The sequence below is a fragment of the Baekduia sp. Peel2402 genome, from assembly GCF_052567285.1.
Window position 1 is genome coordinate 57672 of the sequence record NZ_CP199582.1, and the last position, 113985, is coordinate 171656.

Sequence of the window (113985 nt, forward strand, 5' to 3'; positions counted from 1 at the left end):
ACATCATCATCATCATCGCCTACATCTTCACGTCGATGTACTTCAACGTGGGTGGGCGGATCCCGTACTCGCGCTGGTCGCGGGCGATCCTCGACTTCCTGCGCGACGTCACCGAGCCGTACCTCGCGATCTTCCGCCGGTTCATCCCGCCGCTCGGCCCGCTGGACCTAAGCCCGATGGTCGCGATCATCGTGCTGATCGTCCTCGGCGAGGTCGTCGACGCCGCGATCGGGCAGTGACCGGCGCGTCTGGCCACGGCCGGACGCTCGCGCGTGCCAGCCTTGTCCTGGTCGTCGTCGTGGCGCTGGACCAGCTCACCAAGGCGCTCGTGCGCGGCGGCATCGACATCGGGGACGAGGACTCGATCCTGCCGGGCGTGTCTCTCGTCCACGTGCGCAACTCCGGCGTGGCGTTCGGCGCGTTCAGCGGCGGCGGGATCATCGTGGTGGCTTTGGTCGCCGCCGCGCTGGCCGCGCTGTTGTTCTACTTCTTCACCCACATGGACAAGCGGTTGGTGTGGCTGCCGACGGGCATGCTGCTCGGCGGGTCGATCGGCAACATCATCGACCGAGTCCGCGATGGCGCGGTCACCGACTTCGTCAAGCTCCCGGCGTGGCCGGCGTTCAACGTGGCGGACATCGCGATCACCGTCGGCGTGATCGTGCTCCTGTGGGTCATCGAGCAGCAGGACAGCGCGAGCGAGAGCGAGGGCGAGGCGCGCGATGCGGCTGACGGCCGGACCGGATGACGCCGGCGCGCGCCTGGACGCGTTGCTGGCCGAGCCGCTCGGCTCGCGATCACGCGCCGCGCGGCTGATCGACGCGGGCGCGGTCACGGTCAACGGGCAGGTCGCCGCGGCCAAGCGGGTCAAGGTCGTCGAGGGCGACGTCGTCGAGGTCGACGAGGCCGCCGACGCGCCGCCGCCCGCGCCCACCGACGTCGCCGCGGGCGTCGAGTACGCCGTCCCGTACGAGGACGAGCACCTGCTGGTGGTCGACAAGCCCGCGGGCGTCGTCGTGCACCCGTCCAAGGGCCACCTGACCGGGACGCTCGCGCAGGCGCTCGAAGGAACCGCGGCGGGCGGGGAGGACGGCTGGCGCGCCGGCCTGGTCCACCGCCTAGACCGCGACACCTCCGGCCTGCTCGTGGTCGCGAAGTCCGACGCGGTTCACGCCGCGCTGAAAGAGGCGCTCCAGCAGCGCGAGATCATCCGCGAGTACGCGGCGCTCGTCGAAGGCCGCCCGCCCTCACGCTCCGGCACGATCGACGCGCCGATCGGCCGCGACCGCCGCCACCGCACCAAGCACTCCACCGACACCGACACGCCGCGCGACGCCCGCACCCACTTCGAGGTCGTCGAGGCCCTCCCGCGCTTCACGCTGCTCAAGGTCACGCTGGAAACCGGCCGCACCCACCAGATCCGCGTGCACCTGGAGGCCATCCGCCTGCCCGTCGCCGGCGACCCCGAGTACGGCCACGCCGGCGTCCTCGACCTCACCCGCCAGTTCCTCCACGCCCAGCGCCTCGCCTTCACCCACCCGATCACCGGCGCGCCGATCGCGGTTGAGTCGCCGCTGCCGCCGGACCTCGCCGCCGCGCTCGACCGCGCCCGCGCCGGCGCCTAGCTAGAAGAGAGCGCCGAGCAGCGTGACGTCGCCGCGGCCGAGCTTCGCCACGCCCTTGTCGAACGTCAACAGCCGCGCCCCGGCGCGCCGGGCGAGCACGAGTAGGTGGACGTCGGTGACCTGCCGGTGTCCGCTGATGTGCGGGACGTCGCGGTCGGTCAGCGAGACGTCGTCGGCGATGAACCGATGCGCACCGGCCTGGCGCAGCCCGACCAGGACGCGGCGCGCGTCGCGCGGCTGCAGCGGGTGCGGCAGGACCTTCGGGTTGGACGACACCCGCACGAACCCGCTCTCGGTGATCGGGCACGTCGCCCAGCCGTCGCCGGCCTGATCGTGGAACCACTTCCGCGCGTGGGCGTGGTGGACATGCGAGTCCCAGGCCAGCGCCACGAGGACGTTGACGTCGAGCAAGTGCACGGTGCCGCGCTCAGTCCTCGTCGAGCGCGCGGCGGACCATCTCGGACGTGATCACCGGGGAGTCGTGGGGGACACGGATCACCGGTAGGTCACCGTCCACGGTCACCTGCGCCGGCGTCAGCCCGCGCCGCGCCAGCTCGGAGACCACCGACCCGAGCGAGCGTTGCTCGCTCGCCGCCAGCTCGCGCGCCGCGGCGATGACGTCGTCATCCAGCTCGAGGGTCGTGCGCATACAATTGATGCTAACGCATCAGCGCATCATCATCCAAGCATCGCGGTCGCGCGCCGGACGGCAGACGGCCGCGGCTCTCGTCTATCCTGAAGGCTCAACCAGTTCCTTCGACCCCACCGGGTCACAGCGGAACGCGGTCCTGCCTGGGCAATTCGAGTCCAGGTCCCGCGCTCCGGCCGGTGGGCTACCAGTCCGTAAGCACCACCCAAAGGAGACCCTCCATGGCTGCGTCGACCGACGTCGGCATTCGCGAGCTGCTGGAGGCCGGAGTTCACTTCGGCCATCAGACCCGTCGCTGGAACCCCAAGATGCGTCGCTTCATCTGGGGCGAGCGCGGGGGCATCTACATCATCGACCTGCTCCAGACCGAGCGCCTGCTGCGTCAGGCCCAGGAGTTCGTCACCGACTTGTCCGCCCGCGGCGGCACGGTCCTGTTCGTCGGCACCAAGAAGCAGGCGCGCGACTCCGTCAAGGACGTCGCCGAGGCCTGCGGCATGCCGCACATCAACCACCGTTGGCTCGGTGGCCTGCTGACGAACTTCCAGACGATCAACCAGCGGATCAAGCGCCTTCACGACCTGGAGCGCTACGAGGGCGACGGCCAGCTGGCGCTGCTGCCGACGCGCGAGCGTCTGTCCGCCGAGGCCGACCTCGCCAAGCTGCGCGCGAACCTGGGCGGCGTCAAGAACATGACGCGCACGCCCGACGCGATCTTCGTCGTCGACCTCAAGACCGAGCTCATCGGCGTGCGTGAGGCCCAGCGCCTGCGGATCCCGCTGATCGGCCTCGTCGACACCAACTGCGACCCGGACGGCATCGACTTCGTCATCCCGGGCAACGACGACGCGATTCGCTCGTGCGACGTGATCACGCGTGCCCTGGGCAACGCGATCTCCGTCGGCGCAGGCCAGTGGAAGGCCGCCGAGGAGGCCCGCGTCCAGCGCGAGCAGGAGGCCGCCGCGGCCCGTCAGGCCGAGGATCAGGCCCGCCGCGACGCCGAGGAGGCCGCCAAGCGCCAGGCAGCCGCCGAGGCCGCTGCCGCCGAGCAGGCCGCCCAGGCCGCCGCCGCGGCGCCGAAGGCCAACCAGGACGAGGTCGCCGGTTCGCCGGCCCCGACCGCGCAGGACCAGACCCCGGACCCCGCCTCCACGGTGGAGACCCCGGTCACGGACGCTGTCCAGGGCACCGACGCGCCCGCCAGCTAAGTCAAACCCTTTTCGAACGGAGCACACACCCGTGAGCACCACGATCAGCGCCGCCGACGTCAAGGCCCTTCGCGAGAAGACGGGCGCCGGCATGATGGACTGCAAGAACGCCCTCACCGAGGCCGGCGGCGACGCCGGCAAGGCCGAGGAGATCTTGCGCGTCAAGATGGGCAACAAGATCGGCAAGCTCGCCGGTCGCGAGACGTCTGAGGGCACCGTCCAGGCCTACGTGCACGCCACCGGCAAGGTCGGCGTGCTCGTCCAGGTCGAGTGCAACACCGACTTCGTCGCCAAGAACGACGACTTCATCGACTTCGCCAAGGACCTCGCGCTGCACATCGCGGCCTCGCCGCAGACGAAGTACGTCAACGAGGACGAGATCCCGCAGGCCGACAAGGACGCCGAGGCCCGCGTCTTCGAGCAGCAGGTCGCCGACAAGCCGGACAACATCCGGCCCAAGATCGTCGAGGGCAAGCTCAAGGCCTGGTACAAGGACGTCGTCCTGCTCGACCAGGAGCACGTCAACGGCGACAAGCACGACGGCAAGACGATCGAGCAGCTGCGCGCCGACCTCTCCGCCAAGACCGGCGAGAACGTCGTCATCAAGCGCTTCGTCCGCTTCGCCGTCGGCGAGTAGTGACGCCACGCCAGGCGGCCCGCGCCTCCATTAGGATCGCGGGCCGTGCCTGAGCCTGTCTTCCAGCGGATCATGCTGAAGCTGTCGGGGGAGTCCCTTATGGGCTCCCGCGACTACGGCACCGATCCGGAGCGTGTCCGCGCCGTCGCGGCGGCGATCAAGGGCGTCCACGACCTGGGCGTCGAGATCGCCATCGTCGTCGGCGCCGGCAACATCTACCGCGGCATGAAGGGCGCGGCTGCCGGCATGGACCGCGCGACCGCCGACTACATGGGGATGCTGGCGACGGTCCTCAACGCGCTGCCGTTGCAGGACGCCCTGGAGTCCCAGGGCGTCAAGACGCGCGTGCAGAGCGCGATCAAGATCGAGGAGGTCGCCGAGCCCTACATCCGGCGTCGCGCGATGCGCCACCTCGAGAAGGGCCGCGTCGTGATCTTCGCGGCGGGCACCGGCAACCCGTTCTTCACGACCGACACCGCGGCGGCGCTGCGCGCGGTCGAGATCCACGCGGAGGCCATCTTGATGGCCAAGAACGGCGTCGAGGGCGTCTACACCGCGGACCCGCGCGAGGACCCCGACGCGATGCTGATCCCCGAGATCACGCACATGGAGGCGCTGCAGCGCGGACTGCGGGTGATGGACGCCACGGCGCTCACGCTCTGCATGGAGAACCGGCTGCCGATCCACGTCTTCAACATGGACGACGAGCAGAACATCGAGCGGATAGTGTCCGGCGAGAGGGTCGGGACCCTCGTAAAGCCGGAGGCGGGAGAGTCATGAGCGAGCTGATCGACGAACTGTTGGGCGAGGCACGCGAGCGGATGGACGCGTCCGTCCAGGCGACCCACAACCAGTTCCAGACCGTCCGGACCGGCCGCGCGAGCCCGACGATCCTCGACCGCGTCAACGTCGACTACTACGGCGCGGTCACGCCGCTCAAGCAGCTGGCGACGATCAACGTGCCCGAGGCGCGCCTGATCACGGTGCAGCCCTACGACGCGACGTCGATCAAGATCATCGAGAAGGCGATCATGGAGTCCGACGTCGGGCTCACGCCGAGCAACGACGGCAAGATCATCCGCCTGTCGGTTCCCGAGCTCAACGAGGAGCGCCGCCGCGACCTCGTCAAGGTCGCCGGCCGGATCGCCGAGGACGGCCGCATCTCGATCCGCAACGTGCGGCGCGACATCATGCAGGACCTCAAGTCCTTGAAGGACGACGGCGACGTCGGCGCTGATGACGAGCGTCGGGGCGAGCAGGAGCTGCAGAAGCTGACCGACGCCAAGATCGCCGACCTCGACGCCCTGCTGAAGGGCAAAGAGGAAGAGATCCTCGAGGTGTGAGCGGCCCCGACGGCAGGGCCCAATACGTCGCGATCATCACCGATGGCAACGGGCGCTGGGCCCAATCGCGCGATCTGCCGGTGGCCGAGGGCCACAAGGCGGGTGCCGACGTCGTCAAGGCGCGATTGCGCGACGCCGTCGAGCTGGGCGTCAAGGAGCTGACGGTCTACTCGTTCTCCACCGAGAACTGGTCGCGCAGCGCCGAGGAGGTCACCGCGCTGATGCGGATGTTCTCCGAACGGATCATCGGCGAGACGCCCGAGCTGAAGGCTGAAGGCGTCCGGATGCGGTTCATCGGACGGCGCGACCGCGTGGCGGGCGCGTTGCTGGAGCAGATGGACTGGGCCGAGGCCGAGACGGCGCAGAACGACACGATCACGTTGTTCATCGCCTTCAACTACGGCGGGCGCGCGGAGATCCTCGATGCGGCGGCGCGCTTTGACGGCGAAGGCGGCGAGGAGGCGTTCCGCAAGTTGTTGTACGCCCCCGAGATGCACGATCCTGATCTCGTGATCCGGACCAGCGGCGAGCAGCGCACGTCGAACTTCCTGCTCTGGCAGGCGGCGTACAGCGAGTGGGTGTTCCGCGACGAGCTGTGGCCGGACTTCTCGCGCGAGGCGTTCGAGGCGTCGCTGAACGAGTATCAGGAGCGCACACGGCGCTTCGGGGGGCGCTGAGCGACATGCCCCAGCCACGGCGGCGACCGGTGCAGCGTCGTGGGCGTGGCGAGGCGCCGCGGGCACGCCGCAGCGGCGGGTCGGACCTGGGCGCGCGCGTGCTGGTCGCGATCCCGGCGCTGGCGGTCGCGCTCGCCATGGTCGCCCTGGGCGACTACGTGTTCTTGGTCGGGGTCGCCGCGCTCGGCCTGGTCTGCCTGCACGAGCTGTTCTCGATGTTCGGCCGCGCGCGGCCCGCGCGCTTTGCGGGCTTCATCGGGTTGTTGGGGCTGTTGGTCGCGGCGCACCTCGGCGACCGCGAGACCGTGTTGCTGGTGTTCTTGGCCTGCCTGCCGCTGACGTTCGTCGTGGCCGTCAACCAGCCGGGTGGCGGCGGGGCGCCGGGGATCAGCGTGACGATCCTCGGGCTGGCGTGGATCGGCCTGGCGCTGGCGCACGCCGTGCTGCTTCGCGATCTCGACCACGGCGGGGGCCTGGTCTTCGCGGTGTTGTTGGGGACCTTCGTCGGCGACACCGGTGCCTACCTCGGCGGCCGGGCCTTCGGGCAGCGCAAGCTCGCGCCGACCATAAGCCCCAACAAGACCGTCGAGGGGCTGCTGATCGGCGTCCTGCTCGGCACCGCCGCCGTCTGGTGGGCAGGCCTCAGCCAGCCTTGGCTCGGCGGGCAGAACGGCGCGATCCTCGGCGTGGCGATCGCCATAGCCGCGCCGATCGGCGACCTCTTCGAGTCCTACCTCAAGCGCGACGCCGGCACGAAGGACACCGGCACGCTCTTCGGCGCCCACGGCGGCGCGCTGGACCGCCTCGACGCCATCATGTTCACCGCGGTCACCGGCTACTACGTGTGGCAAGCCCTGCTCTAGAAGCCTTCGCGCTCGGCGACGCCCTCGGTGTGCCGTGGGTCGGCGCCGCGCCGCGGACCATCACACGCCGCCGCCTGCTCGACGACGTCGGCCCGACCGGCGAGGCGACCCGCATCGCCCGCGCCGCCGACGACGCGTGGGCATCCGGGTCGCCTAATGGCGAACTATTCACCACGAGACGACCCGGATCGAGCGATGCCGGCGCGGACGCGCTGGCGCTGCCGGTCGCGTTCGTGATCGGGTTGCGCGAGGCCGACGCCGACGCGCGCCGAGCGGCCGCGCTGCCCTTGGGGCTCGGCGCCGTCGTGGTCGCCGACCTCACCGCCTGGGCGCTGGAGCGCCGCCCGATCTACCAGTCGCTCACCGACCACGCCAACAAGTGGGGTCCGCCGTTCCACGGCGTCGCGCTCGATCAGCGCGCGATCATCGACTCGCTGCTGGCGACGCTCGCGCGGCATGACGAAGCCACCGAGGGCATGCTCTCGTCGGTCCGCCTCGGCGGCAACGGCGTCGCGGTCCTGACCGCGCTCGTCGGCGGCATCCTGGCCGCCAAGCTCCCGACGGCGGTCGCGCGGATCCCCTGGTCAGGCCGCGTGGTGTAGCGGTCCTCGCCAGAGCGAGTGCTACCGTTTCCCGAAATCAGCGGCTCTCTTATCGGTCCGGCACCGGGCCCCTAGGATTTTGAGACCCCATCTGTGAGGGTCGTTGTAGACACCGTTTCTTCGTTTTCCGCGGTGCCGCGGAATTTCACGCGAGGTGACGGCTATGGCGGTTCCGAAATTCCTGACACCGAAGTCCGAGTCGTTGGAAGACTTCGTCCTCTTCCTCCTCCCCGCGGCGGCCGGAGCGCTTGTCGTCGTCGGAGTCGGGCGGTGGGCGTTGACCGCTGACGTCTCTACGGCGGCCGTGCCCGCAGCGGTCGGCGTGGTGGAGCGCTGGCTCTTCGGTTGGTCAGGCCGGCTGCAGCGTGCGGACGGCGAGCTCGAGGCCTAGGCGCGTCGGTGGGTCGTCGAGGTCGGCGTCGAGCAGGCGGGACAGCCGTGAGAGGCGGGAGTAGAGCGTCTGGCGTTGGATGGTGAGCGACTGCGCCGCGTTGGCCTTGTGCCAGCCGTGCTCGCAGAGGGCGGTGAGGGTGGGGAGGAGCGGGGCGGTGCCGCGGCTGTCGTGAGCGATGAGCGGCGCGAGTCGTTGGCGGGCGAAGGCGGAGACGCGGTCGTCGTCGCGTAGGCCCCAGAGCAGGCGCTCGACGTCGGCGATGGTCGCGTCGTGCCAAGCGCGAGGTGGGGCGTCGCGCATCGTCTCGGCGGTCTCGGCGGCGGCGCGCAACGCCGACGGCACGTCGGCCCAGGCCTCGACGACCGGGCCGGCGGCGATCGTCAGGCGCGTGCCGACCGCGCGCAGAGCACCTACAACATGGTCGACCGCGGTCGCTCGCAGCATCCCGGCGGGCAAGGACATCAACATCACCACGTCCTCCTCGGGCCGGACGCCGATCAGGCCGCCGATGCCCCAGGAGCGCAGCGTTTCGCGGACGTCGCGCAGCGCGGCGACGACGGCGCGCGGCGCGGCGGCGCCCCGGTCTCCAGAGGGCGCGGCCACGACCGGCAGCATCCGGGCGCCCGCAGCCAGGCCCAGCCGCACGGCGCGCCCCGGCATGTCCTCGACCGCGAGACGGCCCGCGATCACGTCGGCCAGGAAGTTGCCGCGCTCGCGCGACTCCAGTACCTGCTCCTCGCCGGTGCGCGCCAGCGCCAGCGCCAGCAGCGGCGCGACCCGCCCGACCGCCGACCACGCCAGCGCGTCCAGCGGCCGCTCGGCGGGCAGCACGACGACACGACCCCACTCGCGTCCGCCCGCGGCGCCCACGTCAGCCCACGCCGCGACCGGCTCGCCGTCCTCCAGCCGCCCGCGCGCGAGCTCCCAGCGCGCCAGCAGCTCGTCGGCCTGCGCGCCGCCCGCGGCGTGGAAGACGACGTCGCCGCCGCGCTCCAACACCACCGGGTTGCCGATCGCGCGTGCCAAAGCCCCCAAGATCGCCGGGACGCCCGCGCCGTCCAGCAGCATCGTCGTCAGCGCGCCGTGCAGGTCCGCGACGCGGCGCTCGACGGTCAGCTGCCGCGACAGGATCGCCGTGTGCATCTGCCGCGTGACCTCGACGAACGGCACCTCGGCGTGCAGCGCGACCAGCGGCAGCCGCTGGCGCCGCGCCTCCTGCACCAGCGCCGCGGGCAACACGGTGAACACGTGCCCCAGCTCGATCACCAGCGCGGCCACCCGCCGCGCGACGAGATCGCGCACGAACGCCCGCTGCTCCACCGGCCCGCCGGCCAGGCCCATCCCGGTCATCAGCAGCAGCTCGTCGCCCTCCAACAGCCCCGGGATGTGCCGCGCCTCGCACGAGTGCGCCCACCGCACCGTCCGGTCGAGCTGATCGGCGCCGGCCAGGACCTCAGGCGCCCCGCGCCGCAGCGCCGGGAGCCGCAGCGCGGCCTCGACGGTCATCGGCGGCTCGGACGGGAACCTGGACATGCCGTCCAAGCGTACGTCCGCAGGGCGCTGAAGACGGTCCATACCGGCTCGACCGAGGTGACAAAACGTCCACGGCCGGCGACCCTGAGTGGACACCGGGACGCTTGCCGCGCCCACCGTCCACAACGAAGGATGCGCACCGACACGATGCTCGTCGCCGAGACCCCCAGCCAGGCCGCCGCCCGCGACCACCTGCTGCTGCACTTCGCCCGCAACGGAGCCGCCGCGCCGCCGCTCGTGATCGAGCGCGGTGAAGGCCCGTTCGTCTTCGACGAGCACGGCAACCGCTACCTCGACGCGCTCTCCGGGCTGTTCTGCAGCCAACTCGGCCACAGCTTCGGCGAGGAGATGGGCCAGGTCGCCGCCGCAGCGCTCAACGACCTCGCGTTCACCACGATCTGGGGCTCCGCGCACCCGGCCGCGATCGAGTTGTCCACCAAGATCGCCGAGCTGATGCCCGGCGACCTCAACCACGTGTTCTTCACCAACGGCGGCAGCGAGTCGGTGGAGTCGGCGTGGAAGTTGGTGCGGATGTTCCACGCGGCCAACGGCGAGCCGCAGCGCGTCAAGGCGATCGCCCGCGACCGCGCTTACCACGGCGTCACGCTCGGGGCCCTCAGCTTCACCGGCGTCCCGGGCTACAAGGAGCAGTTCGGCCCGCCGGCCGTCGACGTCACCCACGTCAGCAACACCAACATGTACCGCGGTCTCCAAGACGGGGAGGACGAGGACGCGTTCTGCGCCCGTCTTCTCCAAGAGGTCGAGGACGCCGTCCAGGCCGCCGGCCCCGACGAGGTCGCGATGATCATCGCCGAGCCCGTCCAGAACGCCGGCGGCTGCCTCGTCCCGCCGAGCGGCTACTGGCCCGGCCTACGCGCGATCGCGGACCGGCACGGGATCCTGCTCGTCGCCGACGAGGTCATCTGTGGCTTCGGCCGCCTCGGCGACTGGCTCGGCTCGACCCGCTTCGGCGGCGCGCCCGACCTCGTCACCACCGCCAAGGGCATCACCTCCGCCTACGCGCCGATGGGCGCGGTGATCGCCAGCGACCGCGTCGTCGCGCCGCTCTACGACGACCCCAAGCGCACGCTGATGCACGGCATCACGTTCGCCGGCCACCCGCTGGCCGCCGCGATCTCGCTGCGCAACCTGGAGATCTTCGAGCGCGAGGGGATCCTCGAGAACGTCCGCGCGATGGAGCCGTACCTGGCGTCGCGCCTGAACGACCTGCAAGCGACCCTGCCGCTCGTCGGCGACGCTCGCGGCGCCGGCTTCTTCTGGGCGCTGGAGCTGGTCGACGAGACCCGCGACGACACCCGCCTGACCGCGCCCGAGCGCGAGTTCCTGCTGCGCGAGTACCTGCCCGCCCGCCTCATGGAGGCCGGGATCGTCACCCGCGCCGACGACCGCGGTGACGCCTGCCTGCACCTCGCCCCACCGCTCATCAGCGACCGTGCGATCCTCGACCTGCTCGTGGATCGCGTCGCGGATGTGCTGAGCGACGCGCACATCGCTCTCACCGACTGGAGGACCAAGGCATGAGCACCGACAGGGTCACGCTGCTGCAGGGCGGGAAGGTCGTCAGCGCGGACGGCGAGTACGACGCCGACGTCTTGATCGTGGGGGAGAAGGTCGCCGCGGTCGGCGACGTCACCGCGCCGGAGGGCGCGACCGTGCTCGACGTCTCCGGCTGTTACGTGCTGCCGGGGCTGATCGACAACCACACGCACTTGAGCATGCCCTTCATGGGGATGATGTCGTCCGACGACTACAACACGGGCACGCAGGCCGCCGCGGCCGGCGGCGTCACGTGCCTGGTCGACTTCTCGATCCAGCGCGAGCCCGACCAGCTGCGCTCCGCGCTGGCCGAGTGGCAGGGCCGCGCCGAGGGTGCCGCGCACGTCGACTACGGCTTCCACATGGCGATCACCAACGCCAACGAGGCGACGATCGACGACATGGCCGCGGTCGTTGAGCAGGGCGTCGCGTCGTTCAAGCTGTTCATGGCCTACAAGGGCGAGCTGATGACGCGCGACGACGCGATGGTCGCGTGCATGGAGCGCGCCCGCGACCTCGGCGCGCTGACGATGGTCCACGCCGAGAACGGCGACGTGGTCGACATCATGGTCAAGCGCGCGCTGCACGCCGGGCAGACCAACGCGATCCACCACGCCTTGACGCGTCCGGAGTTCGTGGAAGCCGAGGCGACCTCGCGCGCCGCGCGGCTGAGCGAGTTCACCGGCGCGCCGCTGTTCGTCGTGCACGTCACCTGCGACGCGGCCGCGGCCGAGATCCAGGCCGCCCAGCAGCGCGGCGTCCCGGTCGCGGGCGAGACCTGCACGCAGTACCTCGTCAACACCGTCGAGGACCTGCGCAAGCCCGGCGTCGAGGGCTGTCGCTACATCTGCTCGCCGCCGCTGCGCGCCGAGTCCAACCACGACCCGCTGTGGGACTACCTGCGCCGCGGGATCCTGGAGTCGGTCTCGACCGACCACTGCCCGTTCACCGACGAGCAGAAGGCGCGCGGGCTGGACGACTTCAGCCTGGTGCCCAACGGGCTGCCGGTGATCCAGCACCGCCTGGCCAAGCTGTGGGACGAGGGCGTCGTCGCCGGGCGGATCACGCCGTCGCAGCTCGTCGACCGCACCTCGACGACGATCGCGCGCCGCTTCGGCCTGGCTTCCAAGGGCGCGATCGCGCCGGGCAAGGACGCCGACATCGCCGTGTTCGACCCCAACGCGCCGCGCGACTACGGCACGCACACGTCGTTCATGAACGTGGACTACGACCTCTACGAGGGCGAGACCGCGTCGGGCTCCGTCCGGCACACGCTCTGCCGCGGGACCATGGTGTACGACAACGGCGAGATCGTCTCGACGCCGGGCCACGGCAAGTTCGTGGCGCGCGAGGTGCGCGCATGATCGATCCCGAGCGGGTGCTTGCAGACCTGCACGAGCTGGCGGCGGCGTCCGGCGGCGAGCACGCGGGGGCGAAGCGATTGGCGTGGAGCGCCGACTGGACCGCGGCGCGCGAGTGGCTGCTGGGCAAGCTGGAGGAGATCGACAGGCTGAGCGTCGAGCGCGACGAGGCCGGCAACCTCTGGGCGACGCTGGACGGCGACGGCACGGCCGACGGCTTCGTCATCGTCGGCTCCCACATCGACGCGGTCCCGTCCGGCGGCTGGCTGGATGGCTGCCTCGGGCTGCTGGCCGCGTTGGAGGTCGCGCGGACGTTGGCGGCGGCTGACGCACCGCCGCCGGTCACGGTCAAGCTGGTGGACTGGGCCGACGAGGAGGGCGCGCGCTTCGGGCGCTCCCTGGTCGGCAGCAGCGCCGTGGCGGGCACGCTCGATCCGGACGACGTCCGCGGGCTGCTCGACGCCGATGGCGTGACCTTGCAAGACGCGATGGCCTCGGTCGGGGTCGACCTGGACGGCGCGGGCGCGGCGCGCTCGCGGCTGGACGGCGCTCGCGCGTACCTCGAGCTGCACATCGAGCAGGGCCCGGTCCTGCTGGACAGCGGCCGACTGGCGTCCGCCGTGGCCGGCACGGTCGGCGACGAGCGTTACCTGATCACCTTCGGCGGCCAGTCCGCGCACGCGGGCTCGACGCCGATGCGGCTGCGGCGCGACACGCTGGCGGCGGCGGCCACGGCGGCGCTGGAGATCCGCGAGGTCGGCATCCGCCACGACGGCGTCACGACCGTCGGGGCGATCAACTCCAAGCCCGCGGTGATCACGGCGATCGCGGGGGAGAGCGAGATGATGCTCGACCTCCGCCACCTCGACGCCGACACGTTGGCCACCATGTTGGCCGAGTGCCTCGACGCGTGCGAGCGTGCGGCCGCGGCGTTTGACTGCACCGTGGAGCCGCGGCGCGTCTTCGGCGCGACGCCGACGCCGTTTCATCCCAAGTTGGTTGAGATCGCGCGCGAGGCCACCGGCGGCGGGGAGCCGATCCCGTCCGGGCCGCTGCACGACGCAACCGAGATCGGGCGCCTCGTGCCCACGGTGATGATCTTCGCCCAGTCCGATCCGCCGATCTCGCACACCGAGGTGGAGGACTCGTCGACGGAGGCACTGACCGCCGCGATCGCCGCTTACGGCGAGACGGTGGAGAAGACCATCGCCTTGGTTGCCGCCGGTGGCCTCGAAGGGGTGGCGGCCTGATGGACTTCGGCGTCGTCCTTCAGACCGACCCGCCTGCCACGCGCGTCATCGACCTTGCCAAGCGCGCCGAGACCTACGGGTTCAGCCACGCGTGGACGTTCGACTCCCACCTGCTGTGGGAGGAGCCCTACGTCATCTACTCGCGGATCCTCAACGAGACCCACAAGCTCGTCGTCGGCCCGATGGTCACCAACCCCGCCACGCGCGACTGGACGGTGACCGCCTCGACGTTCGCGACGCTGAACGAGATGTACGGGAACCGGACGATCTGCGGCATGGGCCGCGGCGACTCCGCCGTGCGTGTGATCAACGGCTCGCCGGTGAAGCTCGCCGACATGAAGGAGTCGATCGCGGTCATCCGCGGGCTGACCAACGGCGAGGAGGTCGACTACAAGGGCGCGAAGCTCAGGCTTCCGTGGGCGCCCGACTGCGAGCTGCCGATCTGGGTGGCGGCGTACGGACCCAAGGCATTGGCCTTGACCGGCGAGGTCGGCGACGGCTTCATCCTGCAGCTCGCCGACCCGGCGATCGTCGAGTGGTCGATCGCCGCGGTCCGCAGCGCCGCCGAGGCGGCAGGGCGCGATCCGGACAGCATCACCATGTGCGTGGCGGCGCCTGCGTACGTCACGGACGGCACCGATGCCGGCCTCGCCCACGGGCGTGACCAGTGCCGCTGGTTCGGCGGGATGGTCGGCAACCACGTCGCGGACATCGTCGCGCGCTACGGCGACGGCGGCGCCGCGGTCCCGGCCGCGCTGACCGACTACATCAAGGGCCGCGAGTCCTACGACTACAACGAGCACGGCCGCGCGGGCAACGCCCACACGTCGTTCGTGCCCGACGAGGTCATCGATCGCTTCTGCCTGATCGGGCCGCCCGAGGCGCACGTCGAGCGGCTGGACGAGCTGCGCGCGCTCGGCGTCGACCAGTTCGCGCTCTACCTCCAGCACGACGACAAGGACGGCACGCTGCGCTCCTACGGCGAGAAGGTCATCCCGCAGGTCAACACGCGGGAGGCGGCGAAGCGGTGATCGCGGCCGGCCGCGTCCCGACCCTGCGCCGGCCGGCGATGATCCTGCTTGCGCTCGTGCTGCTGTGCGTGCTCTGGGAGGCCTACAAGCTGGTCATCCCCGACGACGGTGTGACGGTCGGCGGCGCGCTGCTGCTGCCGCGCAGCGACGACGCGTCGATGCCGCACCTCAGCGAGATCGTGGGCGTGTTCGGCAAGCAGGAGGTCGCGGGATCGGCCGGCGGCTCGACGGTGTTGTCCTCCGTGTTGAGCGCGTTGTGGTACTCCTTGCGCCTGGCGGCAGCAGGCTTTGCGGCGGGCGTCGTGGTCGGGTTCCTGCTGGCCTTGGCGATGCAGCGCGCCCGGATCGTCGAGCGCGCGCTGCTGCCCTACGTGGTGCTGTCGCAGACCGTGCCGCTGATCGCGCTGGCGCCGCTGGTCTACGGGTGGTCGGGCAACCTCACGCTCTTGGGGCTGGACTGGACGCCGTGGATGTCGGTGTCGGTGATCTCCGCTTACCTGGCGTTCTTCCCGGTAGCGATCGGGGCGCTGCGCGGCCTGGAGTCGCCGACCGCCACGCAGTTGGAGTTGATGTCGTCTTACGCGGCCGGCTGGTGGGCGACGCTGCTGCGCCTGCGGCTGCCGTCGTGCGTGCCCTACCTCGTCCCGGCGTTGCGCCTGGCCGCCGCGGCGGCGGTGATCGGCGCGATCGTCGCCGAGATCTCCACCGGGTTGCCCGGCGGGATCGGGCGGCTGATCATCTCCTACGCCCAGCAGGCGACGGGCGATCCGGCCAAGGTGTACGCCCCGATCGTGGGGGCGGCGGCGATGGGGCTGATCGCGGTCGGGCTGGTGTCGACGCTGGACCTGGCGCTGCGGCGCTTCGAGCCGCAGGGGGAGGTGATCGCATGACCGAGACCACCAACAACGCGGTCGAGTTGACCGGCGTCGGCAAGACGTTCGCCGCGCGGGGGAAGGGCAGCGCGACGGTCGCGCTGACCGGCGTCGACCTCACCGTCGCCCCGGGCGAGTTCGTGTCCTTGATCGGCCCGAGCGGCTGCGGCAAGTCCACGCTCCTGCGGATCGTCGGCGACCTGATCGAGCCCAGCGAGGGCGAGGCGCTGGTCAACGGCAAGCCCGCGCGCCAGGCGCGGTTGGACCAGGACTACGGGATTGCCTTCCAGCAGGCGGGGCTCCTGGAGTGGCGGACGGTGCGCGCCAACGTCGAGCTGCCGCTGGCGCTCGGCGGCAGCGACAAGACCGCGCGGCGCGGGCGCGCCGACGAGCTGCTCGCGCTCGTCGGCCTGGAGGAGTTCGCCGACCACCGCCCGAGCCAGCTGTCGGGCGGCATGCAGCAGCGCGTGGCGATCGCCCGCGCGCTAGCGCGCCGCCCGGCGCTGTTGTTGATGGACGAGCCGTTCGGCGCGCTGGACGAGATGACGCGCGAGCGGATGCAGGCCGAGCTGATCCGGATCTGCGCCGAGACCGGTGCGGCGGTCGTGTTCGTCACGCACTCGATCCCCGAGGCCGTGTTCCTGTCGGGGCGGGTCGTGGTGATGTCGCCGCGGCCCGGCCGGATCACCGACGTGGTGGAGATCGGCCTAGGCGCCCGCGACGAGGACGTGCGCGAGGCCGAGGCGTTCTTCGCGGCGGTGACCGATGTGCGCGAGGCGCTGCGGGGGCGGAGGGCGGCGGCGTGACGCGCGCCCGTTCGATCCTCGCCGCCGTCCTCCCGCCGCTGGTCTTCGGCGTCGCGTTCCTCGCGCTGTGGGAGTGGTTCGTCGACGCGCGCGACGTCAAGCCCTACGTCTTGCCCAAGCCGTCGGTGATCTGGGAGCAGCTGCGCGACCACCACGACGTCATCTGGACGGCGACCTGGGCCACGGCGCAGAACGCGCTCGTCGGCCTGGCGGTCGGGCTCTTCTGCGGTCTGGCCGCCGCGCTGCTGGCGTCGCGCCTGCGCGCGCTGGACGAGCTGCTGACGCCGCTGGCCGGCGCGGTGGCCGCGATCCCGATCGTCGCGCTCACGCCGATCTTCAACACCATGTTCGCGTCGACCTCCACGATCCCGCGGCGGCTGGTCGTCGCGATCGCGGTGTTCTTCCCGGTCTTCGTCAACACGCTGCGGGGCCTGCGCCAGATCGAGCCGACGCACGCGGAGCTGATGCACAGCTACGCGGCCGGCCCGTGGACGACGATGCGCGTCGTCCGGCTCCCGGCGGCGTTGCCGTTCTTCTTCACGGGGCTGCGCATCGCCTCGTCGGCGGCCGTGATCGCGGCCGTCGTGTCCGAGTACTTCGGTGGCCTGCAAAAGGGTCTGGGTCCGGCCATCACCTCAGCCGCCGCGGCGTCGGCGTACCCGCGCGCCTGGGCGATCGTCTGCGCGGCGATCGCCTTGGGGCTCGCGTTCTACCTCGCCGCGCTGCTTGCCGAACGCGTCGCGATGCCGTGGCGCCGCAGCACCGCCTGACCCCTCAGCAGTACCGAGCACACACACGCACAGAGGAGAAGCACTTGTTCAGGTCCTACGGACGGGCGGCGCTGGCCGCTGCCCTGACGGCATGCGTCCTCGCCGTCGCCGCGTGCGGCGACAGCGACGACGACGCGGGCAGCGCGAGCACCGCTGCCTCGACCGGCACGAGCACCGCGCCGGCGGAGCTCAAGAAGGTCAAGCTGCAGTTGCAGTGGTTCACGCAGGCCCAGTTCGCGGGGTACTTTGCCGCGGTCGAGCAGGGCTTCTACAAGGACGCCGGGCTCGACGTCGAGATCCTCGAGGGCGGCACCGACATCGTGCCGCAGACCCAGCTGGCGCAGGGCAAGGCGGACTACGCGATCGCCTGGGTGCCCAAGGCGCTGCAGTCCCGCGAGCAGGGCGCCGCGATCACCGACGTCGGCCAGGTCTTCCAGCGCTCCGGCACGCTCCAGGTCTCGTTCAAGGACAAGAACCTGACGAACGCCGCGTCGCTGAAGGGCAAGAAGGTCGGCAACTGGGGCTTCGGCAACGAGTACGAGTTGTTCGCTGGCGTGGGCAAGGCGGGGATCAACCCCGGCAAGGACGTGACGCTCGTCCAGCAGCAGTTCGACATGCAGGCTTTGCTCAAGGGCGACATCGACGCCGCGCAGGCCATGATCTACAACGAGTACGCCCAGGTCTTGGAGGCCAAGAACTCCAAGACGGGCAAGTTGTACACCGAGGACGACTTCAACAAGATCGACTGGAACACCGAAGGCACCGCAATGCTCCAGGACGCGATCTGGGCGTCCACCGACAAGCTCAGCGACCCCGAGTACCAGGACCAGACCGTGAAGTTCCTGGAAGGCTCGTTCCGCGGCTGGATCTACTGCCGCGACAACCCGGAGAAGTGCCGGGACATTGTGGTCGCGAAGGGCTCGAAGCTCGGGGCCTCGCACCAGCTCTGGCAGATGAACGAGATCAACAAGCTCGTCTGGCCCTCACCCAATGGCATTGGCTTGGTCGACCAGGCCGCCTGGGACCAGACCGTCAAGATCGCCCAGGACACCAAGAACGCCGACGGCGACACCGTCCTCTCCAAGGCCCCCGAGGGCCAGGCCTACACCAACGAGTACGCCGAGAAGGCCCTCGCCGCCATCAAGGACGCCGACACCAAGGGCACCGACTTCAAGCCCACCACGGTGGAGCTGAAGGCGGGCGGGGCCTAGCCGCTCCGGCCGTGCCGCGCGGCCGTTCCCCGTGTTCAGGCGGGGAGCGGCCGCCGGCCGCGGCGCCTCAGAACGGGAAGAGCCCGCGGGGATACGAGGTCACCGCGTATCCGCACTGGCGGGCGCCCGGCGGGAGCCCGAGCCGGACCCGGCGGGGATGCGAGCCGTGGAACGTCAGCGCCTCGGCGCCTTCCCGCGAGGGCAGATAGGCGACGGCGACGGCCGCCGCGCCGCCTCGGCGCAACCGCGCGGGCAGGCGGATCGTGCGCGCCGTGACCGTGCGGCCGGCCGACGTCGGCACGAGCAGGCGATCCGTGGAGCGCGGCAGGAGGGCGATCACGAGCGTCCGGCTGCGTGCGCAGTCGACGACGAGCCGGGCGTCGGGCGCCGAGGGGTTGGCGTCGAGGAAGCAGTCACCGCGCTCGGCCAGCTCTCCGAGCGTGACGCAGACCCGGACGGCGCTCCCGGAGGTGGCGTGCAGGAGCCCGGCGCGCAGCGTCGTGGAGACGCCGGCAGGACGCCCGAGCGCGGTGACGCCCGTCAGCGGACGCGTCTGCGGCCCGGGAGCGTCCTCCAGCACGCGCCCGCGCGCGTCGAGGAGCTCTTGGCTCAGGGCGCGCCGTGGCGCGGGGAGGTCGGCCTCGATGACGCGCAGGACGTCCTTGTAGCGCCCGACGTACCCGACCGGCGGAACCGCGGCCACCGTGAGCTTCGTGCCGTCGTCCAGCGTCATGCGCGCGGCGGCGACGTCGAGGTTCGCCACGCCGACCAGGTGCGTGCCGTCCGCGGTCGGGTAGGCGCTGACGTCGGCACCGGACGGGGTCGTTGGCGCCAGCCGGCAGTCGTCGGGGACGCGCGGCGCGCGGTCGACCGCGACGCACACCTGTGCGCCGGCGTCAACGATCCGGGCTGCGTGCGGTCCCGCGCCGAGCGGGTCCGGGTCGGTCGACCAGGTGAAGAACACGTCACCACCGTTGGAGCCTTCGTCGCACGCGTCGGACCGGCGCAGCGGCGCGAGCCCGAGGTCCAAGCGAGCGACCTCGCGCCCGCCGGCGCCGAGCCCGGCCACGTGGCGGATCACGCCCTCGCCGCCCGCGAAGAGCACGCCGGTGCGCGTGCCGGCGGTCGCGCCGGTCAGGTGCATGAGCGGCACCGTCACGCGGCGTCCGTCACCGAGCAGCGCGACCGCGCGGCGGACGGCGCGCCGCGCGACGACGACCACGCCGTTGCCCTGCGCGGCACAGCCGTCGGTGAGCTCCACGGTCAGGGCCTGCGCGACGCCTGGCCGGTCGCAGGGCCCGGTCACGCTCGGGCCGCCCACGATGCTGCCAGCACCGACCGTCAGGACCGGGCAGACCTCCTCCACGTGCCGGTCAGGCTCCAGCGGCGTGGCCTCCAGGACCCGTCGTCGGGCCACGGCGAGACGCCAACGCTCACCGAAGGCGCGGCCGCGCCGCAGGACCGTCTCGCGGCCGAGCTCCGGGAACGCGCGCGAGTCGTCGACCCACCGCAGCGTGCCCGCAGCATCGCGCACGGCGACCTCGTCGGGGTCGACGAACACGTTGATGTCGGCCTCTGACTCCGGCAGCTCGGCGGCGTAGATCCGCAGGTCGCCCGCGGCAACGGGCAGTGGCAGGGAGGCGGTCGCCGAACGGCCGACGACCTTGCCCTCGTGGCGCAGCTCAACCGACGCGGCGTCGCGGCCGGTCACGCCGATCGCGATCCCGCCGGTGCTGGTGCGCAGCGTGGCGATCCCCTCGTGCCCGAAGGCGGGCAGGACCGGCAGCGTCACGCAGTTGCCGGCCTGCTCGTTGTCGGGCACCGGTTCCGCCACGCGGTCTGGACGAGCCTGGCCCTCCCACTGCATCGCCACGCAGAGGTCCTTGCCGTGAACGAACGCAATGATCGTGGTGCCCGAGGCGGTCGGGCCGAAGACGGTGGGCGCATCGCCCGGCACGGTGACAGGCGCCGCGTGGGCGGAGGCGGCGCCGGACGCGCAGACCAGGGCGAGTGCCACGATGTGCAGGAACGGGAATCGATCGCGGATGCTGCGCATAATGTAGCGACCGCTATGAGAACAGCGACGACGGCGTGTCGCCGTACCCGCACTGGTCGGCAGCCGCGGGGTAGGACGCCTTGACCTTCCGTGCCGCCTTGCCGCGCAGGCGCAGGCCGGCGATCGCGTCATGCGGCTTGAGCACGGCGAGCGCGGCGTAGTGGTCGGAGGACGCGATGTCTGCGGTGGCGGGCACGTAGTAGCTGCGCGCCACGACCTCGCGGCCGTCGCGGAGTCGAATGACGAGCCGATCGGTGGCGCGGCGCAACGCGGCGAGCACGACGAATCGGCGTGGTGAGCAACGCGAGACCACCTGGATCGTGCTTGGACCCGACGTGCGGTCGGTCAGGCTGAGCAGACAAGACCCGAAGACCGACGTCACGCGGCTGAACCCGACGCAGACGGACCGGAACTTCTCCGTCAGGAGGGTCACCGTCATCGGCGCCGCGCGCAGTGCCGGGAGCCCGTCGCTGGCCGGGCGCAAGGTGGTCGTGCGGCCGATCGCGAAGTCCACCGGCCCCAAGTCCTCCGACTTGCCCAGGACACGCCCGTTGACGTCCAGCAGCACCGCGGACCTCGCGACGCGTGGCGTGGAGATGTCCAGCGCGATCTGCGCGGTCGTGCCCGCGTACTGGCCGCGATAGCCCGGAATCGGCGTGGCAGGCACCGTCTGGGTCGTCTTGTCGGTGAACGTGATGCGCGCGGCGGCGACCTCCACCGGGACGAGCCCGTAGAGGTACTGGCCGCCCGGCACGTCAACCACGCCGACCGACGCCGCCTCGGGATCGGCGGGCGGCACGCCGCAGTCCAACGGCACGCGCGGCTCACGGTCGACGTTCACGCAGAGCTCGGCGCCGGAGTCGATGGCGTGCAGCGTGTGCGGCGGGGCGCCGTAGTTGTCGTCGAAGAGGTCGCGCAGGCTGGTGGTGACGAAGTCGGAGGAGAAGGATCCTCCGGTGCACCCGGACGGGTCGGATACCGGCGCCGCGCCGAGCGGCCACGTCCGCACGACCTGGCCGCCGGCCCCGAGCCCCTCGACGCGGCGCACCGCCAGCTCGGGCGAGACGAGCACCGCCCCGCCGCGAACCGCGCTCGCGCCCCCCAGCGCGTTCAGCGCAACCGCTCGTCGCCGGCCGTCTCCGAGCACGATGACCGCCGAGCGCACCGGCGCCCGCGCCAGGACCATGATGGAGGTGCCGACCCCGCACCGCGTGCCCTGCGCAACCAGCAGCGGCGTCACGCGGATCAGGCCGTCGTCGCAAGGCCCGGCGTCGCGATCGGCGGTGCTGCTGCGCGCGACCTTGGTCGCCAGCGTGAGGCAGCGGACCTCGACGCGGCGCTCAGGCTGCAACGGCGTCGATTCCAGCTGCTGCTTGACGGTCCGTCGCAGCTCCCAGGTGGTCGTGCCGGTGTGCCCGCGCTGCAGGAGCGTGCCTTTGGCGGTCGGCTCGTTCTGGTCGGTGCTGTACGGACCCCACCCGCCGAGGAGATCCTGAAGTGAGAACGCGCGCCGGACGGTCCCGGCCGCGTCGAGCACGGCGACCTCGTCTGGCTCCTGCGCGTCGCTTGCCTGCGCTAGGGCCCAGAACCGCAGCCCTGCGGCGGGGCCGGGCAGCGGCGCGGCCGTGGTCGGCGACGATGCCTGCACCGTCGCTGCGCGGCGCAGCTCCAGCCGCGCTGAGCCTGGTCCCGCGACGCCCCAGACGAGCGTCGTGGACCCCGACACGGTCTGGCTCCGCAGCGACGCGGCGTGGAACTGCGACAGCACCGGCGTCGTCTCGCACAGGCCGTTGGGCTGCTCCTCGCTCGTCGGGCCGAGGTCGACGTCGCCCTCGAACAGCGTGGTCGGCCGCGCCGCGCCCGGCGCCTGGAACACCGTGCAGGTCCGGCCGCCGACGACCCACGCGATCACGGCATAACCCGACGGCGTCGTCGCGACCACCGGCGCATCGGCGGGAACCGGCCGCTTCCCGGTGTCGAACGGGGAGGCGGCGCGCGCGGCGGCGGGGATCAACAGCAGGCAGACGACGGCACAGGCCGCGCTGAGCGCGCGGCCTGCCCTGGACCGGTCGAGCATCCTCCGCAAGCTACCGGTTGGCGCGTTGGAGTCCGTTCTGCGCTCACCATCCGGCGATCGCGGCCGGGTAGGTCCCCTCGCCGGTGATCGAGAGCCCGTAGCCGCACTGCTCGCGAGCAGACGGGAGGTTCAGCCGGACGGCCTTGGCGCCGGCCAAGCGCAGCTCGCGCAGTCCGCTGCGGACGACCGCGACCGCCGCCGCGCGGGCACCGCGCGAGGCCACCCGCGACGGGAGCGCCACGGTGCGCCCGTGGACCACGGCCCCTCGCGACGTGCGCAGCACAAGGCGGTCCTTCGCGCTGGGCAGGAGTGACAGGACGATGGTGCGCCGGGACGCGCAGTCCACGAAGACCCGGGCGAGGGGTGCCTGGTTGAAGACCGTGGTGATCTGGCAGTCGTCGGTCCAGCGCAGCGCGCCGAGCGTCAGGCAGGTGGCGGACCGACCGCTCAGCACGCCGGTGTAGCGGCCCGCGTGGAGCGTCGCGGGCACACCGCCGGGGCGACCGAGGCCGGCCACGGCCTTCAACCCGGAGTTGCTCGGGCCGACCCACTGGCCCAGCACGCGGCCGCGGGCGTCGAGGAACGCCTGACGCAGCGCCGTCCGCGCGGCGGGGATGTCGGCCTCGACGATCCGCATGACGCCCGCGTAACGGCCGGCGTACCCGGCGATCGCCGTCGCCGCGACGGTCTTGGTCGTGCCGTCGTCGAGCGTCAGGCGAGCGGCTGCGACGTCGGCGGGGACGATCCCGTAGACGTGGTGGCCCTCGGCGGTCGCCACCGCGCGCAGGAAAGCCTCGGCTGGGTCAGGTCGCGGCGTGGCGCAGTCTTGCGGTGCCCGCGGCGTCCGGTCGACCGCGACGCAGACCTCGAAGCCGTCGTCGGCGACCCGTGCCGCGTGCGCGCCGCGCTTCAAGGGCGGCCCGTTCTCGTAGAAGCTCAGCGCTTCGTCATCGTCGGTGATGGTGTCGGTGCCGCACCCGGTCACCGCGTTCGGCGGCAGCCCGGCGGCGACGCGCGCGACCGTGCGGCCGCCGGCGTCGAGGCCGAGGAGGCCGCGCACGGCCATCCGGCGGCCGCCGACGAACGCGCCGACCCGCGTGCCCGCGATCGCCGCGCCGGGCAGCGGCACCAGCCTCACGGCGACGCGGCGTCCGTCGCCGAGCACCGCCACGACCCGGCGCACCGCCGGACGGGCGATCACGACCGCGCGGCTGCCGGTCGCCCCGCAGTCGATCTCGAACTGCACGTCGAGGGGCACCTCATCGGGCTGGCCGCCATCACACGCCTTCTCGTACTCGTTGCCGTCGAAGGTCACGCACACGACGGGCAGGTGGCGATCGGGCTCCAGCGGCGTGGAGGCGAGCGCCTCGTACGGGGTCGTCGTCAGGGTCCACGTCACGCCCCCGATCCGTCCGCGCCGGACGACGCGCGACGCGGCCAGGGGGTGCGGAGGGCTGAACAGCTCCAGGTCGGCATCGTGGTCGGTGACGTGCCGCACGGTGCCGGTCGCGTCGAGGACGGCGATCTCGTCGGGCCAGGTGTCGACATGGTTGCTGTACGGGATCCCGGCGGCGTAGAGGCGCAGGTCGGCGGCCCCGTCCGGCAGCGGGAGCGGGGCGGAGGTGGCGGCGGTGCCGATGACCGCGCCGCGACGACGCAGCTGGACCGACGCGCCGTCGGTGCCCGTCACGCCCAGCACGATGCGGACGTCGCCGTGGTGGAGGTCGGGCATCGCACGGACGCTGGACGGAGCCAGGACCGGCAGCGGGCCATTGGAGCAGCCGCCGGTCTCAGACGGCACGGACGAGTCCGAGTCGTCGATCGTCGCCGGTCGCGGGGCTCCGGTCTCCTGAAGCGCCGCGCACAGCGCGCCGTCGTGGACGAAGGCGATGACCGCCGGCACGGCGGGCGTCGCGGCGAGCACCGTCGGCGCGTCGGCGGGCACCGGGATGGTCTCCGCGCCGGCGGGCGCGGCGGCGAGCGCGACAACACCGACAAGAACGGGAATCAAGCGCAGCAGACAAGATCGATGTGACACGCTGCGCAACCTAACCGCACGGCCCCGACGCAGGCGGACCGCACGCGTACCACTTCGCCGCGCGGGCCTGTCGCAGTCTTGAACCGGCCTTGAGACTCGCGCAGCTACCCTTCCTCACCACATGCCCCGCCGTCTCCTCGTGCTCGGGTCCACCGGGTCGATCGGGACCCAGGCGCTCGACGTGGTCTCACGGACCGACGACCTTGAGGTCGTCGGGCTCAGCGCCGCGCGTTCCTGGGAGCCCCTTGTCCAGCAGGCCATCGAGAATGGCGTGCGCCGCATCGCGCTCGCGGATGCGGACGCGGCCGCGCGCGCGGCGGAGGCGTGGACCGACGGCGAGGTGCTCGTCGGCGCGCAGGGGCTCGTGCAGTTGGTGATGGAGTCCGACGCCGACCTCGTCCTCAACGCGCTCGTCGGCTCCGCCGGCCTGGGCCCGACCGTCACCGCGCTGGGCGAGGGCATCGACCTCGCGCTGGCCAACAAGGAGTCGTTGGTCGTCGGCGGCGAGCTCGTCACCCAGCTCGCTGAGGCCACCGGTGCGCGGCTACTGCCGGTCGACTCCGAGCACGCCGCGCTGCACCACCTCCTTCAAGGCGTCCCGGCCGGGGCGCTGGAGCGCATCACGATCACCGCCTCCGGCGGCCCGTTTCGCGGCCGCACGCGCGCGCAGCTCGCCGACGTCACCGTCGAGGAGGCGCTGAACCACCCGACCTGGGCGATGGGCGGCAAGATCACCATCGACTCGGCCACGTTGATGAACAAGGGCCTGGAGGTCATGGAGGCCCACCACCTCTTCAACATCGACTACGACCGCATCGGCGTCGTCGTCCACCCGCAGTCGATCGTCCACGCCACGGTCGAGACCGCCGACGGCGCGCAGCTGGCGCACCTCGGCCTGCCCGACATGCGGATCGCCATCGCCTACGCCTTGCACCACCCCGACATCATGTCCTTGCCTACGCGGCGCCTCGATCTCGCGCAGACCGGCTCGCTGACCTTCGAGGAGGTCGACCACGAGGCGTTCCCGTGCCTGGACCTCTGCCTCCAGGCCGCCCGCGCCGGCGGCACCGCGCCGTGCGTGCTCAACGCCGCCAACGAGGTCGCCGTCCACGCCTTCCTCAACGGCCGCCTGTCGTTCACCGGGATCGCTGACGTGATCGACGCCACCCTGCAGGCGATGCCCGGCGGTCCGGTCCACGCGTTCGACTCGCTCTTCGAGGCCGACCGCGAGGCGCGGGAGATCGCCGCCGAGCAGATCGGGGCGCGTGCCTAAATGTCCTGGCTTCTCGCCTTCGTCGGCTTCGCCGTCCTGATCATCTTCCACGAGCTCGGCCACTTCGCCGCCGCCAAGGCCGTCGGCATGCGCGTCGAGCGCTTCTCGCTGTTCTTCCCGCCGCTGATCGGCAAGGTCAAGCGCGGCGAGACCGAGTACGCGATCGGGGCGATCCCGCTCGGCGGCTACGTGAAGATCACCGGGATGAACCCGGCGGAGGAGATCCCCGAGGAGCATCAGCACCGGGCCTACTACCGCCAGCCGGTGTGGAAGCGCGTCGTGGTGATCGCGGCCGGACCGTTGGTCAACATCGTCCTGGCGTTCGTGATCCTGTTCGCGCTGTTCGCGTTCAAGGGCCAGGTCGTCTCCACCGACAGCGTCGACGGCGTTCAGGCCAAGTCGGCCGCCCAGGGCGTGCTGAAGCCCGGCGACCGGATCGTCGCCGTGGACGGCGTCACCGGCAGCACCGCCGCGCTGCGCCAGCAGATCGGCACCCACACCTGCCCCGGGAGCACCAAGACCCAGGGCTGCGTCGCCGCGACCCCCGCGAAGGTCACGATCGTCCGCGACGGCGCGCAGAAGACCGTCGAGGTCAGCCCGCGCTACGACAAGGACGCCCAGCGCATGCTGATCGGCTTCACGTTCGGCGCGAAGTACGACCCGCTCGCCCCGGGCGACGCCGCCAGCAGCTCGGTCACCGGCATGTGGAACGTGACCAAGGGCACGGTCAGCGCGATCGGCAAGCTGTTCTACGACTCCGAAGCGCGCAAGAACGTCTCCGGCATCGTCGGCTCCTACGAGACGACGCGCCAGTCGATCCAGCAGGACGACGTCGTCCGGACGCTCACGCTGCTGGCCCTGATCTCGCTCTCGCTGGCGATCGTCAACCTGTTCCCCTTCCTTCCGCTGGACGGGGGGCATATCTTCTGGGCGCTGGCCGAGAAGGTCCGGGGACGGCCGATTCCGTTCCGGGTCATGGAGCAGGCCAGCTACGTGGGGTTCGTCTTGGTGATCATGCTCTTCGCGATCGGACTCACCAACGACATCGATCGGCTCCGAGGTGAGGGCTTCGGAGTGAGGTAGCAGTCCCGGTTCCGGAGGAGAGGGTCGAAGTGGAGAGCAGCACAGCACCGAAGCGCGGGGTGGACGCGGCGACGATCGCCGAGGCGTTCAGGATCACGTCGGCCCAGCGGCCAGACGACGTGGCCGTGAGGACGAAGGGCGACGAGGTCGCCTGGACGTGGTCGGAGCTGCGCGAGCGGGTCGACCGCCTCGCCGGAGGCCTGCACGGGCTGGGCCTGCGCAAGGGCGACACGATCGCCCTGATGCTCGGCAACCGCCCTGAGTTCCACCAGGCGGACCTCGCGGCGATGATGGTCGGGGCGACGCCGTTCTCGATCTACATGACCTACGCGCCCAACCAGATCGAGTACGTGGTCGGCGACGCGGGCGCCCGGATCCTGATCACCGAGACGCAGTTCTTGGACAACGTGCTCGAGGCGCGCAAGACGCTGCCGGATCTGGAGCACGTGATCGTCGTCGACCCGGACGGCGCCGCGCCCGAGGGCACGCTGGCGCTGGACGACGTCTCGGCCGACGACTTCGACGTCGAGGCGTCGATCGCCCAGCTGACCGGCGAGGACGTGCTGACGTTGATCTACACGTCGGGCACGACCGGGCCGCCGAAGGGCGTCGAGCTCGCGCACCGCAACCTGCTGGTCGCGGTGTCGGGGATCGAGGAGATCGTCCAGTTCCCCGAGGGCGCGCGCGTGATCTCGTGGCTGCCAAACGCGCACATCGCCGAGCGCGCCGCGCACCACTACCTGCCGATCGTCTTCGGCTTCACGGTCACCTGCTGCCCGAACCCGCGCGAGATCGTCTCGTTCCTGCCCGAGGTGCGCCCGCACTGGTTCTTCGCCGTGCCGCGGATCTGGGAGAAGCTGAAGTCCGGCCTGGAGGCGATGGTCGCCGGCCAGCCCGAGGAGCAGCGCGAGAAGGCCCAGGCGGCGCTGGCCGCGGCGCGCAAGAAGGTCCAGCTCGAGCAGGCCGGCGAGCCGGTGCCCGAGGAGCTGGCCGCGGCGGTCGCGACCGCGGACGCCGAGATGTTCTCCGGCTTGCGCACGATGCTCGGCCTCGACCAGGTCGTGGCGATCAACGTCGGCGCCGCGCCGACGCCCGTCGAGGTCCTGGAGTTCTTCCACGCCATCGGCCTGCCGTTGGCCGAGCTGTGGGGGATGAGCGAGACCTGCGGCGGCGGCGCGGTCAACCCGCCCGACCGCATCAAGCTCGGGACGGTCGGCCCAGCGACGCCCGGCGCGGAGCTGAAGATCGCCGAAGACGGCGAGCTGCTGATGCGCAGCGGCATGGTGATGCTCGGGTACCGCGGGCTGCCGGACAAGACCGCCGAGGCGATCGACGAGGACGGCTGGCTGCACACCGGCGACATCGCGGTCATGGACGAGGACGGCTACGTCAAGATCGTCGACCGCAAGAAGGAGATCATCATCAACGCCGCGGGCAAGAACATGTCCCCGGCCAACATCGAGGCGGCGGTGAAGTCCGCCTCGCCGCTGATCGGCAACGCGGTCTGCATCGGCGACGCCAAGCCCTACAACACGGCGCTGATCGTCCTCGACGCCGACTTCGCGCCTGCGTGGGCCGCGCAGAACGGGGTGGAGGGCACGCTCGAGGAGCTCTCGCACGACGAGCGCGTCCGCGCCGCGGTCCAGGAGGGCGTCGACGCGGCCAACGCCAAGCTCGCGCGCGTCGAGCAGATCAAGAAGTTCACGATCGTCGAGGGCGACTGGCTGCCCGGCGGCGACGAGCTGACGCCGACGATGAAGCTCAAGCGCAAGCCGATCGCGGCCAAGTACGACGAGACCATCGGCGACATGTACGCCTAGAGCGAGGCCGCGCGAAGCGGCCGGCCGCCAAGGGCGCCGGCCGCTTCGTCGCGTCTCCTGCCGCTAGCTCTGCTCGGCGGCGGTGAGGATCGAGCGGGAGCGCTTGGCCAGCTCGACGGTGGCCTGGCGCAGGCCGATCGGGTCGTCCCCGACGGGTTCGGCGAAGCCGACGCGCGCCGGCGCGCTGCCGCGCGGCGTCTTGACCTGGAGGTCGAGGCCGTAGCGGTCGGCACCCGTGCACTTGGCGGCGGTCGCGTCCGGGTAGCCGCCCAGCGCCTGGACCATCGCCAGCAGCGCGTCGGCGTGGTCCTCGTTGAGGTGCCGGACGGCGTCAAGCGGCTTGCCGACCGGATCGGCCTCGGCGTTGGCGTAGGCCTCGGCGTCGGCGGAGTCCATGCGGCCGTAGCCGCCGACCCAGCGCACGCGGTCGACCTTCAGGACGTAGAGCGAGAAGTCCGTGAAGTCGGCGTAGTACTTGGCCGTCGGGACGGCCTTCAGGTAGGCGGCGCGGGCGCGCGCCTCGTCGTCGCCCTCGGGCGAGACGACGCGTCCGGCGAGCGTGACGCGGCCGGCGGCGAGCGGGTCGTTGCCGGACGGCGTCTCGGCCACGACGAGGCTCGCGCGCTGGTCGCGCACGAGGTTGCGGCCGTGCTCGGCCATCGTCGAGACGAACAGGACGGGCGAGCCGTCCTCGAGCGCCGCGTAGCTGACCAGCGACGCCCACGGGCCGCCGTCGTCGCTCAGCGTGGCGAGCGTGCCGACGGCGGTCTGGGCGACCAGCGTGCGGGCTTCCTCGCCGGCCGTGCGGCGACGGGTCGGCGGGACCTCGTTCAGCGGCGGAGGCGGCGGAGGCGGCGCCGGGGTGCCGCCTTCCTTCACCTGGTGGTCGCCGAGGGGGATCGCGGAGATGTCGGTCACGATGGGATGCTCACGGTCTTGGAGGACTTGGCGCCGCTGACCTTGACCTTCACCTTGCCAGACAGCGACGTCACCTTGTCGGCGAGGGTCACCTTGAGCACGCGGCCCTTGAGGGTGCCCGTCGCCAGCTTCTTGTTGGCGGTGGAGTAGACGGTGACCTTGCGGGTCGCGGAGCCCGTGTAGGGCGCCTTGGCCAGCACGGCCTTGACGGTGCGGATCGTCGCCGAGGCGCCGTTCTTGCCCGCCGCGCCGTCCTTGCCGTTGGCGCCGGCCGCGCCGGTGTCGCCCTTCGGGCCCTGGTCGCCGCCGTCCGTCTTCACCGTCAGCGAGAACGAGCCGAACGTGTTCGGCGTGCGGTTGGGGCCGGCGCCGACGGCGTAGCTCGGCAGGAACGTCCCGGCGCTGGCCAGCGACGGGACGATGCCGGAGATGACGCGCGAGCCGTCGGCCTTCAGCGTGACGCTCGCGTTGGTCAGGTCGAGGCTGAACAGCGGCTGGCTGCGGTCGTAGGTCGGGGTTGCGCCGCCGCTCTTGCCCGAGGCGTAGAGCTTGCCGCTGAAGCCGTCGAGGACGAGCTTGGGCTTCTCGACGGTGATGTCGAAGCCGTGCGCGGAGCTCTGGAAGTCGAGGCCGCCGTCCAGCTCGATCGCGCCGGTGCCGTCGGTGGCGTCGTAGGTGCCCGACGTCGCCGGGAAGACGGTCGTGTAGGGCGCCGTGGTGCCGGTGCCGCGGGTGCTGGCCGGGGTGACGGTGTCACCGGTGGCCGGGGCGATCGGCGTCGCTGAGCCGAGCGCGCTCGGCGGCGCGGTGCTCGTCACGTAGCCGAGCCAGGTGCGGTCGGTGCCGGCGGGCTGGCCCGTGTCGTAGACGTTGTACTGCGTCCAGTCGAGCGTGGCCGACTTGACGGTGCCAGCCTGCGCGGCGGCGGGGAGGGCAGCGGCGCCGACCGCGATGAGCGCGACGGCGAGGCGGTGGGTGGTGATGGAGGTCAAAGGAGGTCCTTTCCAGGTACGACGGGCGCCGCGTCCGTGGTATGACGTGACGGTTAGGCAGCCCTAAGGCGTGTTAGGGTTGCCGAACATACCTGATCGCGCAACTCGGTTATCGCGCGATCCCCACCGCCCCCTTCGTCACGAATGACTCGCAAGCTTCCCCTCTTCCTCATCGCCGCCCTCGCCGTCGCGCTGCTTCCCGGCGCCGCACAGGCCAAGACCTACAAGCGCATCGCCGCGCTCACGCCGTTCACCGCCAACACGCTGGCCGAGCTCGGCGTTCGCCCGGTGGCCGTCGGCCAGACGCTCGGCGGCTATGACCGGCTCGACGCGCGCCTGCGCGGCGTGCCGACGCTCGCGCTGTCGCACCCCAACGGCCCGAACCTCGAGCAGCTCGCGGTCCGCAACCCGCAGCTCGTGCTGTCGGCCCCGATCTGGAAGAAGGGCGAGCAGGGCATGAAGCGCCTGGGCATGAAGGTCGCCTACAGCGACCCGCGCTCGGCCCATGAGCTGGTCGCCGCCACGAAGCTGATCGGCGGGCTGACCGGCCGATCAGCCGCCGCGGCGCGCTTGGCCGCACGCCAGACCGCGCAGATCCACGCCGCGTCGCGGGGCATCAAGCGGCGCCCGACGGTGCTGCTGATCATGGGCGTCGGCCGCACGTCCTACGCGATGCTCACCAACTCCTGGGGCGGCGACATCGTCAAGCGCGCCGGCGGGCGCCTGCTCACCGGCGGGCTGACCGCGTCCGGCGGCTACGCACGGGTCTCCGACGAGTCGGTCGTCCAGCGCAACCCCGACGTGATCATCGCGGTGCCGCACGGCGCGCCGTCCTCGATCCCGTCGCTGGCCAAGTACCTGGCCAACAAGGCGGGCTGGAAGAAGACCAAGGCCGCGCGCAACAAGCGGATCTACGTCGCGACCGGCAACTCGCTGCTGCAGGCCTACACCGACCCGGGCCGGATCATCAGCGACGTGCGCAGCAAGTTCCTGGGGAACTGACGGAGGAGCGTTGTGATCTCCGTGATCGCCCGGGCCGTCAAGATCCCGCACAACTAAGATGAGCGCGGTGACCGCCCCAGCGCCCGCGCCGCCTGCGCCCGCGCCCGCTCGTGCGGCGGGCGCGCATCGCCGGATGGCGCTGCGGCAGCTTGCCGTCGTGCTCGTCGCCGGCGTTGTGCTGGTGGTCGCTGCGGCGCTGTCGCTGACGCTCGGCGCCGTCCACGTGCCGCTGCACACGGTGATCGATGCGCTCACCGGCCGGGCCGAGGAGGGCCCGCTGCGCGAGATCATCGTGTCGCTGCGCGTGCCGCGGATGGTCGAGGCGATCGTCGTCGGCGCCGCGCTCGGCGTCGCGGGCGTGCTGCTGCAGGGCGCGCTCGGCAACCCCTTGGCCTCGCCGGACATCGTCGGCATTACCGGCGGCGCGGGCTTCGGCGCGATCCTCATCTTGCTCGCGTTCCCCGGCTCGGTGGCGCTGCTGCCGGTCGGCGCGCTGTTCTTCGGCGCGCTCGCCGGGGCGATCGTGCTGGCGATCGCCTGGAGCGGCGCCCACGCCGGCGCGACGAGCCGCCTGATCCTCGCGGGCATCGCGGTCGCCGCGCTGTTCGGCGCCGGGACGACGTCGTTGATGGTGGCCTTCAGCGATCGCGTGCAGTCCGCGGTCCTGTGGATGGCGGGCGGCCTGTCCTCGGACGGCTGGTCGGACATGGAGGTCGCGTGGCCGTACTTCCTCGTCGGCTTCCTCGCCGCCGCGGTCCTGGCCCGGCCGCTGGACCGCCTCGCGTTGGGCGACGACGTCGCCGAGTCGCTGGGCGCGCACCCCAAGCGGATCCGCCTGGCCGCGGTGATCGCCGCGACGCTGCTCGCGTCCGCCGCCGCGGCGCTCGTCGGCTTGTTGGGGTTCTTGGGTCTCGTCATCCCGCACTTGGTCCGCCTCGCGGGCGGGACCGCGTCGCACCGCTTCGTGATGGGCGCCTCGGCGCTGGTCGGCGCCGCGCTGCTGCTGGTGGGAGACACGCTCGCCCGCACGGTGCTCGCCCCGATCGAGCTGCCCGTCGGCCCGTTCATGGTGGTCTTGGGCGTGCCGGTGTTCCTGTGGCTGTTGCGGGGAGCGCACTAGGCCATGTTGTCGGTGCGCGACGCGGTCGTCAGCCTCGGCGGGACCGAGATCCTGCACGGCGCCGACCTGGAGGCCCTGCCGGGCCGCTTGGTCGCGGTCGTCGGCCCCAACGGCGCCGGCAAGTCGACGCTCGTGCGCGCCGCGGCCGGGATCCAGAAGATGGACTCGGGCACCGTCCGCTGGAACGGCACCGAGGTCGCCGCATTACGCGGCCGCAAGCTCGCCAAGCTGCGCGCGTTCGTGCCTCAGCGCGCCCGCGTCCCTGAAGGCGTCCGCGTCCACGAGGCCGTCGCGATCGGCCGCGCCCCGCATCTCGGTCCGCTGTCGCGCCCGACGCGAGCCGACCACGACGCGGTCGACCGCGCGATGCTCCGCGCCGGCGTCACCGCGTTCGCCGATCGCCGGCTGACGACGCTCTCCGGCGGCGAGCTGCAGCGCGTGCAGGTCGCGGTCGCGCTGGCCCAGGAGGCGCCCGCGTTGCTGGCCGACGAGCCGACCTCCGCGCTGGACCTCGGCGCCACCTCGACGATGGCCCGTCTGCTGCGCGGCCTGGCCAACGACGGGCTGACCGTCGTGCTCGTCGTCCACGACCTCGCGCTGGCGGCCGCCGTCGCCGACGACGTGGTCGTCATGTCGCACGGCCGGACGGTCGCCGCCGGCCCGCCCGACGACGTCTTGACCGAGTCCCTGCTCGCCGATGTGTGGCAGGTCGAAGCCTCCCTCTCCGGAGGCGCCGGCCGCACCGCCCTGCACGTCGACTGGCTCGGGCTCACCACGAAGACCAAGGAGTCCGCATGACCCGCCCCGCCGTCCTGGCCACCGCAGTCGCCGCTGCGCTGGCCGCCGTCGTCCCCGCGTCTGCGCAGGCCGCGGCGTCCGGCACGTCGGTGCTGACGTTCAAGGGGACAGCCGCGTCGTCGCTGTCCTCGGCCGGGGTCAAGGCGTCGGCGGTGTCGCCCGCGACCGCCAAGGGCAAGGCCGTCACGTTCCCGGTGAAGACCGTTACGGTCGGCAGCGCGGCGACGCTCGGGCACTCCGGGTCGATTCGCTTCAAGAAGGGCTCCAGGACGCTGACGCTGAAGACGCCGGCGCTGCGGCTGGCCGCGACCGGCTCGCGCCTGACCGCGAAGGTTGACGGCAAGACCACCACGATCCTCACGGTCGACGCCGCCAAGCGCTCGCTCAACGCGACCAACGGCACCGTGTCGCTCAAGAGCGCGTCGGTGAAGCTGACCTCTGCGGGCGCCGCGGCGATCAAGAAGGCGCTCAAGTTGAGGTCCTTGCGCAGCGGCACGCTCGGGACGCTGACCGTCGACGCGACGACCGGCGCGACCACGGGCACCGGCGGCACCGGCTCCACGGGTGGCGGCTCGACGGGCTCGGGCTCGACGGGCACCGGCACCACGGGCGGTGGCACGACCGGCGGCGGCACGCCCGGCACGCCTGCCGACAACCCCAAGAGCTGCACGAAGGGCCCGGTCGTCGTGCCGGCAGGCGGCCCGACCGCGCTGACCGCGCCGGTCACGTCGGTCCCGGTCATGTCGGCCTCGATCACCTGGCACGTCCGCGACTCGTTCATCCAGTACATCAACACGGGCGAGGGCACCGCGGTCGCCAACGGCGCCACCGCCGACCCCAAGCAGGTCCAGCCCGGCAGCAGCGCGTCGCTGGTCTACCAGTTCCACTTCCCGTTCAAGGACGGCTGGTACGACCCGGTGAGCGACACCACGCGGTTGACGTTCACGGGCACGGTGCTGTTCTGCTATTTCGACCACGGCATCAAGCTGACGGCCTCCAACCCGGAGATCGAGATCAACGGCAACAGCGCCTCGCGCGGGATCTTCATCACCGACAACACCGACGTGGCGGCCAAGCGCGGTGTGCTGGTCAACCTCGACCTGGCCAACAAGGGAGCGGCGACCAACACGCCGCCGACGCACGAGTGGGCCCAGGTGCCGGGCAAGATCCCGACCAACACGGGCGACTCGACGTTCGCGGGGTACTACGCCGCGGGCGACCCGTTCGGCTGGATCACGGTCACGGCGTCGACGAGCTAGGCGGAAGTTGAAGGCCTAGGGCCAGCCGGCGCCTGGCGTCGCGAGCCTCGCGGCGTCGCGCCCGGCGGCCTTGGCCTCGTACATCGCGCGGTCGGCCGCCTGGAGCAGCGCCTCAGCGCTGCGGTCCGGGCGGTCAGGCAGCGCGACGCCGATCGAGGCCGTGACCTGAGCGATGCCCGCGGCCAGCGGGATCGGCTCGGCGAGCAGCACGCGCAGGCGCTCGGCGACGTCCATCGCGTCGTCGGCGCTGCCGACGTCCTCGCACAGCGCCACGAACTCGTCGCCGCCGAAGCGGGCAACGGTGTCGCCGGGGCGCAGGTCCTCGTCGATGCGCGCCGCGGTGACCCGCAGCAGCTCGTCGCCGGCGTTGTGGCCGAGCGTGTCGTTGGCGTGCTGGAAGTTGTCCAGGTCGATGAACAGGACCGCGACGGTCGTCTCGGCGCGCTTGACGCGCTGCAGCGCGTGGCGCAGGCGCTCGGCGAGCTTGGCGCGGGTGGCGAGGCCGGTCAGCGGGTCCTGGTCCTGGAAGGGAGCGGGCAGCGATTGCGACGAGGTCGCGTCGCCGGTCAGCGCAGCCGCGGCCTGGTCGGCGAACAGGCGCAGCGCCTGGAGCGTCTCGCGGTCGGGCAGCAGGCGGTTGGCGGGGTCGTCGACCCAGATCACGCCGGCCAGCGCGCCGGTGCCGTCGCGCAGCGCGGCCAGCAGCCAGTGGCGCTCCCAGGCGTACGGGCCGCGGCCGTTGGACTGCGAGCGGTAGATCGTCGACTGGATGTGCAGCGTCGCCTCGGCGTCCTCGCGCGCGAGCAGGTGGCAGCCGTGGCGCTCGTGGAGCGGCTGCAGAATCGGCTCGATCTGGGAGGGCGTGAACGCAGCGTGTGAGAAGACCGGGTCCTGCGGCGACCAGCCGGCGGTCGCGTACGGCCGCATGAGGCCGCCGTGCTCAGACGCCAGGACGGCGACGCGGCCGAAGCCGAGCGTCTCGCGAATTCCGGCGCAGACGGCCTCGAGCGTCGTGTCGCGGTCGCGCGCCTCGCCGGTGCGGGCCGCGAGCGTGAGCAGGCGGTCCATGGCGGTGCGGTGGCGGGCGTCGCGCTCGGCGTTGGCGGCCTGCTCGACGGCCAGCGCGGCGACCTGGGTCAGCGAGACGAGGTGGTCGCAGTCGGCGTCCGTGGGCCGGGCGCCGCTGTGTGGCTCGTCGATCGAGACGATGCCCAGGACGTCGCCGTTGCCGCGGCGCATGACCGCCAGCAGCAGGTCGTCGGGATCCCACTGGTCATCAGCCTGCGAGGGCGCGCCGGCCGGGCGGTACATCGGCAGGCCGCCGGGGCGGTCGGTGAGCGCGCCGGCCGGGATGTGGTGCGCGCCGCCGCGCTCGAACTTCGCGGCCAGGTAGGGCGCCCACTGCTCCCAGGTCGAGGCCTTGCCGAGCAGCGCCAAGCGCGCGGCCTCTGGGCCGTGGATCGTGGTCGCCTCGAAGTCGTCCCAGGCCGGACGGTGGAGGTTGATCGCGACGCTGCGGTAGCCCATCGCGTGGGCGATCGTCTCCGCGATCCGGTCCAGCGCGAAGGTCAGATCCTCGCGCGACCGCACGCCGCGGGCGGCGTCGAGGGCACCTCGAAGTGCAGCGATCAGGGTCAGGTCGTCGGAGTCGGACACGCTTGCCTCATTTAACGGCGTTCGGCACGTTCGTCTTGAGGGTGGTCGGACGCGGGTACAGGGCGTGCATGGAAGCCGCGACCGCATCCTCTCAGGACGGGGCGCCTCTGCGCCAGGTCATCACCCGTCCTCTTCTGCTGCTGTTTGTCATCGGCGACGTGCTGGGCGCCGGGATCTACGCGCTGATCGGCGAGGTCGGCGGGCGCGTCGGAGGCGCGATCTGGGGCGCGTTCGTCGTCGCCCTGGTGCTGGCCTTCTTCACCGCGGTGGCCTACGCCGAGTTGGTGACGAAGTACCCGAAGGCCGCGGGGGCAGCGTTGTACGCCAACAAGGCGTTCAAGCGGCCGATCGTGACGTTCGTGGTGGCCTTCGCGGTGATGTCGTCCGGCATCGCCTCGGCGGCGACGCTGTCACGCGCGTTCGGCGGCGACTACCTGAGCACGCTGGTCGGGGACGTGCCGACGGTCGTGGTCGCCGTGGTCTTCCTCGGTGCGGTGATGGCGCTGAACCTGCGCGGGATCAACGAGTCGGTCAAGACCAACGTGGTGCTGACGCTGATCGAGCTCGGCGGGTTGGTGTTGGTGATGGTCGTCGCAGCAGCCGCGCTGGCCGACGGGCAGGGCGACGCGTCGCGCGCGTTCGAGATCAAGGAAGGCGAGACGATCGTCTCCGCCATGATCGGCGGCGCCGCGCTGGCGTTCTACGCGCTGATCGGCTTCGAGGACTCCGTCAACGTCGCCGAGGAGTGCAAGGACCCGCGGCGCGACTACCCGCCGGCGCTGTTCGGCGGCCTGGCGGTGGCAGGTGTGATCTACCTCGGCGTCGCGATGCTCGCGTCGATGGTGGTGCCAACGAAGGAGCTGGCGTCGTCTGATGGCGCGCTGCAGCTGGTGGCCTCGACCGGGCCTTTGGGAATCCCGGAAGACGTTTTCTCGGTGATCGCCCTGTTCGCATTGGCCAACGGCGCGCTCATCAACATGATCATGGCCTCGCGGATCGTCTACGGGATGAGCCGTGAGGGGATCGTCGCGCCCACGTTCGGCCGCGTGTCGAAGGGGCGCCAGACCCCGTACGTGGCGATCGCGTTCACGACGGTTTTGGCGATGGTGCTGGCGGCGACGGGGGATCTAAGCGATCTCGCCGACACCACCGTGTTGTTGTTGCTGTTGGTCTTCACGGTGGTCAACATCGCGGTGTTGGTCCTGCGGCGCGACAAGGTCGACCACGACCACTTCCACGCACCGTCGGTGCTGCCGGTTATCGGCGCGGTCGCGTGTGTGGTGCTCGCCTTCGACAAGGACGGCGCGATCTGGGCGCGGGCCGGGCTGCTGCTGGCGTTGGGTGTCGTGCTGTGGGGGCTGAATTGGCTGACGCACGGGCGGAATAACCCGTCGTATGACACCGAGCAGCTCCAGGCGGTGGCGCGGCCGAGCTGAGGCGACGGCTGTGCCCGAACGGCACGACTAGGCATCGTCCGCGGGCGCTGACCTGCCAATTGGCCAGTGAGTGGCACTCAGCGAAACGGGCGCGGGCCCGACCGGGCGCCTTGTCGCTGGGGCCTGACCTGACGGTGGAACTTCTCTAAACGCCGGTTAATAGGGAAACGGCGTTCGGTCGAGCTCGGCCGACTGCCGGACGGCAGGTCGTGCCGTCCTGGCTCTGGCTGGAGGTGGGGGAGTCCGGTGTCATCGTCACCTGCTCGCATCGCCGCGGCCGCAGGGCCGAAGGGGGAGGGGCGGTGAGTTGCCTGGTCGACGACGGAGACCGGACGGCTTGATCTCGTAGTTGAGGTCCTAGCGCCACGGCGCGTCCGCCGTCCTGCGGTGCAATGCATCGCGACTCTCAACCAAGATCAGGGTGATCATCATGAGCAGGATCTCTCGTCTCGTCGTCCTCGTGACGTCGGTGGCGGCGGTAGTCAGCGCTATGGCCGGAACGGCCGGGGCGGTGACGTGGCACGTCGGCGGCACGGGGTCGTTCACCGCCACGGCCGCTCCCGTGACGTTGTCCTCCACTGGCAGCAACTTTACGTGCCCCGCGTCATCGGCCACGGGCACCTACGCCGCTGGCTCGTTCGTCGGCGCGGTCTACAGCGGCATCTCGGGCTCGATCACTTGGACCGGCTGCTTCCTCGCCGGCCAAAACGTGGAGATGACCTGCGGGTTCAGGCTGACTGCGACCAATCAGCCGACCGTCACTACGGTGACGACTGGAAACCTCGATCTGACTTGCGGCGTGACTCTCGCTGTCCCTGGGACGAAGCTCTGCCACATTGAAGGTTCGCCGCACGCGATCTACACGGACAACGCGGCCATTACAGACACGTTGACTATCACTACTTCGCAACTTCGAACCACTGGTCCATCCTGTCTCTTCGGTTCGAACGACATCGCCCACTTGAGCCACTTCGCGTTCACGGTGACGTCGAACAGCGGGCGCGGTCCACACATCGTGCGCACTGCCTAACAGCAGATCGCGAGAAGCAGTACCTGCAGTACTCGTAGCTCTGCTCTGACTGACGGCCCGCTCCATTCGGGTGGGCCGTCAGCTTGGCGGTGGTCGCAGGAGACCACTTCCGCGCCTCCTAGGTGCGGCCGAGCCGACTTCCCCGCCCGGCCCGGTAGGGTCCGGCCGCACATGACCCCTCGTCGGCGCGCTGGCGCTCTGCTTCTGGCCACCGTGCTGGTCGGGCTCGCGTTGTTGTGGTTCTTCCGGCCCTGGTTCCACGGGCTGGTGATGTTCTTCTGGACCAAGCCGCTGGTGTGGCTGCCGCCTGCGGCGTTGGTCGGTGCGCTGCTCGTGCGGCAGTGGCGCGTGCGCCAGGACATCCTGCGGCGGCTGCAAGCCGGCGAGCGGCCGTGGTGGCTGCTCATCGCCGTGCCGATCTTCGCCCTGCTGTGGCTGTCGATCGCCGCGGCGTTCAACGGGCCGTTGGTCAACCGCGCGATCTACAAGCACACCGACTACGCCACGCTCGGTCAGCTTCCCAGCGGCGGCACCGTGCGGTTGCTGCCCAAGGAGGTCGCCGAGCAGATCGCCTCCAGCGGCTTCAACTCGCCGACCGAGGAGCTCACCGACTTCCACATCGTGCGGACCGACAAGGGCCTGGCATGGACCGCGATGCGCTCGCCCAACGGCGCGTTTCGCAAGCTCAACAAGAAGAGCCAGGGCCTGATCGCGCTCGACGCCGAGCAGACCGCACGGACCGTGCGCCAGGTCGACGCCACGTTCAAGTACGCACCGGGGCTGCGGATCACCGACAACTTGCGCTGGCAGCTGCTCAAACGCCATTACTTGATCGAGCTGGGCGAGGACACCGCGATCCTCGACGCCGCCGGCAAGCCGCTGATCGTCGTCCCGTACATGAAGTACAAGGGCTTCATCGTCCGTCGCCCGGTGTTCGGCGGCGTGTTCGTGGTTCATCCGGACGGCAAGATCGAGGACCTCAGCCCGGCACAGGCCCAGGCGCGGCCCGAGCTGGTCGCTTCCGGCAGGGTCTTCCCCGAGAAGCTGGCGCGGCGCATCCAGGACGCCTACGCCTACAAGAAGGGTCTTTGGAACGCGTGGTTCGTTCACGAGGAGCAGACCCACATCAGCGACACGGAGGACAACCAGCAGCCCTACCTGATCGACTTCGGGCCGCAGCGGGGCGCGAAGTGGGTCACGGTCGCCGAACCGTACGGGCGCGCGTTCGCGGTCAACGCGATCTTCCTCACCGACGCGGTGACCGGCAAGACCGAGCTCTGGCGCGTGCCGGCCGGATCGTCGCTGACCGGCAACCGGCGGGCGCTGCAAACCGTGCGGTCGGTGACGATCCCGGGCGTCGACTTCGCCAACCACGACCAGGGCGGCGCGCAGACCGGCGACTTCCGCGTGGTCGAGCCACGGCCGGTGTTCGTGGCCGGGCGGCTCGTCTACCTGGTGTCGATCATCCCCAACGCGGCCAACTCGGTGTCCAAGACCGTGATCGTCGACGCCGAGCGCAACAAGGTCGTCACGATCTTCGACAACGACACCGACCCGCAGGCCGAGGCGCGGACGCTGCGCTACCTGGCGACCGGCGTCGTGCCGCCGGCCGGGGCGGACGCGGGGACGAGGGAGACCGAGACGGCGCCGGAGTCCGATCCGTCGTCTTCGTCGCCGTCGAGCACCGCGACGCCCGGGTCGACCAAGCGGCCCTCGGACGCCGAGGTGCGCAAGCGCCTGGACGCGATCATCAAGCAGCAGGAGGCGCTGATCGAGGAGGCGCGCAAGCTGCGCGAGTCGCTCAGCGCGGATAGTGGCGGCTGACGAAGGTGCCAGCGGGGCAGGACCGAGCATGATCCTGGGGCGATGATCTGCCAGTTGGCCGATGAATAGTGCTGAGTGGCTGAGGTGTTGACAGTCGCACGCCCGTGCCGCTCGTGGGTTGGGACTAACGGCGGAAATATCTAGACGCCGAGTATCAGAGGAACGGCGTTAGGTCGAGGCGATCTGACGGCCGGGTGGCAGGTCTTGTCGTTCTGGCTCTTGTTGGAGCTGAGGGCCCAGAGTCTCATGGTCCTCGGCTCACAAGCCGCCGGATCGAAGGCCGGCAGGTCATGTGAGCGGTTGAGGTTGGCCGGTCACCGATGAAGACCGGTTGGCTTGATCTCGTTGCGATGGTTCAAGCGCTACGGCGCGTCCGTCGTCCTGCGGTGCCCGAGCGCATCGCGACTCCAAGCCAAGAAGGTCGGGTGATCAGCATGGGCAGGGTCTCGCGCCTCATCGTCCTCGTGACGTCGGTGGCGGCGGTGGTCGGCGCGATGGCCGGGACGGCCAGCGCGTTGACGTGGCACGTCAGCGGCACCGGGTCGTTCCACGTTACGGCGTCTCCAGCGGGCTTCGGGCTCGATCACTTACAGCGGCTGCTCCCTCGCGGGCCAGAACGTGGAAATAACCCGCGGCTCCAGCTGACTGGACAGACGCAGCCCACGGCGACTGTGGTGACTGGAATCGCCGATCAGACTTGAGCTTCGAGCTACTGGTCCATCCTGCCTGATCGGTCCGAACGACCTCGCCTACCTGAGCCACTTCACGTACGCGTTGTGAATGCTGGCCCACATCGTGCGCACTGCGTAGTAGCGGTCGCGCGGAGCAGTACCGCAGTTCTCATAGTTCTACTCCAACTGATGGCCCGCTCCTTTCGATGGGGGGTGGGCCATCGGTGTAGCGTTGCTAGCCGGCGGCGCCGGTGGGCCGTCGTAGAGTTGCCGCGGGCGGCGTAGGCGCCTCAGCGTTCGGCGTTATTGTCACAGGGCGCGGCTGCCACTGGCGGCGCGCTCCAGCCAGGTCACCGGGCCAGGCCGGGCCGACAGTGCTGCCGCCGATCGCCGTGCTTACGGGCTGCTAGTCAACCGGGCGATCTACACGCACATTTGACGACGCCACGCTCGTCGCCTGCCGAGCAGCGGTGCCGCGTGTCTGCTATCCAAGATCGTCAAGCAGCTCACCGACTCCCACATCGTGCGTACCGGCGCGGGCCTGGCGTGGACCGCGATGCGACGCTCAAGGACGCGCTGCGGCTGGGAATTGCTGACGACCAGCGCTGGCCGGTGCTCAGCGGTGCTACCTCCTGATCGACCGGCAAGGCACCGCTGGTCCTCGACGCGGCGGGAAAGCGCTGACCGTCGTCTCTCCATGAGTCCGCCGACGGAATTGAGGCGGGATCGGCGTGTCACAGGTACCGATGGGGCAGGAGCGAGGGCGATCCTGAGACCGCTTTCTGCAAGTTGGCCGATAACAGAGCTCAGGGTCTCCGTTGTCATCTGCGTAGGCACCACGTCACTGGTGGCCTGCTCCTAACGATGGATATACCTAGACGCCGGTTAGCAGAAGAACAGCGTTCGGGCGAGCCCATCCGACTGCCAACTGGCAGGTCCTGTCGGCCTGGCTGTGGCCGGCACTTGCGGCCTGCGGTGTCATGGTCCTCGGCTCGCTAGTCGCCGGAACAAGGCCGGAAGGGCGTGCGAGCGATAACGTGAATCGAGCAAATGTGATTATCGATCACTGTATTTCGTTGCGCGATTCTAGCGCCACGGCCGCCCGTCGTTCTGCGGTGCCGAAATTGCACCGCGACTCTCAAATCAATTCAGGTGATTTCTATGAGCAGGATCTCTCGCCTCGTCGTCCTCGTGGCGTCGGTGGCAGCGGTTGTCAGCGCGATGGCCGGGACGGCCAGCGCGGTCACGTGGCACGTCGCCGGCACGGGATCGTTCACGGCCGCCGGGACCCCCGGGACGTTGTCCTCGTCGACTGGCGGCAACCTGGTTTGCCCGGCCTCGTCGGCCACGGGCACGTACGCTGCCGGCCCGTTTGTCGGCGTGACCTACAGCGGTATCTCGGGCACGGTCAACTACACCGGCTGCAGCCTCGCCGGACAGGGCGTGTTCGTCAACTGCGGGTACAGGCTGACTGCGACGGCGCAGCCGACGGTGACTACTCTGACCACGGGGACCGCCGATGTGACTTGCGGCTTGACTCTGACGTCGAGCCCGACCACGAAGCTCTGCCACATCGAGGGCTCGGTGCTCGGGACCTACCACGACAGGACCGGGTCGGCGGACACGCTGACTATCGCAACTTCGTCGACCCTGCGAAGCACTGGTGCGGGTTGTGCCCTCGGGTCGAATGACCCCGCGCACCTCTCCGAGGGGACGTTCACGATCACGTCTAACGGCGGCAACGGCCCGCACATCGTGCGCACTGCGTAATCGCAGTTCGCGCACAGCTGTCTCTTAGTTCTACTCCGACTGACGGCCCATCCCTTCGGGGGTGGGCCGTTGGCCTAACGATGATCGCCACTCCTGGGCAATCGAGTCCCCGTATCCGTGCAGTTGGGTCTTTCGAGGCCGAAAGATAAAAGACGGAAACAGGGTTGACTCTAGTGTTAAGGTCGCTCTCTTGCGTCAGGTCTTAGGTCTGAAGTGACGCGGCGCTGTCTTACACGAGGGAGAAGGGTCGAATTATGCGCAGTGCCGCAGATGCCGTGAATGCAGCGGTGCGCGCCCGCTTGGTCTTGGTGGTGGGCGTGGTGCTATTGCTGTCGTGTGGGTTCGTGTCTGTCGCCAGCGGTGCGACGGCGATCGACTCCTATGGGTATCTCGCGTCCTTCGGAGGCGGTGATGCGCCTCAGGACCCGAAGCACACCGGCGTTGCAGTCGGGCAGTCGACCGGCGACATCTTCGTTGCGGTTCAGCAGAACGGTGGGGTCGCGGTGTTCGCGCCGGACGCCGCCGCGGGGGGCACCTCTCTCACCTCGGTAAGCGGCTCGTCGGTCTTCGCCCCGCAGGATGTGGCGGTGGACCCGATCGACGGCTCGCTGTATGTGTCGATGAACTCGTCCTCCTTTGGTTCGGGATTGGAGAAGCACGTCTCGGACGGTGCCCCGACGCCGGCTTACACGGTCGACCCGACGTTTGCCCCGTCGCTGTTGTCTCCACAGCCCAGGGCGTTGGCGGTCGATCCGGTCTCACGCGATCTGTTGGTCGCCGATCAGGGGACCGGGCTCATCGAGCGGTTGTCGGCGGCCGATGGTTCGCTGATCTCGTCGTTCGGTGGTGCTGGCGGCCCGTTTCAGGATCTGGGGGCCATCGCGGTTGGACCGACCGGCACGATCTACGTCATCGACGGTTCGCAGATTGGGCGGTTCTCCTCGGCGGGCACGTCGCAAGGGGCGTTGTCGCTGGTGAGCGGAAGTCAGCCGGTCGGGGTGGCGGTCCAGCCGCAGAGTGGCGATGTGGTCGTGGCCGTCAGCTGGCGCGGCCAGACGTATCTCCAGGGGTTCACCGCCGGTGGGACGGAGCTGTTCTTGACGCGCTTCCCGACCTCGCAGTCCGTGCAGGGCGTCGCGTGGGACGGAAACAGCGACCGGATCTACGTCGTGGACGGCAGTGCCACGGCCAGCACCTTCGTCCCCGCGGATCAGCCTGGCCTGGACACCCCGGTACTGTCGAATGTGACCGCAACCGGCGTGCACGTCGCGGCGCAGGTCGCGGCAGTGGGCCAGTCGACGGCAGCGCGGTTCGAGTACTGCCCGGCGACCGCCGCCTGCGGTGATTATCCGGTTTCGAATCCCGGTGATCCTGGGAATCCGTGGGTTCGCCTGGCCGACCAAAACGTCACCGGGACGGCGACGATCGAGGACGACGTGCCGGCGGGGGCAAACAACTCCTGGCGGATCCGCATCTCAGCCAATTCCACGCATGCGAACAACGCCGTCACCGAGAACACGTCGGCCGCGGTGACCTTCGACAGCCCGCTCGCGGCGCCGAACGTGCAGACCGGCGCGGCGGCGGCGGTCACCGCCGGTTCGGCGGAGTTGAACGGCACGATCGACACCTACGGCGGGCAGACGACCTATCACTTCGAGTACGGGACGACCACGGCGTACGGCAACCGCGCCCCGGCTGGCAGCGAGGCCCCGGCGGGGTCGAGCCGGACGCCGCGAGTGGTCAGCCGGCCGGTCACCGGGCTGCAGCCTGGAACGACCTATCACTACCGGCTGGTGGCCAGCAACGCGGCCGGCACGACCGAAGGGTCTGACCGCACCTTCACCACGACAGCGACAAATCCCCCGGCGCGAGGCTATGAGCAGGTGACCCCGGTCGACAAGAAGGGCGGCGTGGTCAACAGCAAGCTGGGCTTCCAAGCCGCCACGGATGGGTCCGCCGTGAGCTACACCCTGGCCGCGGCGCCGACCGACTCCCCGAGCGCGGTGATCTTCACGCGCTACCTTAGCCGCAGAGGCAGCGATGACTGGCTTCGCTGGACCCCCATGGACCCGCCGCTGAGCGTGCCGCGCAACATCACAGAGGTGGTCACGCAGGCGATCTCGTCGGACTTCTCTCACGCGCTGGTGGTCAGCAACCGTGTCTTGGCTCCGGGTGCGGAGCAAGGTAGCGGCAACATCTACGTCGTCGACGTGCGGACCGGTGACTACACGTTGATCGGCTCGGCGCCAGGGTGGAGGGCGTATCTCCTGATGTCGACCATCCAGGCCGAGAACATGTTCCTGGCCGGGGCACCGGACTTCAGCTGGATTACGTTCATGTCGCCGAGGAGCCTTCTGCCCGGCGCGCCGACGGAAGCGATGTATCGCTGGTCACGCACCGGGGGGCTGACACTGCAGAGCTCGAGCACCGCCTCCATCCGGAGGCCGGACACGGGGAACGAGTTGACGTCGCGATACGTCTCCGATGATGGCAACATCATGTTCTACGACTTGGAAGACGGCGATGGCGCGGTCCACCGTCACGTGCTGGGTGGCGCGACGACCCCGGTCTCCGTTGCGGAGGCCGGCGGCGATGTTCCGCAGGGCACGGTGGTGGCCGCCAAGCTTGACGGCGTCAGCCGCGACGGGCGGTACGCGATCATCCGTACGGAGCAGCGGCTGACGGCCGACAATCCACCGTCCCTCAACAACAGGTGGATGTATCGCGTCGACATGCAGTCTGGAGACGTGGAGTTCATCGGCCAGCCGTTCAGCACCTCTGCAGGCGCCGTGTACGCGGTCGGGGATGACGCCAACACGGTGTTCTTCGCCGCCGATGCCGGCGGATCGCAATCGTGGCGTGATGGTGTCACGCACACCTTCACGACCTCGTCGCTGATCTTCTCTCTCGACGCCGGCATCCAGCGCTTCGCGAGTCCCGACGGCCGGTATCTGGCCTACGTCGACTCCCAGGTCCCGTCGGTGCACTTGTACGACGCCGAGGCCCAGACCGACGTCTGCGTCTCGTGCCCGTCCGATGGCGGAAGCGGTGGACGTGACTTCGGCCTTCCCCTTGGGACGAGGACGGTCAGCAACCGGGTGCCGGCGGTGGTCAACAACGACGGGTTGATGTTCTTCGACACCGCTGCGCGGCTGGTCCCGGCCGATCACAACGGATCGCGTGACGTCTACTCCTACCAGGACGGCAAGCTGTCGTTGATCAGCCCGGGCGAGGGCAACTTCACCGCGCGGTTCGCCGATGCCACGCCGGACGGGAGCATCATGTACTTCACGACCGATCAGTCGCTGGTCGGCCAGGACAACGACGGGGAGATCGACGTCTACAGCTTCCGTGCCAATCCCTTCAGGCAGTCGCCGCCCGCGAGCGCTGAGTGCGTGAGGAACGAGTGCGCCGAGCCGCAGTCCGGCCCGGTCGAGAGCCCATCGCGGGGGACCTCGCCGCCTGAGCTTCCAGACCAGGAAGCAGGTCTCAAGGCGAATCCGCCGCGTGTCCGGCTCACGGTGACCAAGATGAGCGTTGGTTTGAAGTCCGTGCGCATCAGCTTCCGTGCCTCCCAGCGTGGGCGGGTGCAGGTGAGTGGCACGCGTGTGGTCAAGAGCGTGCGCAATGTGGCCAAGGCGGGGACCTACTCGATCACGGTTCCGCTCAGCCGGAAGGCGCGTGCGCTGAAGTCAGCCCATCGGAGGTTCAAGGTGTCGGTGAAGGTCACGCTCACCGGCGGTTGGGGCTCTTCGTCGGCCAAGTTCTCTCGGACCCTCGGCAAGTAGGTGATGGCCATGATTCGCAGGATCGCCATGGTGGTGTCGTTGGTCGGTGTGGTGCTCGCGCTGGCCGCGACCGCTCAGGCCGACTTCCGCTTCGAGCGTGTTGGTGTCTCGCTGACCGGGCCGGATGGGCAGTTCTCTCGCCAGGCGGGGGCGCATCCGGACTTCACGTTCTCGATCGAGCTGCCGTCGGATCCCAGTCCGGTCATCGGCGGCGAGCCGGCTCCGGCCGGCCCGACCGAGTCGGTGCACTCGATCGACCTGGACCTGCCCCCCGGCCTTGTGGGCGATCCGACGGGCGTGGCGACGTGCGACCCCATCGACCTGGCCAACCCGGCGGGCGGACTGGCGGCCTGCCCCGTCGCCTCGCAACTGGGGATCGCCCACGTCTTCACGAACGAGGAGCACACGGTCGGCATCTACAACATCGCCCACGGGCCCGATGTCCCTGCGCGCTTCGGGTTCAACGTCCTGGGCGTGGTCAACGTGATCGACGCGCGGGTCCGGCCTGGTGACTACGGGATCTCCTCCGGCAGCCTCGCGCTGTCGCAGGCCCAGCCGATTCGCAGCGCCGACATCACCTTCTGGGGGGTGCCAACCGACCCGAGCCATGACGCACAGCGCAGCGAGGTGCCACCCCGGTCCACCGACGCACGACGCGTGCCGTTCCTGAGCGCTCCGACGTCGTGCTCGTCGACGCCCGCCGCCTTCACCGCCCGCGGTGACACGTGGGAGCACCGGGGCGTCTTCGACACGCGCGTGCTGACTACCGACATCGACGGCACGCCGCTGACCTTCGAGGGCTGCGATCGCCTTCCGTTCACGCCCGCGGTCGACGTGCTCCCACTGGCGAAGGTCGCCGACGCGCCCACGGGCCTGACCGTCGACCTCAAGGTCCCGCAGAGCGACGACCCGGACGGCCTCTCGACGGCGCATGTACGCCAGGTCGTCATGAAATTCCCCGATGGCATGTCGGTCTCGCCCTCCTCGGCCGCGGGTCTCGGCGCGTGTTCGCCCGCCCAGATAGGCCTAGGCACCAACGACGCGCCCAGCTGTCCGACCTCGTCGAAGCTCGGCAAGGTCACCATCGAGACGCCGCTGCTCGACGATCCGCTGACCGGCGACATCATCCTGGCCACCCAGAACGACAACCCGTTCCGGTCGCTGATCGCGTTGTACCTGGCCGTCAAGGGGCCCGGGTTCTACGTGAAGCTGCCGGGGAAGATCGATCTCAATCCGGTGAGTGGTCAACTGACCGCAACGTTCGACAACACGCCACAATTGCCATTCTCGCGCATGCTGGTCCAGTTCCCCGGCGGCGCCCAGGCCGCGCTAGCGACCCCGACCACGTGCGGGTCCTACAACACGCATGTGGAGATCACGTCGTGGGCGTCGAGCACGCCGGTGGGCCTTGACTCACCGATGACGATCGATCAGAACTGCTCGTCCAAGCCGTTCGCGCCGTCCTTTACGGCCAGCACCACGAACACGCTGGCCGGCCAGTACTCGCGGTTCCTCTTCGCGCTCACGCGGTCGGACGGCATGCCGTTCCTGCAGCGGATCGACACCGAGTTGCCAAAGGGCCTGTTGGCCGACATCGGCTCGGTGACGCAATGCGATCCGAGCTCGGCCAACGCTGGCTCCTGCCCTGCGGCGAGCCGGATCGGTACCGTCGCCGCGCAGTCCGGACCGGGCAGTCAGCCGCTGGCTCTCACGGGCGGCGTCTATCTGACGGGGCCGTACAAGGGCGCGCCGTTCGGCCTGTCGATCGCCGTGCCGACGGCCGGGCAGGCCGGGCCGTTCGACCTCGGCGTCGTGGTGGTCCGCGCCGGCCTCTACGTCGATCGCAAGGACGCGCACGTCACAGTGAAGTCCGATCCCTTGCCGACGATCATCCAAGGCATCCCGCTGCGGCTGCGGCAGGTCCGCCTGACGATCGACCGCGAGAAGTTCATGTTCAACCCGACGAGCTGCGCCAGCCAGTCGATCTTCGGCAGCTTCGGCGCTCTGGGTGGCGCGGTCAGTGACCAGAAGGTCACCTTCCGCCTCGGCGGGTGCCGGGGCCTGGACCTCAAGGAGACGTTCAAGTTCAAGTTGCGCGGCAGCAAGTCCACCAAGGACGGCACGTCGCCCAGCCTTGAAGCCGCGGTGACCCAGAAGCCGGGTGGCACCAACATCGCCAAGGTCGAGGCCAAGCTCCCGCTCGCGCTGGTTCTCGAGCCCAAGAACGCCCAGGCGTTGTGCAAGCCCGAGCAGGCCGCCAAGTTCAGCTGTCCGAAGTCCTCGATCGTGGGCACCGCGTCGGCCCGATCGGTGCTCCCGCACGACCTCAACGGCCCTGTCTACTTCGTCGAAGGCCGCCGCACGACCAAGACCGGCCGCGTCGTCTCGACGCTGCCCAACCTCTGGATTCCCTTGTCGGGCGATGGGGTGACGATCGATCTGAACGCCAAGTCCCAGGTCGATTCGATCGACCGCTTGGTGACGACGTTCAGTGCCATCCCCGACGCTCCGATCAAGTCATTCAAGTTGAAGATCAACGGTGGCAAGCACGGAATCCTCGTGGTCGTGGGCAAGTCGACCTGCAAGCGAGACATGACGTTCGACCTGCGTATCACCGGCCAGAACGGATTGGTGCATACCAAGACCGCCAAGCCGGCGATCGACGGCTGCAAGAAGGCGGCCAAGGCCAAGAAAACCACCGGGCGCCGGTGATTCTCGACGACCACCGCGTCTGAGCGGAGGAGAGACAGAAAGCGTCGCTTTCGCGGGGTCATGCTCGTCCAACGGACGAGCATGACCCACTTTCCCCTGGTCACGCGCTCGCGGGCCCCGCGGAGCTGAGAGGGCTCGGCTTGACGAAGCTGCCAGAGCGGCAGGGCCGAGGGCGATCCTGGGCCCGCGATATGCCAGGTGGCTGGTGAGTGATACTCAGCGTCTGGGGTGTGAGCTGTGCGGGTGCCGTGCCGTTGGTGGTCTGGCCTATCGGTGGAACATCTCTAGGCGCTGTAACAGAAGAACAGCGTTCGGTCGAGCCCATCCGACTGCCAAATGGCAGGTCCTGTCGGCCTGGCTCTGGCTGGTCCCCTCGGCCTGCGGTGTGATGGTGGCTCGGCTCGTAAGTTGCCCGACCCCAAGGTCGGCAGGGCGTGCGAGCGGTGAGGTTGGCCGGGTTAGGGGTGGAACGGTCAGCTCGATCTCGTAGCGAGGTCCTAGCGCTATGGCGCGTCCGTCGTTCTGCGGTGCCGAAATTGCACCGCGACTCTCAAAATCAATTCAGGTGATTTCTATATGAGCAGGATCTCTCGCCTCGTCGTCCTCGTGGCGTCGGTGGCTGCGGTTGTCGGCGCGTTGGCCGGGACGGCCAGCGCGGTGACGTGGCACGTCAACGGCACAGGGACGTTTACGGCTACGGGGCCGGCCGTGACGCTGTCCTCGTCGACTGGCGGCACCTTCGTTTGCCCGAGCGCTTCTGTCACGGGCACGTATGTCGCCGGCTCGTTCGTCGGAACGACCTACAGCGGCATCTCTGGCACGATGACTTACACGGGTTGCAACCTCGCCGGTCAGAACACGGAAATCACCTGCGGGTACAGGCTGACTACGACGGCGCAACCGACCGTGACTACGGTGACGAGCGGGACGATCGATCTGACTTGCGGTCTGACTCTCGCTAATCCCGGGACGAAGCTCTGCCACATCGAGGGTACGGTGCCCGCGACCTACACGGACAACGCCGCGACCGCCGACACGCTGGCCCTCGCGACTTCATCGACCCTGCGATCGACTGGTGCGGGTTGCATTCTCGGTACGAACGACGTCGTGGAACGGTCCCCTCAGACGCTCACGGTGACGTCGAACAGCGGACGCGGTCCGCACATCGTGCGCACTGTGTGATCGTCGATCGGGCGAAGGGATACCTGCAGTTTTCGTAGTTCTACTCGAGCTGCCGCCCACTCCTTCGATGGGGGAGGTGGGCCGCCGGCCCAGCGCGCCTCCCTCAGCGCAAATGGTGCCGCGCCACGTCCGCCGGCGCCGCCGCGCCGAGCAGCATGAGGTCCAACTCCAGCTCCGCCTTCAGCGTGTCAAGCACCCACCGCGCCCCCGCCTCGCCGTCCCACGCCAAACCCCACAGCAGCGGACGGCCTACCAACACCGCGCAGGCGCCCAGCGCCAGCGCCTTCAACACATCGGTGCCGCGCCGCACCCCGCCGTCGACCAGGACCTCGGCGTCGCCGCCGACCTCCTGGACGACGTCTTCGAGCATGTCGATCCCGGCCGGGACGCCGTCGAGTTGGCGGCCACCGTGGTTGGAGACGATCACCGCGGCGGCGCCGTGCTGCAAAGCAAGGCGGGCGTCGGCGGCGGCGTGGATGCCCTTGACCACCACTGGGAGGTCGACGGCCTCGACGAGCGTCTCGAGGTCCTTCCAGGTCAGCGAAGCGTCGACCAAAGAGAAGAAGTCCGCGGGCGTGAGGCCGGACGAGTGGCCTGCGGCGGCGGTAACGCCGGGCATGTCGATGCCGGGTGGGACGGCGAAGCCGGTGCGCAGATCCCGCTCACGGCGGCCGGCGCGGGGTGCGTCGACGGTCAGCACGAGGGCCTTGTAACCGCAGTCGACTGCCTCGTCGATCAGCGCGTGGGTGACGCCGCGATCCTTCAAGACGTACAACTGAAACCAGCGTGGCGCGTCGGGCGCGGCCTCGTGGACCTCGCGCGCGGTGGCGGTCGCCAGCGTGGAGACCGTCATCAGCGTCCCCGCGGCCGCGGCGGCGCGCGCCATCCCGGGCTCGCCGTCGGGGTGCGCCATGCGCTGGAGCGCGACCGGCGCGACGATCACGGGCATCGAGATCGGCGTGCCGAGGACCTTGGTGGCGGTCGACACTTCAGAAACATCGACCAGCACGCGCGGCAGCAGCTGGCGCCGCGCGAACGCTGCCTCGTTGTCGATCAGCGTGCGCTCGTCGGTCGCGCCGCCCGCGAAGTACCCGAGCGGGCCGGCGTCCAGCTTGCCCTCGACCAGCGGCTGGAGATCACGGAGACAGACGGGCTGGGTCACGCGACGTGCCGGATCGCGATCCACGACTTCGCGAGCGGCCCGAGGCGCTCAGCGTGCACGTCGGCACCCGGGAACAGCGTGCCGACCTCGCCGCGCGTGAGCAACGACACGTCCTCCCAGAACCCCTGCGCGCCGAGGCGCCAATACGGCTTGCGAACCGCGACCGGCAGCCAGTGCGCGAACGGCAGCAGGCTGTGGGGCTCGACCGGGAACGACTTGGCCGGCGTCTGCACGTACAACCCGCGCCCGACGCGGTTGATCTCCGCCGCGAACGCCGCCCGCCGCGCCGGCGGGATGTGCTCGATCACGCTGGAGGAGTAGACGAGATCGAACTCGCCGTCGGCGTACGGCAGGCCCTCGGTCACATCGGCCTGTAGGAACGGCCCGGGGTAGGTGGGGCGCGGCGAGAGGTCGACGCCGGTGATCTCCAGCTCCGGCTCCAGCGCGCGTAGACCGAGCGTGCCGCAGCCGACGTCGAGCACGCGCATGCCTGGCTGCAGCCGGGTAAGGCCGAAGAAGGCCGCGTGCCTCCGCGCGCGGGCACGAGCGGCGATCGGCGACGCGATGCGCGCCCTCGTCTGACCCCGTGCGGTCCCGTAGACGTCTGTGGGGGCCACGGAGCGGCAGTCTAGGCGCAATCCGCCTTACTAGAATGGGTGCCATGGCCTCTGCCCGTCAGATTCACGTCGGCTCCGTCCCTGTTGGGGGCGGCGCGCCCGTCGCCGTCCAGACGATGACGAAGACCGAGACGGCGAACCTGACCGCGACGATGGACCAGATCCGGCGCGTGGCGGAGGCCGGGGCTGACATCGTCCGCTGCGCCGTGCCGCGCGAGCAGGACGTCGAGGCGCTGAAGACGATCGTGGTCGAGTCCCCGATCCCGATCATCGCCGACATCCACTTCAACCACACGCTGGCGATCAAGGCCATCGAGGCCGGCGCCCACTGCGTGCGGATCAACCCGGGGAACATCGGCGGGCCGGACAAGGTCGCCGAGGTCGTGGCCGCCGCCAAGGCCGCCTCGACCCCGATCCGCGTCGGCGTCAACTCCGGCTCGCTGCCCAAGCACTTGCGCGACCTCGAGTTCACCAACCCGGTCGAGGCGCTGGTGACGGCGGCGACCGAGTGGGTCGAGTTGATGCACACGCTCGACTTCTACGACTTCAAGGTGTCGATGAAGTCGACGTCGGTGCCGAACACGATCGCGTCCAACCGCCTGCTCGCCGAGAAGATCGACCACCCGCTGCACCTCGGGATCACCGAGGCGGGCACGAAGTGGTCGGGCTCGTTGAAGAGCGCCGTCGGTCTGGGGACGCTGCTGGCGGATGGGATCGGCGACACGATCCGGATCTCGCTCTCGACCTTCCACGCCGAGGAAGAGGTCAAGGTCGCCTGGGAGATCCTGAAGGCCTTGAAGCTGCGCGAGCGCGGCCCGGTGCTGATCGCCTGCCCGACGTGCGGGCGCCTTCAGTTCGACATGGACTCGGTCGTCATGGAGGTCGAGCGGCGGCTGGAGGCCTACGCGGACCCGATCGAGGTCTCGATCCTGGGCTGCGCCGTCAACGGCATCGGCGAGGCGCGCCACGCGGACTTCGGGATCACGGGCGCGAAGGACAGCGCGATGATCTTCTCCAAGGGCGAGCCGCTGAAGAAGGTCAAGACCGAGAACCTGGTCGAGGAGCTGTTCGCCGAGATCGACAAGTACTACGCGTCGGGCAAGCAGATCGTCGTGGACGACGCGGCCCGCGCCGAGGCGGCGCAGTGGCTGGTCGAGAACGAGGACGACACAGCGATGACGCCGGAGCGCCTGGCCGCGATGGAGGCCGCGCAGGCCGAGAAGGAGGCCGAGGCGATCGACGAGGCCGTCTCGCCGGTGACCGGCCGCCGGTTCACGCGTGCCTGATCGGCACGCGGGCTTGACTTCAAGCGCGGTTGAGGTCCGATGATGGCGGACGTGCAGACGCCCGCCGCCTTGGAGATCACCGACCTCGTCAAGCGCTACCCGACCGGGACCGAGGCGCTGAAGGGCGTCTCGCTCGAGATCGGCGCGGGCGAGTTCTTCGGGTTGCTCGGCCCCAACGGCGCGGGCAAGTCCACCTTGATCCACTGCACGACGGGGCTGGCGTCGCCGACGAGCGGCGGGATCCGCGTCTTCGGCCACGACGCGATCGACAATTACTCCGACGCGCGCTTGGCGGTCGGCCTCGCGCCCCAGGACCTCAACCTGGACCACTTCCTGACCCTGGAGGAGACGCTCGACTTCCACGGCGGCTACTTCGGGATGCGCAAGAAGGACCGCCGCGAGCGCACCGCCGAGTTGTTGGAAGCCTTCTCGCTGAGCGGCAAGCGCCACGACCGCACGCGGACGCTGAGCGGCGGCATGAAGCGCCGGCTGATCCTGGCGCGGGCGCTGATGCACCGGCCGCGGCTGCTGATCCTCGACGAGCCCACCGCGGGCGTCGACGTCGAGCTGCGCCTCGAGTTGTGGCACTACGTGCAGCGGATCAACGCGGAGGGGACGACGATCCTGCTGACGACGCACTACCTCGAAGAGGCCGAGCAGCTCTGCGACCGGATCGCCTTCATCAACGGCGGTGAGCTGGTGGCGTCCGGCTCCTCCGCGGAGCTGGCGGCGCGCTACGGCGTCGCCGGCCTCGAAGACGCCTACCTCGAGCTCGTCGGTCGCAAAGAGCTGTCGCGAGGGCTGGTCGCATGAGCGTCTTCGACTCCCGCGTGACGCTGACGCCCGCCCAGATCCGCTTCGCCTCGCTGCTGCGCCGCGAGGTCGCGCGGTTCATGAAGATCAAGCGCCAGACCGTCGGCGCGCCGCTGCTGGAGACCTTCCTGTACATCTCGGTCTTCGGCGCCGCGCTCGGCTCGCGCGTGGGGGAGCTGCACGGCTACGACTACGTGGTCTTCGTCGTCCCCGGCCTGATCATGATGGCCTGGGCGATGAACGCGTTCAGCAACAACTCGAGCTCGATCCTCCAGCAGAAGTTCCAGCGGGCGATCGACGACCAGCTGAGCTCACCTGCCTCGCCGCTGGAGCTGCTGCTGGCCTTCACCTTCGGCGGCTTCCTGCGCGGCGGTCTTGTGGCGCTGCTGACCTTCCTCGCCGCGACCGCGCTCGTCGGCGTCCCGGTCGACCACATCGAGGTCCTGATCCCGGCGCTGTTCCTCGTCGGCTTCTTCTTCGCCCAGCTCGGGGTCCTGGTCGGCGTCCGCGCCGAGCAGTTCGACGACGTCTCCTTCGCCCAGACCTTCGTCCTGCAGCCGCTGCTCTTCCTCGGCGGCGTCTTCTACTCCGCGTCGCTGCTGCCGCAGCCGTTTGAGACCCTCACCCACATCAACCCGATCTACTACATGATCGGCTTGACCCGCTACGGCTTCCTGGGCTACTCCGAGATCAACATCCCGCTGGCCCTGCTCTTCCTGACCCTCGCCACCGCCGGGCTCTTCCTCCTCAACCTGCGCCTCTTCCGGCAGGGCTACAAGCTGCGCGCTTAGAAATCTCGGACCTCGTAGAGCAGCGACCGCGCGTCGCGGTGGACGAGGCGCAGGTGGCGGGCGACGAAGCGGTCGGAGAGCAGCGCGATCGGGCCGTTGGGGCGGCTGTCGCGCTCGGCGCGGTTGATCACGATGAAGCGCAGGTGCCAGCGGCGCAGTAGTGCCATCTGGGCGGCGTCGCCGGCCGTCGGGTCGTAGATGCGGCCCAGCGCGGCGGCGAAGTAGGGCGCGTGCTCGACGTCGGTGTGGGAGTTGTCGATCCAGGAGTCGATCGACAGCACACGGTCGCCAGGCCGGGCGACCTTCGCGAGCACCCGGTCGCTGCCGTGGATCGGGATGTAGCGGTCGAGGTACTCAGAGCGCGTCTGGCCGCCGAGCAGGAACGGCAGCGGCAGGTGGTCGATGGCCACCGCGAGGTAATGGCCCTGGTCGCGCTCGCGATCCCACCAGCCCAGGAACGGCGGGAGCATGAGCACCAACAAGAGCGCCACGGCGGCGGTCAGCGCGGTGGCGGCGGGCCGGCCGGCGCGGCGGGCGAGCGTCAGCGCGCTCTCGAAGCCCGCGCCCGCCAGCGGCGCAGCCAGCGCGAAGGCGGGAACCAAGAAGCGCGCTTGCAGCGTGCGGCCGACGAAGAACCAGCAGAAGACGTATAGGAACGCGGTGAGCGCGACCAGCAGCGGCAGCCGACGCGGCCGCAACCGCACGGCGAACGGGATCAACACCAGGAACAACAGCCCGTAGGTGCCGTCGAAGTGTCCGGTCTTCATCGTCAGGTCCCACGGCAGCGTCAGGAAGCGCTCCACGCCGTGCCCGGCGCCGAAGTGCTGGAGCAGGCCGTCGAGGCCGCGCTCGGAGTCCGCGGTCCAGCGGCCGTCGTGCGCGCCGAAGACGTCGTAGAAGCTCGGGAAGAACGGGTTGCCGGTGAGGACCTCGGCGCGGATCAGGTACGGCAGCGCGGCCAGCGGCGCGATCGCGCCCATCACCACCGTGTCGATCAGCCGGTCGCGCACGGCCCGCTGCGGCGCGCCCCACAACATCAGCAAGACCAGGCCCGGCGCGACGAAAGCCATCACGAGCTTGGCCGACAGCGCGAAGGCCAGCAGGACGCCGACGGCGACTGCCGCGCGGCGGGTTGGCACCGGCCGTGTGGCGACCGCGACGTTCACCGCCCAGATCGCGAACGCCGCCGAGGCGAGGTCGACGTGCGCGGTCGTCGCCTGCCACATCACCATCGGCGCGGTCGCCAGGACGAGGCCGCCGACGACGCCGGCACGCGGGCTGAACAGGCGTCGGCCGAGGTCGATGGTCCCGGCGACCAGCAGCACGCCGAAGACGAGGTGCAGGAGCTGGGCCGGGACGTCGCCGTCAAGCGCGAGCGCGCCGCCGTACAGCAACTCGGTGGAGAACGGGTAGACCGCGGTGTACTGCAGCGGGAAGTCGTTCAGGTGCCCGGTCGCCAGCCAGTGGTGCGGGAAGCCGAGGTGGTACCAGAGCGGGTCGATGCCGACCTCCGGCGCCAACGCGCCGGCGAGGCTGTAGCCCAGCGCGACGGCGAAGAGCGCGACCACGCCCCAGCCGGTCGCGGAGACGCGCGGCAGGCGCGGCGCCGACGGCCGCGGTCGGCGCGCCAGCGCGGCGAGCCGGGCGAGCGACGGGAGCGCGAGCGCTGCGCACACCGCCAGCAATGCGATCACCGGCGCCGGGCGGTAGATCCCGAGCCCCGCGATCGCGAGCAGGACGACGCCGAGCAGTCCGAACCCGACGACGGTCGCCAGCGCGGCGCGCGCCCAGCCGGGTGCGTCGACCTCCGGGATCAGCCGCGCCGCGACCGGCGCGCCCAGCCCGTATCCGGCCATGACGATGAGCAGCGCGGCCGCGATCTGGTGCACCGCGGCGAAGTCCGGATGGCCGATGCGCAGCGGCACACCTCCGAGCCCGGTCAGCGGCCGCCCGAACCCCGGGGCGAAGTAGACGACCGCCACGCCGACCAGCCACACGGCGGCGACCGCGACCGGCGCGAACGAGCTGATGCTGCGGCGGTCGCGGTGGATGCGCCGCACCGTACCGGAATGCTGCGCGTTACGACCTCGCGCGCAGGCGTTTTACGCGCAACTCATCAGTTGCGTATTGTTTCGTCCATGAGCACACCGGAGCGCCAGACCCTGCTGCAAGAGATGTACGCCGCGTTCAACGCGCGAGACGCCGACGCGGTGCTGGTGCGGATGACGCCGGAGGTCGAATGGCCGAAGGCCTTCGAAGGCGGAGCGGTCAAAGGCCGGGAGGCCGTGAAGGAGTACTGGGCGCGGCAGTGGTCGGAGATCGACCCGCACGTGGAGCCGGTCGGGTTCGGGCCGGGCGACGACGGGCGCGTGGTGGTGACGGTCGCTCAGACGGTGCGGTCGCTCGACGGCGCGGTGATCGCCGAGGGCGAGGTTCTCCATGTGTATGCCTTCGACGAGGCGACCGGGCTGATCAGCGCGATGGAGATCGCCGAAGCGGCGTGACCGTCAGCACGTCGGAGGTGACGACGGGCTCCAACAGCGACGGCGCGTCGGTCGTCCGGTACCGATACGCGCCGCGGCCGGGCAAGGTCATCGTCTTGACGAGCACGCCGCGCGTGTCGGTGGTCAGCCGTGCGATCGTCACCCAGGCGCCGCTTGGCGACCGGCGCTGGAGCGCGACGCGATGTGAGCGGCCCGGGCGGATCTGGCCCCAGAAGCGCACGCGGGGCGCGAGCGTCGTCACGTCGGCGACGAAGGGGTGGCGGAAGCCGGCGAAGGACGGCTTCGGCTTCCCGTTCTTGTAGAACAAGCCCGACTGCCAGCCCGCGTACTTCTTGCGGCCGCTCCCGACCGACTTGGTCGGCTCGTCCTGCCACTCGTACTGCACCAGCGTCCGCACGCGGGGATCGCGCCAGGCGATGTAGGCGGCCTCCTGGAGCCAGCGGGACTGCCGCGCCACCGGGATCCCGTCGTAGGGGTCGGGCGGCGAGGTCTGGTAGCCGAACTCGGTCAGGTGCAGCGGCGTGTGCGCGCCGGTCGGCGTCGAGAACCCGCGGGCGCGCTGGACGCCGTCGAGCGTGTCCTCCAACTTCCTCAAGTCCGCGATGTTGGCGTCGTCGGTCCGCGCCGAGGGCGTCGACGGCGACGCCTTGATCGAGTGCGGGTGGTAGGCGAACCCGTCGATCCGCGCGGGCTGGAAGCCGCGGCAGCGGCCGGTGCGAATCGGCTTGTACTTCTCGTCGACGCAGCCGAACGCCCGGATGAAGGCCAAAGGACGCAAGGGCCGGTTGCGCTGCGTCGGATCGGCGCCGCGCGGCGCCAGCGTCCCCGCGATCACCTGCGCGCCCGGATCCGCGCGATGGATCGCCGGGTAGGCGGCCCGCACCAGCGCGCGGTAGGTGTGCGGCGCGACCGGGGAGCACTTGCGCGAACCCGTCACGCACTCCTGCTGGGGCTGAAGCCACAGCGGCTGGTTGGGCTCGTTCCAAATCAGGTACTGCGACGCGACCCGGCCGTAGCGTCGCGCCACCGCCGTCGCGAACTCCCCGAACTTCGCCGCATCTGGCATGTACCGCGGTGACCCAAGAGACGGCACCCGCGAGGACCACAGCGGCCCCGAGCCCGTCACCGTCAAGATGGGGTTCAACCCGTTGGCCACCACCAACCCAATGGCGTCGTCCAAGTACTTCCAGGAGTACTGCGGGTCGTCCGGGTCGCTCGGATGGAACCCGAGCGGCATCGTGGGCGACAGCTCACCCGGCGCCACGCCCGCCCAGCGGACCTGGATCCGCACCGACTCGATCCCCGCGGCCTTCCATGCGGCCACGACCTCGGGCGCCCGCTCGGGCGAGTGCAGCAGGATGCCGTCGTCGGCGATCCCGACCTTGACCTGCGGCGAGGCGACGGCGGCGGGTGCGAGACAGGCGAGCAGCGCGAGAAGCGCCGCCGCGAGGGAGAAGGCGGAGCGGAGGGGCACGCCGCCAATCGTGGCATGCCCCTCGCTCGGAACGCCCGGTGCTACTTGGCCGCGGCGTACCGCTCGGCGACCTTGTCCCAGTTGACGACGTTCCAGAACGCCTTCAGGTACTCGGGACGGCGGTTCTGGTACTTGAGGTAGTACGCGTGCTCCCAGACGTCGTTGCCCAGCAGCGGCGTCTGGCCGTTCAGGATGGGGGAGTCCTGGTTGCCGGTCTTGGTCAGCTTGAGCTCGCCGCCGTCCAGCACCAGCCACGTCCAGCCGGAGCCGAACTGCGTCACGCCGTTGTCCTCGAACTTGGCCTTGAACTCGTCGAACGAGCCGAAGGCGGCGTTGATCGCGTCGCCCAGCTCACCCGTCGGCTCGCCGCCGCCGTCCGGGCTCAGCGACTCCCAGAACAACACGTGGTTGGCGTGGCCGCCGGCCTGGTTGCGGACCGGGGTCTGCTTGGCCTCGGGCAAGGACGACAAGTTGGCGAGGACCTCCTCGACCGGCTTGTCGGCCCATTCGGTGCCCTCGAGCGCGGCGTTGGCCTTGTCCACGTACGCCTGGTGGTGCTTGTCGTGGTGGAGCTTCATCGTCGCCTCGTCGATGTGCGGCTCCAGCGCGTCGTAGGCGTAGGGAAGATCAGGTACGGAGTAGGCCATCGGGGTCTCCTTGTCGTCGTTGCGATCAGGTCTACAACATCATCGACGTTCAAGCGCGCTTGAAGTCAATTCGGATGGTTCTCGATCGGGGTTCCCCGAAACATATCCGCCATCGCGCCGTTCCCTCGGCCGACATGGTCAGAATGCACCGCTGCATGCACGGACGTCTCCGGATCCCCACCCTCGCGGCCGCCCTCGTCACCGCGCTGACCGTCATCGCGCCCGCCACGCCCGCGGCGGCCGACGAGACCCTCGCCCTCGGCGATCCGGCCACGCTGGACGGCGTGGTGACCGCCTGGACGATCACCGGCGCCAACGGCCAGACCGTGCGCCTGCGCAGCGCCCAGGCGCTCGGCGGGGGCGGGACGGCGACGACGGCGACCTCCGACCCGGCGCCGATCTCCGGCAGCCCCGCGACCGTCACGACAGCGCGTCTGCCGATCGCCGCCGGCGGCCGACTGGCGCTCGTCGGCGCGTCCGGCTCGCCGGCGGTCTCCGCGACCGTGGAGCCCGACGCCGACGGCGACGGCTACGGCGACACCAGCCAGGACTCCTGCCCCGCGGACGCGACCACCCACGCCGGCGCGTGCCTCGGCACCGTGACCGTGGGCAGCCCGCTGACCCTCCAGCCCGACCCCTACGGCTACTCGGCGTCCGGCAGCCCGCTCCAGGCCTACCAGCTGTCCGCCGCCGGGACGGTCGCCACCGTGCCGCGCAACGGCGTGCTCGTCCGCTGGCGCGTGCGCGTGAAGACCGGCCTCGGCGACACGGTCCTGCAGCTCCTGCGCCCGGCGACGCCCGGCGGCTCGACCTTCACGGTCGCCGCCGAGTCCGCGCCGGTCCACACGACGAGCGCCGACGTCGTCACGGTCGCGGCCAGCGTGCCGGTCCGCGCCGGCGACCGCCTCGCCGCGCGCTCCACGGCCGCCGGCGGCAGCTCCGACCTCGGGGCGCTCGCCTACCTGCCCGGCGACGAACTCGCCGGCCGCAGCCCGCCGACCACCGCCGGCGAGACCTGGACCCCGAAAGCCGGCGCGCCGGCCGCCCGCCGCCTGCTCGTGCAGGCCGACGTCGAGCCGGACGCCGACGGCGACGGCAAGGGCGACCTCACCCAGGACCGCGCCGATCTGAAGCTGACCGGCCAGGCCGCGGGCTCGTCGACGCACGTCTACACGGTCCGCAACCTCGGCCCGGACGCCGCGCAGGACGTGCTCGTGCGCTTCGCGGGCGTGATCGCCCCGAACGTCGTCCCCGAGGACTACCCGCCCGTCTACACGTGCACCGGCATCGGCGCCGATCGCACCTGCCGGATCATCAAGCTGGCCGCGGGCGCCGAGGTCTCGTTCTACCCCTACTTCCTGATCCCGATGACCGGCCCGTTCTCGGCGATCCTCACCTCGACGGTGAGCATCGCGGCGACGACGCCCGACCCCGACCACGCCAACGACGCGCCGGTGAGCCTGACGACGTCCTACTCCCGCACCGACGCGCCGCCCCCGCCGCCGCCCGCCCCCGGCCCCTGCGCCAACGTCATCCGCGGCACGCGCGACGACGACGTGCTTCGCGGCACCGCGTTCCCGGACCGCCTCGTCGGCAACGACGGCAACGACCTGCTGAAGGGCGGCGCCGCCGACGACTGCCTGGAGGGCGGCGCGGGCGCCGACGTGCTCGACGGCGGTGACGGCAACGACCGCCTCTCGGGCTCCTCGGGCCGTGACCGGCTCATCGGGGGCAAGGGCGATGACAAGCTCGTGGGCGGCAAGGGCAACGACCGGCTCTCTGGCGGCTCGGGCAACGACACGCTGTCGCCCGGCGCGGGCCACGACGCGATCGACGGCGGCGCGGGCAACGACACCATCAACTCGGTCGACGGCGTGCGCGAGACCGTCATCTGCGGCGCGGGCAAGGACACGGTGCGCGCCGATCGCCGCGACCGCCTGCGCGGCTGCGAGAAGGTCACGCGCAAGAAGTAGGCAGACCGCGCTCGCGTCCACCGGTTCGAGCCGAGCCGCCGCGCACGCGCGCAGCGCCGTATCGTCCGCGCCATGCGCATGAGCCAGCTCTTCCTGCCGACCGAGCGCCAGCCGCCCGCCGACGCGGAGGCGCTCTCCCACAAGCTGATGGTTCGCGCCGGGCTGGTCCGCCAGTTGGGCGCCGGGCTGTGGACGTGGCTGCCCGCTGGCTGGCGCGCGCACCAGCGTGTCGTGCAGATCGTCCGCGAGGAGATCGACGCGATCGGCGGCCAGGAGATGCTGATGCCGGTGCTCCAGCCGGCTGAACTGTGGAAGCGCTCTGGCCGCTACGACGCGATCGGCGGCGAGCTGTTCCGCCTCCAGGACCGCAAGGGCGCCGACATGGTGCTGGCGATGACCCACGAGGAGGCCGTGACCCAGCACGCCTCCAAGGTCGTGCGTTCCTACCGCGACCTGCCGTTCATCCTGTACCACTTCCAGATCAAGGAGCGCGACGAGCCGCGGCCCCGCGCCGGCGTCCTGCGCACGCGCGAGTTCATCATGAAGGACTCGTACTCCTTCGATCGCGACCAGGCGGGCCTGGAGGCCAACTACGAGCGCCACCGCGAGGCCTACGCGCGCATCTACGACCGCTGCGGCCTGGAGTGGTACGAGTGCCAGTCCGACGTCGGGATGATGGGCGGCACGATGGCCCACGAGTACATGGCGCCGTGCGTCGCGGGGGAGGACGAGGTCGTCCTGGGCCCCAACGGCTACTCCGCCAACCTGGAGATCGCCACCGCCGACGCCCAGCCCGTGCCCGCGCTTCCGGACACGATCAGCGGCGAGCTGCACACGCCCGGCCAGACGACGATCGAGGCGGTCGCCGGTGGCCTCGGCGTGCCCGCGGGGAACCTGCTCAAGGCGTTCCCGATCATCGTCGGTGAGGATCGCTACGCCGTGGTGGTCGTGCGCGGTGACCACCGCGTCGGCGAGATCAAGCTGACCAACGCGCTGGGCGAGAAGTGGCGTCCCGCGCGCGAGGAGGAGCTGCACGGTCCTGCGGGGTTCCTCGGACCGGCAGATGGCGTCGAGCTGCTCTTCGACCAGGCGATCGAGCGCGGCCGCTACGTCGTCGGCGCCAACTCCGTCGACCATCACAAGGTCTATGACTACGAGGGCGGCCAGACGCTGGACGTCCGGACCGTCGAGGTGGGGGACACGATCGGCGGCACCGAGGTCCGCATCGAGCCCGCGATCGAGATCGGCAACATCTTCCAGCTCGGCACGCGCTACAGCGTCCCGCTCGGCCTGACCTACTCCGACGAGAACGGCGCCGAGCACCCCGTCGTCATGGGGTCCTACGGCATCGGCCCGGCGCGCATCGCCGCGGCCGCGGTCGAGCAGTTCTCCGACGAGAAGGGGATCGCGTGGCCGAAGGCGATCGCGCCCTTCGACGTCGAGGTCGTCGCGCTCGGCAAGCCCGGCACGCCTGAGCAGGAGGCGGCCGAGCGCGTCTACGAGCAGCTCAAGGCGATCGGGCTCAGCGCGCTGCTCGACGATCGCTCCTCGGGCCCCGGCGAGAAGTTCGCCGACGCCGAGCTGCTCGGCGCGCCGCTGCGGCTGACGATCGGCAAGCGTTCGATGGACTCCGGCACCGCCGAGGCGCAGATCCGGCGTGGCGCACAGGACGTGGAGGGCGGGATCGCGATCAGCGAGGCCGCGGAAGGCGTGCAGAAGCTGTGGCCGACGATCCCGTAAAGGCCTGGCGCAACCCGCGCCTCACGTTCCGGCGGCTGTCGGGCCTGGATCGCTCGGGCCCGCCGCCGCCGCAGACGCTGCACGACGCGCCGTGGAACGTCTGGACGATCCCCAACGCGATCGGGTTCGTCCGCCTCGCGCTGCTCGTCCCCATGCTCATCCTGGGCCTGAGCAGCGACTCCGGGACCGACGCGTGGCCGGCGATCCTCTTCGCGATCGTGTCGTGGTCGGACTACGCCGACGGCATCGCCGCGCGCATCACCGGCCAGTACTCGCGCTTCGGCGCGCTGCTTGATCCCGTCGTCGATCGCCTGCTGGTCGTCACCGGCGTGATCATCTGCTGGAAGTTCGAGACGCTGCCGCGCTGGGGCATCGCGATCCTGCTCGCCCGCGAGCTCTACCTGCTGATCGCCGGCCGGATCGCGCTGAGCCGTGGTTTGGACCTGAAGATCAACTGGTGGGGCCGTTGGGGCGTATGGCCGACGATGAGCGCGATCTTCTTCGCGATGGCCGGCGTGGACGTCCTGGCGCACGTGCTCTTCTACATCGGCCTGGCCCTGTCGCTGATCGCCGCGGTGGTCTACACGCGGGACGCGTTGTCCGCAACTCGGGGTGCACCCTCAAGTTCAGCTTGAGCGAAAGCCCTTCACTGCTATTCTCGCCCGGCCCGTCCCCAGGAGGAGAAGGACCTCAGCATGGACACGTTCCCCGATCTCGGCTCGCTCTCTGATCAGGAGCTCAAGGACCTCATCCAGCAGCTCACGGAAGAAGAGGTTGACATCTCCTACCGTCGCCGCATCCTGCACGGGAAGATCGACATCCTCCGCGCCGAGCTGGTGAACCGCCTGCGCAAGCGCCATGAGGGTGGCGAAGAGGTCATCACCGGTGCCGACGTGCAGCGGCTGACCGACATCCTCGCGGGGCGTGCCGTCGGCGACGAGCCGGCGGAATAGGGTCCCCGGCCGCCCCGGCCCGAGGCCTAAACCGAGCATGGCTCGCCACTGCCCAGAGTGCGGCTTCACCAACGCGGAGGGCGCCAACTACTGCCAGCGCTGCGGTGCGTTCATCGGCGCGCCGGAACCGGCCGCGCCTGAGTCGTCCACGGCGACGTACCGCATCGACGAGACCGGCGAGCTGGTGCCGGTCGAGCTCGAGGACATCGTTGAACAGGGCGGTGGCGCCGCGCTGGTCGTCCGCGCGGGCGGCGGGCGCGTCGGCGAGAGCTTCCCGCTGGACCACGACCGGATGACGATCGGGCGCCGCCCCGACTCCGACGTCTTCCTGGACGATGTGACGGTCTCGCGCGACCACGCGCTGGTCGTCCGCCGCGGCGACGAGTTCCACCTCGACGACCTCGGGTCGTTGAACGGCACCTACGTCAACCGGCGCCGGATCGAGTCCCACCACCTGGCCGACGGCGACGAGCTCCAGGTCGGCAAGTACAAGCTCACGTTCCTCTCGCGCTGATGGCCGCCGTGGAAGAGGAGCGCGACAGCGTCACCGAGGACCGCCCGAGCGGCAAGGCGATGACGATCGGCGCCGTCTGCAAGGCGCTGCGCCAGGAGTTCCCGGACATCTCGATCTCGAAGATCCGGTACCTCGAAGACCAGAAGCTGCTGGAGCCGCGCCGGACGCCGGGCGGCTACCGCCTCTACGCGCAGACCGACGTCGCGCGCCTGCGCACGATCCTGCGCATGCAGCGCGACGAGTTCCTGCCGCTGCGGGTCATCCGCCAGGAGCTGGCCTCCGGCCGCGTCGACGGCGACCCGACCGTTCCGGCCCCATCGTCGGACGGCGGCGGCAGTGGCAGCGGGGCCGGCCCGCGTCGGCGCCCGGGCGTGAGCGTCACCGCCGGCGGCGGCGCGCTGTACTCGCTGGAGGACGTCGTCGAGGACACCCGCGCCGAGCCGCGCCTGATCGCCGAGCTGGAGGAGTACGGCGTCATCAAGGGCGAGCACCGCGCCGGGACCAAGTACTACGACGAGACCGAGCGCGAGATCATCCGCGCGGTCACCGAGCTGGCGCGCTACGGCGTCGGCGGGCGCAACCTGCGCGCGTTCCGGACCAGCGCCGACCGCGAGGCGGCGTTGTTGCAGCAGATCCTCGCCCCGGCGCTGCGGTCGCGCAACGTCGAGCGGCGCAAGGAGGCGGTCGAGGCGCTGGAGAACCTCGCCGCCGTCACGACGCACCTCAAGCACTTGCTGCTGATCCGCGATCTGCGCAAGATCGTCGGCTAGCGTCACAAGCACCATGAGCGTCGACATCGGCTCCTTCGTCCGGGACATTCCCGACTTCCCCAAGCCTGGGATCGTCTTCAAGGACATCACGCCGGTGCTCGCGTCGGCCGAGGCGCTCGACGCCGCGGTCACCCAGCTGGCGTCGGCGGCCCGCGAGTGGGGGCAGATCGACGTCGTCGTCGGCGCCGAGGCGCGCGGCTTCCTGCTCGGCGCCGCGCTGGCGCGCGAGCTGGGCGCCGGCTTCGTCCTGGCCCGCAAGCCCGGCAAGCTGCCGCACGAGACCGTCCGCGCCGAGTACCTGCTCGAGTACGGCACCGACGCGCTGGAGCTGCACTCCGACGCGGTCGCTTCCGGCGCGCGCGTGCTCGTCCACGACGACCTCCTGGCGACCGGCGGCACGGCGCGCGCGCTGTGCGAGCTGGTCGAGCAGTTGGAGGGCACGGTCGTCGGCTGCGCCTTCCTGATCGAGCTGGCGTTCCTCAACGGCCGGCAGCGCCTGGCGCCCTATCCGGTCGCGTCGCTGCTGTCCTACGACGGCGAGTAGGCCGAGCGCGCGATGCCGGTGACGCGCCGCAGCGCGACGGTCGCCTTGCCGCCCGCGGAGCTCTGGCAGACGGTCGCCGACCCGCACCAGCTGTCGCGCTGGTGGCCGCGCGTCGAGCGGGTCGAGGGCGTCAGCGGCCAGGGCTTCACGCTCGTGCTGCGCTCTGACCGCGGCGCGCTGGTGCGCGCGGACTACCGGATCGGGCGGCGCAACAAGCCGCGCGTGATCGAGTGGTCTCAGGATCTTGAAGGGACGCCGTTCGCGCGGTTGCTGAAGAGCGCGGTGACGACGGTGACGCTGGAGGAAGATCCGGCGCGCGGCGGAACGCGGGTCGAGTTGCGGCTGGAGCAGAAGCTGCAGGGCTCCAACCGCTTCGGCGGGTTCCTCGTCAAGCGCGCGGCGCGCAAGCAGCTCGCCGCGGCGCTCGACGCGCTGGCGGAGGTCAGCCGCTCAGCGACCCCTTCAGGATGATCGTGGACGGCGTCTTAGGCGTCGAGGACGCTTCGCGCGTCACGAGCATCTCCTTGTAGGACGTGAGGTCGCTAGGGGCCTCCACGAGGCCCTGGAGACGACCCTTGTCGGTGCCGGAGCCCGTGACCGGCGGGAAGAAGCCCAAGAACTTCACCTTGCTGCCGTTGCGCAGCCACAGGACGTAGTGGCCGGAGGCCGGGAGCTCCTGGCCGACGACGGCCAGCGCGCGCTTGCCGGACTGCGTGACGAGGCTCGCGACGCCCAGCGGCGTCTTGCCGCCGTTGGGCGGCGTCAGGTTGTACTGCTTCTCGACCGTGGCCTGGGTGTTGGCGTTGGCGGTCGAGGAGCCGGTCGTGGTGCCGGTGGACTGCGTCTCGGCGGCCGGCGTGCTGTCGTCCTTGTCGTCGCCGCCGATGACGCCGGTCAGCAGCAGCACGCCGAGGACGACGACCAGCAGCACCGCGACGATGATCAGCACGCCGCCCAGGCGGGAGCTGCGCTCTTGCTGCACCCGCGCCTCGCGGCGGGCGTGCAGCGCGTCGAAGGCCTCGTCGACCTCGGCCGGGTCGGCGGGGATCTCCGGCAGGTCGTCGCCGCCGACGCCGGCGCCGCGCAGCTCGGAGGCGACCTGGCGCGCCCAGTCCCGGCCGGGCTGGCTGTCCTCCAGGAACTCCCGCGTCGCAGCGCGCTCGGAGGCGGACTGCTGGCCGAGCAGGTAATCGCCGATCTCGTCCTGGCGCTCGTCATCCAGCTCCGCCGTCGCCGGCCCGATGGCATCGAGCGCCGTCAGGGCACGGTTCTGGACCGCGGCCTCGGAGATCTTGAGAAGGCCGGCGATCTCCGCGTACGTGCGCCCTTGGCGCAGCACGAGCTGGAGGACGGCCTTCTGGTCGGCGGGGAGATCTTCAAAGCGCGCCATGCGGCGCAGGAGGCTAACCGAACCGCCGCCGGTATCGTGCCGCTCCCTCATGGATCTTCAGTTGCCGTTCGTCTTGAACCAGGGGTTCGACGCTCTTTACGGGCTCGTCATCGACACCTACGACACGGACGCGGGCGTCATGACCGGCCACGTCGACGTCACCCCGGACCACCTTCAGCCCGCGGGTTTGGTGCACGGCGGCGTGTTCGCCTCGATCGCCGAGTCGATGACCTCGCTGGGCACCTGGGTCGTCGTCCAGGAGGACGGCAAGACCGCGCAGGGCCTGTCGAACCAGACCTCGTTCGTGCGCCCGATCCTCGAGGGCACGATCCACGCGACCTGCCGCGCCCGCCACCGCGGCCGCACCACCTGGGTCTGGGAGGTCGAGATCGCCGACGACCAGGAGCGCCTCTGCGCGCTGGTCCGCATGACGATCGCGGTGCGCTAGAAGCCCGCAACCTCTGGGCACGCCGCCCGTCGGTGGCGGTGATGCGGAGGATCTTGGTGGTGTTGGCGGCGGCGGCGCTCGTCGCTCCGGGCGGCGCGGACGCCCGCGAGCTGACGCGCTGGGACGTCGGTCGCGACTACCTGCGCTTCGTGCTGACCGGCACGCGCGTCGTCGGGCCGGTGCTCGCGGGCGATCGCGTCGTCTGGGCGCGTGGGAGCAGCTGGGGAGCGTGGACGATCGAATCCGCGCCGGGCGGCAGGATCGCGCGGCTCGGTCCGCAGGGGCACGACCTGGGCGAGTGGCGGGAGTGGCACGCCCTCACGCTGGCGGGCTCGCCGACGCGGCTGGCCTACCTGGAGCAGTTCTCGAAGACAGGCGACAAGTACACGCCGTCGCGCCTGTTGTCGGGTCGCGTCGCGGCGGGCGCGCCGGGCGCGGTGCCGCAGACCGTGGTCGCGTGCCACGCCGACGTCGAGCAGACCGCCTCGCAGTCGCTCAGCCTGGCCGGCGACGTGCTCCTCTACAACGACCCCTGCGGCGGGCCCGTGACGCACGCGCAGGACCTCGTGACCGGCGCGTCGTGGTCGGCGGAGACCCACGCCGGCCTCTCCGGTGGGGCGTGGACGGCCGGCGGGGTCCTCGCGGCCAGGGAGACGCTCTACGACGCCGCCACGGGCGCCGTGCGCGGCACCTACCCGCCGCTCGGCGGCGAGCGCTACGTGATCGATGGCGCCGTGCAGGACGACGGCACCGAGATCCTGGAGGTGCAGAACCGCACGTACCCTCGCACCGTCGTGGTCCGGGCGCCCGGTGACGTCGCGGCGCGCGTCGTGCCGACCGACCTCCCGCTGGTCGGCGTCGACGGCGATGACAACGACCACGCGCCCGCGGTGCGGATCGTGGGCGGCCGGATCGCGGTGCGCGTGCGGGCACCGAACGGCGCGCAGCAGATCGCGGTCGGCGGTCTCGACGGCCACCTCACGCCCGTCGTCGACTTCGGTCGCGAGACGCTCGTCCGGCCCGCGGCCGACCCACAGTGGTGGTCGTTCGACGGCACGCGGATCGCGTGGGCCTCGCAGCAGTGCGAGCGGGTCACGATCGGGGTGACCGAGGTCGGGGCGGGCACCGCCGCCGCGCCCGAGGCGGTGCCGCAGAAGGTCTGCGCGCGCCCGCGGCTGCTGTCGAAGTCCGCGCGCGTCGACGCCCACGGACGCTTCACGCTGCGCGTCGCCTGCGGCGCGCCGTGCCGCGACGTCCTGCACCTCTCCTACGACACCAAGCACCACAACTTCATCCGCTTCTCGCTGCCCGGCTCGACCCGGCCGCAGGTCGTGCACGGGCGGGTGCCGCGGGGCGCGAAGCTGAGCAAGGGCGCCCTCGCCTGGATCGACAGCGACCCCGACAGCGTCCTGCCGCGCGACCTCAGCCTGCGGAGCGCCCGAGCCAGTACTGCAAGAACGCCCTGAGCTGCGGGTCGCCGACGGCGTCGACCGCGATCGCGCGGCCGTGGGCGTAGGCGACGAGCGTCGCGTCGAGTGGGCCCAGGACGCGGGCGACGCGGATCGACTGGCCGGCCGCGCGCAGGTCGGCGGAGTCCGGCGCGCTGGCGACGTCGCGCGCCAATGTGCGCGCCGCGGCGGCGGTGGACGCGTCCGTGGTCGCGATCACCAGGTTGCCCTTGCGCAGCTCGGCGGCCCAGGCCTTCGGGTCGGCCGCGGTGACGCCGGGGACCGCCGCGTCGGGCGCGCGCGTGGTCGCGTCGTCCTGGGCGGTGAAGAACCACAGCGCGAGCGCCAGGCCCGCGAAGGCCAGGACGACGACGGCCGCCCCGCGCAGGACGCGCGCCCCGACGGTTCCCGTCACCGCGGCGCGGAGGCGGTCGGGCGCCGCCGCGGCCCGGTCCGGCCGACGCGGTCGTTCGCGCCGGTCGCCGCGCCGAGGTCGTCGATCGCGCCCTCCAGGTGCGTGGCGATGTCCTCCAGGTCGGGCAGCGCGTCGAAGTCCCCCAACAACCCGAAGCCCAGGCGCCCGTTGTAGGACATGATCGCGATGCCGAGCGCCTGCTTGAGCGCCAGCGGCACGACCGGGTACAGCCCGCGCATCCGATGGCCGAGCAGGAACAGCTCGACCTGCGGGCCGGGCACGTTGGTCACGACGACGTTGAAGAACCGCTGACGTGCCTGCAGCCGCGCGGCCTGGGACATGATCGTCGGCGGCGCGAAGTCCGCGAGCTGGGTCAGCGTCTCGGCGCCGACCGCCTGGCCGGACTCCTTCAGGCCGGCCATCGCCGCGTGGACCTCGTCGAAGCAGTCGACCGGGTCGCGCACGCCGACCGGCAGCGGCGCCCACATCGTCGCGACGCGGTTGCCGAGCGCGCCGTGCTCAGCCTCGGCGCGGACGCTCACCGGGACCATCGCGCGCAGGACGAGGCCCTCGGTGTCCTCGCCGCGACCGCGCATCCAGCGGCCGAGGGCGAGCGCGACGCTCGTCAACACCACGTCGTTGACGGTCCCGCCGAGCGCCGACTTGATGGCCTTGAAGCGGTGCAGGTCGGCGTCGACCCACGTGTAGCGGCGGTGCGGGCCGATCGCGACGTTCAGCGGCGAGCGCGGCGCGGGGTTGAGCCCGGCGGCCGCCATCGAGCCCAACCCGGCGACGCCGGTGGCCAGGCGCTGGGCGACGGCACGCGGCGCGCGGGTGGCGGCGCGGACGCCGCGCAACGCCTCGCCCGGGACCGTCGTGCGCTCCAGCAGCGCCTCGGCCAGCAACTCGGTCTGGGTCGGCACGGGGCGGGGGAGCCACGGCGAGGACGGGGGTGCGGGTGGGGCGGACGGCTCGGCCGCGGCGTCGAAGAGCACCGAGACGATGTCGACGCCGCTGACGCCGTCGACCAGCGCGTGGTGCGTCTTGCTGAGGATCGCGAAGCGGTCGTCGCTGAGGTTCTCGACCAGCCAGATCTCCCACAGCGGCTTGGAGCGATCCAGCCGCTGGCCGAAGACGCGCGCGGCCAGCCGCTTGAGCTCGTCGTCGCCGCCGGGCGCGGGCAGCGCGGTGTGGCGGATGTGGTACCCGGCGTTGAAGTGCGGGTCATCGACCCAGCGCGGGCGGCCCTGGCCGAGCGGGACGAACGCGAGCCGCTGGCGGTAGCGCGGCACGAGGTGCAGGCGCGACCCGATGGCTTCGAGCAGGTCGTCGTACGCGGGGGCCGGGCCGTCGAAGGTCATGACGGCGGCCACGTGCATGTGGGCGCCACCGTCCTCGAGGTGGAGGAAGGAGGAGTCCAGAGCGGTCAGGCGTGCGGGCACAATCACGATGGTCGCAGCCGTACGGCGTCAGGGGCAAGTCCGGCCCCATCCATCTTTCCGACCTGGCGAGGTTCTTGCATACGCACTGCACAGTGTATGTTGCGAACCTTCAACAGCGTGTGTAGGGTCTGTGTCACGCGGGTAGGTCGAGCCCCGTAGGACAGACCCCTTGGACTGGAGCACCCCATGGACCTCAGCGACCCCGCCATCTTCGGCCACGTATACGACGAGCACCGCCGCAGCGTGCACGCCACGGCGTTCCGCGTGCTCGGGTCCGCCTCAGCCGCGCAGGACGTGGTCCAAGACGTCTTCTTGCGGGTCTGGCGCAACCCGTCGAAGTTCGATGCGCGCCGCGGCGAGATCGGCAGCTACCTGCGCCTGATGGCGCGCTCGCGGGCCGTCGACCTGTGGCGTGAGGGCCAGGCGTCCGGGCGCGCGGAGGACCGGCTGAAGGTCGTCGTCGCGCACGATCCGCCGCGGCCCGACGTGCAGCCGGATCACCTCGCGCTTGCCTCCGCCGACCGCTCGACCGTGCGCGACGCGCTCGGCCGCCTGCCGGACGCCCAGCGCGAGGCGCTCGTGCTGGCGTACTGGGGCGGGCTGACCGCCGATCAGATCGCCGAGCGCGCCGGCGTCCCGCTCGGCACCGCCAAGAGCCGGATCCGGCTCGGGCTGGCGCGGCTGCGCAGCGAGCTGGAGATGCTGCGGACCGGCGCCGATGTCAATGCGGAGGCCGCGGCCGCGTAGAGTCGGGGCGTGCCCGTCCGCGGCCTGCCCTTCGACGACGTCGTCACCGAGCTGCGCGAGGCCGAGCTGGCATGGCTCGGCCCCGACGTGGAGTGGTTCGACGCCCACACGCACATCGGCCACCACGACCCGGACGGCTTTGAGGCCGACCCGGAGGAGATCGTCGAGGCGCTCGACGTCGCCGGCCAGCAGCGCGCGCTGCTGTTCGCGATGCACGAGCCCGACGGCTACCGCGAGGCCAACGACTGGGTGTTGAAGTCGTGTGCGGAGTCCGGCGGCCGTCTGGTCCCGCTCGGGCGGATCGACCCGAAGGCGCCTGACGCACTGGAGGAGGCGCACCGCCTGCTGGCGGCCGGCGCGCGGGGCTTCAAGCTGCACCCGCGCAGCGACGCCTTCACGTTGCCCAACCCCGTCGTCGACGAGGTCGTCGCGCTGGCCGGCGAGCACCGGCTGCCGGTGCTCTTTCACGCGGGGCGGGGGATCCCTGATCTCGGGTCCTCGGTCGTCGATCTGGCGCGGGCTCATCCGGGTGCGCGGCTGATCCTCGCGCACGCCGGGATCAGCGACCTCGGGCCGATCGCGCCGCACGCGCGCGAGCTGCCCAACATCCTGTTCGACACCTCGTGGTGGCTGATCAGCGACATGTTGACCTTGTTCTCCACGATCCCGCCCGGGCAGATCTTGTACGCCTCGGATCTGCCCTACGGCGGGCCGCGCTTCCCGTCGCTGCTGATGCTGCGCTGCGCGCGTGCGGTGGGGCTGACGCCGGAGCAGGCGCGGGCGATCGCGGGTGCGCAGACCGCGCGAGTGGTGGACGGAGCGGATCTTCTGGACCTCGGCCCGGCGCCGGGCGAGGACGTACCGCTCGGGCGCCGCGTGCTCGCGTTCGAGCGGGTCATCGCCTAGGTGTCGGCCGCGGTGCAATTGGCCTTCCGCGACGGGGATCCGAGCGAGGCATTGGCCTTGGCGCGGCTCGCGTGCGCGACGTCGCCAGAAGCACAGCATCGGGAAACGTTGAGCGAGATCGATCGTTACCTGGAGCTCGCTCAGCAGCGCGTGGGCGAGGGCTTCGATCCGTTCGCCTGCCTCTACCCGGCGATGGTCGGGATGGTCCTCGCGGGGACCGCAGACGCGCTCTCAGTGTGAGCCTCCTCACACAGTCATCAAGTTCTATGGGTACTCTGGCGAACGCTTGTTCGAACGCCGAGCCGTCTCCACCTGAACGCAAATAGGGAGACGGGCGGGGGACCCAATTGCCTGGTCGTGAGTGCGATCCGACCGGTATGGGGCGAATCACGGGCCTGATGGCCCGGTAGCGACGACGAAGTCGCCCGTATGTGCCAGACCGGCATGTTCGTGGTGGCGGCCTTGCCGCGAGCCCGACAGCTAACCCCGTAGGCGATGACCACAGGAGGTGCCTCCCTTGAGGCTCAAGAACCTGCGCGCCACGGGTCTCACCGGCGCGCTGCTGAGTACGACCATCATCGCGGTGGCTCCGGCCGTCGCGGATTCCGATACGCAGTCCCAGAACACGACGGCCGCCGCCTCGGCGCCGGCCGCTGCGAAGACCGCCGTCCCGCCGCCGGTGGCGACCAAGGCCTCGTCCTCGCTGACGGTGTCCTCGGTGCGCCGCACGGTGATCGCCGGCAAGCGCGTCGTCGTGCGCGGCACCCTGCGTCCCGCCGGCTCCGGCCGTGCGGTGGCGCTCCAGGTCCGCCAGAAGAGTGGCGGCGGCTGGATCACCGTCAATCACGACCGCACGAACGCCAAGGGCCGCTACGTGCTGGCCTGGCGCGCGGCGAAGACCGGCACCCGCCGGATCCGCGTGCACTTCGGCGGCACCCGCGAGCTGTCCTCGGCCCGTCACCAGGCCGGGACTACGCGCGTCTACCGTCGGGCGCTCGCGTCCTGGTACGGCCCGGGCCTCTACGGCGGCCACCTCGCCTGCGGCGGGACGCTGACGCCGGGCACGCTCGGCGTCGCCAACAAGTCGCTGCCGTGCGGCACCAAGGTGACGTTGCACTACAAGGGGCGCACGGTGCGCGTCCCGGTCATCGACCGCGGCCCGTACGTCGGCGCCCGCGAGTTCGACCTGACCGCCGCGACGAAGACGAAGCTCGGCTTCGGCTCGACCGGCACGGTCCTCACGACGCGCTAGCCGCGTCGACGTCGCACCCGCATCACCGGCCTGTCCGCCAGGGCCACGCGTCGCCGTCACTGGCGCCGCGTACCCTGGCGGGCATGGCCAAGCGGGTCATCGCCCACCTCGACTGCGATGCGTTCTTCGCGTCCGTCGAGCTGCAGCGGCGGCCCGAGCTGCGCGGTCTTCCCGTGATCGTCGCCGGGACCGGCCCGCGCGCGGTCGTGACGACCGCGTCCTACGAGGCGCGGAAGTTCGGGATCGGCAGCGCGATGAGCGCGGCCGAGGCCAAGCGCCGGTGCCCGCAGGCGATCACGATCCCGCCCGACCACGCCGCGTATTCGGAGAAGTCGCGCGAGGTGTGGGGGGTGGTCCGCGAGCGGATCGCGATCCTCCAGCAGGCGGGGATCGACGAGGCCTACGCGGACCTCAGCGACGTCGACGAGAAGCCGATCCCGTTGTTGAGGGCGTTGATCGCCGACGTCAAGGAGGCCACCGGCATCCAGATCTCGGCCGGCGTCGCGCCCAACCGGCTGGTGGCCAAGATCGCGTCTGACCTCGGCAAGCCCGCCGGCTTCGTCGCCATCGGCCGCGAGCAGTGCGCCGCCCACATCGCCGACCGCTCGCCGCGGATCGTCCCGGGCATCGGCCCCAAGACCGCCGCGCGCCTAGCCGAGATGGGCTTCGCGACGCTCGGCGCGTTGCAGAACGCGCCCGTTGAGGAGCTCCAGGAGCGCTTTGGCGAGCGCTACGGCTACGACCTGCACCGCCGCGCGCACCTGCACGACGAGTCGCCGGTCGAGACCACGCGCGTCGCCAAGTCGCGCTCGGTCGAGACGACCTTCGACGAGGACGTCGCCGACCACGCCCAGCTGGAGTCGATCCTGCGCGGCCAGGCCAAGAAGCTCGCCGAAGGCCTCCAGCGCAAGGAGACGCGCGGCAAGAACATCGCGATCAAGGTCCGCCTCGACGACTGGACCACGGTGACCCGCGCGAAGACGATCGACACCTACATGAACGACGAGGCCACGATCATCTCCGTCGCCCTCGACCTCTTCCGCGACTACGCACCTCAACGCCCCGTCCGCCTCCTCGGCGTCCGCGTCGCCTCCTTCGAGGACGAGGCCGACGACACGCCGTCGGAGGGCGGGCGGGGATCGGGTCCTCGCCCGGTCCCGCCGGGCCAGCTGGTCCTGCCGATCAGCGTGTAGCGTCCGCCGCATGACGCACCTGACCGTCGGCGGCCGTCAGCTGTTCCACCAGCGATCCGGGAGCGGGAGCGAGCCGCTGCTGCTGATCCAGGGGATGAGCGGGACGCACCTGGCGTGGGGTGAGCCGTTCCTGAAGGGGTTGGCGGAGGACTTCGACGTGGTGGCCTACGACCACCGTGGGATCGGGCGCAGCGATCCGGTTGGCGAGCCGTTCACGATCAAGGAGCTGGCGCAGGACGCCGCCGGGGTGCTCGACGCGCTCGGATGGGAGACCGCGCACGTGGTCGGCATCTCGATGGGCGGGATGATCGCCCAGGAGCTCGCGCTCGCCCATCCGGACCGGGTCCGGACGCTGACGCTCGGCTGCACGTACTGCGGCGGCGAAGGCTCCGAGCTCGCGCCGCCCGAGACGCTCGCCAAGCTCGCACAAGGCTTCCAGTCCGGCGACCGCGAGCTGGCGATCCGCACCGGCTTCGAGGTCAACGTGTCGGCCGAGTTCGCCGCCCAGCCCGGCGCCTACGAGGCGTTCCGCGCGATGGCCAAGGCGCTGCCCGCGCCGCTGCCGGTGATCATGCTCCAGATGCAGGCGATCGGCGGGCACGACACGAGCGCCAGGCTGCCGCAGCTCGAAGGGCTCCCGACGCTCGTGATCCACGGCGACGCGGACCGCATGCTGCCAGTTGGCAATGGCCGGATGATCGCGTCGCTGATCCCGGGTTCAACGCTGGAAGTTCTTCCCACCGTTGGGCACATGTTCTGGTGGGAAAAGCCCACCATCAGCGCGGATCTGATCCGTGGGCACGCGCTGGCCACCATGAGTGGGTAGACGCCAGATGGCCGGATGGCTTAGCCGTCCGGAGTTCATCAGGATTCTGACATTCAGTGAGTCTCGCTGCGTGCCGAGGAGAGGGACAGATCATGCTCGCCTTCCTCCGCTCCTCCAAGAAGCCCGACCCGGCGCTCGCCCAGCTTCAGTCGCGGCTCAACTCGCTCGAGGCCAACTGCCTCGCCTCCCTCGAACAGGGCCTCGCCGACATGGCGGCCGGCGACCTCACGCGCAGCGTCGAGCCCGTCACGCGCCCCATCGACCTTCACTCCGAGGATCCGCAGGTCACGGAACTGGTGGACACGTTCAACGCGATGCTCCGTCGCGCGCAGAACGCGCTCAACGCCTACAACGCCCATCGTGAAGAGCTGCGCGCCGCGCTCGGCGACCGTTCCTCGCTCCAGGACCTCCGCGGCCGCCTCCTCTCGCTGGACGAGCACTGCCTTACCGGCCTGGGCGCCGGCCTCACCGCCGTCGCCGAAGGCGACCTCACCCGCGAGCTCGCTCCCGCCACGGAGCCGATCGCGGTCGCGCCCGGCGCTTTCGCCGGCGCGCTGACCGAGACCTTCAACTCGATGCTCGGCCGCGCCCAGGGCGGCCTGGTCCAGTTCAACGTCATGCGCGAGGAGCTGCGCGCCGCGCTCGGCGACCGCTCCTGCCTCGGCGACCTCACCGCCCGCCTGAACTCGCTGAACGACAACTGCCTGACCGCGCTCCAGAGCGGTCTCGTCGCCGTCGCCGAGCAGGGTGACCTCAGCGTCGCGGCGACCCCGGTCACCACGCCGATCACCGCTCGCCCGGGCCACGAGATCGGCGCGCTGGCCGACACCTTCAACTCGATGCTGGGTCGCGCCCAGGAGTCGATCGAGGCCTACAACGGCATGCGCGGCGACCTCGCCGAGGTCGCCGAGACCGCGGCCGCGATCGCCGACGGCGACCTCACCGCCTCCGTCGCGCCGAAGTCCGGCGACGACGTCCTCGGCAACGCCTTCGCGGAGATGACCGCCAAGCTGGCGTCGATCGTCGCGCAGGTCTCCGACACCGCCATCGGCCTGCGCGCCGCGTCGACCGAGATGGCCCGCTCCTCCGAGGAGACGCACCGCGCGATCGAGGAGATCGCCCACGCGGTCGCCGACGTCGCCTCCGGCTCCGAGCGCCAGATGCACGTGATCGGCGGCGCCCAGGAGGTCGCGGTCGACGTCGTCAACGTCACCACCGCCTCCGAGTCGACCGCCGAGGGCGCCCGCGAGGCCGCCCGCGACGCTCGCTCCGCCGCCGAGGAGGGCGCCAAGGCCGTCACGACCGCCACCAAGGCGATGGCCGCCGTCCGCGACTCGTCCGCCGCGATCAGCGAGACGATGGAGGACCTCGAGCGCAAGTCCCAGCAGATCGGCGGGATCGTCGAGGCGATCACCGGCATCGCCGAGCAGACCAACCTGCTGGCGCTGAACGCCGCCATCGAGGCCGCCCGCGCCGGCGACCAGGGCCGCGGCTTCGCGGTCGTCGCCGACGAGGTCCGCAAGCTCGCCGAGAGCTCGCAGAAGGCCGCGCAGGAGATCGGCGCCCTGATCGGCTCGATGCAGACCGAGTCCCAGCGCGCGCTGTCGGTCGTCCAGGCCGGCGCGGCCCAGACCGAGGACGGCGCCGCCACCGTCGAGCAGGCCCGCGCGTCGTTCCTGCGCATCGACGGCTCGGTCGGCGACGTGCACGACCGCGTCGAGGAGATCACCGCAGCGGTCCGCAAGATCGCGCAGGCCTCGACCAAGATGCAGGGCGACATGGACGACATCGTCTCCGTGGCCCAGCAGTCGACCGCGGCCACCGAGCAGGTGTCCGCCTCGACGCAGGAGACCTCAGCGTCGGCCCAGGAGATCGCGACCGGCGCCCAGGACCTGGCGCGCCGCGCGGACTCGCTGGCCGACCTGGTGGCGACCTTCAAGGTGGCCTAGAGCAGGGCCAGGTGCCCACGTCCGCCCGGCGCGTCGCCTGAACGCGCGCCGGGTGGGCTGTAGTTCCCCTAGTAGAGCGCGCCCGCCAGGCGACGGCGGGCGTCGCGGGCGAAGGGGTGGTCGACGCCGAACGCGTCGAGGATCCCGACGACGACGCGGCGCAGGTCGTCCTTGGCGCCGTTCGCGCTGGCGATGGCGTCGATCAGGAGGTCGACGGCCTTCTGCGGGTCGCCGCCGTCGAGCGCCTTGAAGGCGGCCAGCGCGTTCTCGTCGCCGGTCTGCTCCAGCCGGATGCGGGCCGCGAGGCCGTCGGCGGAGAAGTCGCCCTGGGCGTTGGCGAGCGTCGCCAGCGCGGCGTCGAGGTCGCCGCCCTTGCGCTGGAGGATCGCGAGCTTGATCTTCGCGTCGGCGCGCTTGGGGTCCAGCGCGATCGCCTGCTTGAGCGACTCCTCGTCGCCGGCCTCGACGAGCGCGTCGGACTCGTTGGGCATCAGCCCGTCCAGGAACGCGGCGACGCGCGCGGGCGGCAGCGCGCCGACGAACTCGTCTACGACCTTGCCGTCCTTGAACGCCTTGACGGCCGGGATCGACTGGATCCCGAACTGCGCGGCGAGCTGCTGGTTGGCGTCGGTGTCGAGCTTGGCCAGGACGAAGTCGCCCTCGCGCGCGCCGGCCTCCTTCTCCAGGATCGGGCCGAGCGAGCGACACGGGCCGCACCACTCGGCCCAGAAGTCGACGACGACGGGGATCTCATGGGACTTCTCGATGACCTGCTGCTGGAAGTCCTGCTCGGTGACGTCGATGACGGCCATGTCTCCTAGGGTACGACGAGCGATGCTGTACGTAGAGCGAAGCGGCGAAGGGGCACCGGTCGTGCTCCTGCACGGGCTGACCGCGACCCACAAGTACGTGGTGATGGGCAGCAAGTCCCTCCAGCGCGCCGGGCACGACGTGGTGGCCTACGACGCGCGCGGGCACGGGGCGAGCGACCCGGCGCCGACGTCGGACGCCTACACCTACGAGGACCTCGCCAAGGACCTGCTGTGGGTGATGGACCAGGCGGGCTTTGACCGCGCGGTGTTGGCGGGCGCGTCGATGGGGGCGCACACGTCGATCCGCTTCGCCCTCGACCATCCCGAGCGCGTGGCGGGGCTGGTGGTGATCACGCCGGCCTACGACCCGGAGGCGTGGCCGGGGAACCTCGCGCGCTGGGACGCGCTCTCGGACGGTCTCCGCTCCGGCGGCGTCGAAGGCTTCGTGGAGGCCTACGGCGACGAAGGCCCTGAGAAGTGGAAGGACACGCTGAAGACCGTGCTGCGCCAGCGCCTGAGCGCGCACGAGCACCAGGACGCGGTGGCCGACGCGTTGCGCGCCGTGCCGCGCTCGCGGCCCTTCGCGGCGCGAGCGGATCTCGAGCGCATCGCCGCGCCCACCGTCGTCGTCGCCGACCGCGACGAGCCCGATCCCGGCCACCCGCTCGCCGTCGGCGAGTTGTACGCCTCGCTGATCCCGGGCGCGCGGCTGGTCGTCGAGGACGAGGGCTCCTCCCCGATCGCCTGGCAGGGCGGCCAGCTGAGCAAGGTCATCGCCTCGGTCGTGGCGGAGGCGGGCCTGTCGGCGGAGTGACCCGCATCGTTGCTCGTATGGCTGGGATCGCCGTGGTCGTCGTCGCGGCGACCGCTACCGCCTGGCTGCTCTTCCACGCGCTGCGCCCGAACCTGTTCGACGGCGACGACCAGACGTTGTGGGGGTTCTTGAACCGCGCGTTCCTGCACTTCGACTTCGGCCGCTCGCAGCAGGGCAGCCGGACGCCGGTCGCCGAGCTGATCCGCAGCGGCTTCCCCAACGACGTCGCGGTGCTCGCCGGCGGCCTGGCGTTTGGCGTCGCCACCGGGGTCAGCGGCGCCGTGTGGTGCTCTCGCAACCCGCGCGGCTGGGCGTCGCGCGCGATCCAGGGCGTCGCGATGGCCGGCCTCGTCGCGCCGGTCTACGTCGTCGGCCTGATGTCGCTGCTGATCTTCGGCGAGGACATCGGCCGGCTCTCGCTCGGCATCCCCTTGCGCTACGTCGACTTCAGCGAGTCCCTCACCGGCTGGCTGAAGTCGATCATCGTGCCCTGGATCGTCGTCGGCTTGCCACTGGCCGGCATGTGCCTGCGAACCATGTTGGGGCAGATGGTCGAGGTCGGCGACGAGGAGTACGTCCGCGCCGCCCGCGCCAAGGGCGTCAGCGAATCCGCGATCCGTCGTCGCCACATCGCTCCCGCCGCGCTCGCACCCACCGCGATGCTCGCCTCCAGCGCCATGCCCGTCCTGATCACCAACGTCGTCCTCGTCGAGCAGGTCTTCTCGATCGATGGCGTCTTCCACGACCTCACCCGCTCGATCGGCACCTCCAACGTCCCGCTCATCCTCGGCATGACCGCCGTCGGCGCCCTGCTCATCGGCCTGACGACGCTCCTCTTCGACCTCTTGCTGCTTTGGCTGGACCCTCGCGTCCGCGCCGGCGTCACCGCGTCGTAGGCTGTCGGGCCATGAACGTCGACTGGGTGATCCCGTGCCGCTATGTGGAGGTCCACGACAACTTGGGGTCCATGATCGGGGCGGGGATCGACACCTTCTGGGTGCCCGAGCTGCCGGCCGGGCTGCAAGTGCTGTGCGCGGTGCGGCTGACCGCGACAGCTGACGAGCTGACGGCGGGCACGGTCCACCAGATGCGCAACGTCGTCACCGATCCGGCCGGGAACGTCGTCAGCGACGTCGGCGGCGAGTTCGAGATCGGGACCGAGAACCCGCGGCGCGAGTGGCTCAACGGCATCGTCCTGCCCTCCGCCGTCCAGTGGGAGGCGACCGTCACCGGCACCTACCAGCTGGAGCACATCGTCGACGCCGACTCCAAGTCGATCCCGCTGCACGTCGTCGAAGGGCAGCCGGACGAAGCGGAAGAGTGAGCGTCACCGCGCGGCGGGATCTGGAGCGGCGGTTGGATGTCCTGCGCAAGGCGATCGCGCCCGACGGCATGGTCTGGATCGCGTGGCCGAAGAAGGCGTCGAAGGTGCCGACGGACGTGACCGAGGACGTGGTGCGCGAAGTGGTGCTGCCGACGGGCCTGGTCGACGTGAAGGTGTGCGCGATCGACGCGATCTGGTCCGGGCTGAAGATCGTGATCCGCAAGGAGCTGCGATGAGCGGCGGCGCCGACGCGCACGCCGTCTTCGTCCCTGACGGCGACCTGCTCGTCCCGACCGTCCACGCCCGCGGGCCGTGGGACGCGGCGTCGATGCACGGCGGCGGACCGACAGCGCTGCTCGCGCGCGCCATCGAGGCCCTCGACACACCTGCGCCGATGCGGATCGTCCGGCTCGCCGTCGAGTTCCCGCGCGCGGTCCCGATGGAGCCCGTCAAGGCCAGCGCGGCGATCACGCGCCCCGGCAAGCGCCTGGCGTTGGCGGAGGCGTCGCTCGCCACCGCCGACGGGATGCCCGTCCTGCGCGCCAACGCCACGCTGCTGCGCCGCGCGCCCGTCGCGATCCCCGACAGCGCGCGCATCGACGACCCGCCGGTCCCCGGCCCACAAGGCGCCGAGCCCGTCACCTGGTCCGGCGCGGGGGAGGACCACGGCTTCCACCTCTCCGCCGCCGAGATCGTCGTCGCCCGCACCAACGGGACTGCGCGGCTGGGCTGGTTCCGCTTCAGGATGCCGCTCGTCGCGGGCGAGGATCCGACGCCGCTCCAACGCGCGGTCGCCTTCGCCGACTTCGGCAACGGCATCTCGCGCGCGCTCTCGTTCGAGACGCACCTGTTCGTCAACACCGACTTGACCGTCCACCTGCACCGCGAGCCGACCGGCGAATGGATCGGCCTCGACGCCCGCACCGACTTCGGCGCCGAGGGCTCCGGTCAGGCGACCACGGTCCTGCTCGACGAGCGCGGCCGGATCGGCACCGGCGCGCAGTCGCTCTACGTCGACGAGCGCTGACCGACCACGGCGTGCTTGGTGCGCGCCGCCTTGACGGCCTTCTTCGGCACGTCGGCGTCCAGCACGTAGGTGCGCTTCCCGGTCCGCTCCGCGTACCCGGCGATGCTCAGCCGCTTGAGCACGACCGGGCACTTCTTGCACCGGGGCCCGCTCTTGCAGCACTTCTTCTTCGCGCGGACCTCTCGCGGCGTCGCCATCGTCTGCGAGGCTACCGCGACCAATGACCGCGATCGCGACCGAGTCCGAGCCGGCGACCGAGCACGAGCAGCGCGTCACCCCGCTGGAGCTGTTCTTCGACTTGGTGTTCGTCTTCGCGATCACCCAGGTCACCGCCTTCATCGCCCACGAGCCCGACACCAAGCACTTGTTCGAGGGCCTGGCGATCCTCGTCGCGATCTGGTGGGCGTGGGGCTGTTACGCCTGGCTGGGCAACACGGCCCGGGCCGACGACGGCCTCTTCCGCGTGACCCTGCTCGCCGCGATGGCTGCGATGGCGGTCGCCGCGATCGCCGTCCCGCGCGCGTTCGGCGCCGACGCGCTCGCGTTCGGCGTCGCCTACTGCGCGGTGCGGGTGCTGCACATCGTCGCCTACGCGGTCCTCGCCCGGCGCGACCCGAACCTCAACACCGTCGTCGTCAAGCTCGGCCGCTCGATGGTCCCCGTCGGCCTGCTGTTCGTTCTCGCCGGCCTCGTCGACGAGGGCACCGCCCGCTACGTCTGCTGGGGCCTGGCGATCGGGATCGACGTCCTCGCGCTCTACGTCCAGGGCGTCGAGGGCTGGCAGGTCCAGGCCGGGCACCTCGCCGAGCGTTTCGGGCTGATCATCATCATCGCCTTGGGCGAGTCCATCGTGTCGGTCGGCGTCGGCGCCCAGGGCCAGGCGATGGACGCCGACCTGATCGTCGGCGTCCTGCTCGGGATGGCCGCCGCAGCCGCGATGTGGTGGGCGTACTTCGACGTCGTCGCGATCGTCGCCGAGCACCGCTTCCGCGCCTCGGCCGGGCTGGAGCGCGCGCGGATCGCCCGCGACTCCTACACCTACCTGCACCTGCCGATGGTCGCCGGGATCGTGCTGTTCTCGCTCGGCGTCAAGACCACGCTCGGCCACGGCGAGCACCACCTGGAGACGATCCCCGCGATCGGTCTTTGCGGCGGCGTCGCGCTCTACTTCCTCTCGCACGTCGCGTTCCGCCTGCGCAACGTCAAGACGCTCAACACCGGCCGCCTCGTCCTGTCGGTCGTCCTGATCGCGCTTATCCCGGTCGCGACCCACGTGCCCGCGCTTGCCGCGCTGGCAGCGGTCTCGGTCCTCAGCTGCGCGCTGATGGCGTATGAGTTCGTGCACTTCCACGAGGCGCGCGAGCGCCTGCGCCACGCGCTCACATGACCACCAACATCACCGACGACGCCGACCACTACCGCCCGCGCCCCGCGCGCCTGGCACAGCTGCCCGAGCAGTACTTCAAGGGGATCCTCGCGCAGGCCGCCCACGCCGCCGCGCAGCCCGGGCCGGAGTTCATCGACCTCGGCCGCGGCAACCCGGACATCGCGCCGCCGCCGCACGCGATCGCCGCGCTCCAAGAGGCCGCGTCGCACACCGCGACTGCACAGATCCACGGCTACCCGCCGTTTGGCGGCCACCCGGAGCTCAAGCGGGCGATCGCCGAGCGCTACCGGATCGACCACGGCGTGGAGATCGACCCCGACCGCGAGGTCGCGGTGGTCCCGGGGACCAAGACGGGGATCATGCTCGCCACGCTGGCCGCGGCCGGCGACGGCGACGCGGTCCTGCTGCCGGACCCGGGCTACCCGGACTACCTCAGCGGCGCGGCGCTGGCCGGCGCGCGCGTGATCTCGCTGCGTCTGGACCCCGACGACGACTTCCAGCCACGCTTTGACGAGGCGGCGGCGGACGTCAACTCGCGCGACGTCGCGCTCGTCGTCCTCAACTACCCCTCCAACCCGACCGGCGCGACCGAGCGCCCCGGCACGTTCGAGCAGGCCGTGGCCTTCGCGCGCGAGCGCGACGCCTGGGTCCTCAACGACCTCGCCTACGGCTTCCTGGCCTTCGACGGCGCCCGCGCCCGCTCGATCCTGGAGGTCCCTGACGCTCGCGACGTCGCGATCGAGCTGTGGTCGCCGTCCAAGATCTACGGGATGGCCGGCTGGCGCGTCGGCCTCGCGGTGGGCGCGCCGGTGCTGATCGCGCGCATCCAGACGCTCCTGGACCACATGACCGCCGGCGTCTGGAGCGGGATCCAGCGCGGGCTGATCGCGGCGCTGACGTCCGACCAGTCAGACGTCGCCGCCCGCCGCGAGATCTACGAGCGCCGCCGCGACCTGATGGTCGGCGCGCTGACCGCCGCCGGTGCGCCCACCGCGCCGGCCCGCGGCTCGTTCTTCCTGTGGTGGAAGCTGCCGCCCGGTGTCACGCCACAACGGCTGATCGAAGAGCATCGCGTCGGCGTCGCGCCCGGCGAAGGCTTCGGTCCGACCGGCGCGGGCTGGGCGCGGCTGTCGCTCGCGCTGCCCGACGGGGCCATCGCCGAGGCGGCGGCGAGGCTGTCCTCTGCGGCCACCTAACCCGTTCGAATTCTGCCGTTCCGGCACGCACGGCGTTCCAGCGCGTTAGATTCAGGTGCATGGCCGAAACCACGGTCCTCGTGGTGGACGACGACGCGGGCTTCCGCGCATACGTCCGCGCTGCGCTGGAAGGCGAGGAATTCGCCGTGGTCGAGGGCGCCAACGCCCAGGAAGCCGTTGAGGTCGCGCTGCGCGAATGTCCGGACGCGATCCTGCTCGACTGGCGCATGCCCGGCGGCAGCGGGATCGTCGCGTGCCGCAACCTGCGTGCCGAGCCGACGCTCGGGGGCGTGCGGATCGCGATGATCACCGGCCTCGACGATGAGCGCGACCGAACGCTCGCGCGCCACGCTGGCGCCGACGCCTTCCTGATCAAGGACCCGGACCCGGACGCCCTCGCGCGCCAGGTCCGCCGCCTGCTCGCGGCACCCGTCACGCCGTAGCGCCTGGTCTCGGTCCCCTGGTTTCGGTCCCTGAGCGCCGGGGAATCCGTTGCGCTCCACACCGTCCCGAAACCCTTCAGGGAGCTCTCTCTTGCGTATCAAACCGGTCCTTTGCGCCCTTTCCGCCGTCGCGGCGGCAGGCGCAGTCGGAGGCGTCGTCGCCACCGGCTCCTCGGCCCAGGGCGAGGATGCCCGCACCTACGTCGTCCTCTTCGACCAAGGCGCCAACGTCGACCAGGCCACCCAGTCGATCGAGGCCGCCGGCGGCACGGTCCAGAAGGTCAACGCCGCGATCGGCCTGGCGACCGTCCGCTCCACCGACGGCGACTTCGCCGCCGACGCCGCGGCCCGGCCCGGCATCAAGGGCGCGGCGACCGAGCGGTCGATCGGCCAGGTCCCGGCGCAGTCGCGCACGCAGCGCGACCGTGACCAGGTCGAGCGGCTCAACGCCGAGCGCCAGGCGCAGAAGGCCCAGGGCGGCGCCGCCGATCCGCTGTCCGGCTACACGAGCCCGGGCGACCCGCTGTCCTCGCTGCAGTGGGACATGCAGGCGATCCACGCGACCACGGCGGGCTCCTACGCCACGCAGCAGGGCACCAAGGACGTCCGCGTCGGGATCATCGACACCGGCGTCGACGGCTCCCATCCGGACATCGCGCCGAACTTCGACCGCGCGCTGAGCCGCAACTTCACCGTCGACGACCCGATCATCGACGGCGCCTGCGACACCGACCCTGACGGCTCCTGCGAGGACCCGGCCGACGTCGACGAGGACGGCCACGGCACGCACGTCGCCGGCACGATCGGCGCGCCGCTGAACGGCCTCGGCATCGCGGGCGTCGCGCCGCGCGTCGACCTCGTCAACCTGCGCGCCGGCCAGGACTCCGGCTACTTCTTCCTCCAGCCCACGGTCGACGCCCTGACCTACGCGGGCGACCACGGCATCGACGTCGTCAACATGTCGTTCTACATCGACCCGTGGCTCTACAACTGCGCGTCCAACCCGGCCGACACGCCGGAGCAGCAGGCCGAGCAGCAGACGATCATCGAGGCGACGCAGCGCGCGCTGGCCTATGCCCGTGACCGCGGCGTGACGCTGGTGTCCGCCGAGGGCAACGAGAACACCGACCTCGGCTACCCGGACTTCGACGACACCTCGCCGGACTACCCGGACGCGGAGACCTCGCCGCACGACCGCAACATCGACAACTCGTGCCTGAACCTCCCGACGGAGGGCGAGGGCGTCATCGGCGTCACGTCGACCGGCCCGTCCGGCCGCAAGGCGTACTACTCCAACTACGGCACCGAGCAGGCTGACGTGTCCGCTCCGGGCGGCGACTACTACGACTTCCCGGGCACGGACAAGATCGCCAACCCGGCCAACGAGATCCTCGCTCCGTACCCGAAGGCCGTGGGCCTGGCCAATGGCGACATCGACCCGGCGACGGGCGAGCCGACCAACGCGTTCGTGGTCAAGGACACCAAGAACGGCCAGGTCGCGTACTACCAGTACCTGCAGGGCACCTCGATGGCGACGCCCCACGCAGTTGGCGTGGCGGCGCTGATCGTCAGCGAGTACGGCAAGAAGGACCGCTCCCAGGGCGGGCTGACGCTGCCGCCCGACCGCGTCCAGAAGCTCATCCAGAAGACCGCGACCGACACGGCCTGCCCGTCGCCGCGGCTCTACCACTACGACGGGCTGCCCGCGACGCGGCAGGTGCCGGACGCCTACTGCGAGGGTCCGGTCAAGCGCAACGGGTTCTACGGCGACGGCGTGATCGACGCGCTCGCCGCCGTCAGCAAGTAGCAGCGGGCGCGCTGCCCCTCGGAGCCTTGCGTAGGCTCCGAGGGGCATGCCCTACGACCCCACACCCGACCCGCAGCACCTCGCCGCCATGCGCCGCAGCTACGAGCGTGGCGGCCTGGAGGAGGGCGATCTGGCGCCGACGTGGAGCGCGATGCTCGCGCGCTGGCTGGGCGACGCCGAGGCGGGCGGGATCGGCGAGCCCAACGCGATGGTCGTCGCCACCGCCGACGCCGAAGGCCGCCCCAGCGCTCGTACGGTCCTGCTGAAAGGCCTGGACGAGGACGGCGTCACGTTCTTTACCAACTACGGGTCGGACAAGGGCCGGGACCTCGCGACCAACCCGGTGGCCTCGGTCCTGTTCCCCTGGCACGACCTCCAGCGCCAGGTGCGGCTCACCGGTGCGGTCCGCAAGGCCGACGCCGCGGCTTCAGACGCCTACTTCGCCTCGCGCCCCTACGGCTCGCGGATCGGCGCCTCCGCCTCACCGCAGTCGGAGGTCATCCCCGACCGTGCGGCCCTGGAGGCGGTCGAGGCGCAGCTGCGCGCCCGCCATCCGGACCCGCCCGGCGACGTGCCGCGCCCGGAGCACTGGGGCGGCTACGTCGTAGAGCCCGACTCCGTGGAGTTCTGGCAGGGGCGCCGCAACCGTCTTCACGACCGCCTGCGCTACCGGCGCGGCGACGACGGCGCCTGGGTCACCGAGCGCCTCGCTCCGTAGGAGCTGGCGCTTGCCGCCGCGGCACGGGCCTTTCCCACCCGACGCCCGCGGCGCATCATGATCCGCTCGCATGGCGGTGCGGGCGAGTGTCGAACGGCGGCCGCGGGTGTGGAGCGACACGGCGGACGCGGTCGCGCGGGCGGTCGTGCCGGTCATCGTGGTGGCGTTGCTGCTCGGCCCGATGGCCTTCGATCGCGGGATCCTCGGGATCGATTGGTTCGCCCACGCCTGGTACATCGACCACCAGGGACAGGCCCTGCGACACGGGATCCTCCCTTCGCTGTACGCGCACAACGCCGCGAGCGTGTTCGACCCGCACTTTGCCTACTACGCGGGCAACATGTACGCCTTGGGTGGGCTGCTGGCGCTGCTCACGGGCTCGGCGACGACCGCGCTCGTGCTGCTCTTCGCGCTCGCGTTCGCCTGCGGGTACGGCGGGCTGTCCTGGCTCGCCCGTCAGGCTGGCGCCGGACCGTGGGCCGCGCACGCGCCGGCGGTGCTGCTGGTCAGCTCGGCCTATTACGTCGCCACCGTCTACGGCGGCGGGTGGCTGGAGGTCACGGCGGTCTCGGCGCTGCCGCTGCTGGTCGCCTCCGCCTGGGCGTTGGTCAGCGCGGGGGAGTGGCGGACCGGCCCGGCGCTCGCGCTGGCAGGCGCGACGATCCTCTTCACGGGCAGCCACAACCTGTCGCTGGCGTGGGGGACCACGATGCTGTTGGTCGTCGGCGCGGCGGTGTTGCTGCTGGCGCCGGACGTGCGGCGGGCGTTCACGCGCGACGCGATCCTGCGGCTGGCGTCCGTGATGGTTCCCGCGACGCTGGTCAACGCCTGGTTCTTGCTGCCGGTCATGGCCTACAGCTCGAACACGGTCATCGGCTCGGACCGAGCGGTCGCCGACCAGTCGCTGCGCGACACGATGTTCATGGTGCAGCCCGGCCGCCTGCTGACCCTCTCGCGCGGCACGGTCGACGACACCGTCCCGTACTACGTCTGCGCGCTGCCGCTGCTGGCGATCGCCTGGGTGCTCGTCAGCCTCGTCCTCGCGCGTGCCCGCCACCGCTCGCCGTGGTTTCGCGTCGCGCTCGCGCTGCTGGCGCTGATCGCCGTCCTCAGCGTCGTCGCCGGGAGCCTGAGCCTGCTGCTCGCGCTGCCGTCGCCGTGGGGGCTGCTCCAGCTCGGCTATCGCCTCGAGGCTTACATCCAGCTCGCGCTCGGCGGCGCGATCATCGCCGGGCTCGTCCTGACCACCGGGAACCGCCGCTGGGCCTGGGCGCTCTTGCCGATCGTGTTGATCTCGCTGGCCCAGGGCCGCCAGCAGGCGACGCCCAGCATCAACCCCGACGTCGGCCCGTCCTACCAGCGCGCGAGCATCCCCTACATCTCGCCCAAGCCCGTTCAGGGCTCCGCCGACTACGCCGAGGCCGACGTCCCGCTCGCCCAGGATCCCGGCGGCGCGCCGATCCGCTTCGACCCGCGCGACCCGACCGCGCCGGTCGCGGTCGGGCCGGGCAGCGGCGGCACCGAGCGCGCCAGCAACCTCGTCGCCGCGCCGACGCTGATCGATCTCGACGGCGCCACGATCGTCGGCCGCAGCCCCGACGGCACCGCGGTCCTGCGCGTCGACGACGGCGCCACGCAGGTCAGCGCCGCCGCACGCCATCCATGGCCGGTGACCGCGGGCGCCGTCCTCTCGCTGCTCGGACTCGTCGCGCTCGGTGGTGTCCTGGTGCTTAGACCAGGTGCCAGAGGGCCGACGTCCCGACCGCCTCGCGACGCACGCGGCCTGCGGCGGCCGCCTCGATGAGGGCGCGCTCGGCCGCCTCCTCGTCCAGTTCGCCCAGGTTGGTGGTCATGCACGCGGCGACCTCGCGGGTGACGGGCGCGTAGGGGAGGGCGTTCAGGACGTCGACGGGATCCTCGGCCGCCGGGCGTCGGGTCAAGGACACGTCCAAGTTCGCCAACGCCGTGTCATAGGCCTCGACCGGCTGGAAGCCGCCGACCTCCAGGCTCGCGCCCTCGGTGGTGCGGAAGATGATCGACGGCGCGGTGTAGCGGACGGCGCCGTCGGTGTTGGCCTCGCGGCCCTGGGCCTCGGTCGGCGTGCCGGCCGCGGTGCGCGACTCCGCGCGGTCGGCCTGGTAGGCGGCCTCGACGTCGTCATCGCCGATCGCCGCCACCAGCGCGGCCGCGTCGATCCCCGCGATCGGGCGCTGCTCCAAGACCGCGACGAGGTCCTCCGGGTCGTCGAGCAGCAGGGTGGTGGTGAACTGCGCGAGCTGCAACGCGCGGAACACGGCGAACTCGGCGTCCGCGCCGTGACGCAGGCGCGCCGCGACCACCAGGCGGCAGGCGGTGCCCGTTCCGGTGACGCGCTCGCGCGGCTGGCCGCCGAACGGCATGCCGAAGCGCCGTCCGAACGTGCGGAAGCCCTGAGCGCTGCGCGTAGGCGTGTAACCGCTCTTCACATAGCGGTCGGGGCTTTCGGAGAGGCCGATCAGCACGAGGCGCCAGTCGAGCTGGGCGCCGAAGCGCCAGCGCAGCACCGCGTGCGCGGGCGACGCGGAGTACGCCCAGGGGCAGTGGGGATCGCTGAAATGGGTGAGGGAGACCGTGGGGGAGGACATCGCCACCAATCGTTGCACGAGCAACGGTCCTTGTCGAGCGGAAGACTCGACAACGTTCAAGCACAAGATCTTGCGGCTACTACTTGCACTAGAGACGACTTATAGGCAAGGATTTGCTTCGCGCGCGGCGAAGGTCCCGCGCGACGCAGTGCAAACCAATACGAGGAGGCCAACCATGGCTACGGAACGCCCCAGCGGCTTGAAGCAGCGGTCTTACCTGATCGGCGCCGACGAGATCAACTGGCTCGAGACGGCTGCTGGCAAGACGAAGCTGACGCAGAGCGACCTGGTCCGCCTGGCGCTGCAGCGCCTGCGCAAGGACCTCGGTGCTGCTCGCAGCCTCAAGCTCGAGTCCGTCGAGACGCTGGCCAAGGGCACCAAGTGGGCGCCGGTCAAGCGCGGCGGCCCGCGTCGCCGCTCGTCCTAACGGACGCGCTCTCGACCGCAACGTCACACTCCTGAGCGCCCCGGCGCCGCGGTGGACGGACGTCCGAACACGGGCATCCACACTGCGGGGCCGGGGCGTGGCGGTCGATCTACGGGACGTCCCCATGTCTTCCGCCGTTGACCTCGACTACGTCCGCATCATCAACCAGGCTCGTCTCGAGCTCGAGTCCGCGGGCAATCCGTCCTTCGTGGTCATCGTCATCGACTTGGCCGGCGAAGTGCATCTCGCGCCGATGGTCTACGCGACGATCGGTCCGGCGTCGGACCACGCGAGCCGTCTGAACCGCGCCGCCTTCGAAACCGGCGAGCGCGTCGTCATCGTCAGCCGTTCAGCCGCTGGCCGCCGCGCGATGTTCACCGTGGTCGAGCCGCGCACGATGCGCAAGCTCCACACGCGCCTCGAAGTCATCGAGGAGACGTTCGCGGAGATGGACACCAAGATCTAGGCAGCAGGCTCGTCGCGCGCGTCTGCGACGGCCTTGTACCAGAGCAGCTGCATCGGCTCCTCGTCGGTGAACTGCCAGCCCGGCTCGCCGAACAGCAGCGCGAGCTCGTCGCGGATCGTCGCGTAGAAGCTGCGCCGGTCTGACCGCCACGACTCCAGGTCGGTGCCGCCGACGTCGTCGGGATCGAGCCAGTCGTCGTTGATGTCCATGAACGGCACCGACGCCACGCCCGTGACCTCGACGGTCGCGCGACGGCGCCCGAGGTGGTCCATCACCGGCAGCCGCTGACCGACGCGCGGCGCGCCGCCCTCGAGCTCCCACTCGCGCGCGAGCGTCACCGACAGCGTCTTGCTCCCGCCGATCACGGCCTGGATGTTGCGCTCGCCACGGCCGCCGTCGTCCGGGTGCCCGAACTCCAGGAACGGCTCGTGCGCGCTGCGCCACGGTGCCAGTGGGATCACGGCCTTCAACGTGGTGCCCTTGCCTAGGGGCGAGTCCACCGACAACTCGCCGCCGAGCGCGGCGACGCGGTCGCGCAACCCGGCCAGGCCGCTGCCGTCGACCCCGGGCGCGTCGGCGCCGCCGCGGCCGTCGTCGGAGAGCGTGATCACGGCCTCGCCGAGCAGGCTCGTTGCGCTCACCCGCGCGCAGTCGGCCTGCGCGTGCTTGACCGCGTTGGTCAGGCCTTCAGACGCGAGGTAGAACGCGGTCAGCTCGACCGGCGCGGGCAGGCGCCGGTCCGGGAGCACGTCGATGTGCAACGGGATCGGCGACCGCGCCGCCAGCGCCTCCAGCGCGGAGCCCAGGCCCTTCTCGGTCAGCCCGGCGGGGTGCAGGCCACGGGCCAGCTCGCGCAGCTCGTCGGTGGCGAGCTTGGCCTCCTCCTGCGCGCGCTCCAGCAGCTCCAACGCGACCGGGTCGAGGTCGTCGCCGAGCTTGCGCCGCGCAATGCCTATGAGATGGCCGAGCGCGACGATCCGCTGCTGCGCGCCGTCGTGCAGGTCACGGCCGATCCGCTGACGCTCGCCGTCGGCGGCGTCCAGGACGCGGGCGCGCGCGGCGGCGACCTCGGCGTCGCGGGCGCGCAGCGCGGTCGCGTGGCGGCGGCGCTCGATCTCAGCGCCCGCGCGCGCCGCGAAGATCCGCAGCACCGCGAGCTCGTCGCCGTCAGGCTCGATCGGCTGCGAGGACATCAGCGCCACGTAGCCGACCTGCTCGTCGCCGGCGCCCGGGAGCGAGACGCCGAGGTAGGAGTCCAGCCCGAAGTCGCGGACGTAGCGGTCGTCGGGGTAGAGGTCGGTCGTCCCTGCGGGCAGCACGAGCAGCCCGTCGCGCACGACGACCGCGCACGGCATCGTGTCGTCGATGTCGAACTCGTAGCCCTCGTCCATCTCGACGCCGTTCTGCCAGCGCGCGAGCACGCGGACGCGACCTTCAGCGGGCGCGGGCAGGTGCTCGCCAATGAACGCCAGCTCGGCGCCGAACGCGGCCGCCAGGTGCCGCACCATCGCCCGCAGGAACGCGTCCCCGACGTACCCGGCGGTTCCGCCCGCGAGCCGGCGCAGAAGGTCGCGCTCGCGCACGGTCGGCGGGTCTTCTGGCACTTCGGCGGTCGGCACGGGCGCCGGATGGTACCCGTGCCGACCGCGGCTCAGGGTGTGGCTACCGCGTGTTCAAGGCGACGCCGCGCGGCAGCGTGAACGTCGGGTAGCTGCGCGGGTTGGAGGCCTTCTCGCGGACGCTGGTGGCGAGCCGGTAGACCGCCGCGCTCTGGCCCTTGGGCGCCGGGACCGAGACCGAGAACGTGCCGTTGGCGTTCGGCTTGAAGCGCTTGACGAGCACGACCTTGCGGCACGAGACGCGGCGCACGACGCGCACGTCGGAGACCGGCGTGGTCAGCGGCCCGATGACGCGGCCGGTGATCTTCACGGTCTTGCCGTCGGAGGACTGCTTCAGCGTGGACACCGTCAACCGGCGCTGGAGCTTGAGCGGCAGCGACAGCTCCTTGCCGATCTCGGCCCGGTAGCGCAGCGTGTTGGACTCCTTGTGCGAGGCCATGACCGCGGCGGGCGGCAGCGGCGCGGTCGTCTCGAAGGACCCGTCCTTCTTGACGACGGCGTGGGCCACGACCTTGTCGCCGCGGCGAAGCCGGATCGCCACCTTCTTGCCGACGTAGTCGCGGTTGGCCGCGCCGATCAGCTTGACCTTGCCGTCCTGCTTGAGCACGTCGACGAGGATCAGCTTGCGATCGCTGCAGGCCAGCAGCTGGTCGGAGACGCTGCCCTGGCCCGCCACCGTCGAGGTGGTGGTCTTGGTCGTCGTCGTGGTGCGCGTCGTCACGCACGCGTCAGACGCCGCGCCGGCTTTGGCCTCGCCGATCGTCGCGTCGAGGATCGGCTGGCCGCCAAGCGAGATGAAGGCGCGCAGCGCGCGTTGGGTCAGCGTGCCGCCGGCGATCGTCTGCTCCCTGGGCGTGACCGTCACCTGCGCCAGCGCGGCCGGGATCTCGATCGGCGGGATCGCGGAGAGCGCGGTCCGCACCTGCGCGAGGATCGGGTCCAGCAGCGTGAACAGGATCGGCGTCACGCCGGTCTGGTCGTAGATCGCCAACTGGGACACGTCGAGGCTCGCCAGCGAGATCGAGCGGCTGTCCAGCAGCGGCAGGACCGTGCTGACGACCCCGTCGACGCCGAGGTCCTGGCCGAGGACCTTCAGGCCGGTGATCGTGCTGTTGCCGGCCAGCGTCGGAACGCCCGCCTGGCAGGTGACCGACGCGTTGGAGGTCAGCACGTCGGCGCTCAGCAGCGACGGGATCGAGGACGGGATCAGGTTCAGCAGCGTCTGCTTGAGGTCGATCGTGACGCCGGTGACCTGCGGCAGCCCCGGGATCGGCAGCGCGGGCAGGCCGGGGATCGTGATCGGCGCCAGCGGCAGCGCGTTGATCGCGTCGACGACCTGCTGGCGGGCCATGGCGAGGATCTCGGGCGACGGCGCGATCTCGACGCCGGCCAGGCCGCCGGTCGCCGCGCCCGTGGCGGCGGCGCCGTCGTAGGCGGTCCGCGCGGTGAGGACCGAGGCGTTCAACAACGACGGCAGGCTGACCGTGGGGATCGCCTCGCCGGTCGCGCAGGCGCCGTCGCGGCCCTGGACGACGGGCTCGATCGGCGTCGAGCCCAAGATGGTGGCCCGCAACGGCGAGGCCTCGCAGTGGAACGCGGGCGCGGCCTGCGCGGAGGCGCCGGCGAGCGCGAACGACGACCCGATGGCGGCGGTGACGAGCACGACGCGCGAAACGATGGACTTCATGAAGGGACCCCTGTCTTCCCTGGCCTGGACACGGGCACCTCCCCGGCGCCCGCCGGTCGACTACCCATCCGGCGCGGATCTCACACCGCACCGGATGGATGATCGTCAGGCGAGGTCCTACTGCAACGCCATCTTCGGCTCGCCCGCGCTCGTGAGCCCGGTGCCGGAGATCGTGCAGGTGCCGCCCTTCGGCGTGCCGCCGTTGTAGGCCTGGCGCACGCAGTTGCGAAGCGCCAGCTCGCCCCAGTAGTTGGGGTGCAGCGACTCCTGCACCTGGTAGGGGCCGAAGACCGTCGAGACCGTGCGGATCTGGTTGACCCACTCGGACTTGTCGACGGCGCCGGCCTGCGTCCAGGACGTCAGGCCCTTCTCCTCCAACAGCCCGACCGTGTTCTCGCACAGGCGGCGGCCGTTGAAGGCCGACTGCAGCTCGAGGATCTTGATGTTGGACAGGCCGGTGGCGGTGGCCGCGTTCTTGACCGCGTTGTTGATGGTCGGCAGCGCGGTGGCGTTGGCCCAGTTGGCGTCGTTGTTCCAGAACCCGCAGCCGCCGGTGTTCTGGCGCGTGTAGCCGGACTCGCCGTAGCGGAAGCCCGAGCCGGGCGGCACCGGCGACTCGTAGTCCTGCACGACGATCTTGTAGGCGCTGTCGGCATAACCCGCGTTGAGCATCGCCTGGCGGATGTTCAGGATCGCGTTCTTGATCGCCGTCGTCTGCGCCGCGATGTTCGCCGAGGTGAAGTTGGCGGTCACCGAGGAGTCGTCGTTGCAGTAGTCCTTCCACCACGTCGGCGACGTCAGCCAGTCGACCACGCAGGACTGCACGATCGAGGCGAAGTTGAAGTTGTTGCCGCCGATCGACAGCGAGATCATCTTCACGTTGTGCGACGCGGCGAACTGCTGCAGCGCGAGCGCCTGACCCTGCTTGGTGCCGCTGGAGTAGAAGTCCAGGCCGGGCTTGAAGCTGTCGCCGTCCGACGTCGACGTCTTCGCGCCGCTGCACGCGAGGTTCACGCCGTTGACGCCGCCGCCGATGAAGACCTCGGCCGCCTTGGACCGGTGACAACCGCTGATCTGCTCGGCCGTGTTGGACGCGTTGTCGTAGTAGGCGGTGGACCCGAGCGCGTCGATCCACGATGAGTCCTGATTGGAGTTGCCGGCCCAGCGGCCGGCCTCACCCGAGATGTAGGAGTCGCCGACGCTGGCGACGTAAGGGGTTCCGACCCCGGGTCCGTCCGCGCGCGCAACGCCGCCTCCATGCAACGCCAGCGCGCCGAGCACCGCGATCGCAACCACAACCCCGTACCGGCGCACGCTTTCGCGCGCCGTGAAGATGTACGACATGTTCCTCTCCTCCTGCATTTGACCCACGAGCGCCCTTGTGACGCTCGACACGTGAGCGAACCTAACCGGCCCGGTCGTCGTCGTGTGACAAGTCCGTGCCAGATGTCCCGTCGAAGACGCTGCTAGCCTGCACAGGGCGTAGAACACCGATGTCCTACGCGAGGCAGCTACTTGGGTCCCGCCAGATCGAGGCGGTTCGGGTCAGCAGTCTCCCGAATCGTCCGCGGCACATGCCGCACTGGAGTTCCCCCATATGTCTTCTAAGACCTTCGCCGATCTCGGCGTGTCCAAGGCCGTGTCCGCGGCCCTGGAGAAGCGTGGCTTCACCGAGCCGTTCGCGATCCAGAACCTGATCATCGGCGACATCCTCGAGGGCCGCGACGTCCTCGCGAAGTCGCCGACCGGCTCGGGCAAGACGCTGGCCTTCGGCGTCCCGATGCTCGACCGCCTCGACGCCAACGGCTACGGCCGTCCGTCGGCCCTCGTGCTGGCGCCGACGCGCGAGCTCGCCTCGCAGATCGTCGACGAGCTCTACCCGCTGGCCCACGCCCGCGCGCTGAAGGTCACCACGGTCTACGGCGGCGTCGGCATCAGCAAGCAGGAGCGCGAGGCCGTCAACTCGCACATCGTCGTCGCGACGCCCGGCCGCCTGGAGGACCTCCTGCAGCGCGGCAAGCTGAAGCTCAACAACGTCAACTTCCTCGTGCTGGACGAGGCCGACCGGATGCTCGACATGGGCTTCCGCCCGGCCGTCGACCGGATCGTCGCCAAGTGCCCGCGCGAGCGCCAGACGGTCTTCCTGTCCGCGACGCTGGACGGCACCGCCGGTCAGATCGCCCGCGAGTACACGACCAACCCCGCCGAGCACGCGATCGAGCCGGACGTCGACCGCCTCGCCGCGATCGAGCACCGCTTCGTCGCCGTCGAGCGCGACGACCGCCTCACGCTGCTGGTCCGCGAGCTGAAGTCCGACCGCGACCTCGCGCTGGTCTTCGTCCGCACCAAGCACGGCGCCGACCGCCTGGTCAAGCGCCTGTTGCGCGAGGGCGTCAAGGCCGTCGCGATGCACGGCGACAAGTCCCAGCGCCAGCGCGAGCGCGCCCTGGACCAGTTCGAGCGCGGTGAGGTCGACACGCTCGTCGCCACCGACGTCGCCGCCCGCGGCATCGACGTCCGCGACATCTCGCACGTCATCAACTTCGATCCGCCGGAGGACGGCGACACCTACACGCACCGCGTCGGCCGCACCGGCCGCGCCGGGCGCACTGGCGAGGGCGTCACGTTCGTCGGCGCCGAGCAGGCCGGCGACGTCCAGAAGATGGCCTCCCAGCTGGGGATCCTCGACCAGTTCGGCCAGTCGGGCCTGCTGCGAAGCGAGCGCGGCGGGGCCAAGCCGCCGGCCCACGGCGGCGCGCCGCGTACGACGGGCGCGCGCAAGCGCACCCGCTCGCGTTCGCGCAAGGGCAGCGGCGCGACGTCGGGCCGCCACGCCCGCTAGCTAGCGCACCGCGCGGAGCGGCTCCGGCCGCCTCCGCGCTCGGTACGCTCCGCGCGTGCTGGGCGCCGTCATCCTCGGACTGTTCGCGGGCTACCTCGGCCGGGCTCTGACGCCCGGCCCTGGCCCGTCTGGCTGCTTCCCGACGCTGGCCATCGGCCTCGTCGGGTCGCTGGTCGGCTATTTCGTCTTCACCGAGGCCCTGGGGATCGGCGACGCCGAGATCCTCGACCTCGGCGGCCTGCCCGGCGCGGTGCTCGGCACCGTCCTCGTGCTCGTCGTGCTGCAGGCGGTCGGGCGGTCCTCGTCGCGATGACCGCCCGCGACGTGCCGATCCGGGGCGGCATGATCCGCCTCGGCCAACTGCTCAAGCTCGCCGACGTCGTCGACGGCGGCGGCGAGGTCAAGGACTTCCTGATGGAGGTCGACGTGACCGTTAACGGCGAGATCGAGGACCGCCGCGGCCGTCAGCTGCACCCGGGCGACGTCGTCGTCATCGGTGAGGAAGAGGAGCTGCACGTGGTCGGAGACGACGCGTGAAGGGCGTGCGCTGGCTGATCCTCGCGCTGGCGATCGTGGCGATCGGCGGGATGGCGGCGCTGTCGTCCTCGGGCGGCGACGACGACGGGGGCGGGAGCACCTCCTCCGCCGGCCCGTCGTCCACGACGGCGACCGAGGTCGCCCAGGCGCCGGCCAACGCGGTCGCGATCGGCTTCGCCTACTCGCCTGAGAAGGACGACCTGCTCAAGCCGCTGATCAAGGAGTTCAACAGCTCCGGCGCGCAAGTCGGCGGGCGGCCGGTGTTCGTCTCCGGGCAGAACGTCGCGTCCGGCGACAGCGAGCTGGCGATCGCCAAGGGCCGCTCCAAGCCGGTGGCGTGGTCGCCGGCCTCGTCGCTCTGGGGTCGTCTCCTGAACTACGAGACCGACCTGAAGTACGTGCCCGACGACAACCCATCGCTGGTGCGCACGCCGTTGGTCATCGCGATGTGGGAGCCGATGGCCAAGGCGCTCGGCTGGCCCAAGAAGGCGCTGGGCTGGAGCGACATTCTCAAGTTGGCTCGCAGCGGCGCCGGCTGGGGCGACTTCGGCCACCCGGAGTTCGGCGACTTCAAGTTGGTGCACACCAACCCGGACTTCTCGACCGCGGGCCTGTCGGCGGTCGTGGCGGAGTACTACTCCGCCACGGGCAAGAAGGAGGGGTTGGTCGAGGCCGACATCGCCAAGGCGCGCGACCAGGTCAAGGCCATTGAGTCGTCGATCGTCCACTACGGCGACACGACGCTGTTCATCGAGGAGCAGCTGCGCAAGGAGGGCCCGGGCTACGCGTCCGCGGTCGCGATGGAGGAGGCCACGCTGGTCGACTTCAACAAGAACCGCGGCACGCAGGACCGGCTCGTCGGCATCTACCCGCGCGAGGGCACGTTCTACAGCGACGACCCCTACATCACGCTCAACGCCGCGTGGGTGACGCCCGAGCAGAAGCAGGGCTCGGAGCTGTTTCAGAAGTTCCTGGCGGAGAAGCTCACCGCGGAGTCCGTCGGGCGCTACGGCTTCCGACCGGGGACGACCGACGGCGGCTCTGACGCCAAGACGCTGGCGGCGCCGCTGGACGCCGAGCACGGCGTCGACCCCAAGCAGCCCAAGCGCGTGCTCGGCCTGCCGGAGCCGCGCGTGCTGGCCAAGCTCAAGGAGGCGTGGCGCGCGGACCGCAAGCCCGCCAACGTGCTGCTGGTGCTCGACACGTCGGGCTCGATGGTCCAGGAGGACCGGCTGGCGCGCGCCAAGCAGGGGCTGACCGCGTTCCTGGCGCAGGTCGCGTCGCAGGATCGCGTCGGGCTGACGACGTTCTCCGACGAGATCCGGCCGCTGGTGCCGATCGGGTCGATGGCGGCCAATGGGGCCAAGCTTCGCCAGGTCGTCGCGGGCGTCAACGCCGACGGCGGCACCAGGATCTACGACGTGACGTCGGCCGCGGTGCAGCAGGTCGCCAAGGTCGCCGACAAGAGCCGCATCAACGCGGTGGTGTTGCTGACCGACGGCGAGGACACCGACTCGTCGCGCACCGCCGACCAGGTTGTCCAGGAGCTCGAAGGCCAAGGCGACTCGTCGAGGCGCGTGCGCGTGTTCACCATCGCCTACTCGTCGGGCGCGGCCGGCGCCGCAGATGTCCTGGCGAAGATCGCGGCGGCGTCGGGCGGCAAGTCCTACGAGGGGACGACCTCCGACATCGAGTCGGTCTACCGGTCGATCTCCAGCTTCTTCTAGGCCATGGCCGAACGCAGCCCCGAGAAGCCTCCGTCGCGCGAGCAGATCGCGGTCGATCTCGCGGTCAACGCCGCGACCAAGCCGTTCAACCTGGTGGTGTTGGTCGCGGTCGTCGCCGGCGGGCTGGCGGTGGGGACCCCGTTCGTGGTCGCGCTGCTCGTCGCGGCGGTGGTCTACACGGTCGCGGTCGGGGTGACGCTGATGAACGCCGACGAGGCCGCTCGCGTCGGTGAGGAAGGCCGCGCGCGGCGGCGCACCACGGCGGGGGAGACCGCCAGGCGGCTGGACCCGGCGACGCTCGCGCCCGGGATCGCTCGACCGGTGACCGCCGCGCGCACGACCGCCGGCCGGATCCGCGACGCGATCGAGCGCGCCGAGCTGCCCTACGCGGAGGTCGGCGACGAGGTCGACCGCCTGTTGACCACCATTGAGGGCTCCGCCACCCGCGCGCAGTTGTTGTACGAGGTGCTCCGCGAGTCGCCGCCCGACGCGATCGAGCAGCGGATCGCCGGCCTGGAAGGCTCCGGCAAGACCGAGCTCATCGCCGCCCTGCGCGAACAACTTGCCGTCCAACGCAAGGTCGAGACCCAACTCGAGCGCTTCGTCGACGAGATCGACCGCCTCAACGTCGAGCTCGACACCATCCGCGCCACCCTCGTCAGCCTCTCCGCCTCCACCGACGCCTCCAGCCAGCAGCGCATCGCCGCCGACGTCCGCACCTTGCGCGAGGAGGTCGGCGCCGTCGCGGCCGGCCTGTCTGAGGCCTACGACGAGAGCCGGTAGATCGGCCTCGACGGCGTGCGACCCGCGGCGACGAAGGCGTCTAGGGCGCCTTGGGTCGCGGGTGACATGTGCTCGAAGCGCAGGGCGTAGGTGTCGTGGCGCTGTTGGCGTAGGACGCGGGCCTTGCCGCCGCAGTGGCCCTCGGGGAGGGTGAGGTCGAAGCGGACCTCCTCGTCGATGCGCAGCGGACGGGAGCAGGTGATGCAGGCGCCGGTGGCGCTGAGGTCGCAGGTCTGGGCGTGCACGTCGTTGCCGACCTTGCGGCCGAGGCTGACCTCCAGCGCCACCTCGACCCGGTGACTCCCACGCTGATCGGGCATCGTGCGATGAATCCTGCCCGCTGGACCGGTCATAGAACCATGCCCAAGATCATCCCGAACCTCTGGTTCGACAACCAGGCCGCCGAGGCCGCGGAGTTCTACGTCTCCGTGTTCCCGAACTCCCGCGTGACGGCGACCAGCCACTACACGGACGCCGGGCCGGGAGAGCCCGGGTCCGTGCTGACCGTGGCCTATGAGCTCGACGGTGAGCCGTTCATCGCGATCAACGGCGGTCCCGCGCACGCGGGCTTCACCGAGACCGTCTCGTTCCTGATCGAGTGCGAGGACCAGGCCGAGATCGACGCCTACTGGGCCAAGCTCACGGCCGACGGCGGCTCGGAGCAGCCGTGCGGCTGGTGTAAGGACAAGTTCGGCCTCTCGTGGCAGGTCGTCCCGAAGGGCATGGACGAGTTCTTTGCCTCCAACGACACGGCCGCGGTCAACCGCGCGATGGAGGCGATGTTCACGATGACCAAGCTCGACGTCGCCGCGCTGGAGGCAGCCGCGAAGGGCACCGGCGCGCCAGCCGCCTAGAACGCCAGGCGCAACAGCGCGGTGACCGCGGCCGCCGCGATCACCACCCACACGACGGAGACCTCGCGCCAGAGCAGGACGCCGGCGAACGCGACGCCCGCCAGGCGGGCGTCAACGTCGAGGTCGCCGTCGTGGATCAGGGTCTCGGTGACGACCAAAGCCGCCAATAGCGCCGCGGGCAACAACGACAACACGCGCACCGTGCGCGGCCCGAACTCCTGCGCGCCGACGAAGAACGGCCCGAAGGCGCGCAGCGCGAACGTCGTGATCGTCAGCAGCGCGACGGTCAGCCACGCCTTCTCGGCGAAGCTCATCGCGCTCGCACCGCCCCGATCAGCGCGACCGCCGAGGCCGCGAGGATCCCGATCCCGGCCGGGGCCATCAGCCCCACCACGAGCGCCACGGCCGCGCCGCCGATCGCGACCGCGCCCGCCTCGGCGGTCTTCAGCTCGCCAAGCAGCAAGGCCAGGAAGAACGCGGGGAAGATCGCGTCGATCCCGAGGTTCTCGGGGTGGGGCAGGATGCCGCCGGCCAGGACGCCAACCACCGTCCCGCCGAGCCAGGTCACGTACTGCGGGGCGCTGGAGCCGAAGAGCGTGTGGCGGTCGAAGCGACCCTCGCCGCGGTTGGCCAGCGCCCACGACGCGTCGACGACCGCCTGGCCCTCCAGCGCGCGCCGCGTCCGGCCGCCCTTCAGCGACGGGCCGATCGCGACGCCCATCGCCAGGTAGCGCGCGTTCATCAGCGCGGCCGCGAGGACCGCCGCGGCGACCGAGCCGCCCTGGGCGAGGATCGCGACCGCCGCGAACTGCGCCGAGCCGGCGTAGACGAACGCCGACATCGCGATCGCCGCTAGGCCCGGGATGCCCGCCGCCTGCGCGCTGATCCCGAACGAGATCGCCACGACGAACCCGGCGGCGGCGAACGGGATCGCCTCTCGCGCGGCGGCGCGGGCGGTGGGGGAGCGGTGCAGCGAGAACGAGGGGCGGAAGCTCAGGCCGGCAAGGCTGCCACGTCGGGCGGCGGCTCCGACGCGGCCGGCAAGTCGAACGCCTCAGCCAGCAACTCGTAGGAGCGTCGCCGCGCCGCGTGGTCGTGGGTGATCGTCACGACGATCACCTCCTCGGCGCCGTAACCGCCGGCGAGCTCCTCGATCTGGGCGCGCACCTTGTCGATGTGCCCCACGATCAGGCGCCGCCCGGGCGGCGGCGCGCCGACCACTTCACCTTCGGACTCCAGGAACCGCAGCGCCTTCTCGACCGGCGGCACCGCGATCAGCCGCCCGCGGCGGAGCATCTTGAAGGCCATGCGCGACGACGCGGCCAGCCGCCACGCCTCGGCCTCGTCCTCGGCGGCGATCACCCACGCGGCGACCGCGGTGGTCGGGAAGCGGTGGCGCTCGGAGGGCTGGAAGCGCGCGCGGTAGTCGGCGGCGATCGTCTCGCCGCCGGGCGCGATGAAGTCCGCGAACGCGTACGGCATACCGAGCTCGGCGGCCCAGATCGCCGACTGCGGGGAGGACCCCAGCAGCCATGGCTCTGGCGTCTCCGGGCGGCCCGGGAGCTCCGCCAGCCGCGCGAAGCGGTGCCCGTCCGGGAACGTGTCGTTCACGTACGCCAACAGCTCGACGAGCTGCTGTGGGAAGTCATCGGGCGCCGCGTCGCGGCGGTCGCGCTGTAGCGCGTACTGCGTCAGCGGGTCGGTGCCAGACGCGCGGCCGAGGCCGAGGTCGATCCGCTCCGGGAACAGCCCCGCCAGGACGCTGAAGCTCTCGGCGACCTTCAACGGCGAGTAGTGCGGGAGCATGACGCCGCCGCTGCCGACCCGGATCCGCCGCGTGACCGACGCGATCGGCCCGATCAGGACCTCGGGCGCCGGACCGGCGAGCATCGGCCCGCCGTGGTGCTCGGCGACCCAGTAGCGGTGGTAGCCGAGTCGGTCGGCCAGCTGCGCGAGGTCGAGCGTCTCGTGCAGGGCCTGCGAGCCCGTGCCGCCTTCGCGGACGGGGGATTGATCCAGGACGCTCAACCGCACCATGGGATCGACGGTAGCGTCCGACGCATGAGCGCCCGCGCCTGGACCGCCTTCGCCGCCGTGGCCACCCTCTGGGGCATCCCGTACCTGTTCATCAAGGTCGCGGTCGACGACGGCGTCCCGCCGGTCTTCCTCGCCTGGGCGCGCGTGCTGATGGCCGCGGTGGTGCTGCTCGTCCTCAGCCACCGCGCGGGCGTCCTCAAGCAGGCGCTGGACCCGTCCCTGCGCCGCTGGTTCCTGCTCTATGCGGTCGTCGAGATCTGCGGGCCGTTCCCGCTGATCGCCGCGGGCGAGCGCCATGTCGACTCCAGCCTCGCCGCGATCCTGATCGCCGCCGTGCCGATGCTCGTCGCGCTGCTGGCGATCCGCTTCGACCCGACCGAGCGCGCGACCGGCCGTCGCGCGGTCGGTCTGGCGATCGGCTTTGCGGGCGTGATCGCGCTCGTCGGGCTCGACGTCTCCGGTTCCTCTGACGCGCTGATCGGCGCGCTCTGCATCTTGGGCGCCGCGGTCGGCTACGCGGCCGGGCCGATGATCATCAGCCTGCGCCTCAAGGGGATCGACCCGCGTGCACTGATGGCCGTCGCGCTGTCGATGGCCGCGGTCCTGCTCACCCCGGCCGCGCTGCTCGCGCCGCCGTCGCACACGCCGTCGACCGACGCCCTGGCCTCGATCGTCATCCTCGGCCTCTTCTGCACCGCCGCCGCGTTCGTGCTCTTCGGCCAGCTGATCGGCGAGGTCGGTCCCGGCCGCGCGACCGTCATCACCTACATCTCGCCGATCGTGGCGGTCGCGCTGGGCGTCGCGGCGCTCGGCGAGCGGCCGGGCACGGGCGCCGTCGCCGGCCTGCTGCTGATCCTCGCGGGCTCGTGGCTGTCGACCGACGGCCGCCTCCCGCCGGGCCTGGACCGCGTGTTGAACCGTCTGCGCGGTACAGTCAAGCCCGTTATTCCCGATCGGCAAACGGACCTTGCCGACGCAGAGCCACCTAGACGGAGCACGCACCCCATGAAGCCTCTTCGCCCCTTGCTGGCGACGGTCCTGATCCCCGCGGCCCTGTTCCTCGCCGCGTGCGGGGACAGCGACGACGACACCAACACCGCCGCCTCCACCCAGGCCGCCGCCTCGACGACCGCCGCGGCAGACACGAGCTGCGACAAGGCCAACCTGTCGCTGATCAACAGCGGCACGCTGACGATCGGCACCGACAAGCCGGCCTACCCGCCGTACTTCGAGGACGACGATCCCACCAACGGCAAGGGCTTTGAGTCCGCCGTGGCCTACGCGATCGCCCAGCAGCTCGGGTTCGACAAGAGCGAGGTCAAGTGGACGGTCGTGCCGTTCAACTCGTCCTACGCGCCCGGCAAGAAGAAGTTCGACTTCGACGTCAACCAGATCTCGATCACGCCCGCGCGCCAGAAGCGCGTCGACTTCTCCGACCCGTACTACACGGCTCCGCAGGCGGTCGTCGCGCTGAACAAGGCCGACGCGTCGAAGGCCGCGTCGCTGGCCGACCTCAAGAGCGCGAAGCTCGGCGTCCAGATCGGCACCACGTCGCTGGACGCGGTCACCGCCACGATCCAGCCGTCCACGCAGCCGAAGGTGTTCAACGACTCCAACGACACCGTCCGCGCGCTGAAGAACGGCGCCGTCGACGCGATCGTCGTCGACCTGCCGACCGCGTTCTACCTGACCGCCGCGGAGCTCGACAACGCCAAGATCGTTGGCCAGTTCAAGGCGCCCGGCGGCGACCAGTGGGGCGCGCTGCTGGAGAAGGATTCCAAGCTGACCTCGTGCGTCAGCGGTGCCATCAAGAAGCTCTCCGAGTCCGGTGAGCTGAAGAAGATCGAAGACCAGTGGATGGGCACGGCGGCCGGCGCGCCGGAGCTGTCCTGAGCACCACCGGTCTCACCCGTCAGCAGGAGCGCGCCGCCGCCAAGCGGCGGCGCGCCCGCCGCGGCGCGCTGATCGCCACGGTCTCCACGCTCGTCTTCTTCGCCGTCGTCATCGCCCTCGTGGTGACCGCACCGGGCTGGGACGACGTCAAGACGACGTTCCTGAGCTGGCACGACTTCAAGGAGGCGCTCCCCGACCTCCTGAAGGGCTTCTGGCTCGACATCAAGCTGTTCGCGGTGGTCGAGGTCTGCGTGCTGGTGCTGGCGCTGGCGATCGCGCTGGTGCGCTCGACGCGCGCCGCCGCGCTGTTCCCGCTGCGGCTGGTGACGACCGTGTTCACCGACGTGATGCGCGGCCTGCCGGTCGTGTTGTTGGTGTACACGATCGGCTTCGGCGTCCCGGCGCTGGCGCTCGACGGCCTGCCGACCGACCCGCTCGTGCTCGGCGGCATCGGCCTGACGCTCGCCTACTCCGGCTACGTCGCCGAGGTCTTCCGCTCCGGGATCTCCTCGGTGCACCCGTCGCAGACCGCGGGCGCGCTGGCGCTGGGGCTGACGCGCGCGCAGGCGATGCGCCACGTGATCCTGCCGCAGGCGATCCGCCGCGTGATCCCACCATTGTTGAACGACTTCATCGCGCTACAGAAGGACGTCGCGCTGGTCTCGTTCCTGGGACCGATCGAGGCGTTCCGCGTCGCGCAGATCGAAGCGTCGTCGAACTTCATCTTCACGCCGATCGTCGGCGCCGGGCTGCTGTACCTGTGCGTGACGATCCCGATGACGCGCTGGGTTGACCACCTCCAGAACAAGGAGCGGCGCGTGCGCGGCGTGGCGGAGGTGTCGGCGTGAGCACCGGCGCTCCGGTCCTCGAGATCCGCGGCGTCACCAAGGCCTACGGCGAGCGCGAGGTCCTGCGCGGCATCGACCTCAGCGTCTCCGAGCACCAGGCGGTCGCGCTGATCGGCGCATCGGGTTCTGGCAAGTCGACGCTGCTGCGCTGCATCGACCTGCTGGAGGAGATCGACGACGGCGACGTCTTCCTGGACGGCGAGGTCATCACCGACCCGAGCGTCTCGCCGCCGGGCGTGCGCAAGCGCCTGGGGATGGTCTTCCAGGCCTTCAACCTGTTCCCGCACCTCAACATCCTCGACAACGTCGTGCTGGCGCCGGTGCGCGCGCACGGCGTCTCCAAGCGCGAGGCGACCGAGCGCGCCCGCGACCTGCTGGCGCGCTTCGGGCTGGAAGGTCGCGAGCAGGACTTCCCGGACCGGCTCAGCGGCGGCCAGCAGCAGCGCGTGGCGATCGTCCGCGCGCTGGCCACCCAGCCGCGGGCGCTGCTGCTGGACGAGATCACCAGCGCCCTGGATCCCGAGTTGGTCGGCGAGGTCCTGCACCTGGTCGCCGACCTGAAGGCCGGCGGGATGACGATGCTGATCGCCACCCACGAGATGGGCTTCGCGCGCGAGGTCGCCGACGAGGTCTGCTTCCTGCACGAGGGCGCGATCGTCGAGCGCGGCAGCGCGGAGGCGATGCTCGGCGCGCCTGAGCATCCCGAGACCCAGAAGTTCCTTCGACGTCTGTTGGACGCGGGGCGTCTTTAGACACCCCGCCCGTGGTGGACGAATGTCCCCCTGCGGATCGCCCCGCGATGCGCCACCATGTTGAGCAATGGTGCGGGCCAGGGGACGACACGGACGTCGGCTGCTGCGCGCGGTCGCGATGGGGATCGCGATGGCGGCGGCTGCTGCAAGCAGCGCAGGAGCGGCGGGGGTCACGAACTCCGGCAACGACCTGCGCGACGGTTGGTATCCCAACCAGCCACGCCTGTCTCCGGACGCCGTCTCGGCCTCGAACTTCGGGTCGCTCTGGTACCAGAAGCTCGACGGGCAGATCTACGGCCAGCCGCTGGTCACCGGCGACAGCGTCATCGTCGTCACCGAGCACAACCAAGTCGCCAACCTGGACGCCGAGACCGGCGCCGTGCGGTGGAAGAAGGACCTCGGCGCGTGGTTTCCGGCGTCGAAGATCGGGTGGGGCTGCGGCGACCTGTGGCCGGACCTCGGCATCACGTCGACGCCGGTGATCGACACCACCACCAACACGATCTACACGACGCACAAGACCTACGCGCCGGGCTCGACCGTCGAGGCGGCGTACTACATGGACGCCCTCGACCTGGCGACCGGGACGCAGAAGACCGGCTTCCCGCGGCGCATCGAGGGCGCGGCGCAGAACCCGCCGCCGGGCGGCCAGCCGCAGACCTTCCAGGCGACGACCGAGCTCCAGCGCCCGGGCCTGCTGCTGCTGGACGGCGTCGTCTACGCGGGCTTCGGCGGCCACTGCGACATCCCGCCGTACACCGGCTGGGTCTTCGGCGTGAGCGCGTCGACCGGGCAGATCAAGGCGCGCTGGGCGGCGCTGGAGAAGGGCGACGGCGCGGGCATCTGGCAGTCCGGCGCGGGCCTCATGTCCGATGGGCCGGGCCGGATCTTCGTCTCGACCGGCAACGGCGGCTCGCCGGTCGGCCCGAGCGACACGCCGTCGGGCATGTTCGGGGAGTCGATCGTCCGGCTGGCCGTGCAGACCGACGGCACGCTCAAGGCGATGGACTTCTTCGCGCCGGCCGATGCGGCGCACCTGGACGACTACGACGCGGACTTCGCCTCGGGCGGCGTGACCGCGCTGCGCGACGACCTGTTCGGCACGAGCAAGTTCCCGCACGTCGGCGTCGCGGTTGGCAAGGCGGGCTACGTGTACCTCTTGAACCGCGACAACCTGGGCGGGATCCAGAACGGCGCGGGACGCGGCGACGACGTCATCGCGCGCGTCGGGCCCTACGGTGGCGTGTGGTCGCGGCCGGGCGTGTGGCCGGGCGACGGCGGCTGGATCGCGATCCCGACGGCGTCGCCGGGCGGTGGGGAGAACCCGGACCCGACGGGCTCGGCGGGCTTCCTGAAGGTCTACCGCTACCGCGTGAGCGCGAACGGCACGCCGTCGCTCGACGCGCCGGTGCAGTCCAAAGACGCGTTCGGTTTCAGCTCGGGCGCGCCGGTGATCACGTCGGACGGGACGACATCGGGGTCCGCGGTGCTGTGGATCGTCTGGTCGCCCAACGGCGGCGGCGGCGACTCCCAGCTGCGCGCCTACGACCCGGTGCCCCAGAACGGCAAGTTGGTGTTGAAGCGGTCGTTCCCGATCGGCACGTCGTCGAAGTTCTCGATGGCGGGCATCGGCGCGGGGCGTGTGTACGTCGGCAATCGCGATGGCGAGGTCATGGCGTTCGGCGCGCCAGTGGTGGCGTCGATCCAGGCGCCGGCGACCACGTTCCCGGTCACGACGCTGGGCCAGACGAGCAACGCCACCGTGAAGCTAACCGCGGGCGAGGCCGTGAAGGTGACGGGCGTGGTCGGGTCGGGCGTGTTCAGCGCCGCGACCGGTGGGCTGGGGCTGCCCAAGCAGCTCGCGCTCGGCGGGACGCTCAACGTGCCGGTGACGTTCGCGCCGACGGCGACCGGGCTGGCCTCGGGCACGCTGACCGTGACCACCGACAAGGGCACGTTCGTCTTCTCGCTGAGCGGCACCGGGCAGGCGGCCGCGGCGGTGCTCAGCGCGACGCCGCCGGTCGTGTCGTTCGGCGGCGCGGTGATCGGGGAGGACCGCGCGGGCGTGGTGACGTTCTCCAACAGCGGCGGACAGCCGTTGACCGTTCAGGAAGTCGAGCTTCCGGGCGCACCGTTCTCGGTCGAAGGCGCGCCGGCGGTGGGCGAGGTGATCGCGCCGGGCGCGGCGGTCAACGTGACCGTCCGCTACAAGCCGACCGCGGTCGGGGACTTCAACGACGACTTGGTCGTCGAAACCACCGCCGGTGCGAAGACGGTGGGGTTGAGCGGCAGCGCGGGGATCGGGCCCAAGTTGGGGTTGTCGCCTGCGAGCGGGTGGTCGTTCGGCGACGTCGTGGTGGGGGAGAGCAAGACGGTGTCGGTCGTGGTCTCCAACACGGGGGACTCGGCCATGACCATCAACAAGTCCAAGCCGCCGGCTAACGCGGAGTTCACGGTGGTGTCGGGGGCAGGACTCGATGAGGGGACCTCGATCGCCGCGGGCGCGTCGCGCACGGTGACGCTGAAGTACACGCCGGCCGCTGCGGGGACGGCGAGCGAGGCGTGGACGATCACGACCAGCGACGGCTCCGGCGTGCACAACGTGCCGGTCACCGGGCGGGCGCTGGCGCCCGCGAAGCTGACCGCGCCGGCTTCGGCGGCCGTGGGTGACGTGGTCCTCGGGGCGTCTGGGTCGGTGCCCGTGACGTTCGGGAACTCCGGCGACGTGCCGCTGACCGTGAGCGGCTTCGACGCGCCGGCCGCGCCGTTCTCGGTGAGCGACGCGCCGGCCGCCGGCACGGTCATCGCGCCGGGCGGGTCGCTCACGGTGCACGCCGCGTTCGCCGCGGGCGCGCCGGGCGCGGCGAGCGGATCGCTGACGCTGAGGACGTCGGCGGGCGACAAGGCCGTGCCGCTCTCGGCCACCGCCGTCACGGCAGGCACGCTGGCCGTCGACGACGTCGCGTTCGGCGAGGTCACGCTTGGCACGTCGCGCAACGCGTCGCTGACGCTGCGCAACAGCGGCTCCGCGCCGCTGAAGGTCCTGTCCTCGACGCCGCCGGCCGACGCGCGCTTCGTGGTCGACGGCAGCATCCCGGTCGGGTTGACGCTCGCGCCGGGCGAGTCCCGCACGGTAAGCGTGACGTTCACGCCGGTCATGGCCGGGCAGGCGATCGCGTACTGGACGCTGGCGACGACCGCCGAGGCGGGCGCGCGGATGGTGCTGATCACCGGTGCGGGCGTCGCGGCGCCGGTCGTGGAGGACCCGCCCACGACCGATCCGGATCCTGATCCGCCGGTGGTCACGCCGCCGGTCGTGACGCCGCCCGTCGTCACCCCTCCGGTCGTGACGCCGCCGGTGGAGGGCCAGGCGCCGATCGTCCTGCCGACGAAGTCACGCCCGGGCCTGACCCTGTCGCGGCCGGTCCTGGCGCGCGACGGGCGCACGCTGTCGCTGCGCGGCTACGTCGCGCGGGTCGCGACGGGCGCGCTGAGCGTGACCATCAAGGCCAAGGCGGGGCGCAAGACCATCACCTCGGTTGCGTCGATCGGCCTGCGCGGGAAGTCGACGTACGTCGGGACGCTGAAGCTGCCGAAGGCCGCGCTGGCGTGGTCGCATCTGGAGGTCCGGGTCGCCTACGCGGGCGACGCGCGCGTGTGGCCCGGGTCGAGCGCGTTCGTGCTGGTGCGCAAGCCGGCGCGCTAGCTTGGCGGTCCGTGACCGCCGACGCCGACGCTGACTTCGACGCGCTCGTCCCACACCCGGGTGTCGGCCGCGCCTTCGAGCAGACCGTGGTCGCGGGGTTGGCCGACGCCGCGCCCGGCGGCCGCGTGCGCCTCGATGCGCTCGCGCGCTGGCTGCAGGACGCGGCGCTGGACGACGTCGTCGACGCGGGCCTGGGCGGCGTCGCGTTGTGGGTCGTCCGCCGCTCGCGGATCAAGGTGGAGGCCTTCCCGCGCTTCGGCGACGTGGCGACCGTCCGCACCTGGTCCAGCGGCACCGGCCGGATGTGGGCGCAGCGACGGACGACGATCGCGGTGGGCGGACGGGCGCTGGTCGAGGCCGTCGCGCTGTGGGTCCACCTCGATCCGCAGTCCGGGCGTCCCTTCCCGCTGACGCCGGCTGAGCTCGACCTCTACGGAGCCGGGCGCGAGATCAAGGCTCGTCTTCGCCATCCGGCACCGCCGTCTGGCGCCGCCTCGGCGCCCTGGACTTTCCGCGCGACCGAGCTCGACGTCGCCGACCACATCAACAACGCCGCCTACTGGTCGCCGCTCGAGGCCGAGCTGCTGGCGGGTGTTGAGCCGGCTGCCGTTGACGTCGAGATCGAGCACAAGACGCCGGCGCAGCCCGGCGAGCACGAGGTTCTCGCCGCGGGCGATCGGCGTTGGATCGTGGATGCGGCGGACGGCGCGGTCCGCGCTTCGTTCGCGCTCGGCTGATCGCCCGTCGCTCACCGGCTTGACAGGTAAAACTAAGAGCCTTAGTCTTTTGGCTATGACCTCTCGCATCGTCCCCTTCTCCCGCTTCGGCTTCGTCAACGCCTACCTCGTCCCGGAGGACGACGGCATCACGCTCGTCGACACCACCATCAAGGGCGCGGGGAAGAAGCTGTTGGCGGCCGCCGAGGCGCTCGGCGCGCCGATCGTCCGGATCGCGCTGACGCACGCGCATGGCGATCACGTCGGGTCGGTCGACGAGCTGGCGGCGGCGCTGCCGGGCGTCGAGGTCCTGATCTCCGAGCGCGATGCGCCGCTGCTGACCAAGGCGGACATGTCGCTGCGCCCGGGCGAGCCGCAGGACAAGCTGCGCGGCGGCTACCCGGGGATCAAGACGGCGCCGACGGCGACGTTCGTGGCGGGCGATCGCGTCGGGTCGCTGGAGGTCGTCGCCGCGCCGGGGCACACGCCCGGCCACGTGGCGTTCTTCGACACGCGCGACGGGACGCTGTTGTGCGGCGACGCCTACACCACGCTCGGCGGCGTGCGCACGACCGCCAAGCCCTCGTTCCCGTTCCCACTGGCGGCGCTGTCGACCTGGAGCCGCGCGACCGAGCTGGAGTCGGCAAAGGCCTTGCGCGCGCTCGACCCGCAGCGACTCGCACCCGGCCACGGCAAGATCGTGGAGTCGCCCGCCGCCGCGATGGACGCCGCGATCGCCAAGGCGAGCTGAGGCGCGCGTGCCCCGCGCGGGACTGGACCACGACACCGTCGTCGCCGCGGCGGCGACGATCGCTGACGCCGAAGGCCTCGACGCGGTGACCCTGTCGCGCGTCGCCGCCGAGCTCGGCGTCAAGTCACCGTCCTTGTACAACCACGTCGCCGGCCGCGAGGGCCTGCTCCGCGGCATCGCGCTGTTGGGGTTGAGCGAGCTCGCCGCCGCCCTCCGCGACGCCGCCGTCGGCCGCTCCGGCGACGACGCCCTCCTCGCCGCCTCCCAGGCCTACCGGGCGTACGTGATCGCCCATCCGGGCCGCTACGCCGCCGGCGCCATCACCGCACCCTCACCCGACGACCAACCCCTCCAACAAGCCGCCAGCACCGTCCTCGACCTCCTCACCGCCATCCTGCGCTCCTGGAACCTCTCTCCGGACGACACCATCCACGCCCTCCGCGCCATCCGCGCCTCCGTCCACGGCTTCACGACCCTCGAGACCTCCGGCGGCTTCGGCCTCAAGCAAGACACCGACGAGTCCTTCCACCGCCTCATCCTCGCCCTCGCCGCCGGCTTCAGAGGTCGATGACGCGCAGGTCCGGGATGCGGGTCGTGAGGTGGTCGGTGATGGTGCGGCGGTGGCAGACGGCGGGGTCGGCTTCGAGGCAGAGCAACGCCGTGGGCGGCGCGTCGGCGCGGAGCTCTGCGGCCAGTTCGTTCAGCGCGGCGGCGCCGTCGTCCTCCTCGATGTGGGTGGCGAAGAGCGCGGCGCCTTCGGCCTCCTGGCGGTTCTTGTAGAACCAGCGGATGTCGGGCGGGGTGCCGAGGGCGCGGCGGTGCTCATAGGCGATCCCGTGCTCGCCGAGCAGCTCGCCGAGGCGCGTCTTCGACATGCCCGCGCGCCGGGACTGCGGGCGGTAGCGAACGTCGATGAGGCGCTTGACGCCGGCGTGGAGGAGCTCGTTCACCAGTGCAGGTGGGAGGAGCGCTTCGTAGCCGATGGTCCAAATCGTGGGCGGCATGAGCATCGGAGGGTAGGGGTGGGGAGAGTTGGGAACGCTGCTGAACATGCGGCAGCTCACCAGCCTGGATGCGCAGTTCCTCGGTGTCGAGTCGGGTCGAACCTACGGGCATGTCGGCTCGCTCTGCGTTTATGACCCGAGCACGGCGCCCGGCGGCGAGCTGACGATGAAGGACCTATGCCGGATGGTCTCCGAGCGCCTGCACCTGCTGCCGCCGTTTCGCTGGCGCTTGGTCAACGTGCCGCTCGGGATCGATCTGCCCTACTGGGTCGAGGACCCGGACTTCGACATCGACTTCCACATCCGCGAGTCCGCGATCCCGCCGCCCGGCGACGACCGCAAGCTCGCCGACACCGTCGCCCGGATCTTCGCGCGGCCGCTGGACCGCACCCGCCCGCTGTGGGAGCTGTACCTCATCCACGGCCTGCCGGACGGCAAGGTCGCGCTGCTCACCAAGGTCCACCACGCGGTCGTCGACGGCGTCAGCGG

Annotated in this window: 108 protein-coding genes and 1 riboswitch (2 of these 109 running past the window's edge); of the genes, 80 read left to right on the top strand and 28 right to left on the bottom strand. The window is 71.0% G+C overall.

Annotated elements, in window-relative coordinates; genetic code table 11:
* The 3 genes in view from ACT01A_RS00310 to ACT01A_RS00320 are tightly spaced (each overlapping or abutting the next) and all read left to right on the top strand, a layout consistent with a single transcriptional unit that may run on beyond the window.
* Positions 1-239: the 3' portion of a YggT family protein gene (locus ACT01A_RS00310; RefSeq protein WP_445150239.1), read on the top strand. The gene continues 61 nt to the left of window position 1, outside the view; 239 of the gene's 300 nt are visible here — the last part of the coding sequence; its start codon lies off the left edge, out of view; the stop codon is at positions 237-239.
* Positions 236-748, top strand: coding sequence for a signal peptidase II (gene lspA / locus ACT01A_RS00315; RefSeq protein ID WP_445150240.1), 513 nt, complete (start codon positions 236-238; stop codon positions 746-748). Before ACT01A_RS00310 ends, lspA begins: the two co-directional genes overlap by 4 nt.
* A complete protein-coding gene (locus tag ACT01A_RS00320) occupies positions 723-1625 on the top strand; it encodes an RluA family pseudouridine synthase (protein ID WP_445150241.1) in 903 nt (300 codons plus the stop codon). The genes lspA and ACT01A_RS00320 overlap by 26 nt, the downstream gene beginning before the upstream one ends.
* On the opposite strand, the gene ACT01A_RS00325 is transcribed toward ACT01A_RS00320, so the two are convergent.
* Positions 1626-2042: a TA system VapC family ribonuclease toxin gene (locus tag ACT01A_RS00325; protein WP_445150242.1), complete on the bottom strand. Its 417-nt coding sequence runs from the start codon at positions 2040-2042 to the stop codon at positions 1626-1628.
* 10 nt (positions 2043-2052) lie between these two features.
* Entirely contained in the window at positions 2053-2274 is a 222-nt protein-coding gene (locus tag ACT01A_RS00330) for an antitoxin (RefSeq protein ID WP_445150243.1), read from the bottom strand.
* A gap of 221 nt (positions 2275-2495) precedes the next feature.
* On the opposite strand from ACT01A_RS00330, the gene rpsB reads away from it, so the two are divergent.
* Genes rpsB through ACT01A_RS00365 form a run of 7 tightly spaced genes read left to right on the top strand, consistent with a single transcriptional unit; the run spans position 2496 to position 7601 of the window.
* Positions 2496-3479, top strand: coding sequence for a 30S ribosomal protein S2 (gene rpsB / locus ACT01A_RS00335; RefSeq protein WP_445150244.1), 984 nt, complete (start codon positions 2496-2498; stop codon positions 3477-3479).
* 31 nt (positions 3480-3510) lie between these two features.
* A complete protein-coding gene (tsf, locus tag ACT01A_RS00340; RefSeq protein WP_445150245.1) occupies positions 3511-4116 on the top strand; it encodes an elongation factor Ts in 606 nt (201 codons plus the stop codon).
* A 45-nt stretch (positions 4117-4161) separates the two neighbouring features.
* Positions 4162-4896, top strand: coding sequence for a UMP kinase (pyrH, locus tag ACT01A_RS00345; protein ID WP_445150246.1), 735 nt, complete (start codon positions 4162-4164; stop codon positions 4894-4896).
* A gap of 5 nt (positions 4897-4901) precedes the next feature.
* Positions 4902-5459, top strand: coding sequence for a ribosome recycling factor (frr, locus tag ACT01A_RS00350; RefSeq protein WP_445152874.1), 558 nt, complete (start codon positions 4902-4904; stop codon positions 5457-5459).
* A complete protein-coding gene (gene uppS, locus ACT01A_RS00355; RefSeq protein WP_445150247.1) occupies positions 5456-6136 on the top strand; it encodes a polyprenyl diphosphate synthase in 681 nt (226 codons plus the stop codon). Before frr ends, uppS begins: the two co-directional genes overlap by 4 nt.
* Before the next feature lie 5 nt (positions 6137-6141).
* Positions 6142-6999, top strand: a complete 858-nt coding sequence (locus ACT01A_RS00360; protein ID WP_445150248.1) for a phosphatidate cytidylyltransferase — start codon at positions 6142-6144, stop codon at positions 6997-6999.
* Positions 6981-7601: a hypothetical protein gene (locus ACT01A_RS00365; RefSeq protein ID WP_445150249.1), complete on the top strand. Its 621-nt coding sequence runs from the start codon at positions 6981-6983 to the stop codon at positions 7599-7601. Before ACT01A_RS00360 ends, ACT01A_RS00365 begins: the two co-directional genes overlap by 19 nt.
* 349 nt (positions 7602-7950) lie before the next feature.
* Here the strand turns inward: ACT01A_RS00365 and ACT01A_RS00370 are convergent, their stop codons facing one another.
* Positions 7951-9528, bottom strand: a complete 1578-nt coding sequence (locus ACT01A_RS00370; RefSeq protein WP_445150250.1) for a PucR family transcriptional regulator — start codon at positions 9526-9528, stop codon at positions 7951-7953.
* 132 nt (positions 9529-9660) lie between these two features.
* Between ACT01A_RS00370 and ACT01A_RS00375 the strand changes: the two genes are divergently transcribed.
* Genes ACT01A_RS00375 through ACT01A_RS00410 form a run of 8 tightly spaced genes read left to right on the top strand, consistent with a single transcriptional unit; the run spans position 9661 to position 18386 of the window.
* On the top strand, positions 9661-11070 hold the full coding sequence (locus ACT01A_RS00375) for an aspartate aminotransferase family protein (RefSeq protein ID WP_445150251.1): 1410 nt from the start codon (positions 9661-9663) through the stop codon (positions 11068-11070).
* Positions 11067-12449 (top strand): dihydropyrimidinase, encoded by a 1383-nt coding sequence (gene hydA / locus ACT01A_RS00380; protein ID WP_445150252.1) that lies wholly within the window; start codon positions 11067-11069, stop codon positions 12447-12449. Before ACT01A_RS00375 ends, hydA begins: the two co-directional genes overlap by 4 nt.
* Positions 12446-13696 (top strand): Zn-dependent hydrolase, encoded by a 1251-nt coding sequence (locus tag ACT01A_RS00385; protein ID WP_445150253.1) that lies wholly within the window; start codon positions 12446-12448, stop codon positions 13694-13696. Before hydA ends, ACT01A_RS00385 begins: the two co-directional genes overlap by 4 nt.
* Positions 13696-14727, top strand: a complete 1032-nt coding sequence (locus ACT01A_RS00390; protein WP_445150254.1) for a TIGR03842 family LLM class F420-dependent oxidoreductase — start codon at positions 13696-13698, stop codon at positions 14725-14727. Before ACT01A_RS00385 ends, ACT01A_RS00390 begins: the two co-directional genes overlap by 1 nt.
* Complete coding sequence (locus ACT01A_RS00395) at positions 14724-15617, top strand: ABC transporter permease (RefSeq protein ID WP_445150255.1); 894 nt, start codon at positions 14724-14726, stop codon at positions 15615-15617. Before ACT01A_RS00390 ends, ACT01A_RS00395 begins: the two co-directional genes overlap by 4 nt.
* A complete protein-coding gene (locus ACT01A_RS00400) occupies positions 15614-16405 on the top strand; it encodes an ABC transporter ATP-binding protein (RefSeq protein ID WP_445150256.1) in 792 nt (263 codons plus the stop codon). The genes ACT01A_RS00395 and ACT01A_RS00400 overlap by 4 nt, the downstream gene beginning before the upstream one ends.
* Positions 16402-17175, top strand: coding sequence for an ABC transporter permease (locus ACT01A_RS00405; protein ID WP_445150257.1), 774 nt, complete (start codon positions 16402-16404; stop codon positions 17173-17175). Before ACT01A_RS00400 ends, ACT01A_RS00405 begins: the two co-directional genes overlap by 4 nt.
* A gap of 44 nt (positions 17176-17219) precedes the next feature.
* Positions 17220-18386, top strand: coding sequence for an ABC transporter substrate-binding protein (locus tag ACT01A_RS00410; protein ID WP_445150258.1), 1167 nt, complete (start codon positions 17220-17222; stop codon positions 18384-18386).
* A 67-nt stretch (positions 18387-18453) separates the two neighbouring features.
* On the opposite strand, the gene ACT01A_RS00415 is transcribed toward ACT01A_RS00410, so the two are convergent.
* The 3 genes from ACT01A_RS00415 to ACT01A_RS00425 are packed head-to-tail and all read right to left on the bottom strand — an operon-like array spanning position 18454 to position 24557.
* On the bottom strand, positions 18454-20442 hold the full coding sequence (locus ACT01A_RS00415; RefSeq protein WP_445150259.1) for a hypothetical protein: 1989 nt from the start codon (positions 20440-20442) through the stop codon (positions 18454-18456).
* A gap of 13 nt (positions 20443-20455) precedes the next feature.
* Positions 20456-22519 (bottom strand): hypothetical protein, encoded by a 2064-nt coding sequence (locus ACT01A_RS00420; RefSeq protein ID WP_445150260.1) that lies wholly within the window; start codon positions 22517-22519, stop codon positions 20456-20458.
* Between the two features lie 43 nt (positions 22520-22562).
* Positions 22563-24557, bottom strand: a complete 1995-nt coding sequence (locus ACT01A_RS00425) for a hypothetical protein (RefSeq protein WP_445150261.1) — start codon at positions 24555-24557, stop codon at positions 22563-22565.
* 121 nt (positions 24558-24678) lie between these two features.
* Between ACT01A_RS00425 and dxr the strand changes: the two genes are divergently transcribed.
* From dxr to ACT01A_RS00440, 3 genes are read left to right on the top strand one after another with little or no spacing between them, the layout of a single operon-like run.
* The gene (gene dxr / locus ACT01A_RS00430; RefSeq protein ID WP_445150262.1) at positions 24679-25830 is read left to right on the top strand and encodes a 1-deoxy-D-xylulose-5-phosphate reductoisomerase; all 1152 of its coding nucleotides are present in this window, start codon (positions 24679-24681) and stop codon (positions 25828-25830) included.
* Positions 25831-26913 (top strand): M50 family metallopeptidase, encoded by a 1083-nt coding sequence (locus ACT01A_RS00435; protein WP_445150263.1) that lies wholly within the window; start codon positions 25831-25833, stop codon positions 26911-26913.
* Positions 26914-26942: 29 nt separating this feature from the next.
* Positions 26943-28733: an AMP-dependent synthetase/ligase gene (locus ACT01A_RS00440; protein WP_445150264.1), complete on the top strand. Its 1791-nt coding sequence runs from the start codon at positions 26943-26945 to the stop codon at positions 28731-28733.
* Positions 28734-28796: 63 nt separating this feature from the next.
* Here ACT01A_RS00440 and ACT01A_RS00445 read toward each other — a convergent pair whose 3' ends face one another.
* Together ACT01A_RS00445 and ACT01A_RS00450 are read right to left on the bottom strand one after the other, a co-directional pair.
* Positions 28797-29642 (bottom strand): HugZ family pyridoxamine 5'-phosphate oxidase, encoded by an 846-nt coding sequence (locus tag ACT01A_RS00445; RefSeq protein ID WP_445152875.1) that lies wholly within the window; start codon positions 29640-29642, stop codon positions 28797-28799.
* Between the two features lie 5 nt (positions 29643-29647).
* Positions 29648-30643: an HtaA domain-containing protein gene (locus ACT01A_RS00450; RefSeq protein ID WP_445150265.1), complete on the bottom strand. Its 996-nt coding sequence runs from the start codon at positions 30641-30643 to the stop codon at positions 29648-29650.
* Between the two features lie 144 nt (positions 30644-30787).
* Between ACT01A_RS00450 and ACT01A_RS00455 the strand changes: the two genes are divergently transcribed.
* The 4 genes from ACT01A_RS00455 to ACT01A_RS00470 all read left to right on the top strand — a co-directional run bounded on the left by ACT01A_RS00455 (position 30788) and on the right by ACT01A_RS00470 (position 34822).
* On the top strand, positions 30788-31645 hold the full coding sequence (locus tag ACT01A_RS00455) for an ABC transporter substrate-binding protein (protein WP_445150266.1): 858 nt from the start codon (positions 30788-30790) through the stop codon (positions 31643-31645).
* 67 nt (positions 31646-31712) lie between these two features.
* Positions 31713-32765, top strand: a complete 1053-nt coding sequence (locus ACT01A_RS00460) for a FecCD family ABC transporter permease (RefSeq protein WP_445150267.1) — start codon at positions 31713-31715, stop codon at positions 32763-32765.
* A 3-nt stretch (positions 32766-32768) separates the two neighbouring features.
* Positions 32769-33563 carry an ABC transporter ATP-binding protein gene (locus ACT01A_RS00465; protein ID WP_445150268.1) on the top strand — a complete coding sequence of 265 codons (795 nt, stop codon included), beginning with the start codon at positions 32769-32771 and terminating at the stop codon, positions 33561-33563.
* A complete protein-coding gene (locus tag ACT01A_RS00470; protein WP_445150269.1) occupies positions 33560-34822 on the top strand; it encodes an HtaA domain-containing protein in 1263 nt (420 codons plus the stop codon). Before ACT01A_RS00465 ends, ACT01A_RS00470 begins: the two co-directional genes overlap by 4 nt.
* A gap of 15 nt (positions 34823-34837) precedes the next feature.
* Here ACT01A_RS00470 and ACT01A_RS00475 read toward each other — a convergent pair whose 3' ends face one another.
* Entirely contained in the window at positions 34838-36478 is a 1641-nt protein-coding gene (locus ACT01A_RS00475) for a diguanylate cyclase domain-containing protein (RefSeq protein WP_445150270.1), read from the bottom strand.
* A 68-nt stretch (positions 36479-36546) separates the two neighbouring features.
* Between ACT01A_RS00475 and ACT01A_RS00480 the strand changes: the two genes are divergently transcribed.
* The 7 genes from ACT01A_RS00480 to ACT01A_RS00510 all read left to right on the top strand — a co-directional run bounded on the left by ACT01A_RS00480 (position 36547) and on the right by ACT01A_RS00510 (position 50891).
* A complete protein-coding gene (locus ACT01A_RS00480) occupies positions 36547-37914 on the top strand; it encodes an APC family permease (RefSeq protein ID WP_445150271.1) in 1368 nt (455 codons plus the stop codon).
* A gap of 430 nt (positions 37915-38344) precedes the next feature.
* A complete protein-coding gene (locus tag ACT01A_RS00485) occupies positions 38345-38944 on the top strand; it encodes a hypothetical protein (RefSeq protein WP_445150272.1) in 600 nt (199 codons plus the stop codon).
* 171 nt (positions 38945-39115) lie between these two features.
* A complete protein-coding gene (locus ACT01A_RS00490) occupies positions 39116-40768 on the top strand; it encodes a hypothetical protein (protein ID WP_445150273.1) in 1653 nt (550 codons plus the stop codon).
* A 1832-nt stretch (positions 40769-42600) separates the two neighbouring features.
* Positions 42601-43209 carry a hypothetical protein gene (locus ACT01A_RS00495; protein WP_445150274.1) on the top strand — a complete coding sequence of 203 codons (609 nt, stop codon included), beginning with the start codon at positions 42601-42603 and terminating at the stop codon, positions 43207-43209.
* A 254-nt stretch (positions 43210-43463) separates the two neighbouring features.
* Complete coding sequence (locus ACT01A_RS00500; protein WP_445150275.1) at positions 43464-46997, top strand: hypothetical protein; 3534 nt, start codon at positions 43464-43466, stop codon at positions 46995-46997.
* Positions 46998-47006: 9 nt separating this feature from the next.
* A complete protein-coding gene (locus tag ACT01A_RS00505) occupies positions 47007-49709 on the top strand; it encodes a hypothetical protein (protein ID WP_445150276.1) in 2703 nt (900 codons plus the stop codon).
* A 576-nt stretch (positions 49710-50285) separates the two neighbouring features.
* Positions 50286-50891, top strand: coding sequence for a hypothetical protein (locus tag ACT01A_RS00510; RefSeq protein WP_445150277.1), 606 nt, complete (start codon positions 50286-50288; stop codon positions 50889-50891).
* A gap of 103 nt (positions 50892-50994) precedes the next feature.
* Here ACT01A_RS00510 and ACT01A_RS00515 read toward each other — a convergent pair whose 3' ends face one another.
* Positions 50995-52053 carry an alpha-hydroxy acid oxidase gene (locus ACT01A_RS00515; protein ID WP_445150278.1) on the bottom strand — a complete coding sequence of 353 codons (1059 nt, stop codon included), beginning with the start codon at positions 52051-52053 and terminating at the stop codon, positions 50995-50997.
* The gene (locus tag ACT01A_RS00520; protein ID WP_445150279.1) at positions 52050-52670 is read right to left on the bottom strand and encodes a class I SAM-dependent methyltransferase; all 621 of its coding nucleotides are present in this window, start codon (positions 52668-52670) and stop codon (positions 52050-52052) included. Before ACT01A_RS00520 ends, ACT01A_RS00515 begins: the two co-directional genes overlap by 4 nt.
* A gap of 44 nt (positions 52671-52714) precedes the next feature.
* On the opposite strand from ACT01A_RS00520, the gene ispG reads away from it, so the two are divergent.
* From ispG to ACT01A_RS00535, 3 genes are read left to right on the top strand one after another with little or no spacing between them, the layout of a single operon-like run.
* Positions 52715-53956: a flavodoxin-dependent (E)-4-hydroxy-3-methylbut-2-enyl-diphosphate synthase gene (ispG, locus tag ACT01A_RS00525; RefSeq protein ID WP_445150280.1), complete on the top strand. Its 1242-nt coding sequence runs from the start codon at positions 52715-52717 to the stop codon at positions 53954-53956.
* A gap of 42 nt (positions 53957-53998) precedes the next feature.
* A complete protein-coding gene (locus tag ACT01A_RS00530) occupies positions 53999-54769 on the top strand; it encodes an ABC transporter ATP-binding protein (RefSeq protein ID WP_445152876.1) in 771 nt (256 codons plus the stop codon).
* Positions 54766-55560, top strand: coding sequence for an ABC transporter permease (locus ACT01A_RS00535; protein ID WP_445150281.1), 795 nt, complete (start codon positions 54766-54768; stop codon positions 55558-55560). Before ACT01A_RS00530 ends, ACT01A_RS00535 begins: the two co-directional genes overlap by 4 nt.
* Here ACT01A_RS00535 and ACT01A_RS00540 read toward each other — a convergent pair.
* On the bottom strand, positions 55557-57620 hold the full coding sequence (locus ACT01A_RS00540) for an ArnT family glycosyltransferase (protein ID WP_445150282.1): 2064 nt from the start codon (positions 57618-57620) through the stop codon (positions 55557-55559). The genes ACT01A_RS00535 and ACT01A_RS00540 overlap by 4 nt on opposite strands.
* A 78-nt stretch (positions 57621-57698) precedes the next feature.
* Here ACT01A_RS00540 and ACT01A_RS00545 point away from each other — a divergent pair, with 78 nt between their 5' ends.
* A complete protein-coding gene (locus tag ACT01A_RS00545; RefSeq protein ID WP_445150283.1) occupies positions 57699-58064 on the top strand; it encodes a nuclear transport factor 2 family protein in 366 nt (121 codons plus the stop codon).
* On the opposite strand, the gene ACT01A_RS00550 is transcribed toward ACT01A_RS00545, so the two are convergent.
* Positions 58033-59538 carry a hypothetical protein gene (locus tag ACT01A_RS00550; protein ID WP_445150284.1) on the bottom strand — a complete coding sequence of 502 codons (1506 nt, stop codon included), beginning with the start codon at positions 59536-59538 and terminating at the stop codon, positions 58033-58035. The genes ACT01A_RS00545 and ACT01A_RS00550 overlap by 32 nt on opposite strands.
* Before the next feature lie 41 nt (positions 59539-59579).
* Entirely contained in the window at positions 59580-60185 is a 606-nt protein-coding gene (locus tag ACT01A_RS00555) for a superoxide dismutase (protein WP_445150285.1), read from the bottom strand.
* A gap of 155 nt (positions 60186-60340) precedes the next feature.
* On the opposite strand from ACT01A_RS00555, the gene ACT01A_RS00560 reads away from it, so the two are divergent.
* The 8 genes from ACT01A_RS00560 to ACT01A_RS00595 all read left to right on the top strand — a co-directional run bounded on the left by ACT01A_RS00560 (position 60341) and on the right by ACT01A_RS00595 (position 67150).
* Positions 60341-62158: a hypothetical protein gene (locus tag ACT01A_RS00560; RefSeq protein ID WP_445150286.1), complete on the top strand. Its 1818-nt coding sequence runs from the start codon at positions 60341-60343 to the stop codon at positions 62156-62158.
* Positions 62159-62230: 72 nt separating this feature from the next.
* Positions 62231-63898 (top strand): proline--tRNA ligase, encoded by a 1668-nt coding sequence (locus ACT01A_RS00565; RefSeq protein ID WP_445150287.1) that lies wholly within the window; start codon positions 62231-62233, stop codon positions 63896-63898.
* Entirely contained in the window at positions 63880-64533 is a 654-nt protein-coding gene (locus tag ACT01A_RS00570; RefSeq protein WP_445150288.1) for a CDP-alcohol phosphatidyltransferase family protein, read from the top strand. Before ACT01A_RS00565 ends, ACT01A_RS00570 begins: the two co-directional genes overlap by 19 nt.
* A gap of 60 nt (positions 64534-64593) precedes the next feature.
* A complete protein-coding gene (locus tag ACT01A_RS00575; protein WP_445150289.1) occupies positions 64594-64851 on the top strand; it encodes an RsiG family protein in 258 nt (85 codons plus the stop codon).
* Between the two features lie 37 nt (positions 64852-64888).
* Positions 64889-65365 (top strand): FHA domain-containing protein, encoded by a 477-nt coding sequence (locus ACT01A_RS00580; RefSeq protein ID WP_445150290.1) that lies wholly within the window; start codon positions 64889-64891, stop codon positions 65363-65365.
* Positions 65365-66135, top strand: coding sequence for a transcriptional regulator FtsR (gene ftsR / locus ACT01A_RS00585; RefSeq protein ID WP_445150291.1), 771 nt, complete (start codon positions 65365-65367; stop codon positions 66133-66135). The genes ACT01A_RS00580 and ftsR overlap by 1 nt, the downstream gene beginning before the upstream one ends.
* Positions 66136-66148: 13 nt before the next feature.
* Positions 66149-66679 carry an adenine phosphoribosyltransferase gene (locus ACT01A_RS00590; protein WP_445150292.1) on the top strand — a complete coding sequence of 177 codons (531 nt, stop codon included), beginning with the start codon at positions 66149-66151 and terminating at the stop codon, positions 66677-66679.
* Between the two features lie 12 nt (positions 66680-66691).
* Positions 66692-67150, top strand: coding sequence for an SRPBCC family protein (locus tag ACT01A_RS00595; protein WP_445150293.1), 459 nt, complete (start codon positions 66692-66694; stop codon positions 67148-67150).
* Here ACT01A_RS00595 and ACT01A_RS00600 read toward each other — a convergent pair.
* Positions 67122-68069, bottom strand: a complete 948-nt coding sequence (locus tag ACT01A_RS00600; protein WP_445150294.1) for an RNA polymerase sigma factor — start codon at positions 68067-68069, stop codon at positions 67122-67124. The two genes, ACT01A_RS00595 and ACT01A_RS00600, sit on opposite strands and share 29 nt — an antisense overlap.
* Positions 68070-68118: 49 nt before the next feature.
* Here ACT01A_RS00600 and ACT01A_RS00605 point away from each other — a divergent pair, with 49 nt between their 5' ends.
* Entirely contained in the window at positions 68119-68517 is a 399-nt protein-coding gene (locus tag ACT01A_RS00605; RefSeq protein ID WP_445150295.1) for a PaaI family thioesterase, read from the top strand.
* A gap of 41 nt (positions 68518-68558) precedes the next feature.
* A complete protein-coding gene (locus ACT01A_RS00610) occupies positions 68559-69983 on the top strand; it encodes a hypothetical protein (RefSeq protein WP_445150296.1) in 1425 nt (474 codons plus the stop codon).
* Here ACT01A_RS00610 and ACT01A_RS00615 read toward each other — a convergent pair.
* Positions 69940-70380: a hypothetical protein gene (locus ACT01A_RS00615; protein WP_445150297.1), complete on the bottom strand. Its 441-nt coding sequence runs from the start codon at positions 70378-70380 to the stop codon at positions 69940-69942. The genes ACT01A_RS00610 and ACT01A_RS00615 overlap by 44 nt on opposite strands.
* Positions 70377-71822 (bottom strand): WS/DGAT/MGAT family O-acyltransferase, encoded by a 1446-nt coding sequence (locus tag ACT01A_RS00620; RefSeq protein WP_445150298.1) that lies wholly within the window; start codon positions 71820-71822, stop codon positions 70377-70379. The genes ACT01A_RS00615 and ACT01A_RS00620 overlap by 4 nt, the downstream gene beginning before the upstream one ends.
* Positions 71823-72008: 186 nt before the next feature.
* Between ACT01A_RS00620 and ACT01A_RS00625 the strand changes: the two genes are divergently transcribed.
* The 7 genes from ACT01A_RS00625 to ACT01A_RS00655 all read left to right on the top strand — a co-directional run bounded on the left by ACT01A_RS00625 (position 72009) and on the right by ACT01A_RS00655 (position 78695).
* Entirely contained in the window at positions 72009-72569 is a 561-nt protein-coding gene (locus ACT01A_RS00625; RefSeq protein ID WP_445150299.1) for a sigma-70 family RNA polymerase sigma factor, read from the top strand.
* A 9-nt stretch (positions 72570-72578) separates the two neighbouring features.
* Complete coding sequence (locus tag ACT01A_RS00630; protein WP_445150300.1) at positions 72579-73475, top strand: amidohydrolase family protein; 897 nt, start codon at positions 72579-72581, stop codon at positions 73473-73475.
* 108 nt (positions 73476-73583) lie between these two features.
* The gene (locus ACT01A_RS00635) at positions 73584-73715 is read left to right on the top strand and encodes a hypothetical protein (RefSeq protein WP_445150301.1); all 132 of its coding nucleotides are present in this window, start codon (positions 73584-73586) and stop codon (positions 73713-73715) included.
* Positions 73716-73760: 45 nt separating this feature from the next.
* Positions 73761-73985: riboswitch (cyclic di-AMP (ydaO/yuaA leader) on the top strand.
* Positions 73986-73992: 7 nt separating this feature from the next.
* Positions 73993-74727: a septal ring lytic transglycosylase RlpA family protein gene (locus ACT01A_RS00640; RefSeq protein WP_445150302.1), complete on the top strand. Its 735-nt coding sequence runs from the start codon at positions 73993-73995 to the stop codon at positions 74725-74727.
* Between the two features lie 83 nt (positions 74728-74810).
* A complete protein-coding gene (dinB, locus tag ACT01A_RS00645) occupies positions 74811-75920 on the top strand; it encodes a DNA polymerase IV (RefSeq protein WP_445150303.1) in 1110 nt (369 codons plus the stop codon).
* 10 nt (positions 75921-75930) lie between these two features.
* Positions 75931-76746, top strand: coding sequence for an alpha/beta fold hydrolase (locus ACT01A_RS00650; RefSeq protein ID WP_445150304.1), 816 nt, complete (start codon positions 75931-75933; stop codon positions 76744-76746).
* Between the two features lie 92 nt (positions 76747-76838).
* Positions 76839-78695, top strand: a complete 1857-nt coding sequence (locus ACT01A_RS00655; protein WP_445150305.1) for a methyl-accepting chemotaxis protein — start codon at positions 76839-76841, stop codon at positions 78693-78695.
* A 68-nt stretch (positions 78696-78763) separates the two neighbouring features.
* On the opposite strand, the gene trxA is transcribed toward ACT01A_RS00655, so the two are convergent.
* On the bottom strand, positions 78764-79507 hold the full coding sequence (gene trxA / locus ACT01A_RS00660; protein WP_445150306.1) for a thioredoxin: 744 nt from the start codon (positions 79505-79507) through the stop codon (positions 78764-78766).
* Between the two features lie 22 nt (positions 79508-79529).
* Here trxA and ACT01A_RS00665 point away from each other — a divergent pair, with 22 nt between their 5' ends.
* Genes ACT01A_RS00665 through ACT01A_RS00685 form a run of 5 tightly spaced genes read left to right on the top strand, consistent with a single transcriptional unit; the run spans position 79530 to position 82672 of the window.
* Positions 79530-80321 carry an alpha/beta fold hydrolase gene (locus tag ACT01A_RS00665; RefSeq protein WP_445150307.1) on the top strand — a complete coding sequence of 264 codons (792 nt, stop codon included), beginning with the start codon at positions 79530-79532 and terminating at the stop codon, positions 80319-80321.
* A 17-nt stretch (positions 80322-80338) separates the two neighbouring features.
* Positions 80339-81217: an ABC transporter permease gene (locus tag ACT01A_RS00670; RefSeq protein ID WP_445150308.1), complete on the top strand. Its 879-nt coding sequence runs from the start codon at positions 80339-80341 to the stop codon at positions 81215-81217.
* Positions 81218-81228: 11 nt separating this feature from the next.
* Positions 81229-81645 (top strand): DUF6941 family protein, encoded by a 417-nt coding sequence (locus ACT01A_RS00675; protein ID WP_445150309.1) that lies wholly within the window; start codon positions 81229-81231, stop codon positions 81643-81645.
* Positions 81534-81881: a hypothetical protein gene (locus ACT01A_RS00680; protein ID WP_445150310.1), complete on the top strand. Its 348-nt coding sequence runs from the start codon at positions 81534-81536 to the stop codon at positions 81879-81881. Before ACT01A_RS00675 ends, ACT01A_RS00680 begins: the two co-directional genes overlap by 112 nt.
* Positions 81878-82672: a thioesterase family protein gene (locus tag ACT01A_RS00685; RefSeq protein WP_445150311.1), complete on the top strand. Its 795-nt coding sequence runs from the start codon at positions 81878-81880 to the stop codon at positions 82670-82672. Before ACT01A_RS00680 ends, ACT01A_RS00685 begins: the two co-directional genes overlap by 4 nt.
* Here the strand turns inward: ACT01A_RS00685 and ACT01A_RS00690 are convergent.
* Positions 82654-82869, bottom strand: coding sequence for a hypothetical protein (locus ACT01A_RS00690; RefSeq protein ID WP_445150312.1), 216 nt, complete (start codon positions 82867-82869; stop codon positions 82654-82656). The two genes, ACT01A_RS00685 and ACT01A_RS00690, sit on opposite strands and share 19 nt — an antisense overlap.
* Positions 82870-82892: 23 nt before the next feature.
* Between ACT01A_RS00690 and ACT01A_RS00695 the strand changes: the two genes are divergently transcribed.
* The 6 genes from ACT01A_RS00695 (at position 82893) to ACT01A_RS00720 (ending at position 90027) form a co-directional block, all read left to right on the top strand.
* A complete protein-coding gene (locus ACT01A_RS00695; protein WP_445150313.1) occupies positions 82893-84059 on the top strand; it encodes a low temperature requirement protein A in 1167 nt (388 codons plus the stop codon).
* Positions 84056-85255 (top strand): pyridoxal phosphate-dependent aminotransferase, encoded by a 1200-nt coding sequence (locus tag ACT01A_RS00700; protein WP_445150314.1) that lies wholly within the window; start codon positions 84056-84058, stop codon positions 85253-85255. The genes ACT01A_RS00695 and ACT01A_RS00700 overlap by 4 nt, the downstream gene beginning before the upstream one ends.
* A gap of 59 nt (positions 85256-85314) precedes the next feature.
* A complete protein-coding gene (locus tag ACT01A_RS00705) occupies positions 85315-85698 on the top strand; it encodes a response regulator (protein WP_445150315.1) in 384 nt (127 codons plus the stop codon).
* Between the two features lie 91 nt (positions 85699-85789).
* Positions 85790-87505: a S8 family serine peptidase gene (locus ACT01A_RS00710; RefSeq protein ID WP_445150316.1), complete on the top strand. Its 1716-nt coding sequence runs from the start codon at positions 85790-85792 to the stop codon at positions 87503-87505.
* Positions 87506-87551: 46 nt separating this feature from the next.
* Entirely contained in the window at positions 87552-88223 is a 672-nt protein-coding gene (pdxH, locus tag ACT01A_RS00715) for a pyridoxamine 5'-phosphate oxidase (protein ID WP_445150317.1), read from the top strand.
* Between the two features lie 76 nt (positions 88224-88299).
* On the top strand, positions 88300-90027 hold the full coding sequence (locus ACT01A_RS00720; protein ID WP_445150318.1) for a hypothetical protein: 1728 nt from the start codon (positions 88300-88302) through the stop codon (positions 90025-90027).
* On the opposite strand, the gene ACT01A_RS00725 is transcribed toward ACT01A_RS00720, so the two are convergent.
* Positions 89954-90847 (bottom strand): DsbA family protein, encoded by an 894-nt coding sequence (locus ACT01A_RS00725; protein ID WP_445150319.1) that lies wholly within the window; start codon positions 90845-90847, stop codon positions 89954-89956. The two genes, ACT01A_RS00720 and ACT01A_RS00725, sit on opposite strands and share 74 nt — an antisense overlap.
* Positions 90848-91022: 175 nt before the next feature.
* Between ACT01A_RS00725 and ACT01A_RS00730 the strand changes: the two genes are divergently transcribed.
* Positions 91023-91274: a hypothetical protein gene (locus tag ACT01A_RS00730; RefSeq protein WP_445150320.1), complete on the top strand. Its 252-nt coding sequence runs from the start codon at positions 91023-91025 to the stop codon at positions 91272-91274.
* A gap of 124 nt (positions 91275-91398) precedes the next feature.
* Positions 91399-91740 (top strand): hypothetical protein, encoded by a 342-nt coding sequence (locus ACT01A_RS00735; protein ID WP_445150321.1) that lies wholly within the window; start codon positions 91399-91401, stop codon positions 91738-91740.
* Here the strand turns inward: ACT01A_RS00735 and ACT01A_RS00740 are convergent.
* The 3 genes from ACT01A_RS00740 to ACT01A_RS00750 form a co-directional block, all read right to left on the bottom strand.
* Complete coding sequence (locus tag ACT01A_RS00740) at positions 91737-93359, bottom strand: histidine kinase (RefSeq protein ID WP_445150322.1); 1623 nt, start codon at positions 93357-93359, stop codon at positions 91737-91739. The genes ACT01A_RS00735 and ACT01A_RS00740 overlap by 4 nt on opposite strands.
* A 43-nt stretch (positions 93360-93402) precedes the next feature.
* Positions 93403-95046: a hypothetical protein gene (locus tag ACT01A_RS00745; RefSeq protein WP_445150323.1), complete on the bottom strand. Its 1644-nt coding sequence runs from the start codon at positions 95044-95046 to the stop codon at positions 93403-93405.
* 117 nt (positions 95047-95163) lie between these two features.
* Positions 95164-96390: a hypothetical protein gene (locus tag ACT01A_RS00750; protein ID WP_445150324.1), complete on the bottom strand. Its 1227-nt coding sequence runs from the start codon at positions 96388-96390 to the stop codon at positions 95164-95166.
* A gap of 253 nt (positions 96391-96643) precedes the next feature.
* Here ACT01A_RS00750 and ACT01A_RS00755 point away from each other — a divergent pair, with 253 nt between their 5' ends.
* From ACT01A_RS00755 to ACT01A_RS00775, 5 genes are read left to right on the top strand one after another with little or no spacing between them, the layout of a single operon-like run.
* A complete protein-coding gene (locus ACT01A_RS00755; protein WP_445150325.1) occupies positions 96644-97888 on the top strand; it encodes a DEAD/DEAH box helicase in 1245 nt (414 codons plus the stop codon).
* A gap of 55 nt (positions 97889-97943) precedes the next feature.
* Complete coding sequence (locus ACT01A_RS00760) at positions 97944-98201, top strand: GlsB/YeaQ/YmgE family stress response membrane protein (RefSeq protein ID WP_445150326.1); 258 nt, start codon at positions 97944-97946, stop codon at positions 98199-98201.
* Positions 98198-98425 carry an RNA-binding S4 domain-containing protein gene (locus ACT01A_RS00765; RefSeq protein WP_445150327.1) on the top strand — a complete coding sequence of 76 codons (228 nt, stop codon included), beginning with the start codon at positions 98198-98200 and terminating at the stop codon, positions 98423-98425. The genes ACT01A_RS00760 and ACT01A_RS00765 overlap by 4 nt, the downstream gene beginning before the upstream one ends.
* The gene (locus ACT01A_RS00770) at positions 98422-100152 is read left to right on the top strand and encodes a VWA domain-containing protein (protein ID WP_445150328.1); all 1731 of its coding nucleotides are present in this window, start codon (positions 98422-98424) and stop codon (positions 100150-100152) included. Before ACT01A_RS00765 ends, ACT01A_RS00770 begins: the two co-directional genes overlap by 4 nt.
* A 3-nt stretch (positions 100153-100155) precedes the next feature.
* Positions 100156-100935, top strand: a complete 780-nt coding sequence (locus tag ACT01A_RS00775; RefSeq protein WP_445150329.1) for a hypothetical protein — start codon at positions 100156-100158, stop codon at positions 100933-100935.
* Here ACT01A_RS00775 and ACT01A_RS00780 read toward each other — a convergent pair.
* Positions 100917-101255 (bottom strand): PilZ domain-containing protein, encoded by a 339-nt coding sequence (locus tag ACT01A_RS00780; protein ID WP_445150330.1) that lies wholly within the window; start codon positions 101253-101255, stop codon positions 100917-100919. The two genes, ACT01A_RS00775 and ACT01A_RS00780, sit on opposite strands and share 19 nt — an antisense overlap.
* 39 nt (positions 101256-101294) lie before the next feature.
* On the opposite strand from ACT01A_RS00780, the gene ACT01A_RS00785 reads away from it, so the two are divergent.
* On the top strand, positions 101295-101789 hold the full coding sequence (locus ACT01A_RS00785; RefSeq protein WP_445150331.1) for a VOC family protein: 495 nt from the start codon (positions 101295-101297) through the stop codon (positions 101787-101789).
* Here the strand turns inward: ACT01A_RS00785 and ACT01A_RS00790 are convergent.
* From ACT01A_RS00790 to ACT01A_RS00800, 3 genes are all read right to left on the bottom strand, one after another.
* Positions 101786-102103: an AzlD domain-containing protein gene (locus ACT01A_RS00790; protein ID WP_445150332.1), complete on the bottom strand. Its 318-nt coding sequence runs from the start codon at positions 102101-102103 to the stop codon at positions 101786-101788. The genes ACT01A_RS00785 and ACT01A_RS00790 overlap by 4 nt on opposite strands.
* On the bottom strand, positions 102100-102693 hold the full coding sequence (locus ACT01A_RS00795; RefSeq protein WP_445150333.1) for an AzlC family ABC transporter permease: 594 nt from the start codon (positions 102691-102693) through the stop codon (positions 102100-102102). Before ACT01A_RS00795 ends, ACT01A_RS00790 begins: the two co-directional genes overlap by 4 nt.
* 89 nt (positions 102694-102782) lie before the next feature.
* Positions 102783-103826, bottom strand: coding sequence for an LLM class flavin-dependent oxidoreductase (locus ACT01A_RS00800; RefSeq protein ID WP_445150334.1), 1044 nt, complete (start codon positions 103824-103826; stop codon positions 102783-102785).
* 24 nt (positions 103827-103850) lie between these two features.
* Between ACT01A_RS00800 and ACT01A_RS00805 the strand changes: the two genes are divergently transcribed.
* From ACT01A_RS00805 to ACT01A_RS00835, 7 genes are all read left to right on the top strand, one after another.
* Positions 103851-105719, top strand: coding sequence for an EamA family transporter (locus tag ACT01A_RS00805; protein ID WP_445150335.1), 1869 nt, complete (start codon positions 103851-103853; stop codon positions 105717-105719).
* Complete coding sequence (locus tag ACT01A_RS00810; RefSeq protein WP_445150336.1) at positions 105680-106567, top strand: amino acid ABC transporter permease; 888 nt, start codon at positions 105680-105682, stop codon at positions 106565-106567. Before ACT01A_RS00805 ends, ACT01A_RS00810 begins: the two co-directional genes overlap by 40 nt.
* A complete protein-coding gene (locus ACT01A_RS00815; RefSeq protein WP_445150337.1) occupies positions 106564-107319 on the top strand; it encodes an amino acid ABC transporter ATP-binding protein in 756 nt (251 codons plus the stop codon). Before ACT01A_RS00810 ends, ACT01A_RS00815 begins: the two co-directional genes overlap by 4 nt.
* 67 nt (positions 107320-107386) lie before the next feature.
* Positions 107387-111025 (top strand): choice-of-anchor D domain-containing protein, encoded by a 3639-nt coding sequence (locus ACT01A_RS00820; protein WP_445150338.1) that lies wholly within the window; start codon positions 107387-107389, stop codon positions 111023-111025.
* An 11-nt stretch (positions 111026-111036) separates the two neighbouring features.
* On the top strand, positions 111037-111762 hold the full coding sequence (locus ACT01A_RS00825) for an acyl-[acyl-carrier-protein] thioesterase (protein WP_445150339.1): 726 nt from the start codon (positions 111037-111039) through the stop codon (positions 111760-111762).
* A gap of 55 nt (positions 111763-111817) precedes the next feature.
* On the top strand, positions 111818-112492 hold the full coding sequence (locus tag ACT01A_RS00830; RefSeq protein WP_445150340.1) for an MBL fold metallo-hydrolase: 675 nt from the start codon (positions 111818-111820) through the stop codon (positions 112490-112492).
* A 7-nt stretch (positions 112493-112499) separates the two neighbouring features.
* The gene (locus tag ACT01A_RS00835) at positions 112500-113063 is read left to right on the top strand and encodes a WHG domain-containing protein (RefSeq protein WP_445150341.1); all 564 of its coding nucleotides are present in this window, start codon (positions 112500-112502) and stop codon (positions 113061-113063) included.
* Here ACT01A_RS00835 and ACT01A_RS00840 read toward each other — a convergent pair.
* Entirely contained in the window at positions 113050-113496 is a 447-nt protein-coding gene (locus ACT01A_RS00840; RefSeq protein WP_445150342.1) for a DUF488 domain-containing protein, read from the bottom strand. The two genes, ACT01A_RS00835 and ACT01A_RS00840, sit on opposite strands and share 14 nt — an antisense overlap.
* Before the next feature lie 46 nt (positions 113497-113542).
* Here ACT01A_RS00840 and ACT01A_RS00845 point away from each other — a divergent pair, with 46 nt between their 5' ends.
* On the top strand, positions 113543-113985 hold the beginning of the coding sequence (locus tag ACT01A_RS00845) for a WS/DGAT/MGAT family O-acyltransferase (RefSeq protein ID WP_445150343.1). The gene runs 1090 nt beyond the window's last position; 443 of the gene's 1533 nt are visible here — the first part of the coding sequence; its start codon is at positions 113543-113545; its stop codon lies beyond the right edge, outside the window.

Excerpts from the sequence above, each read along its gene's own strand:
- ACT01A_RS00595 (WP_445150293.1), top strand. The coding sequence starts at position 66,692 with ATGCCGGTGACGCGCCGCAGCGCGACGGTCGCCTTGCCGCCCGCGGAG.
- ftsR (WP_445150291.1), top strand. The coding sequence starts at position 65,365 with ATGGCCGCCGTGGAAGAGGAGCGCGACAGCGTCACCGAGGACCGCCCG.
- ACT01A_RS00605 (WP_445150295.1), top strand. The coding sequence starts at position 68,119 with ATGGATCTTCAGTTGCCGTTCGTCTTGAACCAGGGGTTCGACGCTCTT.
- ACT01A_RS00415 (WP_445150259.1), bottom strand. The coding sequence starts at position 20,442 with ATGCGCAGCATCCGCGATCGATTCCCGTTCCTGCACATCGTGGCACTC.
- ACT01A_RS00755 (WP_445150325.1), top strand. The coding sequence starts at position 96,644 with ATGTCTTCTAAGACCTTCGCCGATCTCGGCGTGTCCAAGGCCGTGTCC.
- ACT01A_RS00485 (WP_445150272.1), top strand. The coding sequence starts at position 38,345 with ATGAGCAGGATCTCTCGTCTCGTCGTCCTCGTGACGTCGGTGGCGGCG.
- ACT01A_RS00735 (WP_445150321.1), top strand. The coding sequence starts at position 91,399 with ATGTCTTCCGCCGTTGACCTCGACTACGTCCGCATCATCAACCAGGCT.
- ACT01A_RS00725 (WP_445150319.1), bottom strand. The coding sequence starts at position 90,847 with ATGTCCTCCCCCACGGTCTCCCTCACCCATTTCAGCGATCCCCACTGC.
- ACT01A_RS00370 (WP_445150250.1), bottom strand. The coding sequence starts at position 9,528 with ATGTCCAGGTTCCCGTCCGAGCCGCCGATGACCGTCGAGGCCGCGCTG.
- ACT01A_RS00685 (WP_445150311.1), top strand. The coding sequence starts at position 81,878 with ATGAGCGGCGGCGCCGACGCGCACGCCGTCTTCGTCCCTGACGGCGAC.
- ACT01A_RS00675 (WP_445150309.1), top strand. The coding sequence starts at position 81,229 with ATGAACGTCGACTGGGTGATCCCGTGCCGCTATGTGGAGGTCCACGAC.
- ACT01A_RS00385 (WP_445150253.1), top strand. The coding sequence starts at position 12,446 with ATGATCGATCCCGAGCGGGTGCTTGCAGACCTGCACGAGCTGGCGGCG.
- ACT01A_RS00765 (WP_445150327.1), top strand. The coding sequence starts at position 98,198 with ATGACCGCCCGCGACGTGCCGATCCGGGGCGGCATGATCCGCCTCGGC.
- ACT01A_RS00530 (WP_445152876.1), top strand. The coding sequence starts at position 53,999 with ATGGCGGACGTGCAGACGCCCGCCGCCTTGGAGATCACCGACCTCGTC.
- ACT01A_RS00555 (WP_445150285.1), bottom strand. The coding sequence starts at position 60,185 with ATGGCCTACTCCGTACCTGATCTTCCCTACGCCTACGACGCGCTGGAG.
- ACT01A_RS00360 (WP_445150248.1), top strand. The coding sequence starts at position 6,142 with ATGCCCCAGCCACGGCGGCGACCGGTGCAGCGTCGTGGGCGTGGCGAG.
- ACT01A_RS00330 (WP_445150243.1), bottom strand. The coding sequence starts at position 2,274 with ATGCGCACGACCCTCGAGCTGGATGACGACGTCATCGCCGCGGCGCGC.
- ACT01A_RS00820 (WP_445150338.1), top strand. The coding sequence starts at position 107,387 with ATGGTGCGGGCCAGGGGACGACACGGACGTCGGCTGCTGCGCGCGGTC.
- ACT01A_RS00490 (WP_445150273.1), top strand. The coding sequence starts at position 39,116 with ATGACCCCTCGTCGGCGCGCTGGCGCTCTGCTTCTGGCCACCGTGCTG.
- ACT01A_RS00470 (WP_445150269.1), top strand. The coding sequence starts at position 33,560 with ATGACCCGCCCCGCCGTCCTGGCCACCGCAGTCGCCGCTGCGCTGGCC.
- ACT01A_RS00830 (WP_445150340.1), top strand. The coding sequence starts at position 111,818 with ATGACCTCTCGCATCGTCCCCTTCTCCCGCTTCGGCTTCGTCAACGCC.
- ACT01A_RS00535 (WP_445150281.1), top strand. The coding sequence starts at position 54,766 with ATGAGCGTCTTCGACTCCCGCGTGACGCTGACGCCCGCCCAGATCCGC.
- ACT01A_RS00750 (WP_445150324.1), bottom strand. The coding sequence starts at position 96,390 with ATGTCGTACATCTTCACGGCGCGCGAAAGCGTGCGCCGGTACGGGGTT.
- ACT01A_RS00780 (WP_445150330.1), bottom strand. The coding sequence starts at position 101,255 with ATGCCCGATCAGCGTGGGAGTCACCGGGTCGAGGTGGCGCTGGAGGTC.
- ACT01A_RS00745 (WP_445150323.1), bottom strand. The coding sequence starts at position 95,046 with ATGAAGTCCATCGTTTCGCGCGTCGTGCTCGTCACCGCCGCCATCGGG.
- ispG (WP_445150280.1), top strand. The coding sequence starts at position 52,715 with ATGGCCTCTGCCCGTCAGATTCACGTCGGCTCCGTCCCTGTTGGGGGC.
- dxr (WP_445150262.1), top strand. The coding sequence starts at position 24,679 with ATGCCCCGCCGTCTCCTCGTGCTCGGGTCCACCGGGTCGATCGGGACC.
- ACT01A_RS00500 (WP_445150275.1), top strand. The coding sequence starts at position 43,464 with ATGCGCAGTGCCGCAGATGCCGTGAATGCAGCGGTGCGCGCCCGCTTG.
- ACT01A_RS00775 (WP_445150329.1), top strand. The coding sequence starts at position 100,156 with ATGGCCGAACGCAGCCCCGAGAAGCCTCCGTCGCGCGAGCAGATCGCG.
- ACT01A_RS00505 (WP_445150276.1), top strand. The coding sequence starts at position 47,007 with ATGATTCGCAGGATCGCCATGGTGGTGTCGTTGGTCGGTGTGGTGCTC.
- ACT01A_RS00580 (WP_445150290.1), top strand. The coding sequence starts at position 64,889 with ATGGCTCGCCACTGCCCAGAGTGCGGCTTCACCAACGCGGAGGGCGCC.
- ACT01A_RS00695 (WP_445150313.1), top strand. The coding sequence starts at position 82,893 with ATGACCGCGATCGCGACCGAGTCCGAGCCGGCGACCGAGCACGAGCAG.
- ACT01A_RS00800 (WP_445150334.1), bottom strand. The coding sequence starts at position 103,826 with ATGGTGCGGTTGAGCGTCCTGGATCAATCCCCCGTCCGCGAAGGCGGC.
- ACT01A_RS00510 (WP_445150277.1), top strand. The coding sequence starts at position 50,286 with ATGAGCAGGATCTCTCGCCTCGTCGTCCTCGTGGCGTCGGTGGCTGCG.
- ACT01A_RS00840 (WP_445150342.1), bottom strand. The coding sequence starts at position 113,496 with ATGCCGCCCACGATTTGGACCATCGGCTACGAAGCGCTCCTCCCACCT.
- ACT01A_RS00480 (WP_445150271.1), top strand. The coding sequence starts at position 36,547 with ATGGAAGCCGCGACCGCATCCTCTCAGGACGGGGCGCCTCTGCGCCAG.
- ACT01A_RS00400 (WP_445150256.1), top strand. The coding sequence starts at position 15,614 with ATGACCGAGACCACCAACAACGCGGTCGAGTTGACCGGCGTCGGCAAG.
- ACT01A_RS00435 (WP_445150263.1), top strand. The coding sequence starts at position 25,831 with ATGTCCTGGCTTCTCGCCTTCGTCGGCTTCGCCGTCCTGATCATCTTC.
- ACT01A_RS00790 (WP_445150332.1), bottom strand. The coding sequence starts at position 102,103 with ATGAGCTTCGCCGAGAAGGCGTGGCTGACCGTCGCGCTGCTGACGATC.
- trxA (WP_445150306.1), bottom strand. The coding sequence starts at position 79,507 with ATGGCCGTCATCGACGTCACCGAGCAGGACTTCCAGCAGCAGGTCATC.
- rpsB (WP_445150244.1), top strand. The coding sequence starts at position 2,496 with ATGGCTGCGTCGACCGACGTCGGCATTCGCGAGCTGCTGGAGGCCGGA.
- ACT01A_RS00560 (WP_445150286.1), top strand. The coding sequence starts at position 60,341 with ATGCACGGACGTCTCCGGATCCCCACCCTCGCGGCCGCCCTCGTCACC.
- ACT01A_RS00455 (WP_445150266.1), top strand. The coding sequence starts at position 30,788 with ATGACTCGCAAGCTTCCCCTCTTCCTCATCGCCGCCCTCGCCGTCGCG.
- ACT01A_RS00465 (WP_445150268.1), top strand. The coding sequence starts at position 32,769 with ATGTTGTCGGTGCGCGACGCGGTCGTCAGCCTCGGCGGGACCGAGATC.
- ACT01A_RS00375 (WP_445150251.1), top strand. The coding sequence starts at position 9,661 with ATGCGCACCGACACGATGCTCGTCGCCGAGACCCCCAGCCAGGCCGCC.
- ACT01A_RS00785 (WP_445150331.1), top strand. The coding sequence starts at position 101,295 with ATGCCCAAGATCATCCCGAACCTCTGGTTCGACAACCAGGCCGCCGAG.
- ACT01A_RS00670 (WP_445150308.1), top strand. The coding sequence starts at position 80,339 with ATGGCTGGGATCGCCGTGGTCGTCGTCGCGGCGACCGCTACCGCCTGG.
- ACT01A_RS00495 (WP_445150274.1), top strand. The coding sequence starts at position 42,601 with ATGAGCAGGATCTCTCGCCTCGTCGTCCTCGTGGCGTCGGTGGCAGCG.
- ACT01A_RS00655 (WP_445150305.1), top strand. The coding sequence starts at position 76,839 with ATGCTCGCCTTCCTCCGCTCCTCCAAGAAGCCCGACCCGGCGCTCGCC.
- pdxH (WP_445150317.1), top strand. The coding sequence starts at position 87,552 with ATGCCCTACGACCCCACACCCGACCCGCAGCACCTCGCCGCCATGCGC.
- ACT01A_RS00590 (WP_445150292.1), top strand. The coding sequence starts at position 66,149 with ATGAGCGTCGACATCGGCTCCTTCGTCCGGGACATTCCCGACTTCCCC.
- ACT01A_RS00730 (WP_445150320.1), top strand. The coding sequence starts at position 91,023 with ATGGCTACGGAACGCCCCAGCGGCTTGAAGCAGCGGTCTTACCTGATC.
- ACT01A_RS00565 (WP_445150287.1), top strand. The coding sequence starts at position 62,231 with ATGCGCATGAGCCAGCTCTTCCTGCCGACCGAGCGCCAGCCGCCCGCC.
- ACT01A_RS00650 (WP_445150304.1), top strand. The coding sequence starts at position 75,931 with ATGACGCACCTGACCGTCGGCGGCCGTCAGCTGTTCCACCAGCGATCC.
- ACT01A_RS00805 (WP_445150335.1), top strand. The coding sequence starts at position 103,851 with ATGAGCGCCCGCGCCTGGACCGCCTTCGCCGCCGTGGCCACCCTCTGG.
- ACT01A_RS00320 (WP_445150241.1), top strand. The coding sequence starts at position 723 with ATGCGGCTGACGGCCGGACCGGATGACGCCGGCGCGCGCCTGGACGCG.
- ACT01A_RS00420 (WP_445150260.1), bottom strand. The coding sequence starts at position 22,519 with ATGCTCGACCGGTCCAGGGCAGGCCGCGCGCTCAGCGCGGCCTGTGCC.
- ACT01A_RS00690 (WP_445150312.1), bottom strand. The coding sequence starts at position 82,869 with ATGGCGACGCCGCGAGAGGTCCGCGCGAAGAAGAAGTGCTGCAAGAGC.
- dinB (WP_445150303.1), top strand. The coding sequence starts at position 74,811 with ATGGCCAAGCGGGTCATCGCCCACCTCGACTGCGATGCGTTCTTCGCG.
- hydA (WP_445150252.1), top strand. The coding sequence starts at position 11,067 with ATGAGCACCGACAGGGTCACGCTGCTGCAGGGCGGGAAGGTCGTCAGC.
- ACT01A_RS00625 (WP_445150299.1), top strand. The coding sequence starts at position 72,009 with ATGGACCTCAGCGACCCCGCCATCTTCGGCCACGTATACGACGAGCAC.
- ACT01A_RS00665 (WP_445150307.1), top strand. The coding sequence starts at position 79,530 with ATGCTGTACGTAGAGCGAAGCGGCGAAGGGGCACCGGTCGTGCTCCTG.
- ACT01A_RS00600 (WP_445150294.1), bottom strand. The coding sequence starts at position 68,069 with ATGGCGCGCTTTGAAGATCTCCCCGCCGACCAGAAGGCCGTCCTCCAG.
- ACT01A_RS00545 (WP_445150283.1), top strand. The coding sequence starts at position 57,699 with ATGAGCACACCGGAGCGCCAGACCCTGCTGCAAGAGATGTACGCCGCG.
- ACT01A_RS00575 (WP_445150289.1), top strand. The coding sequence starts at position 64,594 with ATGGACACGTTCCCCGATCTCGGCTCGCTCTCTGATCAGGAGCTCAAG.
- ACT01A_RS00610 (WP_445150296.1), top strand. The coding sequence starts at position 68,559 with ATGCGGAGGATCTTGGTGGTGTTGGCGGCGGCGGCGCTCGTCGCTCCG.
- ACT01A_RS00390 (WP_445150254.1), top strand. The coding sequence starts at position 13,696 with ATGGACTTCGGCGTCGTCCTTCAGACCGACCCGCCTGCCACGCGCGTC.
- ACT01A_RS00705 (WP_445150315.1), top strand. The coding sequence starts at position 85,315 with ATGGCCGAAACCACGGTCCTCGTGGTGGACGACGACGCGGGCTTCCGC.
- ACT01A_RS00700 (WP_445150314.1), top strand. The coding sequence starts at position 84,056 with ATGACCACCAACATCACCGACGACGCCGACCACTACCGCCCGCGCCCC.